This is a genomic window from Motilimonas cestriensis, assembly GCF_021295315.1.
GTDB classification, from domain to species: Bacteria; Pseudomonadota; Gammaproteobacteria; order Enterobacterales; family CBDFNC01; genus Motilimonas; species Motilimonas cestriensis.
In genome coordinates, this window is the sequence record NZ_JAIMJA010000002.1 from 230,685 (window position 1) to 346,027 (window position 115,343).

Annotated in this window: 100 protein-coding genes, 2 tRNA genes, 1 other RNA gene and 2 pseudogenes (2 of these 105 cut by a window edge); 32 read left to right on the forward strand and 73 right to left on the reverse strand. The window is 44.5% G+C overall.

From position 1 onward, the window contains the following. The 9 genes from nusA to rlmE form a co-directional block, all read right to left on the reverse strand. On the reverse strand, window positions 1-180 hold the 5' portion of the coding sequence (gene nusA / locus K6Y31_RS02785; protein WP_233051323.1) for a transcription termination factor NusA. The gene continues 1,317 nt to the left of window position 1, outside the view; 180 of the gene's 1,497 nt are visible here — the first part of the coding sequence; it begins with the start codon at window positions 178-180; the stop codon falls past the left edge of the window. 14 nt (window positions 181-194) lie between these two features. Next, window positions 195-653, reverse strand: coding sequence for a ribosome maturation factor RimP (gene rimP / locus K6Y31_RS02790; protein WP_233051324.1), 459 nt, complete (start codon window positions 651-653; stop codon window positions 195-197). 192 nt (window positions 654-845) lie between these two features. Then, window positions 846-922 (reverse strand) — tRNA-Met (locus K6Y31_RS02795). 76 nt (window positions 923-998) lie between these two features. Further along, window positions 999-1,085: transfer RNA gene (locus tag K6Y31_RS02800), tRNA-Leu, on the reverse strand. Window positions 1,086-1,091: 6 nt separating this feature from the next. Beyond that, window positions 1,092-1,439, reverse strand: coding sequence for a preprotein translocase subunit SecG (secG, locus tag K6Y31_RS02805; RefSeq protein WP_233051325.1), 348 nt, complete (start codon window positions 1,437-1,439; stop codon window positions 1,092-1,094). A gap of 188 nt (window positions 1,440-1,627) precedes the next feature. Continuing rightward, window positions 1,628-2,971 (reverse strand): phosphoglucosamine mutase, encoded by a 1,344-nt coding sequence (glmM, locus tag K6Y31_RS02810; protein ID WP_251080743.1) that lies wholly within the window; start codon window positions 2,969-2,971, stop codon window positions 1,628-1,630. Between the two features lie 41 nt (window positions 2,972-3,012). Further along, window positions 3,013-3,840, reverse strand: coding sequence for a dihydropteroate synthase (folP, locus tag K6Y31_RS02815; RefSeq protein ID WP_233051326.1), 828 nt, complete (start codon window positions 3,838-3,840; stop codon window positions 3,013-3,015). A 95-nt stretch (window positions 3,841-3,935) separates the two neighbouring features. Then, the gene (gene ftsH / locus K6Y31_RS02820) at window positions 3,936-5,930 is read right to left on the reverse strand and encodes an ATP-dependent zinc metalloprotease FtsH (protein WP_282560141.1); all 1,995 of its coding nucleotides are present in this window, start codon (window positions 5,928-5,930) and stop codon (window positions 3,936-3,938) included. Window positions 5,931-5,972: 42 nt separating this feature from the next. Continuing rightward, on the reverse strand, window positions 5,973-6,602 hold the full coding sequence (rlmE, locus tag K6Y31_RS02825) for a 23S rRNA (uridine(2552)-2'-O)-methyltransferase RlmE (protein ID WP_233051328.1): 630 nt from the start codon (window positions 6,600-6,602) through the stop codon (window positions 5,973-5,975). A gap of 89 nt (window positions 6,603-6,691) precedes the next feature. On the opposite strand from rlmE, the gene yhbY reads away from it, so the two are divergent. Then, a complete protein-coding gene (gene yhbY / locus K6Y31_RS02830) occupies window positions 6,692-6,988 on the forward strand; it encodes a ribosome assembly RNA-binding protein YhbY (protein ID WP_233051329.1) in 297 nt (98 codons plus the stop codon). Window positions 6,989-7,045: 57 nt separating this feature from the next. Here yhbY and greA read toward each other — a convergent pair whose 3' ends face one another. From greA to carA, 3 genes are all read right to left on the reverse strand, one after another. Continuing rightward, entirely contained in the window at window positions 7,046-7,522 is a 477-nt protein-coding gene (gene greA, locus K6Y31_RS02835) for a transcription elongation factor GreA (RefSeq protein ID WP_232803531.1), read from the reverse strand. Between the two features lie 159 nt (window positions 7,523-7,681). Then, window positions 7,682-10,906, reverse strand: a complete 3,225-nt coding sequence (carB, locus tag K6Y31_RS02840; RefSeq protein ID WP_233051330.1) for a carbamoyl-phosphate synthase large subunit — start codon at window positions 10,904-10,906, stop codon at window positions 7,682-7,684. A gap of 20 nt (window positions 10,907-10,926) precedes the next feature. Then, a complete protein-coding gene (carA, locus tag K6Y31_RS02845; RefSeq protein WP_233051331.1) occupies window positions 10,927-12,072 on the reverse strand; it encodes a glutamine-hydrolyzing carbamoyl-phosphate synthase small subunit in 1,146 nt (381 codons plus the stop codon). A gap of 912 nt (window positions 12,073-12,984) precedes the next feature. On the opposite strand from carA, the gene K6Y31_RS02850 reads away from it, so the two are divergent. Further along, entirely contained in the window at window positions 12,985-14,451 is a 1,467-nt protein-coding gene (locus K6Y31_RS02850; RefSeq protein WP_282560142.1) for a lytic polysaccharide monooxygenase, read from the forward strand. A 119-nt stretch (window positions 14,452-14,570) separates the two neighbouring features. On the opposite strand, the gene bamJ is transcribed toward K6Y31_RS02850, so the two are convergent. From bamJ to grpE, 6 genes are all read right to left on the reverse strand, one after another. Further along, window positions 14,571-15,194: a BamJ family beta-barrel-assembly machinery protein gene (bamJ, locus tag K6Y31_RS02860; RefSeq protein WP_232803529.1), complete on the reverse strand. Its 624-nt coding sequence runs from the start codon at window positions 15,192-15,194 to the stop codon at window positions 14,571-14,573. A gap of 92 nt (window positions 15,195-15,286) precedes the next feature. Next, window positions 15,287-16,027, reverse strand: a complete 741-nt coding sequence (locus tag K6Y31_RS02865) for a copper homeostasis protein CutC (protein ID WP_233051332.1) — start codon at window positions 16,025-16,027, stop codon at window positions 15,287-15,289. Between the two features lie 161 nt (window positions 16,028-16,188). Then, complete coding sequence (locus K6Y31_RS02870) at window positions 16,189-17,097, reverse strand: ROK family protein (protein WP_233051333.1); 909 nt, start codon at window positions 17,095-17,097, stop codon at window positions 16,189-16,191. Window positions 17,098-17,412: 315 nt separating this feature from the next. Next, complete coding sequence (dnaJ, locus tag K6Y31_RS02875) at window positions 17,413-18,543, reverse strand: molecular chaperone DnaJ (protein ID WP_233051334.1); 1,131 nt, start codon at window positions 18,541-18,543, stop codon at window positions 17,413-17,415. Window positions 18,544-18,634: 91 nt separating this feature from the next. Continuing rightward, window positions 18,635-20,563: a molecular chaperone DnaK gene (gene dnaK, locus K6Y31_RS02880; RefSeq protein ID WP_233051335.1), complete on the reverse strand. Its 1,929-nt coding sequence runs from the start codon at window positions 20,561-20,563 to the stop codon at window positions 18,635-18,637. A gap of 329 nt (window positions 20,564-20,892) precedes the next feature. After that, window positions 20,893-21,531, reverse strand: coding sequence for a nucleotide exchange factor GrpE (gene grpE, locus K6Y31_RS02885; RefSeq protein ID WP_233051336.1), 639 nt, complete (start codon window positions 21,529-21,531; stop codon window positions 20,893-20,895). A 169-nt stretch (window positions 21,532-21,700) separates the two neighbouring features. Between grpE and nadK the strand changes: the two genes are divergently transcribed. The 3 genes from nadK to K6Y31_RS02900 all read left to right on the forward strand — a co-directional run bounded on the left by nadK (window position 21,701) and on the right by K6Y31_RS02900 (window position 24,904). After that, the gene (gene nadK, locus K6Y31_RS02890) at window positions 21,701-22,582 is read left to right on the forward strand and encodes an NAD(+) kinase (RefSeq protein ID WP_233051337.1); all 882 of its coding nucleotides are present in this window, start codon (window positions 21,701-21,703) and stop codon (window positions 22,580-22,582) included. A 151-nt stretch (window positions 22,583-22,733) separates the two neighbouring features. After that, the gene (recN, locus tag K6Y31_RS02895) at window positions 22,734-24,398 is read left to right on the forward strand and encodes a DNA repair protein RecN (protein WP_233051338.1); all 1,665 of its coding nucleotides are present in this window, start codon (window positions 22,734-22,736) and stop codon (window positions 24,396-24,398) included. 146 nt (window positions 24,399-24,544) lie between these two features. After that, window positions 24,545-24,904 carry an outer membrane protein assembly factor BamE gene (locus K6Y31_RS02900; RefSeq protein WP_233051339.1) on the forward strand — a complete coding sequence of 120 codons (360 nt, stop codon included), beginning with the start codon at window positions 24,545-24,547 and terminating at the stop codon, window positions 24,902-24,904. Window positions 24,905-25,014: 110 nt separating this feature from the next. On the opposite strand, the gene K6Y31_RS02905 is transcribed toward K6Y31_RS02900, so the two are convergent. Beyond that, a complete protein-coding gene (locus tag K6Y31_RS02905) occupies window positions 25,015-25,362 on the reverse strand; it encodes an RnfH family protein (RefSeq protein WP_233051340.1) in 348 nt (115 codons plus the stop codon). Beyond that, window positions 25,355-25,789: an SRPBCC family protein gene (locus tag K6Y31_RS02910; protein ID WP_233051341.1), complete on the reverse strand. Its 435-nt coding sequence runs from the start codon at window positions 25,787-25,789 to the stop codon at window positions 25,355-25,357. The genes K6Y31_RS02905 and K6Y31_RS02910 overlap by 8 nt, the downstream gene beginning before the upstream one ends. Before the next feature lie 229 nt (window positions 25,790-26,018). Between K6Y31_RS02910 and smpB the strand changes: the two genes are divergently transcribed. Beyond that, window positions 26,019-26,504 carry an SsrA-binding protein SmpB gene (gene smpB, locus K6Y31_RS02915; RefSeq protein WP_233051342.1) on the forward strand — a complete coding sequence of 162 codons (486 nt, stop codon included), beginning with the start codon at window positions 26,019-26,021 and terminating at the stop codon, window positions 26,502-26,504. A 46-nt stretch (window positions 26,505-26,550) separates the two neighbouring features. Further along, window positions 26,551-26,904, forward strand: a transfer-messenger RNA (tmRNA) gene (gene ssrA / locus K6Y31_RS02920). Window positions 26,905-27,815: 911 nt separating this feature from the next. On the opposite strand, the gene K6Y31_RS02925 is transcribed toward ssrA, so the two are convergent. From K6Y31_RS02925 to K6Y31_RS02965, 9 genes and pseudogenes are all read right to left on the reverse strand, one after another. Then, the gene (locus K6Y31_RS02925; protein ID WP_233051343.1) at window positions 27,816-28,664 is read right to left on the reverse strand and encodes a DUF1444 family protein; all 849 of its coding nucleotides are present in this window, start codon (window positions 28,662-28,664) and stop codon (window positions 27,816-27,818) included. Window positions 28,665-28,771: 107 nt separating this feature from the next. Further along, window positions 28,772-29,278 (reverse strand): hypothetical protein, encoded by a 507-nt coding sequence (locus K6Y31_RS02930; RefSeq protein ID WP_233051344.1) that lies wholly within the window; start codon window positions 29,276-29,278, stop codon window positions 28,772-28,774. A gap of 423 nt (window positions 29,279-29,701) precedes the next feature. Beyond that, complete coding sequence (locus tag K6Y31_RS02935) at window positions 29,702-30,046, reverse strand: hypothetical protein (protein ID WP_233051345.1); 345 nt, start codon at window positions 30,044-30,046, stop codon at window positions 29,702-29,704. Window positions 30,047-30,265: 219 nt separating this feature from the next. Further along, window positions 30,266-30,823, reverse strand: a complete 558-nt coding sequence (locus tag K6Y31_RS02940; RefSeq protein WP_233051346.1) for a hypothetical protein — start codon at window positions 30,821-30,823, stop codon at window positions 30,266-30,268. Between the two features lie 187 nt (window positions 30,824-31,010). Continuing rightward, window positions 31,011-31,484, reverse strand: a complete 474-nt coding sequence (locus K6Y31_RS02945) for a hypothetical protein (RefSeq protein ID WP_233051347.1) — start codon at window positions 31,482-31,484, stop codon at window positions 31,011-31,013. After that, window positions 31,438-31,839: a hypothetical protein gene (locus K6Y31_RS02950; protein WP_233051348.1), complete on the reverse strand. Its 402-nt coding sequence runs from the start codon at window positions 31,837-31,839 to the stop codon at window positions 31,438-31,440. Before K6Y31_RS02950 ends, K6Y31_RS02945 begins: the two co-directional genes overlap by 47 nt. A 43-nt stretch (window positions 31,840-31,882) precedes the next feature. Further along, window positions 31,883-32,446, reverse strand: coding sequence for a dihydrofolate reductase family protein (locus tag K6Y31_RS02955; protein WP_233051349.1), 564 nt, complete (start codon window positions 32,444-32,446; stop codon window positions 31,883-31,885). A 133-nt stretch (window positions 32,447-32,579) separates the two neighbouring features. Beyond that, window positions 32,580-32,717: pseudogene (locus tag K6Y31_RS02960) on the reverse strand (excalibur calcium-binding domain-containing protein); the annotation flags it as partial. 1,139 nt (window positions 32,718-33,856) lie between these two features. Next, entirely contained in the window at window positions 33,857-34,816 is a 960-nt protein-coding gene (locus tag K6Y31_RS02965; RefSeq protein ID WP_233051350.1) for a nitrilase family protein, read from the reverse strand. Between the two features lie 95 nt (window positions 34,817-34,911). Here K6Y31_RS02965 and K6Y31_RS02970 point away from each other — a divergent pair, with 95 nt between their 5' ends. Then, entirely contained in the window at window positions 34,912-35,790 is an 879-nt protein-coding gene (locus K6Y31_RS02970) for a LysR family transcriptional regulator (RefSeq protein ID WP_233051351.1), read from the forward strand. 216 nt (window positions 35,791-36,006) lie between these two features. Here the strand turns inward: K6Y31_RS02970 and K6Y31_RS02975 are convergent, their stop codons facing one another. Together K6Y31_RS02975 and K6Y31_RS02980 are read right to left on the reverse strand one after the other, a co-directional pair. Continuing rightward, window positions 36,007-36,315 (reverse strand): Fic/DOC family protein, encoded by a 309-nt coding sequence (locus K6Y31_RS02975; RefSeq protein ID WP_233051352.1) that lies wholly within the window; start codon window positions 36,313-36,315, stop codon window positions 36,007-36,009. After that, complete coding sequence (locus K6Y31_RS02980; RefSeq protein ID WP_233051353.1) at window positions 36,305-36,763, reverse strand: YhfG family protein; 459 nt, start codon at window positions 36,761-36,763, stop codon at window positions 36,305-36,307. Before K6Y31_RS02980 ends, K6Y31_RS02975 begins: the two co-directional genes overlap by 11 nt. Window positions 36,764-36,818: 55 nt before the next feature. On the opposite strand from K6Y31_RS02980, the gene K6Y31_RS22140 reads away from it, so the two are divergent. Then, window positions 36,819-37,085 (forward strand): tyrosine-type recombinase/integrase, encoded by a 267-nt coding sequence (locus K6Y31_RS22140; protein WP_251080744.1) that lies wholly within the window; start codon window positions 36,819-36,821, stop codon window positions 37,083-37,085. 91 nt (window positions 37,086-37,176) lie between these two features. Further along, entirely contained in the window at window positions 37,177-37,512 is a 336-nt protein-coding gene (locus K6Y31_RS22145; RefSeq protein WP_251080745.1) for a tyrosine-type recombinase/integrase, read from the forward strand. A 145-nt stretch (window positions 37,513-37,657) separates the two neighbouring features. Here the strand turns inward: K6Y31_RS22145 and K6Y31_RS02990 are convergent. The 4 genes and pseudogenes from K6Y31_RS02990 to K6Y31_RS03005 all read right to left on the reverse strand — a co-directional run. Then, a pseudogene (locus K6Y31_RS02990) lies at window positions 37,658-37,807 on the reverse strand (IS481 family transposase); the annotation flags it as partial. 56 nt (window positions 37,808-37,863) lie between these two features. Beyond that, the gene (locus tag K6Y31_RS02995) at window positions 37,864-38,364 is read right to left on the reverse strand and encodes a hypothetical protein (protein WP_233051354.1); all 501 of its coding nucleotides are present in this window, start codon (window positions 38,362-38,364) and stop codon (window positions 37,864-37,866) included. Window positions 38,365-38,480: 116 nt separating this feature from the next. Continuing rightward, window positions 38,481-39,188 (reverse strand): hypothetical protein, encoded by a 708-nt coding sequence (locus tag K6Y31_RS03000; protein WP_233051355.1) that lies wholly within the window; start codon window positions 39,186-39,188, stop codon window positions 38,481-38,483. A 136-nt stretch (window positions 39,189-39,324) separates the two neighbouring features. Then, on the reverse strand, window positions 39,325-39,657 hold the full coding sequence (locus tag K6Y31_RS03005; RefSeq protein WP_233051356.1) for a hypothetical protein: 333 nt from the start codon (window positions 39,655-39,657) through the stop codon (window positions 39,325-39,327). 667 nt (window positions 39,658-40,324) lie between these two features. On the opposite strand from K6Y31_RS03005, the gene K6Y31_RS03010 reads away from it, so the two are divergent. Continuing rightward, window positions 40,325-41,005: a DUF2057 family protein gene (locus tag K6Y31_RS03010; RefSeq protein ID WP_233051357.1), complete on the forward strand. Its 681-nt coding sequence runs from the start codon at window positions 40,325-40,327 to the stop codon at window positions 41,003-41,005. Between the two features lie 104 nt (window positions 41,006-41,109). On the opposite strand, the gene K6Y31_RS03015 is transcribed toward K6Y31_RS03010, so the two are convergent. Further along, entirely contained in the window at window positions 41,110-41,997 is an 888-nt protein-coding gene (locus K6Y31_RS03015) for a LysR family transcriptional regulator (protein ID WP_233051358.1), read from the reverse strand. 118 nt (window positions 41,998-42,115) lie between these two features. On the opposite strand from K6Y31_RS03015, the gene K6Y31_RS03020 reads away from it, so the two are divergent. After that, complete coding sequence (locus K6Y31_RS03020) at window positions 42,116-42,982, forward strand: MBL fold metallo-hydrolase (protein WP_233051359.1); 867 nt, start codon at window positions 42,116-42,118, stop codon at window positions 42,980-42,982. A gap of 118 nt (window positions 42,983-43,100) precedes the next feature. Here the strand turns inward: K6Y31_RS03020 and proX are convergent, their stop codons facing one another. The 8 genes from proX to ectB all read right to left on the reverse strand — a co-directional run bounded on the left by proX (window position 43,101) and on the right by ectB (window position 51,613). Then, window positions 43,101-44,108 (reverse strand): glycine betaine/L-proline ABC transporter substrate-binding protein ProX, encoded by a 1,008-nt coding sequence (proX, locus tag K6Y31_RS03025; protein ID WP_251080746.1) that lies wholly within the window; start codon window positions 44,106-44,108, stop codon window positions 43,101-43,103. Next, entirely contained in the window at window positions 44,105-45,226 is a 1,122-nt protein-coding gene (gene proW / locus K6Y31_RS03030) for a glycine betaine/L-proline ABC transporter permease ProW (protein ID WP_233051360.1), read from the reverse strand. Before proW ends, proX begins: the two co-directional genes overlap by 4 nt. 2 nt (window positions 45,227-45,228) lie before the next feature. Continuing rightward, on the reverse strand, window positions 45,229-46,416 hold the full coding sequence (gene proV, locus K6Y31_RS03035; protein ID WP_233051361.1) for a glycine betaine/L-proline ABC transporter ATP-binding protein ProV: 1,188 nt from the start codon (window positions 46,414-46,416) through the stop codon (window positions 45,229-45,231). Between the two features lie 271 nt (window positions 46,417-46,687). Beyond that, window positions 46,688-47,575 carry a tetratricopeptide repeat protein gene (locus tag K6Y31_RS03040; RefSeq protein WP_233051362.1) on the reverse strand — a complete coding sequence of 296 codons (888 nt, stop codon included), beginning with the start codon at window positions 47,573-47,575 and terminating at the stop codon, window positions 46,688-46,690. Continuing rightward, window positions 47,560-48,993, reverse strand: a complete 1,434-nt coding sequence (locus tag K6Y31_RS03045) for an aspartate kinase (protein WP_233051363.1) — start codon at window positions 48,991-48,993, stop codon at window positions 47,560-47,562. Before K6Y31_RS03045 ends, K6Y31_RS03040 begins: the two co-directional genes overlap by 16 nt. A 151-nt stretch (window positions 48,994-49,144) precedes the next feature. Then, window positions 49,145-49,543, reverse strand: coding sequence for an ectoine synthase (locus K6Y31_RS03050; protein ID WP_233051364.1), 399 nt, complete (start codon window positions 49,541-49,543; stop codon window positions 49,145-49,147). Window positions 49,544-49,555: 12 nt separating this feature from the next. After that, window positions 49,556-49,792 carry a hypothetical protein gene (locus tag K6Y31_RS03055; protein ID WP_233051365.1) on the reverse strand — a complete coding sequence of 79 codons (237 nt, stop codon included), beginning with the start codon at window positions 49,790-49,792 and terminating at the stop codon, window positions 49,556-49,558. Between the two features lie 12 nt (window positions 49,793-49,804). Continuing rightward, the gene (ectB, locus tag K6Y31_RS03060; RefSeq protein ID WP_233051446.1) at window positions 49,805-51,613 is read right to left on the reverse strand and encodes a diaminobutyrate--2-oxoglutarate transaminase; all 1,809 of its coding nucleotides are present in this window, start codon (window positions 51,611-51,613) and stop codon (window positions 49,805-49,807) included. A gap of 454 nt (window positions 51,614-52,067) precedes the next feature. On the opposite strand from ectB, the gene K6Y31_RS03065 reads away from it, so the two are divergent. Then, window positions 52,068-52,610 (forward strand): MarR family winged helix-turn-helix transcriptional regulator, encoded by a 543-nt coding sequence (locus K6Y31_RS03065; protein WP_233051366.1) that lies wholly within the window; start codon window positions 52,068-52,070, stop codon window positions 52,608-52,610. A 57-nt stretch (window positions 52,611-52,667) separates the two neighbouring features. Here the strand turns inward: K6Y31_RS03065 and K6Y31_RS03070 are convergent, their stop codons facing one another. From K6Y31_RS03070 to K6Y31_RS03135, 13 genes are all read right to left on the reverse strand, one after another. Beyond that, window positions 52,668-54,251, reverse strand: a complete 1,584-nt coding sequence (locus K6Y31_RS03070; protein WP_233051367.1) for a trypsin-like serine protease — start codon at window positions 54,249-54,251, stop codon at window positions 52,668-52,670. A gap of 248 nt (window positions 54,252-54,499) precedes the next feature. Further along, window positions 54,500-55,516, reverse strand: a complete 1,017-nt coding sequence (locus tag K6Y31_RS03075) for a CobW family GTP-binding protein (protein WP_233051368.1) — start codon at window positions 55,514-55,516, stop codon at window positions 54,500-54,502. Window positions 55,517-55,657: 141 nt separating this feature from the next. Further along, window positions 55,658-56,362: a purine-nucleoside phosphorylase gene (gene deoD, locus K6Y31_RS03080; protein WP_233051369.1), complete on the reverse strand. Its 705-nt coding sequence runs from the start codon at window positions 56,360-56,362 to the stop codon at window positions 55,658-55,660. Window positions 56,363-56,422: 60 nt separating this feature from the next. After that, complete coding sequence (deoC, locus tag K6Y31_RS03085) at window positions 56,423-57,193, reverse strand: deoxyribose-phosphate aldolase (RefSeq protein WP_233051370.1); 771 nt, start codon at window positions 57,191-57,193, stop codon at window positions 56,423-56,425. 367 nt (window positions 57,194-57,560) lie between these two features. Then, window positions 57,561-58,361: a TatD family hydrolase gene (locus K6Y31_RS03090; protein WP_233051371.1), complete on the reverse strand. Its 801-nt coding sequence runs from the start codon at window positions 58,359-58,361 to the stop codon at window positions 57,561-57,563. 105 nt (window positions 58,362-58,466) lie between these two features. Beyond that, window positions 58,467-60,056, reverse strand: a complete 1,590-nt coding sequence (gene prfC / locus K6Y31_RS03095; RefSeq protein ID WP_233051372.1) for a peptide chain release factor 3 — start codon at window positions 60,054-60,056, stop codon at window positions 58,467-58,469. Window positions 60,057-60,312: 256 nt separating this feature from the next. Continuing rightward, on the reverse strand, window positions 60,313-60,960 hold the full coding sequence (locus K6Y31_RS03100) for a LexA family protein (RefSeq protein WP_015066602.1): 648 nt from the start codon (window positions 60,958-60,960) through the stop codon (window positions 60,313-60,315). Window positions 60,961-61,385: 425 nt separating this feature from the next. Continuing rightward, window positions 61,386-62,870: a TrkH family potassium uptake protein gene (locus K6Y31_RS03105; protein ID WP_233051373.1), complete on the reverse strand. Its 1,485-nt coding sequence runs from the start codon at window positions 62,868-62,870 to the stop codon at window positions 61,386-61,388. A gap of 323 nt (window positions 62,871-63,193) precedes the next feature. Further along, the gene (locus tag K6Y31_RS03115) at window positions 63,194-64,558 is read right to left on the reverse strand and encodes a TrkH family potassium uptake protein (protein ID WP_233051374.1); all 1,365 of its coding nucleotides are present in this window, start codon (window positions 64,556-64,558) and stop codon (window positions 63,194-63,196) included. Between the two features lies 1 nt (window position 64,559). After that, on the reverse strand, window positions 64,560-65,213 hold the full coding sequence (locus tag K6Y31_RS03120) for a potassium channel family protein (protein ID WP_233051375.1): 654 nt from the start codon (window positions 65,211-65,213) through the stop codon (window positions 64,560-64,562). Window positions 65,214-65,226: 13 nt separating this feature from the next. Beyond that, window positions 65,227-66,687 carry a TrkH family potassium uptake protein gene (locus K6Y31_RS03125; protein WP_233051376.1) on the reverse strand — a complete coding sequence of 487 codons (1,461 nt, stop codon included), beginning with the start codon at window positions 66,685-66,687 and terminating at the stop codon, window positions 65,227-65,229. After that, entirely contained in the window at window positions 66,680-67,378 is a 699-nt protein-coding gene (locus tag K6Y31_RS03130; protein ID WP_233051377.1) for a response regulator transcription factor, read from the reverse strand. The genes K6Y31_RS03125 and K6Y31_RS03130 overlap by 8 nt, the downstream gene beginning before the upstream one ends. Then, window positions 67,379-68,410, reverse strand: a complete 1,032-nt coding sequence (locus tag K6Y31_RS03135) for a sensor histidine kinase (protein ID WP_427901889.1) — start codon at window positions 68,408-68,410, stop codon at window positions 67,379-67,381. A 383-nt stretch (window positions 68,411-68,793) separates the two neighbouring features. Between K6Y31_RS03135 and K6Y31_RS03145 the strand changes: the two genes are divergently transcribed. After that, a complete protein-coding gene (locus tag K6Y31_RS03145) occupies window positions 68,794-69,078 on the forward strand; it encodes a hypothetical protein (protein WP_233051379.1) in 285 nt (94 codons plus the stop codon). Window positions 69,079-69,201: 123 nt separating this feature from the next. On the opposite strand, the gene K6Y31_RS03150 is transcribed toward K6Y31_RS03145, so the two are convergent. The 8 genes from K6Y31_RS03150 to K6Y31_RS03185 all read right to left on the reverse strand — a co-directional run bounded on the left by K6Y31_RS03150 (window position 69,202) and on the right by K6Y31_RS03185 (window position 78,912). After that, window positions 69,202-69,396 (reverse strand): helix-turn-helix transcriptional regulator, encoded by a 195-nt coding sequence (locus K6Y31_RS03150; protein WP_233051380.1) that lies wholly within the window; start codon window positions 69,394-69,396, stop codon window positions 69,202-69,204. 213 nt (window positions 69,397-69,609) lie between these two features. After that, window positions 69,610-70,824: a type II toxin-antitoxin system HipA family toxin gene (locus K6Y31_RS03155; protein WP_233051381.1), complete on the reverse strand. Its 1,215-nt coding sequence runs from the start codon at window positions 70,822-70,824 to the stop codon at window positions 69,610-69,612. After that, window positions 70,817-71,137 (reverse strand): helix-turn-helix domain-containing protein, encoded by a 321-nt coding sequence (locus tag K6Y31_RS03160; RefSeq protein ID WP_233051382.1) that lies wholly within the window; start codon window positions 71,135-71,137, stop codon window positions 70,817-70,819. The genes K6Y31_RS03155 and K6Y31_RS03160 overlap by 8 nt, the downstream gene beginning before the upstream one ends. A 1,025-nt stretch (window positions 71,138-72,162) precedes the next feature. Further along, window positions 72,163-73,161, reverse strand: coding sequence for an L-threonylcarbamoyladenylate synthase (locus tag K6Y31_RS03165; protein WP_233051383.1), 999 nt, complete (start codon window positions 73,159-73,161; stop codon window positions 72,163-72,165). A gap of 12 nt (window positions 73,162-73,173) precedes the next feature. Further along, window positions 73,174-73,962, reverse strand: coding sequence for a DUF6671 family protein (locus K6Y31_RS03170; RefSeq protein WP_233051384.1), 789 nt, complete (start codon window positions 73,960-73,962; stop codon window positions 73,174-73,176). Beyond that, window positions 73,963-74,883 (reverse strand): sulfate adenylyltransferase subunit CysD, encoded by a 921-nt coding sequence (gene cysD / locus K6Y31_RS03175; RefSeq protein ID WP_233051385.1) that lies wholly within the window; start codon window positions 74,881-74,883, stop codon window positions 73,963-73,965. It abuts the gene before it with no gap. A 10-nt stretch (window positions 74,884-74,893) separates the two neighbouring features. Further along, window positions 74,894-77,323: a YbcC family protein gene (locus K6Y31_RS03180; protein WP_233051386.1), complete on the reverse strand. Its 2,430-nt coding sequence runs from the start codon at window positions 77,321-77,323 to the stop codon at window positions 74,894-74,896. Further along, window positions 77,320-78,912, reverse strand: coding sequence for an NADH-quinone oxidoreductase subunit L (locus K6Y31_RS03185; RefSeq protein ID WP_233051387.1), 1,593 nt, complete (start codon window positions 78,910-78,912; stop codon window positions 77,320-77,322). The genes K6Y31_RS03180 and K6Y31_RS03185 overlap by 4 nt, the downstream gene beginning before the upstream one ends. A 98-nt stretch (window positions 78,913-79,010) precedes the next feature. Between K6Y31_RS03185 and K6Y31_RS03190 the strand changes: the two genes are divergently transcribed. After that, the gene (locus K6Y31_RS03190) at window positions 79,011-79,898 is read left to right on the forward strand and encodes a LysR family transcriptional regulator (protein WP_233051388.1); all 888 of its coding nucleotides are present in this window, start codon (window positions 79,011-79,013) and stop codon (window positions 79,896-79,898) included. 81 nt (window positions 79,899-79,979) lie between these two features. Here K6Y31_RS03190 and K6Y31_RS03195 read toward each other — a convergent pair whose 3' ends face one another. After that, complete coding sequence (locus K6Y31_RS03195; protein WP_233051389.1) at window positions 79,980-80,645, reverse strand: coiled-coil domain-containing protein; 666 nt, start codon at window positions 80,643-80,645, stop codon at window positions 79,980-79,982. Window positions 80,646-81,057: 412 nt separating this feature from the next. Here K6Y31_RS03195 and K6Y31_RS03200 point away from each other — a divergent pair, with 412 nt between their 5' ends. From K6Y31_RS03200 to K6Y31_RS03210, 3 genes are read left to right on the forward strand one after another with little or no spacing between them, the layout of a single operon-like run. Further along, on the forward strand, window positions 81,058-81,732 hold the full coding sequence (locus K6Y31_RS03200) for a response regulator (RefSeq protein ID WP_233051390.1): 675 nt from the start codon (window positions 81,058-81,060) through the stop codon (window positions 81,730-81,732). A 47-nt stretch (window positions 81,733-81,779) separates the two neighbouring features. Next, window positions 81,780-83,126 (forward strand): ATP-binding protein, encoded by a 1,347-nt coding sequence (locus K6Y31_RS03205; RefSeq protein ID WP_233051391.1) that lies wholly within the window; start codon window positions 81,780-81,782, stop codon window positions 83,124-83,126. A gap of 18 nt (window positions 83,127-83,144) precedes the next feature. Continuing rightward, window positions 83,145-83,741, forward strand: a complete 597-nt coding sequence (locus K6Y31_RS03210) for a thioredoxin domain-containing protein (protein WP_233051392.1) — start codon at window positions 83,145-83,147, stop codon at window positions 83,739-83,741. A 199-nt stretch (window positions 83,742-83,940) separates the two neighbouring features. Here the strand turns inward: K6Y31_RS03210 and K6Y31_RS03215 are convergent, their stop codons facing one another. The 3 genes from K6Y31_RS03215 to K6Y31_RS03225 form a co-directional block, all read right to left on the reverse strand. Then, window positions 83,941-84,123, reverse strand: a complete 183-nt coding sequence (locus K6Y31_RS03215; protein ID WP_233051393.1) for a hypothetical protein — start codon at window positions 84,121-84,123, stop codon at window positions 83,941-83,943. Window positions 84,124-84,197: 74 nt separating this feature from the next. Further along, window positions 84,198-85,010, reverse strand: a complete 813-nt coding sequence (locus tag K6Y31_RS03220; protein ID WP_233051394.1) for a M90 family metallopeptidase — start codon at window positions 85,008-85,010, stop codon at window positions 84,198-84,200. A gap of 36 nt (window positions 85,011-85,046) precedes the next feature. Next, on the reverse strand, window positions 85,047-86,282 hold the full coding sequence (locus K6Y31_RS03225; protein WP_233051395.1) for a cystathionine gamma-synthase family protein: 1,236 nt from the start codon (window positions 86,280-86,282) through the stop codon (window positions 85,047-85,049). 178 nt (window positions 86,283-86,460) lie between these two features. Here K6Y31_RS03225 and K6Y31_RS03230 point away from each other — a divergent pair, with 178 nt between their 5' ends. Together K6Y31_RS03230 and K6Y31_RS03235 are read left to right on the forward strand one after the other, a co-directional pair. Beyond that, a complete protein-coding gene (locus K6Y31_RS03230) occupies window positions 86,461-88,044 on the forward strand; it encodes an ATP-binding protein (RefSeq protein ID WP_233051396.1) in 1,584 nt (527 codons plus the stop codon). 28 nt (window positions 88,045-88,072) lie between these two features. Further along, window positions 88,073-89,128: a lactonase family protein gene (locus K6Y31_RS03235; RefSeq protein WP_233051397.1), complete on the forward strand. Its 1,056-nt coding sequence runs from the start codon at window positions 88,073-88,075 to the stop codon at window positions 89,126-89,128. A 263-nt stretch (window positions 89,129-89,391) separates the two neighbouring features. On the opposite strand, the gene K6Y31_RS03240 is transcribed toward K6Y31_RS03235, so the two are convergent. Next, window positions 89,392-89,655, reverse strand: a complete 264-nt coding sequence (locus K6Y31_RS03240) for a hypothetical protein (RefSeq protein ID WP_233051398.1) — start codon at window positions 89,653-89,655, stop codon at window positions 89,392-89,394. Between the two features lie 375 nt (window positions 89,656-90,030). Between K6Y31_RS03240 and K6Y31_RS03245 the strand changes: the two genes are divergently transcribed. The 5 genes from K6Y31_RS03245 (at window position 90,031) to K6Y31_RS03265 (ending at window position 101,695) form a co-directional block, all read left to right on the forward strand. Further along, window positions 90,031-90,639, forward strand: a complete 609-nt coding sequence (locus K6Y31_RS03245; protein WP_233051399.1) for an OB-fold-containig protein — start codon at window positions 90,031-90,033, stop codon at window positions 90,637-90,639. 21 nt (window positions 90,640-90,660) lie between these two features. Further along, entirely contained in the window at window positions 90,661-92,889 is a 2,229-nt protein-coding gene (locus K6Y31_RS03250) for a flotillin family protein (RefSeq protein WP_233051400.1), read from the forward strand. A gap of 76 nt (window positions 92,890-92,965) precedes the next feature. After that, window positions 92,966-97,987 carry a DNA repair ATPase gene (locus tag K6Y31_RS03255; RefSeq protein ID WP_233051401.1) on the forward strand — a complete coding sequence of 1,674 codons (5,022 nt, stop codon included), beginning with the start codon at window positions 92,966-92,968 and terminating at the stop codon, window positions 97,985-97,987. 2 nt (window positions 97,988-97,989) lie between these two features. Then, a complete protein-coding gene (locus K6Y31_RS03260; protein ID WP_233051402.1) occupies window positions 97,990-98,676 on the forward strand; it encodes a phospholipase D-like domain-containing protein in 687 nt (228 codons plus the stop codon). A gap of 211 nt (window positions 98,677-98,887) precedes the next feature. After that, complete coding sequence (locus tag K6Y31_RS03265) at window positions 98,888-101,695, forward strand: AAA domain-containing protein (RefSeq protein ID WP_233051403.1); 2,808 nt, start codon at window positions 98,888-98,890, stop codon at window positions 101,693-101,695. A gap of 60 nt (window positions 101,696-101,755) precedes the next feature. Here K6Y31_RS03265 and K6Y31_RS03270 read toward each other — a convergent pair whose 3' ends face one another. The 3 genes from K6Y31_RS03270 to K6Y31_RS03280 all read right to left on the reverse strand — a co-directional run bounded on the left by K6Y31_RS03270 (window position 101,756) and on the right by K6Y31_RS03280 (window position 104,491). Then, complete coding sequence (locus tag K6Y31_RS03270) at window positions 101,756-102,739, reverse strand: Gfo/Idh/MocA family protein (protein ID WP_233051404.1); 984 nt, start codon at window positions 102,737-102,739, stop codon at window positions 101,756-101,758. Window positions 102,740-102,761: 22 nt separating this feature from the next. Then, window positions 102,762-103,298 (reverse strand): YaeQ family protein, encoded by a 537-nt coding sequence (locus tag K6Y31_RS03275; protein WP_233051405.1) that lies wholly within the window; start codon window positions 103,296-103,298, stop codon window positions 102,762-102,764. An 83-nt stretch (window positions 103,299-103,381) separates the two neighbouring features. Beyond that, window positions 103,382-104,491, reverse strand: a complete 1,110-nt coding sequence (locus K6Y31_RS03280; protein WP_233051406.1) for a site-2 protease family protein — start codon at window positions 104,489-104,491, stop codon at window positions 103,382-103,384. 153 nt (window positions 104,492-104,644) lie between these two features. On the opposite strand from K6Y31_RS03280, the gene K6Y31_RS03285 reads away from it, so the two are divergent. The 7 genes from K6Y31_RS03285 to K6Y31_RS03315 all read left to right on the forward strand — a co-directional run. Continuing rightward, on the forward strand, window positions 104,645-107,578 hold the full coding sequence (locus tag K6Y31_RS03285; protein ID WP_233051407.1) for an EAL domain-containing protein: 2,934 nt from the start codon (window positions 104,645-104,647) through the stop codon (window positions 107,576-107,578). A 126-nt stretch (window positions 107,579-107,704) separates the two neighbouring features. Then, window positions 107,705-108,142, forward strand: coding sequence for a hypothetical protein (locus K6Y31_RS03290; protein ID WP_233051408.1), 438 nt, complete (start codon window positions 107,705-107,707; stop codon window positions 108,140-108,142). Between the two features lie 136 nt (window positions 108,143-108,278). Continuing rightward, window positions 108,279-109,646 (forward strand): TolC family protein, encoded by a 1,368-nt coding sequence (locus tag K6Y31_RS03295; protein WP_233051409.1) that lies wholly within the window; start codon window positions 108,279-108,281, stop codon window positions 109,644-109,646. 15 nt (window positions 109,647-109,661) lie between these two features. Next, window positions 109,662-111,392: an efflux RND transporter periplasmic adaptor subunit gene (locus K6Y31_RS03300; RefSeq protein ID WP_233051410.1), complete on the forward strand. Its 1,731-nt coding sequence runs from the start codon at window positions 109,662-109,664 to the stop codon at window positions 111,390-111,392. After that, window positions 111,389-114,544 carry an efflux RND transporter permease subunit gene (locus K6Y31_RS03305; protein ID WP_233051411.1) on the forward strand — a complete coding sequence of 1,052 codons (3,156 nt, stop codon included), beginning with the start codon at window positions 111,389-111,391 and terminating at the stop codon, window positions 114,542-114,544. The genes K6Y31_RS03300 and K6Y31_RS03305 overlap by 4 nt, the downstream gene beginning before the upstream one ends. A 22-nt stretch (window positions 114,545-114,566) precedes the next feature. Then, on the forward strand, window positions 114,567-115,157 hold the full coding sequence (gene copI / locus K6Y31_RS03310; RefSeq protein WP_233051412.1) for a copper-resistant cuproprotein CopI: 591 nt from the start codon (window positions 114,567-114,569) through the stop codon (window positions 115,155-115,157). A 66-nt stretch (window positions 115,158-115,223) separates the two neighbouring features. Next, a protein-coding gene (locus tag K6Y31_RS03315) for a DUF411 domain-containing protein (protein WP_233051413.1) crosses the window boundary here: on the forward strand, window positions 115,224-115,343 show its start. Its footprint extends 318 nt past the window's final position; 120 of the gene's 438 nt are visible here — the first part of the coding sequence; it begins with the start codon at window positions 115,224-115,226; its stop codon lies beyond the right edge, outside the window.

Here is a 115,343-nt window from a genome sequence, read left to right on the forward strand (position 1 = left end):
ACGGAAAGTTTCAAACTCACCCGTTTTACGGTCAATTTCAACGCGAACTTCAATTTCGCCTTCGTACTTCTTCTTGGTTGCAGTTGCCAGCGCACTTTCTAGCGCCTGAAAAATCTTCTCACGAGGAACAGCTTTTTCATTGGATACGGCATCTACGACTAGTAAGATTTCTTTATTCATTCCTGATCGCCCCGTTAGTCAAATTTAGGAACTATATTAGCTTTTTGAATGTTACTTATCGCAAAGCTCTCTTCACGCCCTTCTACTTCAAGAGTAATCAGGTCATTTTCAGCTGCTTTGATAACACCTTTCCATTTTCTACGATTCGTAATCGGCATGCGCAGTTGCAGTTTTACTTCTTCACCAATAAATTGCTGATAGTGTTCCACTTTAAATAGTGGTCTTTCCATACCAGCAGAGGAAACCTCTAAGGTATATTCAGATGAGATAGGATCTTCCACATCTAAAATCGCACTTACTTGGTGACTCACTTGTGCGCAGTTTTCCACGAAAATGCCATTTTCATGATCAATATAAACTCGCAACACCGAATTTTTACCTGCATTGTGGAACTCAATGCCGAGCAACTCGAAACCTAGGTCAGTCACGCTTGGCTCTAACATTTCAGTCAATTTTTGTTCAAGACCAGCCAATTACGCCTCCTTCAGAAACAAAAAAAGGGCTTTATAGCCCATGTATTTAGTCGTTTTAAACGACCAGATAATAAAAAACCCCGTAAACGGGGCTTTAAAACTTTCCAGTGATTTAAGCTTGGCTTAAAACTATTGCTTTAAGTAAACGAAACGTTTTACTTAAAGCAACCTCTCGAAGAGAGATTTGAAAGTTGGTTGCGGGGGCCGGATTTGAACCGACGACCTTCGGGTTATGAGCCCGACGAGCTACCAGACTGCTCCACCCCGCGCCCGAAAACTGGCGAGATTATAGCGCTGTAAATCGCACTATGCAATCAATTGTCTGAAAATTGATTGTTTAAAACTTGGTGCCGAGGGAGGGACTTGAACCCTCACGTCCTAACGGACACCAGCCCCTCAAGCTGGCGTGTCTACCAATTCCACCACCACGGCATTTTTTTACTGAGGTACGTCGCTGCTAGATTCACTATTGGCAACAGGTACATCTGAAGCAGGGTTAACTACTTCTTCGGCTGCTGGAGCTGATAAATCACTCCACTCATCCGCTTTTTTAGTATGGCTTGTAGACAAGTTGCCTAGAGCAAGACTTAACACAAAAAACACCGTTGCTAAAACGGCAGTAGTACGTGTTAAAAAGTTGCCAGAGCCAGAGGCACCGAAAACCGTTTGAGACGAACCTGAGCCGAAAGACGCGCCCATATCTGCGCCTTTGCCATGCTGAATTAAAACTAATCCAACTAAAGCCAAGGACACTAAAAGATATATAACCAGTAATATCTCAAACATTTTCCATACCTATTAATTTGCTTTGCATATAGTCATGAGGGACAACCCTCATCAGAAGCGGCGCTGATAGTAACTAACCTAGTAAAAAATGACAAGGACTTAATGCGAGATTTCGAGACAAAAATGGCGACCGCTTAAATAAGCAGCGCCATAACAGAATATTTGCACAGTAAAGGTTAAATAATCACCTAAGTGTCTGCACAAGCTAATTTAACTTGCTCTACGATAGACTGCGCATAATCGTTGACCGTTTCAAGATGCTCGCCTTCAACCATTACTCGGATCAAAGGCTCGGTGCCCGACTTGCGCAGTAGCACGCGACCTCGCTCACCTAACTCTGCTTCAATTCGACTGACTTCAGCTTGCACACCTTGTGCTAACAGTGGATTATTTTCACCCGAAAAGCGCACATTCAATAGCACTTGTGGAAACATTTGCAAGCCACGACGCGTATCATGCAAACTTAAATCATGACTGCGCATTGCCGCCAACACTTGCAATGAAGCGACAATGCCATCACCCGTTGACACATGATCGGCAAAAATAATATGCCCTGAATTTTCGCCGCCTAAGTGCCAGCCTTTTTGCTTCATTTTTTCCATCACGTATCGGTCGCCAACATCTGCGCGCACAAATGGAATACCTAAGGTTTGAAAAGCTATCTCAAGGCCGACATTGGACATTTTAGTGCCCACCACACCACCTTTAAGGCGACCACGACGAAGCTCATCGCGGGCAACAATATAAAGGATCTCGTCACCATCAACGACATAGCCGGTGTGGTCAACCATCATCACGCGGTCGCCATCACCATCATATGCAATACCAACATCAGCTGACTCGTCTAATACGCGCTGCGCTAATGCGCGCGTATCAGTCGCCCCCACTTTCTCATTAATGTTGAGACCATCAGGCTGACAGCCCATTTCAATAACCTCAGCTCCCAACTCACGTAATACGTTAGGTGCAATGTGATAAGTGGCACCATGGGCACAGTCCACCACAATTTTTAAGCCACGTAAGTTATATTTAGTTGGGAAGGTGCTTTTACAAAACTCAATGTAGCGCCCTGCGGCGTCAGCAATGCGCTTAGCTTTGCCTAACATAGCTGAGTCAACACAACTGATTGGCTTTTCGAGTTCTTCTTCAATGGCCAATTCAATCTCGTCCGCTAATTTAGTACCATCAGCCGAAAAAAACTTAATACCATTATCATAATAAGGATTGTGAGATGCGCTAATCACTATCCCCGCTTCAGCGCGAAATGTACGCGTTAAATAAGCCACCGCAGGCGTTGGCATCGGGCCTAATAATGAAGCACTTAACCCTGCTGCAGATAGCCCTGCTTCAAGTGCCGATTCCAACATATATCCCGAAATGCGGGTATCTTTGCCAATAAGTACCGTCCTGGTACCTTGTTTAGCCAGCACCTTTCCTGCTGCCCAACCAAGTTTCAATGCAAAGTCAGGTGTTATTGGATACTCACCTACTTTGCCTCGAATTCCGTCAGTGCCAAAATATTTTCTTGTCATTATTGTCTGACCTTAGCTTAGATTTAAACCTGTTAAATAAATTAACTTTCAATGGTTTTTTTTAATACCTTCAGAACATCTGAAGTTTCTTGAACGTCATGCACCCGAACAATATTTGCACCTTGCTGAGCACACAACAACACGCCGGCTAAACTGGCGGCTAAACGTTGTTCAACCGTTCTACCAAGCCAGTCACCAAACATAGATTTACGCGATAAGCCGGTTAGCAGCGGATAACCTAACTCAGAAAACTGCTTTAATCGCTGTAATAATTGATAATTATGGTCCAAAGTTTTACCAAAACCAAAACCTGGATCCAATATAATTTGGGACTTGTCGATCCCCGCTTCACGACAAGCCGAAATGCGCTGCATAAAAAAGCGAGTGATGTCTTTCGCCACATCCTCATAACTTGGTGAAACCTGCATTGAGCGCGGCGCACCTTGCATATGCATTAAGCAAACCGGCACCTTGCACTGCGCCGCTACTTCAAGAGCACCTTCTTCCTGCAACGCACAAACATCATTAATTAAATGGGCGCCAGCTGCAACTGCCTCTTTCATTACCTGAGCTTTGCTGGTGTCGATAGAAATCCACACATCAAGATCGTTGGCAATCTTTTCAATCACTGGGATAGTACGAGACAGCTCTTCATCAAGGGAGACCGGCTCTGCACCAGGACGTGTCGACTCGCCGCCAATATCGATAATGGCCGCGCCCTGCTGTACCATCTGGCTAGCTTGGTTAATAGCATGTTCAAAGAATTGGAATTGTCCACCATCAGAAAAAGAGTCTGGGGTAACATTGAGTATCCCCATAACTTGCGGCGTCGATAAATCTAACGTTCTATTACCACTGATGAGCTGCATGTATATCCTACCTTTTACCTAACATGGCATAGTTAAACGCCAGAAAACAAAAAACCCGAGCTAACTCGGGTTTTTATCTTTAATTAACGAGGCTATTACAACAATGATGATTTATCGTTGTCGTCTTTTTTGCCCAGCTGAACACTGTCAGACTTGGCTGAATCAGAGTCAACCTCTTCTGATTTTACCTCATCAGCACTATCTTTGGACTCAGCCGCTTCGCCTTTCGCACTTGGCTCAGCGGCAGGCTTTGCATGACCTTCCTCGGTCCACTCGGCTGGGGCGCGAACTTCACGACGTTCCATTAAGTCATCAATTTGTTTTGCGTCTATGGTTTCATATTTCATCAGCGCATCTTTCATCGCATGTAATATGTCCATATTATCTTCCAAGATTTGACGAGCGCGATCGTAGTTACGATCAATCAGCATCCGAATTTCTTGGTCAATCAAGCGCGCCGTATCATCAGACATATGCTTCACTTTCGCAGCACTGCGACCTAAAAATACTTCGCCTTCTTCTTCAGCGTATAGCAATGGCCCCATCTTTTCTGACAGACCCCATTGCGTAACCATTTTACGCGCTAAATCAGTGGCACGCTCAATGTCGTTTGACGCACCTGTCGATACCTTATCAACACCATAGATAACCTCTTCCGCTAAGCGGCCGCCGTAAAGACTCGAGATCATACTTTCAAGATGTTGTTTGTTGTAACTCACGCGATCTTGTTCTGGCAAGTACATGGTCACACCTAAGGCACGGCCTCGTGGAATGATACTCACCTTGTAAACAGGATCATGCTCAGGTACCAAGCGACCAACAATAGCATGACCAGCTTCATGGTATGCTGTTGACTCTTTGTCGTGCTCAGTCATTACCATTGATTTGCGCTCTGCGCCCATCATGATTTTGTCTTTGGCTTTTTCAAACTCTTCCATGGTTACCGTACGACGGTTACCGCGAGCAGCAAACAATGCAGCCTCGTTAACTAAGTTAGCCAGATCTGCACCAGAGAAGCCAGGTGTACCACGTGCAATTACCGCGGCATTAACATCCCCTTCAAGCGGCACTTTACGCATGTGCACTTTAAGAATTTGTTCACGGCCACGTACATCCGGTAAACCAACGACCACTTGGCGGTCAAAACGACCTGGACGCAGCAAGGCTGGGTCTAACACATCTGGACGGTTAGTCGCAGCGATAACAATAATGCCTTCGTTACCTTCAAAACCATCCATCTCAACCAGCATTTGGTTCAAGGTTTGCTCACGCTCGTCGTGACCACCACCTAAACCAGCGCCACGTTGGCGGCCTACTGCATCGATCTCATCGATAAAGATGATACAAGGAGCCGATTTCTTTGCTTGGTCAAACATGTCACGCACACGAGATGCACCGACACCGACAAACATTTCAACAAAGTCAGAGCCCGAGATAGTAAAGAAAGGCACTTTAGCTTCACCAGCAATCGCTTTAGCTAATAGGGTTTTACCCGTACCCGGAGGACCGACCAATAAAATACCCGTTGGAATTTTACCGCCCAGTTTTTGGAAACGACTGGGGTCTTTAAGGTAATCAACTAGCTCTGCAACGTCTTCTTTGGCTTCATCACAACCAGCAACATCAGCAAACGTTGTTTTAATTTGGTCTTCGCCCATTAAGCGCGCTTTGCTCTTACCGAACGACATGGCACCTTTACCGCCGCCGCCTTGCATTTGGCGCATAAAGAACACCCATACGCCAATCAATAGCAGCATAGGGAACCAAGAAATAAAAATAGAGGTTAACAAGCTAGGCTCTTCTGGCGGCTCGCCCAATACTTTTACATTGTTATTAATTAAATCATTGAGTAAATCTGGATCACGCGTCGGCATGTACGTGACAAAACGTTCTCTATTTGACTTTGTACCATTAATTTCTTGACCATTGATCCGGACTTCTTGAATCTGTCCCTGACTCACTTCTTTTACGAAGGTGGTGTAGTCCATTTGTTTACCGCCGGCTTCGCCGGGGCTAAAACTTTGGAACACCGACATCAATACAACGGCGATCACTAACCACAAGATTAGGTTTTTAGCCATATCGCTCAAGGTGCTACCTCTTCTTTAACAATTAAATACATACCAAGATTACTACAGTTTGAAACCAGTAGCCACAATATAGACTTCTCTTGAGCGCGCTCGCGAAGAGTCTGGTTTTCTCGTTTTAACAACATTAAATGCTGTGCGGACAGATTTGATAAAGTCATCATATCCTTCGCCCATAAATACCTTTACGACGAAACTGCCATTTTTGGCCAAAACTTGATGACACATATCCAGTGCTAGCTCGACCAAGTACATGGCTCGGGGCTGATCAACTTGGCTGGTGCCACTCATGTTGGGCGCCATATCTGACAACACAACATTTACTTTTTTATCTCCGATCCGCTCAAGCAGGGCATTAAGCACCACTTCTTCGCGAAAGTCACCTTGTAAAAAGTCGACCCCCGCAATGGCATCCATCGGTAAAATGTCACAAGCAATCACTTGTCCTGTATCACCGACTATTTCAGCACAACGGTGGGACCAGCTACCGGGAGCGGCCCCTAAGTCGACCACACTCATGCCAGCTTTAATAATTTTATCTTTATTGTTTATTTCATCTAGCTTGAATACCGCTCGAGAGCGTAAGCCTAAGCGATTCGCTTCTTGCACATAATGATCGTTAACGTGCTCATCTAACCACCTTTTTGAACTGGCAGACTTAGTACTTTTTGCCATTGTTCATTCCTCATTGAGCAGTTATTAGTATTAGCACAAAGATGGAGGTACAATAAGCGCAATTCAACCCTTATTTAAAAGAAATCTCCATGAATTTAACAAAAAAGCAAAAACAATACTTAAAAGGCTTAGCCCATTCGTTAAAACCTGTTGTATTACTCGGCCAAAACGGTTTGACTGAGGGTGTGATTGCTGAAATTGACAACAGCCTTAATATTCATGAACTAATCAAGGTTAAAGTGGCCACCGATGACCGCGATACAAAACGCCTAATCATTGATGCTATCGTCAGAGAAACAAACGCGGCAGAAGTGACAACTATCGGCCATACATTAGTTCTTTATCGTCCGACCGAAGACAAAAAAATCGTCTTACCAAAGAAATAAACCAGCTATAAAAAAAGGAGCACTCGCTCCTTTTTACTTTTTTACAACCCGGCTTTTTTATACGTATTGCACTTCAAGTATTTCAAATTCAACTTCACCGCCAGGTGTTTTAATTACGGCAACATCATCGACAGACTTAGCAATTAGGCCGCGCGCGATCGGTGAGTTAACAGAAATCTGGTTTTTCTTAATATCAGCTTCATCATCCCCCACAATGCGATACGTCACTTCAGCATCGGTTTCAGTATTAAGGATGGTCACCGTTGAGCCAAAAATCACTTTGCCATGGTTTGGGATTTTAGTCACATCGATGATCTGAGCATTAGACAACTTGCCTTCAATTTCTTGAATTCGACCTTCACAAAAACCTTGCTCTTCACGAGCAGCATGATATTCGGCATTTTCTTTTAAATCACCATGTTCACGCGCTTCAGCAATCGCCTCAATAATAGCAGGGCGTTTTACTGTTTTTAACTGCTCCAATTCTTCACGAAGTAGTGCTGCACCGTGAGCAGTCATAGGGAATTGGTTCATACTTAACAACCTATTTAGTAATTAGAAATGGAACTGCAAGCCCAACAAGTCAAGCTGAGTAATAATCGGCGCATTGTAATATGAAATTAACAAACTTGCACCTGCGGCCAATAAAAAAGGCCGCCTAAGCGACCTTTTCAACAATAAGTTTCAGTTAACTTATCGCGTTAGTACACGCTGGTGTAGCTCTTGCAGCGATGTCACTTTCTCACGGTTATCAGCCGAGTGACCATGACAAGTAGCAAACGCGCCATTAATTGTCGTGGTGTAGTTCACTTTTTCGCGCAGTGCCGCGCGACGTAACTGCTTAGAGTCTTCAATTGCTTGACGACCTTCAGTGGTGTTTACAATATAAGTGTACTCACCATTTTTGATGCGGTCCAAAATATGCGGACGGCCTTCTGACACCTTGTTAACTAAACGAGGGTTAATACCCGCTTCGCCTAATACTACAGCAGTGCCATGAGTCGCATCAATTTCATAACCCAGTTCAATCAGCTCAGCCGCTAGTTTAGCAACCTTCTTCTTGTCCGAGTCACGAACCGACAATAATGCGCGGCCAGACTTAGGCACGTCTTTAATTGCACCTAGTTCCGCTTTAGCATAGGCTTCGGCAAACGTATCACCCACACCCATTACTTCACCTGTTGAGCGCATTTCTGGGCCTAAGATAGGATCCACACCTGGGAACTTGTTGAACGGCAATACCACTTCTTTAACCGAGAAGTAAGGTGGAATCACTTCTTCAGTGAAACCTTGCTCGACCAAGCTTTGACCCGCCATTACGCGTGCCGCCACTTTAGCCAATGGCACGCCTGTGGCTTTAGACACAAACGGCACCGTACGAGCTGCACGTGGGTTGACCTCGATTAAGTAAACTTCGTTATCTTTCACCGCGAACTGAATATTCATTAAGCCAACTACGCCTAATTCAAATGCTAGCTTGCGCGCTTGTTCGCGCATCACATCTTGAATTTCAGCACTTAACGAGTAAGGCGGTAATGAACACGCAGAATCACCTGAGTGAACGCCTGCTTGCTCGATGTGCTCCATGATGCCGCCGATAACAAAGTTTTCGCCGTCACAAATCGCATCCACATCCACTTCAATCGCATCGTCTAAGAAACGGTCTAGTAGTACTGGAGATTCGTTGGAAACAGACACCGCTTCATTAAAGTAACGACGTAAGTCTTGCTCATCGTATACGATTTCCATCGCACGACCGCCAAGCACATAAGAAGGACGCACCACTAATGGGTAAGTGATTTTCTCAGCGCAAGCCACTGCCGATTCAACCGTGGTTACTGTCGCATTTTCTGGCTGTTTCAGACCTAAACGCTCAACGGCTTGCTGGAAACGCTCACGATCTTCTGCGCGGTCAATCGCGTCAGGAGAAGTACCAATAATAGGTACGCCAGCCGCTTCAAGGGCTCGTGCTAATTTAAGTGGCGTTTGACCACCGTATTGCACGATAACGCCTTTTGGCTTCTCTAAACGGACAATTTCTAATACGTCTTCAAGGGTAATAGATTCAAAGTATAAGCGATCTGATGTGTCATAATCCGTTGAAACTGTCTCAGGGTTACAGTTAACCATAATGGTTTCATAACCATCTTCACGAGCGGCAAGCGCGGCGTGAACACAACAGTAATCAAATTCAATACCTTGGCCAATACGGTTAGGACCGCCGCCAATCACCATGATCTTGTCATTGTCTGTTGGCTGGGCTTCACACTCTTCATCATAAGTAGAGTACATGTAAGCCGTGCTAGTTGAGAACTCAGCAGCACAAGTATCAACACGCTTATAAACCGGATGAATGTCAAACTTATCACGCAGCTTACGCACTTCGGCTTCAGACACGCCTAAAATTGTCGCTAAACGCGCATCCGCAAAACCTTTACGCTTAAGGGCATATAAACGCTCTGCATCAAGCGCCGCAAAGCCATCTTCAGCTAAACGTTGCTCCTCTTTAACCAAGTCTTCAATTTGCACTAAGAACCAAAGATCAATCTTAGTTAAATCGAATACATCTTGAGAGGTTAAACCTAAACGGAAAGCATCACCGATGTACCAAATACGCTCAGCACCAGCGTCTTGCAGCTCATGCTTCACTTTAGCCAACGCGTTAGGGTCTTGCAGGTCAACCACAGAATCAAAGCCGGTTGCGCCTACTTCAAGGCCGCGGAGTGCTTTTTGCATTGACTCTTGTTGGTTGCGGCCAATAGCCATTACTTCACCAACCGACTTCATTTGCGTTGTTAGACGATCGTTTGAGCCCGCAAACTTTTCAAAGTTAAAGCGAGGGATCTTAGTCACAACATAATCGATAGCTGGCTCAAATGATGCTGGCGTTGCGCCACCTGTAATATCATTTTGTAGTTCATCAAGGGTAAAGCCAACCGCTAGCTTAGCCGCGATCTTCGCAATCGGGAAACCCGTAGCTTTCGATGCTAATGCTGAAGAACGTGATACCCGTGGGTTCATCTCGATGATAACCATACGGCCATCTTCAGGATTAATACCAAACTGTACGTTTGAACCACCTGTTTCAACACCAATTTCTCGTAATACCGCCACTGACGCATTACGCATCAATTGGTATTCTTTATCGGTTAGGGTTTGCGCAGGAGCAACGGTGATCGAGTCACCGGTGTGGATCCCCATTGGATCGAAGTTTTCGATAGAACAAACGATGATACAGTTGTCGTTCTTGTCGCGAACCACTTCCATTTCATATTCTTTCCAACCAATCAAAGATTCGTCGATAAGCAGTTCGTTAGTTGGTGATAAATCTAAGCCGCCGCTACAGATATCATCAAATTCTTCTTTGTTGTAAGCAATACCGCCACCTGAGCCACCCATGGTGAAAGATGGACGAATAATACAAGGAAAGCCAACCTCAGCCAGTACGCCGTAAGCTTCTTCCATTGAGTGAGCAATACCGGCACGTGGACATTCTAGGCCAATGCTTTTCATTGCTTTGTCGAAACGACTACGGTCTTCTGCTTTATCAATCGCGTCAGCTGTTGCGCCAATCATCTCAACATTGAATTTTTTAAGTACGCCTTTACTTTCAAGCTCAAGGGCACAGTTCAATGCCGTTTGACCGCCCATGGTCGGCAGGATGGCATCAGGGCGTTCTTTTTCAATAATTTTAGCAACCACTTCCCAGTGAATTGGCTCGATATAAGTAGCATCAGCCATTTCAGGATCGGTCATGATAGTAGCAGGGTTAGAGTTAACTAAGATTACACGGTAACCTTCTTCTCTTAACGCCTTACACGCTTGCGCACCTGAATAGTCGAATTCACAAGCCTGGCCGATCACGATTGGACCAGCACCTATTATAAGTATACTTTTTATATCAGTACGTTTTGGCATCTGACTCTTTACCCTTTCAGTTACGCTTTATATTTTTCGATAAGTTCAATGAAATGATCAAACAATGGTGCCGCATCATGTGGGCCTGGGCTTGCTTCAGGGTGACCTTGGAAGCTAAACGCTGGCTTATCGGTGCGGTGAATACCTTGTAAAGAACCATCAAACAATGAGTTGTGAGTTGCACGCAAGTTATTTGGTAATGCGGCTTCTTCCACAGCAAAACCGTGGTTTTGACTGGTGATCATCACAACATTACGATCTTGGTCTTTTACTGGGTGGTTAGCACCGTGATGGCCAAATTTCATTTTTATTGTTTTTGCGCCACTGGCTAGAGCCAATAATTGGTGACCTAAACAGATACCAAATACCGGAATCTCAGTGGTTAAAATTTCTTTAATTGCTTCAATGGCGTAAGTACATGGCTCAGGGTCACCAGGGCCATTTGATAAGAACACGCCATCAGGGTTCATTGCTAATACATCTTTGGCTGGCGTTTGCGCAGGCACAACAGTAAGACGACAACCGCGGTCAACAAGCATACGCAAAATGTTGCGTTTGGCGCCAAAGTCATATGCAACCACATGGAAACGGCTATCAGTCGCATCAGCTGGTAAACCAGCGGTTAGCGTCCAGCTACCTTGTTTCCACTCATGCACCGAGTCGCAAGTCACTTCTTTTGCTAAATCCATGCCTTTTAGGCCAGGAAACGCTTTCGCTTCAGCCAGAGCTTTCGCCTCGTCAAGACTTTCGCCCGCCATGATACAGCCCGCTTGCGCGCCTTTTTCACGTAAAATACGGGTTAGTTTACGCGTATCAATATCAGCAATACCAACGACACCACGCTTGCTTAAGTATTCACTTAAAGAAGCTTGGTTACGGAAGTTACTTGCTAATAAAGGTAAGTCGCGGATGACTAGGCCACATGCGTGTATTTGTGAGGATTCTTCATCTTCATCATTAGTACCAGTGTTACCAATGTGAGGGTAAGTCAAAGTGACGATTTGACGGGCATAAGAAGGATCGGTAAGGATCTCTTGATAACCTGTCATCGAAGTATTAAAAACAACTTCACCCACTGAGCTACCTGCGGCGCCGATAGACACGCCCTTAAATACTGTCCCATCTTCTAGGACCAGTATGGCGGAATTACTCAAGATGACCTCCATAAAAAGCAATAATAACAATAAAAAACAAAAACTTACTCAAAGACAGCAATGCAAAAACCCACATTTGCGTGTCAGTGATAAAATTTGGCAAATTGCGCGCATTTTACAGATTAATGGCCTTCATGGCTAATGAAATTTAAGCTTATTTATAGAAATTCAATTCGTCATCAAAGAATAGATTATTACTCTAAAAAACTAGCATATATCAACACAATAATAGGAACAAAACCCTTTGCCTACCTGCAACAACTGCCGTAGGCATAAATAAAACTTCTTTAGGTGTGCATTTTTATGCAAAAACTAACCACTGAAAAAACAGTAAAAGTTTAAATTATTACGCTTAGGGGCAAATTTTCATGCAAAACCGTTATTTTCAGCAATAAAATCACATCAATTCAGCCCTTTTATCACCACTTAATATAATTAGCAGGCACAAAAAAAGGCGCCTAAGCACCTTTCTATTTGATCGCCGCTAACGTAAACAACGGGATATTAAGAAAACATATTTATCAGGGTTAACGACAACGGGAGAGTTGGAATACCCAGTGCCAAGATAAAACCTAAAAAATGCTTAATATTGTAGACTTCTTTAAAATTGCCGTTGCTCACTGCGCGCTCTCCGTGTTTTTTTGATCTAAATCAATTTTCACGCAGTTTACCTAAAAATTACGCCAAGCAAAATAGTTGAATCATAAAAAATAACGGCCATTTTTCTCTGGTATTACGATAGATGTCGACCTATCGCGCAAAAAACACACATAATTGAAACAAACTGTTTACAGGTAAGCCATAAATATCGAAAATATCCTTTCGGTTTATTTAGCCAATAAGCCGAGGCTAAGGTTAGCCACCCTAGCCTGATGGTATTTATAAATAACCTTTCTCAATTTACCGTAACTAAAGGATATAGTTATGAAATTTAACAAAGGGATGCTAAGTGCATCTATTATTGCTGCCCTTGGCGCAATACTAACCCCTTCAACTGTACTTGCTCACGGCAGTATGGAAAAGCCTTTAAGCCGCGTTTATAACTGTGCTCAAGGCGATATCGAAAATCTACAAGACGAAGCCTGTTTAGCCGCATCTAAAGTAAGTGGCAAGTCTACTTTTTATGATTGGAGCGGCATCGCTCAAGGCGGCGCTAACAGCGATCATTTAGCGGTAGTGCCTGATGGCAAGCTGTGTAGTGGCGGTAACAGCTACTATGACGGTCTTGATCTGGTCCGTAATGATTGGTCTGCAACGCCAATCCATGCCGACGAAAATGGCAATTACGAATTTATCTTTAACGCAGAACCAGCCCCACACCGTACCAAAGATTGGATCTTCTACGTCACCAAGCCAGGTTACAATCCATTGGAGCCTTTAAAATGGACTGATCTTGAAGAGTTTTGTCGTTTAGGCGGAGAAGTTCCATTAGAAGCTGACAAACGCTACAAGATGACCTGTCCTCTACCAGATCGCGATGGTAAGCACGTTATTTATAATGTTTGGCAACGTGCTGATAGTCCTGAAGCTTTCTATACTTGTGTCGACGTAGACTTTGTTCAACCTATTTTAGGTTGGGAAAATGCAGGCCATCTGATTGCGAATACCGAACTTGTTGCTGGCGACTATGTTGTTTTCCGTCTATTTGATGAAAACTTTAGTGATGCGGAAACGATTCGTCTCGACATTACTGCAGCCAATACAGCGCCAGAGCAATGGGCTTATGATTTAGCTCTTGCGATTAATGCCCAATCTCAGCTCGCTAAAGTTGGGGTAGCAGACGCTAACGGTAATATCGCGCCAGTAAAAGACGCAACAACTAATAGCGTTTACACCACTGAAGGTCGCAGCCTTACTTTCAAAATTGATAAGAAAAAAGGTGGCGAGCCAACTGCAAAAGCATGGGAATCAGCTCTCAGCTATGAAAAAGGCGCACTGGTTGGCCATAATGGCAAAAACTGGCGAGCTAAGTGGTGGAACCAAGGCCAAGAGCCTGGCACCGCACAATGGGGTCCTTGGGAAGAAGTGGTAACGACCACACCAACGCCAGTACCAACGGCTGAGCCAACGCCAGTACCGACTGCCGAGCCAACGCCAGTACCGACTGCCGAGCCAACGCCAGTACCGACTGCTGAGCCAACGCCAGTACCAACTGCTGAGCCAACGCCAGTACCAACTGCTGAGCCAACGCCAGTACCGACTGCTGAGCCAACACCAGTACCGACTGCTGAGCCAACGCCAGTACCGGGTATTCCAGCTTGGGATGCAGATAAAGTTTACACCGGCAAAATGCAAGTAAGCCATAAAGGCGCAACGTATGAAGCTAAGTGGTGGACCCGAGGTGATGAGCCTGGCACAGGCGGCCAATGGGGCGTTTGGAAAAAGCTATAATTAGCCCAAACTAAACCAATACCATAAGCCCTGCAATGCAGGGCTTTTTTATAGATACAAAATACAGGCATAAAAAAACCTAGCCGAAGCTAGGTTTTTTAACTATTTATCGCCTCTAATTAAGCAACGATTTCTAGTAGCTCTACTTCAAACACAAGTGCCGAGAAAGGTGCAATGGCATTACCTGCACCGCGCTCGCCGTAAGCTAAACCGTGTGGGATGTATAGCTTGTATTTTGCGCCAACAGGCATAAGTTGTAGTGCTTCAGTCCAACCAGCGATAACACCGCCTACTGGGAACTCAGCTGGTTCGCCGCGCTGCACTGAGCTGTCGAATACAGTACCATCTACCAACTGACCGTGGTAATGAGTACGAACAGTAGAATCAGCCGTTGGTTTTTCACCTTCGCCAGCATTGATGATTTCATACTGTAAACCAGATGCTGTTACCACTACGCCTTCGCGCTTAGCATTTTCAGCTAGAAACGCTTCACCCGCTGCAGCTAACTCTTTACCTTGCTCTGCTTGCTTAGCTTGAATTTCAGCAGCAATGATCTGGAATGCTTCATGCAGTGCAGACTCTTCAACTTGGCTCTCAAGACCAGAAAATGCATCTGCTAAGCCTTCTTGTACTGCTGTCACAACTAAACCATCGAATGGGTTTGCAGCAAGTTGCTCACCAAGTTGACGACCAATACCGTAGCTTACTTTTGCTTCTGTTGAAGCGAATTTGTTTTCAGACATTATCTATTCCAGATTGTTTAAAAAAAGCAGTCTAACAAATCCCATCTTACTTTTCGACCTTAGCTCGCCTATCTTAAGGCTGCATTGGTGTTTTATTGCGGCGCGGGCAAATTCAACGCTTGGCAGACAGATTTAATATTCTCTTCGCCAGTAATCCCTAGGTTAAAGTCATCCATGGAGCCCATTTTGGCCGCCGAAGCTGGAAAGTGCATATAACTAGGGCGAGTCGTTTTACCCGAAAGATGTACTTCATTAACCCCTGTTAATGACACAATTTCAGCTACGTTGTTGGCAGTGATACCAGCGCCTGGCATCACAGATAGACGCGTTCCAGCTTGCTGTACCATCTTTTTAATCACACTCACGCCATTAAGTGCATTCTCAGCTTGGCCCGAGGTAAGAATACGCTCACATCCGGCCTCAATAATGGTGTCTAAAGCGGCTGCATAATTGCCCGCTAAGTCTATGGCACGGTGAAAGGTAACCCCCATTTGCCCCGCCTGCTCCATGAGTGCTTTTAGTACTTGGCGATCAACATTAGCTTGTTTATCCAACACGCCAAACACTACACCTTGAGCCCCGGCAACTCTCGCGTTGTAAATATCTTTGAGCATGATTTCTAACTCATCCTCACTGTAATAAAAATCGCCTGCACGCGGGCGGATCATCACATAAATGGGGATCTGTGCAAACTTTACCGCTTGCTGAATAAAGCCCATATTCGGCGTGATCCCACCCAAAGCCAACGCACTACACAATTCAATTCGACTAGCACCCGCTCGCTGCGCTATTTGCAACGACTCAAAATTATCAATACAGACTTCTACCTTCATTATTCAACCTTAACACTTCAAAATTAAGTTTAAAAAAAAGGGCCACAACGGCCCTTTGTTTGATTTCGACTATCCATATCGCCGTTCATAGCATACTAAAGTTATGCCTAGAAACGTGTGCGCAACGCCATAAAATGTCAATTATGAAAGATGTTTAACCTTTATTTACGATAATTTAGCAACGCTGCACCGCGTACGCCACCGGCACCGCCAAATTTAGCTTGGCAAAGCTTTGGCAGGCGTACATTTGGGATAAGCTTAGCGGGTAAACGCTTTTCTAATTCGGGGTATATTTCTTCAAAAGCGGCTAAACCACCGCCAAATACGATGGCTTCAGGGTCAAGCACCATGATCGATGTCGATAAACCAGCGGTTAATATCTCCAAGTAAATATCCACCGCTTTCACCGCAACCGCATCACCGCTGCGGTAAAGCTCCAGAATTTCAGGGCCCTTAGCAGGATGGTCTGCAAAATGGTTATAAATATTACCTAAGCCAGTACCTGATGCATAAGTTTCAAACGAACCAGCATGACCTAACCCACTGATAAATAGCGGTAGATCGGGGTACTTTTCCTTCATGGTTGCAGGAATGCAGTAATGACCAATTTCACCAGCAAAGAAGTTCAAACCATTCACCACATCACCGTTTACAAACAGTGCGCCGCCAACGCCAGTGCCCAGAGTGACACCTAATACATTCTTACAACCATCAGCCGAACCACCGTAACACTCTGAAATTAAGAAGCAATTAGCATCGTTTTGCAGTGCAACGCGGCGATCTATCAATTTTTCTAAGTCATGACGCAGCGGCTTACCATTCATGCCTGGTAAGTTGGCACAGATAAGCGTGTCATTAGCAGTATTAATGGCACCTGGGAAGCCAATCCCGACCATGCCACGACAACCAAATTCCTTGTCTGCTTGCTTCACCATATCAGCAAAAATGTTCAAGAAAGCATCATAATCATCTGCAGGCGTGGCCACTCGTTGATTTGAAACTAAATTTAATTGCTGATCATAGACCGAAAACTCTATCTTAGTTCCACCTAGGTCAAATCCATATAACATATATAACTCCTGATTCAATTCGATCGTCTTGTGGCCATCGGGAAAAAATAACGATGCGATGCTACTGCAATATTGCCCAGACTAAAATATTGCCATTGTATTAATCTGTAAAAAAAAAAAAGTGACTTGCGCCAATATAAAGGCCAAAAAGTCATATTTGTTGTCTTATTACATAAATAAACAACCGAAAAAGCCCGTTTTTGGTTTTTTATGTAAATAATTAACAACTTCTATCTGCCTGACCTCATAGCTAAAGTAAAATTCAGACAAAAAAAATGCCACTGCTAAGTGGCATTTTCTAAATCAAATGAAAGACTACTTGGTCAAATCATCAAAAAACTTTTTCACACCCGCAAAAAAGCCTTCTTCTTTCGGCTTGTGTTTGTTGCCCTTTGAACCTTTCAGTGTCTCGTTAAACTGCATTAACAAATCTTTTTGCTCGTCAGATAGTTTGATTGGTGTTTCGACATAAGCCTTACACAATAAATCACCCACTACGCCACCGCGTACCGATTTAACCCCTTTACCACGCATACGGAACATTTTGCCCGTTTGCGTTTCAGCTGGGATTTTCAACTTCACACGGCCATCTAAGGTAGGTACTTCAATTTCACCACCTAATGCGGCTTCAACAAAGCCAATCGGCACTTCACAGTATAAATTGCTGCCATCACGGACAAATATCTCATGCTCTTTAACATGTACTTGCACATACAAATCACCGGCTGGTGCGCCACTTTCACCCGCTTCACCTTCGCCAGATAGGCGAATACGATCGCCAGTATCAACACCCGCTGGAATTTTAACGGATAAGGTTTTAGTGCGCTCATAACGGCCTTCACCATGACACTTGCTACACGGATCTTTAATAATTTTGCCTTTGCCGCGACAAGTAGGACAAGCCTGTTGCACTGCAAAAAAGCCTTGGCGCATTTGCACTTGGCCTTGGCCATGACAGGTACCACAAGTGCTTGCTTGAGTGCCCGCTTTCGCGCCTGAGCCATTACATTGCTCACAATGCACTAAACTTGGAATTTTGATTTCTTTGGAAATACCTCTTACCGCTTCTTCTAGGGTAAGTTCCATATTGTAGCGCAAGTCTGAGCCACGCTGTGGACGTTGCTGACCACGACGGCCGCCACCACCACCGAAGATATCACCAAAAACATCACCGAAAATATCGCCGAAATCTTGATGACCACCGCCACCACCGCGATTTGGATCCACGCCTGCGTGGCCAAATTGGTCGTAGGCCGCTTTTTTCTGAGGATCGCTTAGCACTTCGTAGGCTTCTTTAACCTCTTTAAACTTATCTTCCGAATCTTTGTCACCCTTAGTTCTATCAGGGTGAAACTTCATCGCCAGACGTTTGTAGGCTTTTTTTACGTCCTTCTCGTTGGCATCTCTGCCAAGGCCGAGTACTTCATAATAATCGCGTTTAGACATGATTCACTATTACTTCTTTGATACGTCGCTGGAAACACACACGGGTGTTGGTTACCCAACACCCGCAATAACTAACTCATTATAAAGTTAATTACTTCTTGTCGTCTTTTACTTCTTCAAATTCAGCATCAACAACATCGTCATCTTGCTTAGCCTGACCACCTTGTTCAGCTTGCTCACCACCTTGGCCTTGCTCTGCTTGCGCTTTTTGCTGAGCAATTTCCATTAGCTTTTGTGAAGCTTCCATTAACGCTTGAGTTTTTGCTTCAATGGCTTCTTTGTCTTCACCACGTGCGGCTTCTTCAAGTTCAGTCACAGCGGCTTCGATTTTCTCTTTATCTTCCGCACCGAGTGCATCGCCCGCTTCTTCAACTTGCTTGCGTGTTGCGTGAACCATGCCATCAGCTTGGTTACGCGTTTGTACTAACTCTTCAAATTTCTTATCAGATTCTGCGTTCGCTTCTGCTTCAGCAACCATCTTGTTGATTTCATCATCAGACAAACCTGAGCTTGCTTGGATAGTAATCTTCTGCTCTTTACCTGTATCTTTGTCTTTCGCCGATACGTGTAAGATACCATCAGCATCTAGGTCGAAGGTTACTTCGATTTGTGGCACACCACGTTGCGCAGGACGAATACCTTCTAGATTAAATTGACCTAGAGATTTGTTGTCACCGGCACGCTTACGCTCACCTTGAAGTACGTGAACGGTTACCGCACTTTGGTTGTCATCAGCGGTTGAGAACACTTGTGAACCCTTAGTTGGGATCGTGGTGTTTTTATCAACAACCTTAGTCATTACGCCGCCCATAGTCTCAATACCTAGAGAAAGAGGTGTAACGTCTAGTAGTAATACGTCAGTTTTGTCACCTGATAGTACGCCGCCTTGGATCGCTGCGCCCATCGCTACTGCTTCATCAGGGTTAACGTCTTTACGCGCTTCTTTACCGAAGAACTCAGACACTTTCTTCTGTACCAGTGGCATACGTGTTTGACCACCCACTAGAATCACGTCGTTGATGTCGCTTACTGATAGGTCAGCATCTTGTAGCGCAATGCGAAGTGGCTCAAGAGTTGCTTCAACCATGTCTTCAACTAGCGACTCTAATTTAGAGCGTGTTAGCTTGATGTTAAGGTGTTTAGGACCTGATGCATCAGCTGTAATGTATGGCAAGTTAACATCTGTTTGTTGCGCAGAAGAAAGCTCGATTTTTGCTTTTTCAGCACCCTCTTTTAGACGTTGCATTGCAAGTGGATCTGTTGTTAAGTCAAAGCCTTGATCTTTCTTAAACTCAGATACTAAGTAGTTAATTACGCGGTTATCGAAATCTTCACCACCTAAGTGCGTGTCACCGTTAGTTGCAAGTACTTCGAATGTTTTTTCGCCGTCAACTTCATCGATTTCGATGATAGAGATATCGAATGTACCACCACCTAAGTCGTAAACTGCAACAACGCTGTCGCCTTTCGCTGTGTTAACACCGTATGCAAACGCTGCCGCTGTTGGCTCGTTGATAATACGTTTAACGTCTAGGCCAGCGATACGGCCTGCATCTTTTGTTGCTTGACGTTGTGAATCGTTAAAGTAAGCAGGTACGGTAATTACCGCTTCAGTTACCTTCTCACCTAAGTAGTCTTCCGCCGTTTTCTTCATCTTTTTCAAGATTTCAGCAGACACTTGTGGTGGCGCCATGTTTTTACCACGAGCTGATACCCAAGCATCACCGTTGTCAGCTTTGATGATTTTGTAAGGCATGATTTTAATGTCACGCTGAACTTCTTCATCTTCGAAACGACGACCAATTAAACGTTTGATAGCGAACAACGTATTCTCTGGGTTGGTTACAGATTGACGTTTTGCAGGCTGGCCTACTAATGTTTCGCCGTCTTCTGCGTAAGCAATAATTGACGGAGTAGTACGATGACCTTCAGCGTTCTCAATAATTTTAGCCGTGTTACCGTCTAGGATCGCAACACAAGAGTTCGTTGTACCTAAGTCAATACCAATAATTTTACCCATTAGGCAATCTCCAATAATAATTTATGTTCACTGTGGAAGGTAGCAAGAGCAATTTTGCTTCGTGCTGTTCCGTCTATGCACTCTATATGGGGTTGTGAAAAGACGCTTCAAGGGGAAAAAGAAAAAAAATTGAAAATATTTCCGATATAGAGCAAGAAAAAACCGTTTTGACATCTTTTTTTAGCTAACTTGCCAGCAAAGTAGTCGTAATAAACTTGCAAATGATAACTGCTTGCATTAGGGAGGTATTAAACAAAAAAAATGCCAGTAACCTAATGACGTTACTGGCATCTAGTGTTAATTGGACAGTATTAGCTGACTCTTACCTATTACGCTTGAGTATCAACCGAGCTTGGCGCGGCACTGGCTTTTGAAACCATAACCATTGCCGGACGAATCACACGACCGTTTAACTCATATCCTTTTTGCATGACTGCAATCACAGTATTAGCAGGCACGCCCGGGATTTCTTGCATACTCATGGCTTGATGCTTTTCTGGGTCAAATGGTGCGTCTTTAGGATCAATCGCCACCACACCGAATTTCTCAACAGAACTCAGCATCGCCTTAAGGGTTAATTCAACCCCTTCAATCATTGGCTTAAGATCGTCGTTTTCATGGTCAGCATGGCTCAGTGCCAGCTCCATGTTATCAATCACAGGTAATAGTTCAGCAGCAAATTTATCCAACGCAAATTTATGTGCCTTTTCTACATCTTTAGCGGTGCGGCTACGGATGTTTTGCACTTCTGCGGCAGCGCGAACCACCGAATCTTTTTGCTCGGCAATTTTTTCTTCCGCTGCGGCTAGCTTTTTCTCTAACTCAGCGATACGCGCATCTTCACCTGCTTCAAACTCACCTTCCACAGCGTCTGCAGCATCGGCTGCGAGAACTTCACCTTCTTGAGCGACTTGCTCAACGTCTACTGCTTGCTCTTCTGGCGATAGGCTTTTATCTTCGCTGCTCATGTTTACTCCATTGAGATATTAACTAAAACACATTGCCCCTTATTATGGGGATCACTCTAGCAGTTTCAACCTTGCTGAAAAGAAAACCCTTGCTAGATTTAACAAGCCCTTTCATTATTGCTTTAATTAGCACCATTTAACGTGCTCAACCCAATAGAAAGTTGACTAGATGACGGTAAAATTTAACTCCATCGGCTTAATTGGTAAACCTAATCATTTAGGTGCAAATCAAACCTTAAAAGCCCTGCACCATTATTTAAAGCAAAGAGGCTATCGGGTCATCATTGAAACCTTGGTAGCGGCTGAGCTTGATATCGTCGATAGCGAAGCAATGGACGTTGAAACCTTAGGCCTTCATGTTGATTTAGCAATCGTGGTTGGCGGCGACGGTAACATGCTCGGCGCTGCGCGAATTTTATCGCAATACGACGTGGCCGTGATTGGCGTTAACCGTGGCAACTTAGGTTTCTTAACGGATTTAGACCCTGATGAATTCGAAGAGCCGCTCAATCAGGTGCTGCAAGGCAACTACCAAACTGAGTATCGCTTTTTATTAGAAGCCGAAGTATTTCGCAAAGGGGTACGACAAAGCAGGCAAACGGCGGTAAACGAAGCCGTACTGCACCCAGACAAAATCGCCCACATGATTGAATTTGAAGTGTACGTGAACGGCAGTTTTATGCTGCACCAACGCGCCGATGGCATGATAGTGTCAACGCCCACAGGCTCAACGGCCTACTCGCTCTCTGGTGGCGGCCCTATTTTAACGCCAAACCTTGACGCCATCACCCTCGTGCCGATGTTTCCACACACCTTAAGCAGCCGCCCTATTGTGCTTGATGCAAATTCCCACGTACGCTTAGTTGTCTCCCCTCATAACCAAGCTGCCATGCAAGTTAGTTGCGATGGCCATGTTACGCTGCCCGTCGAGCCGGGTGACGAAGTGGTCATCAAAAAACATACCCACAAATTAAAACTGGTTCATCCCAGTAACTACAGTTATTTCAGTGTATTGCAGCAAAAGCTCGGCTGGGAAAAGAAACCTTTTTAAGCGCCTAACACAATGAGGCATGTGACCAATATTATAAATATCGTCACCCGGTTTATTTTTAGAGAATAAAATTCACTCAGACACTTTACTGTATAAAAAAACAGTCTATACTGCTTTTTTATACAGTGTTTGTATTGAATGGATTTTGTATATGTTAACTCAGCTAACCGTAACCAACTTTGCGATTGTAAAGTTTTTAGAATTAGAGCTTTCTGGTGGCATGACCAGCATTACTGGCGAAACAGGGGCTGGTAAGTCCATCGCTATTGATGCCTTAGGCCTTTGCTTAGGCGATCGCGCCGATGCCCACATGGTGCGCCCCGGCGCCAAAAAAGCTGAGATCATTGCACGATTTTCCTTACAGCACATTCCTGCTGCGCGGCGTTGGCTGCAAGACAACGAACTGGAAAACGAAAACGACTGTATTTTACGCCGCACGGTTACCCATGAGGGACGCTCGCGTGGCTATATCAATGGTATTCCTGTTCCGCTTTCTCAACTTAAAAACCTAGGCCAACTGTTAGTACACATTCACGGCCAACATGCGCATCAAACCTTGCTTCGCCCCGATGTGCAAATGCAACTACTGGATGGTTATGCTGGCCACAAAGCACTGTTACGCAAAGTAAAAGATAATTACCAAGGCTGGCAGTTCCTTAACAAAGAACTGCGCCACCTACAGCAACAGCAAGCCGAAAACGATGCTCGTAAACAACTACTGGAATACCAAGTGCAAGAGCTAGATGAGTTTGCGCTGCAACCTAATGAATTTTCAGAAATTGAACAAGAGCATAAAAAGCTAGCAAACAGCGGAACCCTAATGGAACAATGCCAAGCTGGGCTCGACATACTTTATGAAAACGATGAAGTGAACGCACTCAGCTTACTGCAAATGTCAGCAAACCGCGTAGAAAGTCAAGCGGATAACGATCCTGCATTGTCTGAAATTACCAGCATACTGCAAGAAGCCATTATTCAAGTTGAAGAGGCCAGTTCGCAACTAAGAAACTATTGTGAAAGCTTAGAAATGGATCCGGAACAATTTAACTACCTAGACAACCGCTTAAGCCAGGCCATGCAACTTGCCCGTAAGCATCAAGTATCACCCGAAGAGTTATGTAAAAAGCACCAAGAATTAGCGAAAGAACTCGATGGCATCTCAAACTCAGAAGAGCGCGCCGCCCAGCTGGAAAGAGAACTAGCGAATGTACGCGCTAACTATTTAGAAGAAGCCAAAAAACTTAGCCAAAGCCGCCAGCGTTACGCCGAAGAGCTAAGTCAAAAAATCAGCGAAAGCATGCACCAACTTAGTATGCCGGCTGGGCAATTTTTAATTGATGTACTCGCCGATGAAAACGCAGAAATAACCTCAATGGGTATAGATACCGTTAACTACAGTGTCACCACCAACCCCGGGCAACCTCTGCAAAGCATCGGGAAAGTCGCCTCAGGAGGTGAATTGTCGCGCATCAGCTTAGCACTACAAGTGATAACCTCACAGAAAGCATCAACCCCTACCATGATTTTTGATGAAGTTGACGTTGGTATTAGTGGCGCCACTGCATCAGTGGTAGGCAAATTACTACGTAAACTAGGTGAAACCACCCAAGTATTTTGTGTCACTCACCTACCGCAAGTGGCTGGCCACGGCCATCAGCAAATGTTCGTCAGCAAAGAAACCGACGGCACCAGCACGCAAACTTCAATGCACGCACTCAAACCTGAACAGAGACTAGAAGAGCTAGCGAGACTACTAGGCGGCGACGCCATTACCGAAAAAACCCTCGCCAATGCACAAGAATTACTGATCCAATAGCCAACACATAGTGGTAAATAAGGAAACAAGCGAGATAATTTCAATAAATTTGCGCTAGATAATGAAAATAATCACGGCAAGTTTTTACTTCCAGCACCAGACTGGGTATGATTTGCCGCTGATATTCACCTTAATGAAACGGATTTATGCGACTAAAAAGCCTTATCGCTGCTGCAGCATTCTCACTTTCTCTTAGCGGCTGCTCTGCTATCTATGACAAGATCGTATTCCAAATTGACGTTGCTCAAGGCAATTTCGTTGAGGCGGAACAAATCGATAAACTCAGCTTAGGCATGACTAAAGAGCAAGTTAGCTATGTTATGGGCTCACCGATGCTTATCGACACATTTGATAGCAATAAATGGTACTACTTATATTACTTTAAGCCCGGTGGTGAAAAATCAGAACAATCACAAATGGAACTGGTCTTTGGTAACGATAAACTTATCCGTGTTTCTGGCGACCCGGCACTGACTGATAAATTCAGCGACCAACAACTTAACTAGTTGAAGCATTGCTAAAGTGCGACGCTAAATACGCAGCTGAGTAAAAGTCCAGCATCAAAAAAAGCGAGCCAAGCTCGCTTTTTTAATATTCAGTATTTAACCTATCTGAACTATTCTGTATTACCGCGCTGAGCCACGCGCCCACCTGTCGTTTTATCAGCCCGTCCCTCTTCTTTAGCTCGCTGCGCGCGTAACTTACGCATTTCTTTAGGATCAGCAATCAATGGGCGATATATCTCAATTCTATCAAGATCATGAACTTCATCCGTTAGCTTAGCTGGGCGACTGAAAATCCCCACCTTCGCCTTATCAACATCTATCTCAGGGAAGACATGGTGGATGTGAGAGCGCAAAATACACTCTTTAATAGTTAGCCCTTTCTCAACATTCAAGGCTATAATTTTTTGTTTGTCTGGCGTGGCATAGGCCACTTCAACCTTAATCGTCAACTCAGACACGATACACCTCTTTGGCTCGCTCGGTGAAGGCTTTAATCATCGCATGACATAAATCGTGGAATACTCGGCCAAATGCCATTTCAACCAACTTACTACTGAATTCAAATTCTAAATCCAATGCCACTTTACAAGCCTTGTCATCAAGGGGAGTAAAGGTCCAGCCACCGCGCAAATGCTTAAACGGACCATCAATCAATTGCATAATAATGCGCTCGCTGGGCACCAAGGTATTTTCAGTAGTGAATGTTTTTTTAATGCCGGCCTTAGCAACATTAACCGATGCGCGCATCAAATTATCGGAGTGCGCCAACACAGCACTGCCAGAACAGCCCGGAAGAAACTCGGGGTACGCATTAACATCATTAACTAAATCAAACATTTCAGTGGCACTAAACATCACCAGTGCCGATTTTGAAATCTGTGCCATTACCACTACTCTCAACACAAAAAAACCATTTTACCCGACAATAAAACAAAATCGGCGATTTTTTCAATCAAATACCTACTAACATCTACCAAAACGTTATAAATAGGCCCTTTCGCAGCTTAACATCAAATAAATACCTCAATATGACACCTTAACACTCCTTTATTTGGCTTTTTTCATTTATGCTATTCCTTTCTCATACCAGCCGAATAGAATATAATACGCAGCTATGGCTAAAAAGAACTCAAAAACAAAATCCGGCTCAAGTACCATCGCCCTGAACAAAAAGGCGCGTCATGAATTTCATTTAGAAGGTAAAATGGAAGCCGGTCTTGAACTGCAAGGTTGGGAAGTAAAATCTCTGCGCGCAGGTAAAGCAAACATCGCCGACAGCTACGTCTTCTTAAAAAATGGCGAAGCTTTTTTATTAGCAGCGACCATCGTTCCCCTTGATAAAGCTTCTACACATGTGGTGTGTGAACCCATGCGCAGCCGTCGCTTATTACTTAAGCGCAAAGAGCTAGAGACCCTCATCGGAAAAGTTGAAAGGCAAGGTTACACCCTTGTTGCAACTGCGATGTACTGGAAGCAAAACTGGGTCAAGCTAGAAATAGCCTTGGCAAAAGGTAAAAAAGACCACGACAAGCGTGCCGACATTAAAGATCGCGAGTGGCAAGTACAAAAAGAACGCACTATGAAACATAAAGTAAGATAGTGCTTTCTAGATGTGACAGTTTCTTGTAAACTGCCTGTAACAACTTGGGGCTGATTTAGGATTCGACGAGATTCACGAAACCCAAGGTGCATGCCGAGGTGCGGCTGGCCTCGTAAAAAAGCCGCAAAAGTTATAGTTGCAAACGACGATAACTACGCTCTAGCAGCTTAGGCTAGCTAGCCTTCCTCCCAGGTCTCTTCTATGGGCAGGGTTCAGGAAGGTCATCTACATAGAATAGCGAGGGAAGCTTGTCTGAGGCTGAACCGCGAAATAGTATCAGGCTCGCCATTTCAAATCCTGTTAGTCGGAGTTGCGGTGGTTAACTAAAAGACTAACTAAGCATGTAGTACCGAGGATGTAGGTTTTTCGGACGCGGGTTCAACTCCCGCCAGCTCCACCAATCTATAGAAAAAGGCGATAACTCATTGAGTTAACGCCTTTTTTTTATCTGTAATTTTGTGTGTAGGCTGTTGGTACTAAAAGTAGGTACTAAACATTCGTCACTTAACCCTCGAAAAATCAGGTATTTGGCAGTTCAGATATCAAGTGCCTACAGGCCGATCTCTTTGAATATCTCACCCAAATTTTTTACTAATGCATTAGCGGCTGATTGCACTTTTCGCTCAGAGATACCCGTGGCAGCGACAATGGCTTGAGTGTTTGGAGATTCTAATCGCGTCATTGCGGCTAGAACTAATAATTCATATTTCTTGGTTTCCTCGCACATTTATGCGGATTTAGGTTTGTTTTACTACTCGAGGGGAAATATGACCACCTTGCAAGACAGGAAACATGAAGACTATTAACACCGCGCCCTTTACATAGACTGCTTATTCGGTCAGCCTGAGAGATCAAAAGCTCTGTAATATATTGAGTAGGCGATTTTCCTTGGCGCAACAAAGACTACTCGTATGAGGCTAGGTACCAGAGCCACAATTACTGCAAGTCGATTTGGGAAGCCGCCATTGTGCAGGGTTTATAGCTTTGTAGATTATGGGCGAATGACAGGCCTTGCACCTTAAAGTCACAACATACAGGCCAAGATAAGCTCCATATACGATGGCTATCCAATAGCTTGGAGAGATTTCTTGAAGCCCATCACTAAAGCTTGCGCCACTATCGGCAGCAATATGAACTATCACTACTGCAAGCAATATTGCTAATCGAGCATAAAACCCTAGCTCTGTTTTAGTCATCATTTCCCCCTGAAGCTAATAAAGTAAAAAGCCGCTGACGAGCACGGCAATAGGAACAATCCATTACGGCAAGGCTAACGAACCGAAACGTTCACAAATTAGAATTTGGTGCTCATTACTGCACAACTTCTATCGCACTTCGAGTCACTTTAAAAATGTTTGGCGTGAGTGAATATGGCTGCTCACTGAAGCTTTGTTGTGCTTTATCGGAAGCAAACGCTTTAAACCCAGCAGAATTGTCACCTGACCACATAATAAGAAAGTCTCGGTTTGGAAATGCAGCAAAGAATGGTTCTCCCAACTTTTCGATAACAAACGCTCTAAACTCAGGAATAAGAATGCGGGCCGCATCATAGCCATCCATAGCTTGAATGGCGATAAACTTTTCCTGTTCGAGAAACATCTGCATTGGTATTTTGTGGCTTGATTCATCAAGGTTAGATAAGGCGATGTCAGATAGCTCTGCCAGTGTGACATTCCATAATTTCAGATCTTCAGTTGTGATATACCGGTAAGTGTTTTCCTGATCTAAAACAAAGGCGATGATCACGTACTCGTCTAATTTACGATGCGCAAGTTCAACTCGGTCCAAATACTCAACAGGCGAAAACTGGGGCCTAACCTGTGACTTAGCCTCACGCCAACTGAGCAATTCTGACTTATCTGAGAGTGTTAGTTCAGGTAACAGCTGATCGAAGTGCTCACCTAACATCCCGTCAAGCTCAGTGGTCGTGGTCTTACTTTGCAAATAAAGGTTGTATAAATTCTGCAGTCCCAGTTCAATTTTACCTAACTTGATAATTTCAACTTCATCTGGCTTTTCGAAATCATATTGATCGTATTTATGCTGCACATACTCAAAAACGTATCGTTGAAATGAAGCCTTATCCATTTGCTCAGCAAATACCACATGACTAAGTAAAAGAGCCGATAAACCAATAACCTGTAAAATATTTTTAATCATCCATGAACCTTAGATAGGGAGTCCGTCCAACATTAAAATTGATGACGCCAGCACTGCCTCGACATTAATAAAATAACTTTCAGCATCTAGATTCATCATGGGCCTTTTTATACGCCATCAACACGACAAAGAATGTTTAACCTTTTAGCCAAGCTAACTACCTTTTTCACTTCACGCTCTTTATTGTCAAAGTGCCCCGCTTTAGACAGCCACTCTAATTTATGCCCATTGTTTAACATAAATGTTAAGCGGTGCCTTTTCGCGCCAAATAATTTTCGGATGCCATAAAGAGACGCTAACACGATGGCACCAAGAGGAGCTGTTTGCCCCGCAGCCAAGCTATCGCCATACAAATACAGCATCAAAAAGAGCAATAAAAGGATGCATACCACCACAACTCCAGTGACGACCGTGAGTAACGAATACTCTGCTTTGTATTTTATGGTGCTGCAATCTGCTATAGGAAAGCTCTCAAACTCAAATCCTGATTTTGATGCAAACTTCTTCTTTAAGTAAATAATGCGTTTAGTCGTTACGCCAGCAACCCGGTTAAAGTGATATCGATACTCGTCCGGTGAAACAAGCTCACTTACCGCCACCTCATTTTCAACCATCGCTTTTACATTCCTTGTATTTAGAGGGGCCAAGTTGCTAAGCTGCAGCTTACTTAGCGTCCCTAATGATCTCAAACTAACTGGCGACCCTTACTACCTTTGTACCCGCGATATAGTCATGCAAACAGCGTGAAGGCTTGCCGAATATCCAGCACAAATTAATAAGATTAAGCAGCCCCCAACCTAGAGAGCCTTGAGGCTTGCTCTGCCATAGCGACTTCCATTACCTCTTCCATGCTTTCTCCTAGTTCGGGCTAGGCCCGTTGAATACGGATGCACTTAATATTAATGATGCTCGCTGATTTAAGGCCAAATTTCATTTTCTTCTTTCAGTTAACGCCTTTAACAACAATCGTTTAATAACGCAGCTGATAAAGGCGAACTTGAATCAGCCAGCACACTCAATGACGTGCGCAAGTACGGCTAATACTTCCAGTCGTTTGCATTGGTCTCGGGAGCCCGGCACATGGAAGCCCCCATTTCAGATCTCACACCCGAGAAACACTCAAAAATATCCTGATTCATCGCCCACTTCTCTTTGCATTGCGCGACAAAATTATCTTCTAGGGTGCCGTCCTTGTAATCCTTATACATGGCAATAACCGAAGGATTCTTTTCAGGGGTTGAATAGTCCAATACCGAAGTATTCCAATCATCAATCACCTTATTCAATCGAACGCCAGCTTCCGCACATGTTTCATCAACATTGGCATTCGCTAGGCTTGAAACCAACAGCCCCAAAGATAAAACTAACGTTTTTTTAACCATTTTATTTCCTATTTTGAATGTTACATTGGGTTATGACGCATACGCGCCTTACTAACGAGTGACTAAAAGCAACTCAAAAACATTGCTAGTGTTGCTACTTGGCCCATCACACTCGGATAGACTATTTAGCCCCGCAAACAAAGCCATAATCGCGTTTATATTACGCAACCACCGCAGTAACCATGGTTTTAGACGGTGTAGCTGCCAATTTTCTTACCATTATTGATTTGCTTTTGCATGACGATATAGACGAATAATTACAGGGTCTTGTGCATCCATAAACATCAAAGCTCTGCCGTATAAAGCTTGCATGCCAAAGTCATCGAAAATGTTATTCCCCAATGGCGTGATTAAAACCTCATCCGTCACGAGCCCATCTAGGTGTAACTGTCGAATTTCATCCATGTGCTTTGCTGTGAAACCTGTCATCACAACATTAACCGCGGGATGGTTATATTGCAGCACAATATTCCCATCTTTCATCGCAATCGGCTTCATATCAGGGTGATAATTGTAAATATCCGACAGCACCTTTAATGCATAGTCGTAAGCAGCTGTATCAGATAACCTATCGGGCAACAGCACCAGCGTACCATTGCTAAACTGCACCACATCCTTTTGATCATTGGTATAAAACACCAGTTGCTTTAATATCACTGCGGCCTCAGCAGTAAAGTTTGGTCTCCAGTCTGGTACAGGCGGGAAAACTTTATTTGAAGCATGCAATGGAAAAACTCCTATAAAAAGGGCAAAAAATATAATGAAGCGATCAAACATATATTCGTAACCTTGTATTCACGTCGCCGAAGCAACTTACGAAGTGCGATACTCAATCCAGCCACAAGCCAGAGCCAATTCCAACCTCATAACAAAAGAGTTGATTTTTTAATGGATAAATAGCAATTGGCCCCTACTACAATGACAAAAGCGACAAAGGCAAAGTTAAGCGAGCTAGCCTAACCCTTTAGACAACGGCGCTTTCCTCTGATGAACTGACTTTGTTAGCTTTTCTGCCCAGAAAATAGAAAATCAAACCTAACCCGAAAGAAACAGCCATCACCATAAAGCCAGTGGTATAGTCACTAAAAATATCAAGACCACTGGTATCAACCACAGCTGCTAATTCATCGGAGTGGCTAAAAGAAAACATACTAATAGCAACCATCGCATTCAGCGCCACGGCAACTAAAAATGTTATTCCTGTTGCCTTCTTCAAACTCCCACCTCGGTAAAGAGCCAAGCCAATCCCATGAAAGATAAGTAGCGGAATGCAAATTACTCCGATTAATAAAAATTTATTAACGCCATCACCTGGAAATTTAAAAAAGGATAGAAACCCTAACATGTAAACAAAAAAACCCGATACGATGAAAAATAGAATACCTAGAACATTACGCATTGCTTGATAAATCCTCTTTTGCGCCAGAAAAGTACTCATTTGCCTTCGGCCTAAAAAGGAAAAAAGCAACAATGACAAATATAATGATACTTGGGACCAACATCGTTTTTGCTGGTGAGGTTATTAACCCTGTCAACAGAGATATCACACTCCAGCCAACATACGCCGTGCGGCCAATCCGTTTAGCCTTTAGCATTAACACGCCAGCTGCAATGGTTATGATCAAACCGATAACCATCATGGCATATTGTACTGCGAGGGGAAGTACGCTTAATTCCATCAGCTTAACTGATTCTGGATTATCGTAGAGCAGTGAACCTGAAACTACCGATATCAGGCCAGTAATAATAAAAAACCAACTAATAATAGTGATAGACAGAGGGCGAATTTTCATTTTTACTCCTTATAACTTGCGTGATGAACAGTCACTGCTGTTATCACAAGTAATTTACTTTGTAATTAATTTGAATAAAGTCGTTTGGGAAAGCTGTTGCTCTGGCGTCCACCAGCGTTAATGGTTGGGTAATTTTGCCAAAAAGTGGCACCCCATCCCCCAATAAAATTGGCGCTTTAGTGATTGTTATTTCATCGATAAGCTTAAGATTAAGAAATGATGTGATGGTAGCGCCGCCATCAATATAAGCGTGCTTGAATCCTTTACATTCTAACCTCTTGATCAGCTCAGTTACTTCGCCAGAAAACATCTCCACCCTGCCCTTTAAATTCTCCGGGACCACGTTTATCGTATTACTCAAAACAACAACATGGGTATCACTATAAGGCCATTGCTCAGCAGACAAATTCATACTAGAAATTGTCTCCATGCACTTACGTCCCATGATCATGCAATCAACAGAGGCCATAAAAACGGCAAAACCCATATCGGGATTTTTTTCCATATTCGCAGCTGGGTTGCCAGCAGTATGAAGCCAATCAACTGCGCCTTCGGTAGTAGCAATGTAGCCATCGACGCTAGTGGCAATAAAAACAGAACATTTCATTTTTAGTTCCTAAATATACTATTTATGCGCTCTCCCCTCACTTACACATAAACATACGACATACCATGGTATTGGCTGCTAGGCCGAACCGTTAGCCCTTTATTAATCAAAGGCAACTTCCCCTGCATATAACTTAAAACCGAGAGTCGTTCTCACAAGGAATACCATCATGGTCACCATCCATTTTCGTATTCGGACAGTGTTTAGTAAAAAATACAGCCTCTGCCCGAGAAGTCATTTGGCTACAGTGTTGGCGACCGTCGCACTCAAACTCTTCGTCATTCAAGATGTAGGTACCTGCAACCACCTCCTCCTTAATATTTAACATGTCGATATCAGCACTTGTTAACGTCTGTGCGTTCTGATCAGCGTATATTTGCCAACCAGCTAGCCCTACCAACGCCAAAATAAGAATTTTTTTCATTTACATTTCTCTACAAGATAATTCATCGTGGGAGCGGGCCCTTGTCGGGTCACTCCAACGCAAATCCGGACGCTCAGAACAACCGCCCCGGCTTCTCTGTTACATATTGACTCGTGCAGACTTGAACGTGACCGATAGTAAAGCAGGCTACCTTCACTTGACTCACTAACGCCTTGCTCACTGCAAAATTTAGCGTGCAGCGAGTAGTTCTTCTCGCGCAAAGTTATTGGTTAACTACTTGCACTTGAATTCTGGAATAACCCCCGTACGCCACCGTAAGAACGTGCATTTAACTACTATTTTTTCAGCTACTTAAAAACCAGCGATAACAATCAAACGATAGAAAGCACAAAGCGAGCGTTTATTTACTGCGAAAAGTATCGCAAGTTAAATGAAATAGACAGATTTCCCGCATTGTATATCAAATTAATATAAAACCAAGGCAACCTCGATTAGGGTTTGTGAACAACATCGCGCACTATTAAGCAAAACGTTAGGCACATCACTCACTGTCGCAACAACCACTATATCGGCTAACGGTCAGTTACAAAAAGGGTCGGTGTTACGTTCTGTGATTGAGGAAGAGCATTTAGGCGCCTATGGTGGGTAGCAGACCAAATGGGTCACAACGGACCGGAGATACCGTTTCGTCATGATGGCAACGACATTAAAGAGCATGACAAAAAGAGCGGGCGCGGGTTTAGTTATCAAATAGATCTCAAGACTTAAACTAATTCCACAAGACATTAATTTAAGTGTACTAGCTCAGACTTGATCTGACAGTTACCCATTTTTAATGGTGCCGTTGTCAGCTTAGATTTGAGCTAAATTCTTTTCTGCCCAAATCTTTTTACCATCAAGTAATGTTTCTAGTGGCGTTCTGCCACAGCATACTTTGCCCCAAAGTTTGTTAGGGGCTCTTTATGAAACAATATAGTCGCCAACGTATTATGCGTTGGCGACTGTTCAATAAGATGTTACGCCATCTATTTTTGCGTCGAGAATCTTGCTTGATAAGGGGTTAATTCATTCCCTTCCATTGTTAAGGAAGCATAGAGATTAGGTCTACGACCTCTGATCCAGCGCCTGCCTGTACACATATTTAGATCATTCGCATTGAGATCGGCAATAACCATATCATTATCGACGCAGTCAGTTTCAGCGATAATTTCGCCATAGGGATTGAGCACCATCGCATTCCCCGTTCTAACTTCATCCATATCAACACCAACACCGTTACTAAAGATCAGGAACATGCCATTGTCATGGGCACGCGCGGGTAGCCAACGCATTAACCACTTTCTTCCTTTAGAACCTTGCATTTCAGAACGAATCGACTCTGGATCTTGTTTACGATTATGCCAAAGCTTGGGATCAATCAACCCCATCGCATTAGGGCTGCGAGAATTCGTGCCACCTGTTTGATGAGGCGCAACTAGGATATCAGCGCCTTTTAACGCTGTTATTCGAACATTCTCGACCAAATTATTATCCCAACAAATCAGGATTCCTACACGGCATCCATGTGGCGTATCAAATACAGTGTATTCATTGCCACTTCTCATGTGTTCGCTGACAAACGTATGGAGCTTTCTGTGTTTGGCTATCTGACCATCAGGCATTGCCATTACATAAGAATTGTAAAGATCTCCGTTCTTGTCCTTTTCAATTAATCCTGCGCCGATGCTGAGTTGATATTTTTCAGACATTTCTAGCAAGCGTTGAGAAGTTTCTCCTTGCGGGATGAACTCTGACAAATCATCGACCTCTGACTTTTGCAGTGTTGAAACATGCCAGTAGCCAGTAACACACATTTCCGGGAAGACAATGATTTTTACTCCTTCTTTAGCAGCCTTTTCTGCATAACTTTGAATGATCGATAAGTTGTAATTTTTATCGTTCGCATGGTGGTTAAATTGAACAGTGGCAACACGGATATCTTTCATTATCGTTCCTCTTTTTCAGTGAATATCTGTCATTTTAAAAAACTGATTCGATTCCGTATAATGAATAAACTTCCAATTAACAATGAGCGCATGGAATGGATTTAGGTGATTTACGCACATTCTGTCAATTAGCGGAAGATGGTAATTATCGAGTAGCGTCAGAGCACTTACACATTACTCAGTCAGCTTTAACCAAGAAAATTCAACGCTTTGAGGCTTATTGTGGCGTAGTTTTATTTGAGAGAGGAAGACAAGGGGCCAGTTTGACGGCGGCAGGAATTGCTCTTTTACCTGAAGCGCAGCGAATAGTTTCAAGTTTTGAATCTTATAAATGTCTAACCCAACGAGTTGCCAAGGGCATTGCAGGAAACCTCAATATAGGTTTTGGTATATCTTCCTACCACCTTGCACCAGATTACATAGCTAAATTTAAAAAACACTACCCAGAAATCCACATTACGCTCAACGATATACCATCTCAAAAGCAGTCAGAATCCTTACTTCTAGGGGAGCTTCACCTCAGTTTTAGTCGACTACCAGCTGTAGCTCCACTGAAGGGCGTGAAACTCAGTACAGATCACCTAGTGCTTGCGACGCATAGAAGCCAAATCATAGACAAAAAAAAATTGTGGTTTTCGTTAGATTCAATCGATTATTTAAAGCTTAATCCTGAACGAGGCATGGGCCTAAGCCAACAAATAAACATGCTATTAGAAGAGCATGGAAAAAAACTGAATGTAGTTCAAGAGGCTGATGATATTCAAACATTGTTGGCACTAGTCTCTGCAAATTTGGGATTCACTATTGTTCCTGCAAGTGTAAAGCATATTGCAAATGAGCATGTCGCTTTTTGGGAACTTTCAGGGGAAAGCAGCTCATGGGATGTAGGCCTAATTTGGAATGACCAGTTAGAGAGCTTTGCAAAAGATAATTTCATTCAATTTGTGGAGAAGATGCAAATTGAACGTCGTTGATTCTATGGGTGTGCTGTAACTCATTTTGGGTCCAAAAGTGAGTTGTATTGAGAGTAAATTGTAAGAGCGAATCCTACTAGATAAACTGAATCATCGGAACGCTTGTAAATTGGTACACCTGTACTGGACAGCACAATAGGACCAAGCTCCCCTCAAATAGCACGTTAGTAGCACGAGCTTTTATAGAATGGTAAAAAACACATTTAAAATAACAACTTAAGATTTCATGGGCGCGGGTTCAATTCTGCTGATGTTACAAAAACGTGTATTCCCTTTTGATATATCGATGGTTCTCAGCTCACCGGCCCAAGTGAATAAATCAACAGAAAGCAGACGATGAATTGAACATAGGTACGCGAAATCGTAAGGGGGTAATTGAAACTCAATATACATCGCAGCGAGTGTCGTTAAGTCACGCTCCGCTGCTTCTAACACCACTTCATCGGTAATATTGAGCTTATTAACCAACACGTTACTGTTGTCATAAGTATAAGGTTCTTGCGTTGTGCCATATTTATCTATCATTGAGAGCGGCCAACGAACTGACATTCGAGTATTTTTCAATCAGCATTTGCCGCTGCTGCTCCCTATTAAGTGACGGGTCTAAATCACTGGCCACGTCATGTCCCTCTAAGCGCGTACTTTCTCTGAAGTTATTCATTTTAACTTTCTCAAAATACGCATGCTTCTCTTCGTAAGTCGAAATCAAAGAGCGATGAGGCATGACGAGATCGATAGCATTTAGCTGGGATTGAATGGCTTGGCCAGATTCAAACACACCCCAACTATTGATAGTAAAACGAAACGTTCGCCCTTGGCGCTCTCTTTGGATATCCAACCCTAAATTTTCTACTAATGAATGAACAACAGATTGTACTTTTCGCTCAGAGATGCCCGTAGCCGCAACAATGGCTTGAGTGTTGGGTGATTCTAATCGCGTCATTGCAGCTAGCACTAATAATTCGTATTTCATGGTTTCCTCGCACATTTATGCGGATGTAGCACCAGTTTACTACTCGAAGGGGGGGATGGCCAACCCATGCACCGCTGTTAAGCCGCATCAATACATGAAAAAGCAAGACAAGGTATCAACCACCGGCGAACACCGCGATGTTGACCCGTTCAAACCTGCAGGGATTGATGCCATCCTATCGGCATGTCGTAACCAAGCCGAGCGTAACCTGATTCAATTTGCCTTCTTCAGTGGCTTAAGGTCATCAGAGCTGGCCGGATTAAAATGGCGAGACATAAACCTGTTAAGCAGAGAAGTCAGAATTAAAGAAGCCCAAATGTAATAAATCGTATTCCGAGCCCCAGCGAATAAAGAGTCCATCACCAAAGGGGGAAGGCCCCAAAACATCATCTGGAATTCGTAACATTGAGTTATTGCCAGAGGCCATTGAAGCACTAACAAGCCAACAGGCCATCACCGAAGCCAAAAGCGAGTTTGTGTTTGAACAGCCCAAGCAAGGCAAACCACTGACCGGTGCGGATCAAATAAGAAAGAACATTTGGGTGCAGGTGCTCGAGCGTTCAAACGTGCGCTATCGTCACCCTTACCAAACAAGGCACACCTTCGCCACCATGCTGATCAGCCGCGGCGCGAACCTATGGTGGGTTGCTGACCAAATGGGCCACAACGGACCTGAAATGCTGTTCCGGCATTATGGTAATTACATCAAAGAGCACGATAAAAAGAGCGGGCGCGGGTTCAGCTCTTAAATAGACATCTAGGCTTAAACTAAATCACTCCACTAAATTCTTAACATATAGCATTGATGAATAATCAGAAAAAACGTCATCAATTAATTGTACTAGCTCAGACTTGATCTGACAGTTACCCATTTTTAATGGTGCCGTTGTCAGCTTAGATTTGAGCTAAATTCTTTTCTGCACAAATCTTTTTACCATCAAGTAATGTTTCTAGTGGCGTTCTGCCACAACATACTTTGCCCTGATGTGTGCGTTCATTATTGTAATAATTCATCCACTCGTCCAGATCCTTTTGCAGCTCTTTGAATACAACGCATAGTAAAAATGCCACGCGTTGCAAATCACTCTTAAACAGTTTGCCTAAGAAAACTGAAATTCCCCACCATGCTCTTCCATTATAAATGAAAGGTCTTGTGCAGCATTTTGGAATATTTCTTGGATGATTCCTTGGATCCCATACCACTGCTGAGACAACTGATAATCAGAATATATTGTGTCATCAGAAAAATCGACGCCAGCTAAGTGAGCAACTTTGGCTAAACCAAAGACTAAATCAAAAGTAATCGGCTCACCTAAACGATGTGCTAACCTGTTTCTAATACGATTCATTTCGATCAAAAAATCAGCCATTGATTGCCAAATTAAACCGCGATTTAGCGCTAAATTAACCTTATTAGGAAAACTAATGTTAAATGGGTTTATCTTCTCACTATCGTCAAGCTTCAACTCTATTAATTGAACTAATACTGACTCAAGCAATAAATGACCTGCTAGATATGCACCCAACTCAGCGTTGTTGAATAATTCGAGAATGTGCTCAAGATCTGGTGTTTCTCTATCTTCCCAAATGTTATCTATCATATAAGCCCACTTACTATTGGATTAGGCTAGCGCCGCATAAAGCGGACTAAAACAGTGGGTTAAAATGTGTAGCGAAGCGAAACGTAACCAACTGTTTTTTAATATTAAATACCTTTTTAGCTGTCATTTTTTAATTTATGTTGTTTGATAACTTCCACTACCGAATCTGATAATTCACTGGTAACTAGTGATATTAATTCAGATACATTCTCAATATAACTAGCGGATAGATTAACTTGCCCCGTAGAAATTGTTATGCCTTCTACACCTTCTATCACGTCATTACTCTGTAGCTTCCCACCGTTATGCGCCCAAGCATTTCTGATATGTCTAACTTCACCATTTAGTCGTTCAACAGCAGGAGCAAAGCTTTCAGACTCTGACTCTAAACACCCCAGACGTTTAAAGCTATTTAGAATATGTATAAACTGACTAACACATTCCCCTTTTTTCTTCTTAGGTAACTCTGGTTTTCGACCTAGCATAGAAGCAACATGTGAATAATAATTTGTAAATTCACATTCATATAAGGCCCACATACTTATCAGCATTGATTGTCTTTGATACATAGGCATGACATCTGTGAAGATTTCCCTAATGTTATAACCATGCTCTGTAACAGCACCAATTCTTTCAACTGGGTACTCAATTAGTTCTCCAGGGTCATCAGCATAAGATTGGTGCCACCCTTCATGCCAATCTGTTTCAATATGGTCGTCTATGTTGAATATAAAATCCGATATTTGCTTTTCCTGCTGCTCATGAAAAGCTTGTAACAATTCTAATTCTTCTGATACAAACCTTGTTGGTATTTGGAAAAACACTTATTACTCCTAATAAACGAGGATACCACTGACAGCTAACGTTTATCTTCACCGGCGAAAAAACGCGCAGCGGTTTTGAGTCCTTGCCCGGCTGGGCGTAGCCCAGGACTTATAGGGCACATGGTGCAAGAATTTGTTATGAGCCTTCATATGCTTCTTTGTAGCTATACCCCAGACTTACTAAAAGATCTTCAAAGAACCCCATATCCTGAACTTCATGTACACTCTCAGTTGCGATACATAGGATCATTCTGACTTTTGTCATATCAGAATTATCAGTAAGCCTCGGACCTCCATTAAGATCAACCCATGACCATAGCTCTTGCTTAATCACATCAAACTTCTGAGGCACGCCGTCATTCCAATATGTCTTCGACAATGAAAAGGCTTTTTGTGCAACTTCGATATCAGGTATACCAAGCTTTTCGATCCAAGAAATCATATGCTTCGCGTATTCATTTTCATTCATATGCCTGAACCTTTCCTAGCTCATAACAGCTTATTAGATCCCAAAGTGGGGTGATAAAATACCCCAAAACGGCGTCTAAAACATACCCTCAATATTTACACTATTTTTATCCAAGGTAAACAGTAACTTATCGGTTTATCTCAGCATCCCGGTTGTATTCAGACAAAACTGTGACTAAGAATATATGCGGTTGGGGCAAGTGCTAACTCATTCTGTTCAAGGTGAGTAGTGTCGAGGGTAAATTGTAAGATTGGAGCACACTCGATACACTGAACTTCAGATCGCTTATGAATTGGTACATCTGTACTTAGCCACACAATAGAGCCAAGCTCCCCCAAATAGCACGTTAGTAGCACGAACTTTCAGATGATTGCAAAAACCAATTTAAAAACAAACAGTTAAAATTTTATCGATGCGGGTTCAACTCCCGCGTCGCAACACCCCAACCACCGCGTTTTTACTCGCTTTGCAAACGTCGCGATGCCAACAAACCAACACCTTCATAAAAATGTCAAATTTAGCACTTATTCTGTCTTGTAATTCGCCAGTTAAAACGGCAACCTCAATATCACATTTACAATCTCACTTTATAGCGCGTTGCCACGGTGTGCTCACTAACTGCCCGCGTTATAACTAGCAAGCTTACTACCATAAAAGGTTTTAAATAATGCGTATTATCAAACCATTAGCTTTAGCTATGGCTCTGTCAATGAGTGCGGCGGCGCAGGCTGATGTTACTTTAACCGTACCTGAAAATGTTAACTTATTAGTGGCTAATGGCGAAAAGGTGGAGCTGTCGAGCGGCCTATTTTCAAGTAACAACACGCTGGTGTTGCCTAATGGCGAAAACCAAATTGTGTTTCGCTATGAGGCCGCTTTCAATAAAGCAGGGGAAGAAATCAGCGCGGTAAGTGACACCATTATTGCTAAGTTCACAGCCAGTGATAGCCAGGCGTCATTTGTACTGCCTGATTATAAAAGCTATCGCAGCGCCGAGAAGAACATCAGCAACCTTAAGTGGCAGCTAGTTGACCAGTCAGGTAACACTATTGCCAAGGTTGAAGATAAGCTGACCAAAGAAGGCATGCAACTGGGTCGCGACTATGTTGATGAGGCCAAAGACTACAACCAAGCAGGCGGTAAAGCAGCTATCGTTCTCGCGGGTGGCGCAGGTGCCAGCACGGCTATCGCGCTACAGAAGACCGCAACAACAAACGCTCAGTCAAGTGCTGGCGCTAATACAGCCAAGCAAGTTGATAGCGGAACAGCTGAAGAGATGCTGCATTTTTGGTACAACCGCGCAGACAAAGCAACGCAACAACGCTTTAAAGACTTTATAAACCAGTAAGTCCCCAACCCTAAAACCGGTTAGCAAGCGCTGCGCTTTGCTAACCGACTACCTGCCCTTGTCCTTAAACTGTTAACACACTCTTGATTACTCCTTAAATAATCCTACCAAGGATGATCAGCAAAGTATTGTTCAAGGTGATCAATCAAGGCGCGCACTGCGGGCGACAGATGTTTACGTGACGAGTACAGGGCGTAAATCTTCATTTCATTGGGTTGCCATTGCGGCAGTACGTGGCAAAGTTCGCCAGATTTAATGTACTTATTGGCTAAATAAGTGGGCTGCAACGACACCCCCGCCCCGCTAATGCTGGCATAGAGTAAGGTTGTGGCTTCATTCGCGGTTAAGTGACAAGACACTTCAACGGCCTCAAACTGGTCGTCTTTGGCTAAATGCCACACGCTCCAAGCAAAGTTTTTATAGCCTAAGCAGCGGTGCGCGGTTAGATCTTGCGGCTGCATGATTGGCGCGGCTTGCGCTAAGTAATCAGGGGCGGCAACCAATACCGATTCACACACGCCAATGGGTTTGCCGATAAGTGCATCTGACGGTGAGGCGGTAACACGAATGGCAAGATCAATTTGTTGCTCGGTCATGTCTTTTACCGTGTCTTGCACATCCAGGTCGATAAATATTTGCGGGTGTTGGTCTTGAAATGCTTTTATTGCTGGCGCCAGTAAAGACAAGCCTAACGACACACTGGTGGCTATTTTTACTCGTCCGGTTAAGGCAAGCGGATCGGCGCCATATAACGCGAGTTTTTCCCCTTGCTCTAACCAGGTTTCTATCTCTTTTAAGCAGGTTTCACCGGCGCTGGTTAAGGTCACTTTGCGGGTGGTGCGGTGCAATAAGCGCGTTTGCAACCAAGCTTCCATGCCGTCTACATAGCGGGTAACCATGCTTCGTGACATATCCAGCCGGTCGGCTGCGGCGGTAAAACTGCCGCAATGCACTACATCAATAAACACTTTTGCTGCCGTTAATCTGTCCATCACTTGCTCACAATATGAAACAATGATGTTCAGTATTGTCTATTTTTCTGAGCGGATCAAATCTCTACTATACATCTCGAAGACAACAAACGCTCAATAAGACATTTTGGAGATAGATATGAAAAAGTTAGCCCTATTAACAGCAGCCACTCTACTTAGCCACTCAGCATTCGCAGAAGTTGCTAAACCACTTACCCTAAAAGTTTACAACGCAGATGAAAGTAGCTTTCATGTTAACTCAACGCTGGTTTACGGCGAAAACGAAGCCTTAGTGGTTGATACGGGTTTTTCTAAAGCCGACGCGCTGCGCATTGCGGCCAATGTTCTAGACTCAGGCAAAACCTTAAAAACTATTTTTATTAGCCAAGCGGATCCAGATTATTACTTTGGCGCAGAAGTACTGCATAAGATGTTTCCTGATGCAGCCATCATCACCACGCCAGCGGTACGCGCGGTAATAGAACAAAAGATGAAGGGTAAGCTTGCGTTTTGGGCACCCAAAATGGGCGCTAATGCGCCGGTTAATCCGATCATTCCAACCGCTTACACTGCTAGCACGATTACCATTGATGGGGTTGAAATTGATATTAAAGGTGCACAAGGCAAGTTAGCTCACCGCCCTTACTTATGGATCCCTGCGAATAAGGCTATTTTGGGTAATGTGGCTGTTTATGGCAACTTACACCTGTGGATGGCGGATGCACAATCAGATGAAGAGCAACAGGCATGGTCAAAGCAGTTAAAAGAAATGCAGTCACTTAAGCCTGAAGTAGTGATCCCCGGCCATATGAAAAAAGGCACGGCGCTGGATCTATCAAATGTACAGTATTCTTTGTCTTACTTAGCAACGTTTGCCAGCGAAAAAAACCAAGCTAAAAACAGTGCTGAGCTAATTAACGCCATGAGCCAAGCTTACCCACAAGCAGCAATGCCGTTAGCTCTTGAGATTGGTGCAAAAGTGCATACCGGTGAAATGGCTTGGTAATACTGGGGGTTGGCCTAACAAAGTTGATTTCTCAGCCTTACTAAGTTTTAGCCACTGAAAATAAAACAGGCCGCTGAGCGGCCTGTTGAAAACAATTTACTATTTAGTAGCAGCGCTATTACATGGCTGCTTTTTTCGCTTCTGCAATCCAGCCATCAAAGGTGGCTTTGTTTGCTGCAATCCAGCCATTAGCGTGTGCTTCAATGTCTGCTGAGCTATTTTTACCTTGGCTCATCATCATGTTTTGCGCACTGACCGCGTTAATGTCCAACTTCATAATTTCAAATAATTTAGCCGCGGCTGGGTTTTTCTCAGTAAACTCTTTATTAGCAACAATGCGCATTGAGTTCATTTCAAAGCCGTAGTTTTTACCATTTGGCAGCGTGGTATCAATGTCTTTACGCTCACCCGGCAATGCTGAGAATGGCACTTCTAACCAAACAACATCTTTACCCGGTACTAATACACCACTTACCCAGTAAGGTGTCCACGTGTAATACAAAATTGGGTCACCTTTTTTGTAACGTGAAATGGTGTCGGCAATAATAGCGGCATAGTTACCTTGGTTATGGGTCACCGTGTCACGTAATTTGTAAGCGGTTAAATGCTCTTCAACCACTAACTCACAACCCCAGCCTGGGTTACAGCCGGTTAGATCGGCCTTGCCGTCACCGTTGGCATCAAATAGTTTGGCAATTTTCGGGTCGGTTAATTGGCTAACATTGGTAATGCCATATTTTTCAGCGGTTTTTTTATCGATTAAGTAACCTTGTGCAGCACCACTGATGTATTCGCCAGTGCGAGAGAAGCTTTCATCGCCGCCCGACATGGTGTATTTATCTGCGTGCAGTGGAAACCAACCTACCGCAAGGAAAGTTGCGTCACCTTTGGCTATTGAGGTGTAGCCAACGTTGTAGTCCACTTCTTTTGTTTCTTTAACGTCATAACCCAGTGCTTCTAACGCTTTGTTAACGATCAAAGTTTGGAAGGTTTCTTCGGCCACGGTTGATTGCACGGGTTGCACTGTCACCCCTTCACCAGGTAAAGATTCAGCCAATGCTGCACCACTTAATGTGGCACTGGTTAGTAGGCTTACAGCCATGGTTTTAGCCCATGAATAACTCATTTTGACTCTCCTGTTTGATTAACTGATTTTTTCGGTTTAGAAACAACATTTAACACTAGTGCTACAGGTCCACTGTGAAACCAACGCGCTTTGTTATCGCGCGATTTAGCACCAATCGATTGGGTGATCCGGTCAAGTAGAATAGCTAAGATAACAATACCTAGCCCACCTACAGCCGCTAAGCCCATATCAAGACGACCAATACCACGTAGTACCATTTGACCAAGGCCACCTACCGCGATCATCGAGGCAATCACTACCATAGACAAAGACAGCATTAAGGTTTGGTTAACGCCCGCCATAATGGTTGGCATCGCCAGTGGTAATTGAATACGATAGAGCATTTGTTTTGAGTTTGCGCCAAATGAATGGCCTGCTTCTATTAGCTCTTCTGGCACTTGATGTATGCCGAGAATGGTTAAGCGCACTACCGGCGGCAGGGCAAAGATGATGGTGACCACTACGCCGGGCACATTACCAATACCAAATAGCATGACAATGGGCACCAAGTAGACGAAGGCCGGTGTGGTTTGCATGGCATCTAACACTGGCCGGACAAATTGGGCGGCGGTTTTACTGCGTGCCAGCCAAATGCCAAGGGGCAAGCCGATCACTAAACAAAAGAACACCGATGTCATGACCAACGATAAGGTGGTCATGGCCTCAGGCCAAGCGCCAATCAAGCCAATAATAAGCAATGAAAACAGTGCTGCTACGCCTAATCGAATGCCAGCGAACTGCCATGCAAATAGAAACAAGATCAGCAACATGAAGGGTGCGGGAGTAGAAACCAAGGTGGTTTCAAAGGTACTTAGAATAAAATCAATCGGTATCCGAATAGCTTGAAATAACGGTCGGCCATGTTCAACTAGCCAGTTAAGCCCGGTTTCAACCCAATTATCAAAAGGAATAATTGCATCTTGAAACGGGTGCAGCCAATCAAATTGGACTGATTCTGTCGGCGCACTGTTTAGCCAATCATTGGCCCCTGATGCGGTGTCAGTGGCCCAAGGGTTAGTGCTCGTCGCATCCGATGCACTACCACCCCAAGGATCAGCACTCGGTACCTCTGTTGGGCTACTGGCCCATGGGTCATTACTCTTCTCTGCTTCAGCCATGACTATTCCCTATCCAAAGTTTGTAATAAACGGGACTTGGTGATGACCCCTAAGTAATTTTTATTTTCGTCAACCACAGGCACCGCGTAAGCAACACTGGCGACAGGGCCAATCAGTTCACCCACGGGTACTTCTGGGTCGAGACATAAGGTATCTTCTAAGATCGCACTCACCAGCGAGCGATGCTCTTTATAAGCCTGCTTCAGAGAATCAAGTGACACTATACCTAGATATTTATTGCTTTTATCAACCACCACACCGTAATCACGATCATGGTCAACCAAATGCTGAATGGCCGATGCTGGGCCGTCATATTCTGATTTGTTAAACACCGCTGCAGGTTTTTTACGCACAATGTCTTTTGCGGAAAATACCGTGGCGACATTCACGCCTCTAAAGAAGGAGCTAACATAGTCATTGGCGGGGTTATGTAATATGTCATCGGGGGTGCCTACTTGCACCACCTCGCCATTTTGCATAATGGCGATGCGATCACCAATGCGCATGGCTTCATCCAGATCGTGCGAGATAAATACTATGGTGCGTCTATCGTCATTTTGCAGGCGGATAAGTTCATCTTGCATTTCGGTGCGGATCAGCGGGTCTAACGCCGAGAAAGCTTCGTCCATTAGCAAAATGTCAGGGTCACAAGCCAATGCACGTGCAAGGCCGACTCGCTGCTTCATCCCGCCGGATAATTCATCTGGAAACGAGTCACAGTAGCTGTCTAGCCCTACTCGCTCTAACGCCGACATGGCTTGCTGATGTCGGGTTGGCAGATCAATCCCGGCTAGCTCTAAACCAAATGCGGTGTTTTCAATCACTGTCATGTGTGGCATTAGTGCAAAACTTTGAAACACCATAGAAATGTTATTTCGACGCACTTCTATAAGCTCTTCGGTCGAGATATGCGCGATATCTTTACCATTGAGCAATACACTGCCACGAGTTGGTTCGATGAGACGATTAAGTAAGCGCACTAAGGTGGACTTACCGGAGCCTGAAAGCCCCATAATGACAAAAATTTCGCCTTGGTTAATCGATAAAGATACGTCATGTACCCCTACCGTTAACCCTGTTTGTGCAAATATTTGGTCTTTATCTAAACCTTTATCGATCAGCGGAAACGCTTGATCGGGTTTATCGCCAAATACCTTGTACAGATTTTGCACTTCCAATATGGTCGACATTCATTATTCCTTGAACCATTTATTTAGGCAACTAAACAAATTACCACTAAGATCATTTCGTTTTCTAACTATTTATCAGTTTCGTTTTATCTGATGATATTTAGACTAACGGCAGCTAATACGCCACTTTTAGCCCTTTTAATCATCATAAAGCGGCTTTATTGATTAAACCGCTCTGTCACGGCTATCTTAGCAATTTTATTTTTATTCCCATAAAGCATAGTTAACAAAACAGAAAAATAGAATTATTAGTTAGCTCTCTATTGATACCTTATAGTCCATTGATGATTTCTTGTATGTCCTGCTTTTCCAATAAAGGCGTGAGGGCTGGGTCGTCATTTAGCCCTTCTCGGTAACTTTCTTGGCGACTAATTGCCTGAGACAAGTACTTGATCGCCTCATCAAATTGCTGCATTGCGGTATAAGCACAGGCCAATTGATAAAAGGCATGGCTATTTTCTTTGTCAATGATCAACGCTTGATGACATAAATTGGCGGCCCATTGCGGCTCATCAAGTTCTAGCACCGCATCCGCTTTGTAAGTAAGCGCTTCACAGTCGTTGGGGCGCAGTTTTAGCAGCTCGTCATATATGCGAATTTTGTTCGCCGAAGAAGACTCTTGCTGTGCCCGTAACCAGAGTGATTGGCTTTCTTGGGTTAGCTCTATCTCTTCTCGGTTTTCTTCAATGTGCAGGGTTTTTTGTTGTAGTTGCGCTTCTATGGTTTCAAGGCGTTTTTCATACTCATGGATCAGTTTAGTAATTTCCTCATCTGCCAAGGTATGCACGCGCTCTTTAATTTCACGAATTGACGACCAACCAACAATCACTAATACCGAGGTAGCTGCCGCGATCAAATAGAAAAAATAGGTGACAGTGTCGGTGGCATAAGCCACCGCGCGGTCAACGGACTTATGTTCACGATCCACAATTTGTTGGATCAGCTCATGTTTCGTTGCCGCTTGTTCAACCCTAAGCTGTTTGAGTTCATCAAGCACATAACGTTCAACAAAAGGGTTATAGAGAGGCGCATCAAGCGCCTCGACTACTTGCTGTGCCTGCGCTTCTTTTTCTTTGAGCGCTTGCTGCTCTGCTGGCGTGGCAGCAAACATCGGCCACGCGACAACTAACAGTAAACAGGCAATTAGGATGCGAGGCATATAGCTTGTCCGTGATTATGTACTTCAACCAAGGCCGCATGTAAGCTTTTCACCGCCTCATCATAGTCAGCTTCATTCACCACAAACTTCATGTCTACTTCGCGCTTAGACTGATGCATCGCTAATACACTGATATTACTGTTAGCAATCGCTTGTACTGTTTTAGCTAAGATGCCTGGAATTTGTAAATCACTACCAATCGCCGACACGATGGCAACACGTTGTTGATTCACATCTGCTTCTGGGAACAGCTTCTCAATCGCAGCGCGGATCCGCTTAACGGTTTTCAAGTTAGCTGAAAGATAGTGCGTGATAGTGTTAGCGTTCATATCTTTAGACACTACATGGCCTTTAAAGCGTTTGATGATTTCCATCACATCACGCTCATACTCAAATAGGTTGCCTGCCATGTCTTGATCAAATAGCTCAAGGGCATAAATACTTTTACAGCCTGCAATAATTTCAACGCAAGGTGATTCACTGATGTAGTCACCGGTGATCAAGGTACCAGCATGCTCTGGCTCAAAGGTATTTTTAACGCGCAGTGGAATATCGTTTTGGCGCAACCCTTTGGCGGCTTTAGGGTGAATCGCTTCCATCCCTAAGTTGGCTAGTTGGTCTGCTACGTCGTAATTAGTGCGCCCAATTGGCACGGCGTTTTCTTCACCAACCAATCGCGGATCAGCGCTGCTTAAGTGGAACTCTTTATGAATAACAGCTTCTTTTGCCTGCGTTAGCACAGCAATACGACTAAAGGTCATTTCGCTGTAACCACGATCAAAGGTCGACATTAAACCGGTTTCGCTGTGCGCATAACCCGTTACAATTGGCAGCTCGTTAGTTAAATCAATTTTGCTAAACGCTTGTTGAATGCGCATGTCCAGTGATACGTGCTCTTTCGCGCGCCAGCCGGTTAAATCAACAAAACGAGCATTAACACCATCGCGTTGTAGTAAGGTTGCCATGTTCCAAGCGCTGTGCGCTTCACCAATACTGGCAAGCATTTCGCGTACGGTGGTGAGGTGTGAGTCAAGTTCAAAATGACCATGGGTACAAAGGCTTTGTAAATCAAGCAAGCATTGCTTAGCATCGGTGAGCTTTTCAATAATAAAGCTATTGGCTTTTTCGAGTAACTCGCCTTCACCGAATAATTGTTGATTAATGCTAAGTAATTCTTGCTCTAAAAGCCCAAGTTTTTCACGCCAGCTTAGGTCTTCCATGCTGTTAGCAAACAGCGCAAACACGCCCGGTTGTCCGGTTTTTTTATATTCCAATAACTGGTCAGTAATGCCGCCATAAGCAGATACCACAAAAACACGTTTATATAAGCTGGGTTTACCCGGTTTTAAAATAATATTATTACGCACCGACTCGTAGTCGCTCATCGATGTGCCACCAATTTTTTCTACGGTATGCATCTTCTTTCCTATTTTTTTATGGATAAAGCTTCCATCACAATGGCGAAGGTGAATGGCTCACCTCACTAAGCTTTACAACAAACTAAGGTTGCTACCTTAGTTTGTTGTTTATGATGGAACGGAAGGGGTGCTAGAGGGGCTGATTGGGGAATTAAATTACTTCAGCCTCTAATTCATACGCACCCTCTGCGTTATGCACTTCTTTACCATTAAGAGGTGGATTAAACACACAAGCTAAGTGCATTTCTTCGCTGCAACGTAAAATATGCTTGTCGTGTTTATCTAGGATGTACAGTGTGCCTGGCCCGATGGCATGTTTTTGACCGTCTTCCAAGCTTTCAATTTCACCTGCACCTGAAATACAGTAAACCGATTCAAGATGATTTTGATAATGCATCTGGAAGTCAGCACCTTTATAAATAGTGGTGATATGGAAAGAAAAGCCCATGTTGTCTTGCTTAAGCAACATGCGCGTGCTTTCCCAATTACCATCAGGTGACACGATACGGCGGTTAGATTGATTAGCTTCTGTTAGATTACGAAGGATCATTATTAGTACTCTTTAATTTTCTGTTAGCATCACGGCCATTGGGTCGCTCGCGGTTAAAGTGGCAATATCGCGGGCTGATATTGCAATGCTATCGCCCGCTCTCACTTTCAGTCGTGTCGAACACGACATGACGCGAAGAAACCCTTGGCCACGAATACAAGTTAATTGGTATGAGCCCGGCTGACGGTGGTCAATGGGTAATAACTTCCTTTCACCAGGCTCAACTTGTATCGAATAGGGTTGTGTCATATTCAATCGGCCTTAAGAGGCTTCAAAATAAACCACAGATTCCGGAATATCGTCGGTCTTAGCGCATACTTCTTTGATCGCTGACTCAACAATATCTATCCCTTTCTTCAGGTTGTCATCACTGATAGTCAGTGGGCAGAAGAACTTAACAATGTGGTCGTCTGCACCACTGGTTTCAATAATTACACCTTTGGCAAAGGCAGCCTTGGTGATCTTGCCGGCAATCTCACCGTTTACACAGTTGATGCCTTGGAATAAACCGCGACCTTTAATATTGAAGTTACCGGTGCCGTATTTCTCAACAATGTCAGTTAATCGCTCTGTGATATAACGACCTTTACGCTTAACGTCGTTTGAGAACTTATTGTCAGACCAGTAGTGATCAATGGCTGATTTAGCAGCAACAAAGGCAAGGTTATTACCACGGAAGGTACCGTTGTGTTCACCCGGCTTCCATTGGTCAAGCTCTGGCTTCATTAACACCACAGCCAGTGGTAAACCGTAACCACCTAATGATTTAGACAAGGTAATAATATCTGGTTCAATACCCGCTTCTTCAAAGCTGAAGAAATCACCAGTACGACCACAACCCGCTTGAATATCATCAACGATTAACAAGATGCCATGTTTACGACACACAGTTTGCAGATTACGTAACCATTCAAGACTGGCGGTGTTAATCCCACCCTCACCTTGTACGGTTTCAACAATCACAGCCGCTGGCGAGTTAATACCACTACTTGAATCACTTAGCACTTTGTCTAGGTACTCAGTAGTGTCGATGTTGTCACCTAAGTAACCATCAAATGGCATTCTGTGTATACCACTTAGGCTCACACCCGCTGCGTTACGGTGATGAGAGTTACCTGTTGCAGCCAATGCACCAAGGCTCACGCCATGGAAACCATTGGTAAAGGTAACAATGTTTTGTTGGCCTGTTACATTACGTGCAATTTTCATTGCTGCTTCAACTGCGTTAGTACCAGTAGGGCCAGTAAACTGCATCACATATTCCATGCCACGCGGTTTTAAAATTTTATCGTTGAAGGTATGTAAGAATTCACCTTTCGCCTTCGTGTGCATATCTAGGCCGTGAGTAATACCATCATCTTTAATGTAGTCGAGTAAGGTTTGCTTAAACAGATCATTGTTATGACCGTAGTTTAGCGTGCCAGCACCGGCAAGAAAGTCTAAGTAACGGTTACCAAACTCATCCCACATAAACTCGCCTTTGGCGCGGTTAAAAATGCGTGGGAATGAACGCGCATAACTTTGCACTTCTGATTCCATATCAGCGAAAATTTGCATTGCTTCGCCGTTATGATTCACCGGCTGGTTATTAAATGGACCAATGCGAACCAACGATTCGGAAGGGTGCTCACCTTCAAAATGCTGCTCTTTTTTCAGCCATACTGAAGAGGTCATTTCAGCTGACAATTTGGTAGAAAACGCTTCAAACAATGCCCAAGACGCAAGATTGTCTTGAGTGATTGTGGTTTCAATGTAGTGCACACCTTTACAGTCGGTACGATCAAGAATGTGCTGTAGCATGTCTGATGCTAAGCCTTGACCTCTAACTGAAGTAGATACAGCAACTTGCCATATGAACAAGGTGTCAGGACGCTCTGGTACTAGATAACCAGAGATGAAGCCGACCAACTCATCATCAAGTTTTGCGGCTACTGAGGTACTTAAAAAGTGACCACATTGAAGAAAATTACAGTATCCAGAGTTTGTATCTAAAGGCGGACATGATGCAACTAGTCGAGAAACGGCCATGCCATCTTCTAAATCTGGCTGGGTTAACACTATATTTTGCATAGTAGACAAAACAACTCCTTATTAAGTATTTCAATCAAGTGAAGTTAAATAATCTTTATAGAAGTAAATAAATTTAGGCTTGTAAGCCTAGGAATAAATCCAAAAATTCAACTTAAATCTATAAAAATAACTTAGAACACGAAATATAGTACACTATACATTTATTTTTCTCTAGCCCCCCAACCGCCTCCAGCTCGACCATCCAGCATTGATTCCCCCCTCAAACAGGCCTTATTTTTCACCATCTTGGTGCAAGCCAAGCCAAGCGTGACTTGAGATAAAGGCGAATTTGCCAAAAGTGTAGAGAAGCTCAGAAATATTGCTAAAAAAATTTGTATTAATTTTTTAATTTCTGGTTTTTCACTTCAGCACCGCTAATTGCTGACAATTAATTTATTTAGACATATAAACAATTGGCGATATAATCGGGAAAATTTTTTGTTGAGAACGTATTTTGAATAGTATTGATGAAGTGTTGGTCGCATTGCGCCGTGTAATACGCGCTACAGATCTCCATTCTAAGCACCTAGCAAAAACCACCGGGCTAACAGCGCCGCAAATATTATTGCTGCAAACTATCCGCGATAAAGGCCAAGTCACGATTGGTGAAATCGCCAATGAGATGAGCCTAAGTCAAGCGACCGTGACCACGATCATAGACCGGCTAGAGAAGCGGAACTTGGTGTATCGCCAGCGATCACAAACCGATAAGCGTAAGGTTCATGCGCTGTTGACTGATGAAGCTGTGGAGGTGCTTAAAGGTGCACCAATCGCATTGCAAGATCATTTCGCACGCCAATTTAATGGCTTGGAGGAATGGGAGCAAACCATGATTATTTCATCACTGCAGCGCGTGGCACGCATGATGAATGCGCAAAACATTGATGCATCACCAGTGTTAGACTTGGGCATGCTCGATCGCAGCAGCACACCTTTTGAAAAGTTAGATACCGTTTACCCAGTGCAAAAGAGCAATACTGATAGCACTAACAAATAGCAACAAGCCGAGACAGGACCATCTCGGCTCAGAATTAAATAAAGCTATTTCAAACGATTACAGCTTAACCCACGCATTTTGCCATGCACTCCCCTTACCTGGCTCATAAGCTGAGCCACTGCACCATAAACCAAATGGCCAACCTTTACATTGGTAAGCAACACCATGGTTTAGCACTTTATCACCAGGACCGTATGAACTGCCCGCAACATATTTAGGCAAGTCAGATGGTGGTTGCGTTGGCGCGATGGTAGGTGTGACGGTCGGTAGTGGCGTTGGCTCTAAAGTAGGTGCAACGGTTGGCGCGGGTGTCGGCTCTGGCGTTGGCGAGGTGTCACAATTTGCCGTACCGATTTCTTGCCAGACACCCCAAGGACCAGCCTCAGATGGGTTATCACCTTGGGTCCACCACTTAGCTTGCCATTGTTTACCCGCCCAAATAACGGTTTCTTTTGCTTGATAAACACTGCCAGGTTTCCACTGCTCACTGCAGTTATCGGTTGGCGGTGGTGTTGGCGTAGTGGCATCTTTAACAACCGCCGTTACATTAGCTTGGTAAGCGGTGCTGTTTTTATCAATACCAAAGTTAAGGCTAACCTCTGCGCTACCTAGCGTTTGACCACCAAACTCCACCGCAACGGTACAATTCGCGTTAGGTTGCAATGTGTTGGCACTACAATTATCTCGTGTAATAACTGGTGTAGTGGCTACGCCCGATTTGGATACGTTTAAGCTATCAATGGTAAACTCTACATTGCCTGTGTTACTTAACTTAAAGCTATGGCTCTTGGTTTCGCCTAGATTAAAGGCTGTTAACGACTGATTCGCGATATAGCCCACAGCAACAAGATCGGCCTGGCCATTGCCAATAATGCCATCGACCCAAGGGCGTAATGCCGCGATGTCACTATAAACGCCGTATTTACCCGGGCGCGCACACCCAATACCCCAACTCACAATACCAAGCTGGGTTACTACACCGCCTTGGTTAACGACTATTGGACCACCGCTATCACCTTGGCAAGAATCTTTACCGCCTTGCGAATACCCCGCACAAAAAGCAACACTACCTACGTTTTGATAACTGCCACCCGCTTGTCGACATACGGCATCAGACACCAAAGGCACATCAACTTCTTGTAATACTGAGGGTGATAACCCACCTTCTTGAGTTCGACCCAAGCCCGCCACCGTTAGCAAATCACCTTCACGCACATATTGGCTTAATGTGCCTTGGGCAATCTGCACGGTTTGTGCGCTCGGCAGTTGGCGATCGAGTTTCAAAATAGCAATGTCGTTGGCCAAGGTAGCGCTATTGTATTGCGGGTGAATAAAAATTTGGCTGACATTAGCGCGCTGCCCATCAGCTGCGCCATAATGGTAACCGCCTACCTTAACGGCTACTTGGCTCGGAGAATCGCCAACGACACAGTGCGCCGCTGTTAAAACATAAGCATTACCTAGGTAACTTGCACCGCAGTAGGAACGATTGCCTTGGCTACTCACCAACTGCGTGTAAAATCCCCACTCGCCTTGATTAGCATTACCACCACCGACAATATTGGGTGTCACTACCTGATCAACAGCTTCAGCAGCCATCACTTGAATTGGCGCGAACAAAGCGGTAACCAACGTTGCCAATGCGGCTCTTTTAAACATCCGTGTGTTATTCAATTTATATCCCTCGCAAATAATTAATCACCTAAAAATCAAACTGAATAATAGTTAGCTAACACGGAGACAACAAGCAGGAAAAGTATGAGTTTTAACTATTAAACGCCCAGCCCGTTACAAAAACGTAAAAAATAATGCAACAATTACAAGGCTCTCGTTAATAAAGCAACGTTCTCAGTGACTACGTAATCCGAGAAAGAGAAGCAAACTGCGATTTACTTTGATGGCGACACAAGCAAGCACTGTTTAAGTTGGGTTAGCAATTCGAGCTCCTTTATCGGGGTATCAGAAATCAATTCTATGCGGCTATCATTGGCATGTTCAGCCTTAGACACAGTTATCTCCTGATTAACTTGATTGATAATCATAATACCTTGATTGGTTTGCATGACGCCTTTCAGTCTTATTACATTAAGCGAGGCTAATAGGGTTAACAGTTTTTCTTTATCAAAGCACTGTTGCTTGGCAAATACCCAGCCGCAACTGAAATATTCACTTTGCTGCGCGGTAAAATGGCTAACGCTCTCAGCCAATACTAAAGAAATGGCTGGGTTGATATTGGGTTCATTCGTCTGCGCTTTAAACAACTGAAAAATGGGGGCTTTAGGCGGCAAGTTTGCAAATTCCGTGAGCCATGCAAAGGGCAATTGGGCTTGACTTAACACGCGGATAGATCGCGGCTTTTTCGTTAGCTGTTCAGCAACATAAGTCTCCAAGGCGGCCAGCTCTTCACCTCGGTATAAATCAGCTTTATTCGCAATAATTAAATCCGCCACTGCCAATTGCTGCTTGAAAATATCGTGTTCACGATAGCGCGCTTGCTGTATTTGCCTTGCATCAACCAAAGTGATCACACCCTGCATGTTTAGCACGCCATTATATTGTGGCCCCGTTAAGGCTTTGAGCACTTGCTGCGGATGGCCTAAGCCTGTGGGCTCGATCAGTAATCGGTCTGGTTGTGCAGCTTTCAACAGTTTATTTAGCGCAACGCCCATCGGCACGCCAGCCGCGCAACACATGCAACCGCCGGGAACCTCTTGGATAACCACGCGTTTATCTGGCTCAGGCCCAACACTGAGCAGCGCCTGATCAATGCCAACCTCTCCGAATTCATTGACTAAAATAGCCCAAACTTCATGCGCTGGTTTTTGCGTCATTAAAAATTGAATGGCACTGCTTTTTCCGGCCCCCAAAAAGCCACTGATAATATGGGTTTTAACTTCTTTAATCATAAGGATTACGGCGCTGAAATTTTTCCTACACTAACAACTAAGTCATCGAAATAACAGATTCTTGCTATATGCTGGGGCGTTTAAAAAGATTAGAGCTAAAAAAAGCGCCTCTCGGCGCTTTTCTTAATAACAAGCACGAGATTAGAGAAGTGAATCCAACGTCATAATAATCATGTCGTTAAACGTAGTTTGACGTTCATCTGAAGTGGTTTGTTCGCCAGTGCGAATATGATCAGATACGGTCACCACGCATAAAGCATTAGCGCCATATTCTGCCGCAACGCCGTACAAGCCCGCCGCTTCCATTTCTACGCCAAGGATGCCCATTTTTTCCATGTAGTCGAACATCTCTGGATCAGGGGTGTAGAACAAATCGGCCGAGAACACATTACCTACTTGTACCGGGATCTCAGCTTGCTCAGCTGCCGTGACAACCTTGCGCAACAAATCGAAACTCGCAATTGCGGCAAAGTCATGATCTTTAAAGCGCATACGATTCACTTTCGAGTCGGTGCATGCGCCCATCGCGACAATCACATCGCGTACCTTTACTTTCTCGCTCACCGCGCCGCAGCTGCCAACACGGATCAGGTTTTTCACGCCGTATTCAGTGATTAATTCTTTGGCATAAATAGAACACGAAGGAATGCCCATGCCTGAGCCCATTACTGAAACTCGCTTACCTTTATACGTACCGGTAAAGCCGAGCATGTTACGCACATCGGTCACTTGCACTGGGTTGTCTAAAAATGTTTCTGCTATGTATTTAGCGCGCAGTGGATCGCCTGGAAATAATACGGTTTCTGCAAAGTCGCCCGCTTGCGCATTAATATGTGGAGTTGCCATCTTGTGTACCTTAAATAAGTGATGTCATGCAGGCTCAACGCCTGCCAGATAAAATTAAGCCTAGTAACCTGCGCCGCTTACATCGTGCTTCACGTCGAGCGTGGTTAATAGGTCAGCGAGTAAGCTCGATGCGCCAAAACGAAAATGCGCCGCACTGATCCAATCTTCACCTAAGATATCGCTGACTAGTTGTAAATATTGCGCCGCTTGCGCCGCGGTTTTTACGCCGCCCGCAGGTTTAAAACCAATATGAGTATTGGTATCGCGAATCACTTCTAGCATGATTTTGGCTGATTCTAAGGTGGCATTTTCGGCCACTTTACCGGTGCTGGTCTTGATAAAGTCAGCCCCTGCAGCAATGGCTATTTCACTGGCTTGTTTAATGAGCGCGGCGTCTTTAATTTCGCCTGTTTCTAAAATCACTTTTAGTAGCACCGAGTCGCCACAGGCTTGCTTACAAGCTTTAACTAACTCAAAGCCAATCTCTGTATCGCCAGCAATAAAAGCGCGATAAGGAAACACCACATCCACTTCATCGGCACCATAGGCCACTGCCGCTTTGGTTTCTGCCAAGGCAATGTCAATGTCGTTGTTGCCATGAGGGAAGTTAGTCACGGTGGCGATTTTTACTTGGCCAGCGCCAAGTTCATTTAAGGTTTTACGCGCGATAGGAATGAACCTTGGGTAGATACAAATAGCCGCCGTGGTGCCCACCGGGCTGTTGGCTTGATGGCAAAGTTTGATCACATCCGCGTCGGTATCATTATCGTTAAGGGTGGTAAGATCCATTAGTCCGAGCGCGGTGCGCGCGACTGCTTTAAGATCTGTCATGTCTCTTCTCCATTCATAAAATTTGCATATCGTATGCAGAAACTGACGGACTTGGTTCCTTGAAGACAGTTATCATCATCAAACTGTAAACGTAGCGATGCTGGTATAAAGCATGTTGTTGAATACGTTGTTAAATCCATTTAACCGATCATGATGCTTTAAATTATTTTGCGGCCATCTTGGCCTGCTAATTTAAACTCGTGTCAAAAGTATCAACTTAGTAATGATTATTTCAAAGTATAAATAACTCATCACTTGGCAATATTAAACACAAGATGCTTACAATAGCGCCAGTGGTGCAAGGGTACAAGCCCCTTATTAAGGCGATAATATAAGTTTTTTATAAAGGGTGCGCTTGGTCAAAGAGCTAGATTTTTCCCCTGCCAAACACGGCTTGGCTGTTTTGCCACAAGCCCTTTGCCAACTGCGCTGGTGGCTCATCTCGTAACTCGGCTAAGGCATTAAAAATGAAAGGTAAATTAAGCGGAGAATTGACATTGGTAGTTTGATTGGCGATAGGCATATCTGGGCCATCGGTTTCGAGCATCAAAGCTTCAAGGGGAAAACGTGCGACACTGGCGCGAGTTTTGGCCGCTCTTGGATAGGTGATAACGCCGCCGATCCCCAACTTAAAGCCTTTATCAATAAATGCCATGCCTTGCTCATAGCTGCCCGAAAAAGCATGTAGCACGCCGCCATAAGGAAAATGCTTAAGCTCAGCTAATAATGACGAAGCTGTTTTACGTTGGTGCAAAATTAGCGGCAATTTAGCCGTTTTTGCTATTTCAATTTGTTGGCGCAATACGTTTAATTGCAGCGCCATCGGCACATCCACCATGGCATCCAACCCCACCTCGCCAATCGCCAGTGGTTGATATTGTTCAGCTAACTGCTGTAACAATGCCATGTGCTCAGCTTGGTAATCGGCGAGAAAATACGGGTGTAAGCCTAAGGCAAAATCAAGCGCGGGATGAGACTGACACAAGGCAATTAAATCTTGCCAAGTGGCCGCTTTAACACCGGGTACTAAGATGCGCTTAACGGTTAATTGAGCGGCATCCATTAACAGTTGCTCGCGCACGCCATCAAACTCGGCAAAATCAAGGTGGCAGTGAGTGTCCATCATCGGGCTATTGAGGCTCACTATTTTTCCATACTCCAATGACACACCCCCTCCATTTCAGTCTCGTTTACCGATACAAAAACAGCGCCAATCGGCGCTGTTTTTAATGAATTAAGTCAGCGCAGCTAAATCACTGCGACTGGGCGACGATTAATGCTCGCGGGTCTTTCTAAAGTTCACATCAGGGTAGCGCTCAATCGCCAAGTTTAAGTTAACCATGGTCGGCGCAATATAAGTCAGATTATCACCACCATCTAGGGCTAAGTTATCGTAGGCTTTTTTCTCAAACTCAATCATCTTGCTGGTGTTATCACTTTCTACCCAGCGCGCCGTGGCAACGCTAATGCTTTCGTAGATGGCTTCCACCTTGTATTCCGATTTTAAGCGCGCCGTCACTACCTCAAACTGTAGTACACCGACCGCGCCTACGATCAAGTCGTTGTTGCGCAGTGGTCGAAATACTTGTACCGCGCCTTCTTCAGAAAGCTGTACTAGGCCTTTTAACAGTTGTTTTTGTTTCAGCGGATCTTTTAAACGAATGCGGCGGAACATTTCTGGCGCAAAGTTTGGAATACCGCTGAACTTCATGTCTTCACCTTGGGTAAAGGTGTCACCAATTTGGATAGTGCCGTGGTTGTGTAAACCAATGATGTCACCGGCATAGGCTTCTTCTGCAGCGCTGCGATCGCCCGCCATAAAGGTAACCGCATCAGAAATGGTGACATCTTTACCTAAACGCACATGGCGCATCTTCATGCTCTTTTCGTATTTGCCTGACACCACACGCATGAAAGCAATACGGTCACGGTGTTTAGGATCCATGTTGGCTTGAATTTTAAACACAAAACCAGAGAATTTCTCTTCCGTAGCGATCACATCACGGTCTTGCGTGGCACGCGGCATTGGCGCTGGCGCCCATTCCGTTAAGCCTTCAAGAATATGGTCAACACCAAAGTTACCTAGCGCGGTACCAAAATAAACCGGCGTTAATTCACCGGCTAAGAATAGCTCTTTATCAAATTCATGGGCCGCGCCCAATACCAATTCAATTTCTTCACGTACGCTTTCAGCTAATACGCTGCCAATCGCTTGCGTAACAGCATCGTTATCAATGCCTTTAATAATGCGCACTTCTTGGATGGTATGGCCTTGACCTGATTGGTATAAAATCACTTCATCGCGATGAATGTGGTACACACCTTTAAACTCTTTACCACAGCCAATCGGCCAAGTGACAGGTGCACACGCCATTTTGAGTTCTTCTTCAACTTCGTCAAGTAGCTCCATGGGATCGCGCGTATCACGGTCCATTTTGTTCATAAAGGTAACGATAGGCGTATCACGCAAACGCGTGACTTCCATTAATTTGCGGGTTCGGTCTTCGACACCTTTCGCCGCATCAATCACCATTAAACATGAATCCACCGCCGTTAACGTACGGTAAGTATCTTCCGAGAAGTCTTCGTGTCCTGGGGTGTCTAACAGATTAACCAAACAGTTATTAAACGGAAATTGCATCACCGAGGTCGTGACGGAGATACCACGCTCTTTTTCCATTTCCATCCAGTCAGACTTAGCATGTTGCGAGCTGCCCTTGCCTTTTACGCTACCGGCGGTTTGAATAGCACGCCCGTGTAATAATACCTTCTCAGTGATTGTTGTTTTACCCGCATCTGGGTGGGAGATGATAGCAAAGGTCCTTCGCTTATTGATTTCATTAAGAAAATCTTGGTTTGCCATGTATAAATTCTTTTAGTTTGTACACGGATTTGTACACACTTTTGGAAGTACTCTCTTTTCAGTTCTTCGCTAGTCAAATCCGTCGTGTTAATCGTAATTGGCCGCTATTTTCGCTGATCTTGACTTTATAAACAATCAATGGTTATCTAATCGGTTACCATTTACTCTCAGCGTGCGCCAATGCTCAGTTGTAGCTGTTTGCAATCGTTGCTTCTTCAGCTCATGAACAACTGTGGCTAAACCACAAATTCCTTCGCTACCAAAAATCGATGATAGCTTGTTTAACAACGCCTATAATTGAGCAGTTGCCGTTGATCGGTATTGCTGGATACTGTGGATTAAGAGGCTTCAAATATTTTTGCTCACCATCCAAGACTAATTGTTTAAAGGTTGCTTCTCTTGAATCGTCAAGCCGCGCTACAACCAATGAACCCGATGAGTAAGGAGCATCAGGATCTACAACTATAACAGCACCTTCTGGTATTGATTTTTTGCCGCTTGGATTTTCCATACTGTCGCCTTTCACGCGCAGTGCGAAACAACCTTCATGTGCTTTCCCAGTGACTTCACGCCACTCCTCTGCATCTTCAAAGGCAAATCCCTCCGCTATTTCAGTCCAATCCCCAGCCTGAACCCAATTAATAAGAGGAATACTCCCTTTAATGTCAGGCCCTACTTCTACATTACCGACCCCCAAGCCAATCTCGCCATCACCTGTGGCGAGCCAATGAGCATTCACGCGAAGCGCCTCCGCGATCTGCATGGTGTAACGAGACCTAGCCGATTTACCAGAGCAAATCTGGCTGATCGACTGCTGTTTGATACCAATGCGACGAGCCAACTCCGACTGAGTCACCCCAGTAAGCTGCAAGGCATGGTTTAGTCGTTCGGATAAAGTTTTCATAAGCCCGTACTCTACAAATAAAACTGTAGACTTTCAACAATTTTAACTGTTGATCTAACTAAAGCTTTACCCAAGATATCTCAAGATGCAGGATTCAGATCCCGGTCGTGTTTTCAACACTAGGCACGCTAATACAGGAATGTAGGCACCTTTTTAATAAGCGTAACAACGTAGTGGAAAGATGGCTGCGCTCCCATAGGGCAAGCTTTACAAGCGTTTATGTTGCGTGATTGATTTTGATAAGGGAAAAGCCATTACCTAAAATTAATGCCTTGCCTAAACGTGCGTAAAATTTTTCTGAAATCAATCCACTCCAGGTTGATTGGGTATAATGCAGCCCTCTTGAGCATTTGAACTTGGTTTAGCATGTCCTTCTGATAACTAGCCAGCATTGATACATGCAAATTCCGTCAGTGGAGCGTTTTCTAATATCGCCAAAAGGCACGTGAAAATATAATCAGTATCGGGAAAATTTCTAAACGGCCAAACAACATGGCAACACACATTAACCACTTTCCTTCCGGTTTTAGTGTGCCAAACCCTGAAGCTGTGTCACCGTATCCAATCCCCATATTGTTAATGCATGCCGCCACAGTACCAAACGCCGTGATAATATCATGCCCTATTGCCACCAATCCCCAGATGAAGACACAGGTGAAAAAGATATAAAGAAAAAACAACCCCCATACAGAGCTAATCACACGATCGGATACGCTCTGTCCGTTTACTTTCGTGGTTAATATGGCCTTCGGATGGATGAGATTGTTGATCTCTCGGCTGCTTTGTTTATAGAGCAAGAGAAAACGAACGGCTTTGATACCGCCACAGGTGGAGCCAAAACATCCACCAAAAAAACTCGCACCTAAAAGCAGCAATACAACATGATTCGGCCAACTTGGATAACCTCCTGCGCCCAACCCATTGTCTGTCATCACTGATACCGTTTGAAAAAAACCGTGAACCAGCGAGTCCTGTAAGCCAAAAGTCTGCGTTCGATACAATTCAAGACATGCAACCCCAACGATGCAAGAGAGGATAAAGATGAAAAAGCGAAATTCCGCATTCTTAAGAATGGGGCGCACACTCCTTCTTACCAACGCAACGTAATATAGGGCAAAGTTAATAGCCGCGAGAATAGAAAATACACCAGCAACCAGCTCAACCGACGCACTATTGTAGAAACCTAAGCTATCACCGTGAGTAGAAAAGCCGCCCAATGAGACGGTTGATAAGCTATGACAGATGGCATCAAACCAATTCATCCCCGCGGCTTTAAACGATAGCGCGCAAGCAAACGCAAGTGCGGAATACAAGCCCCATAGGTTTCGTGCTGTATCAGCAAGTCGAGGCGTCATTTTCTCCTCTTTCATCGGTCCAGGCATTTCAGATTGATAGAGCTTAGCACCACCAATGCCCAAAAATGGCAGAATCGCCACCGCTAATACAATGATTCCCAACCCGCCTAAAAAATTCAGCTGGGCTCGGTAAAACAAAATCGATTTAGGTAGTGTATCAATATTAGAAAAAACCGAAGCTCCGGTTGTAGTAATACCGGAGACGCCTTCAAACACCGCATCCGTCAATGTCATGTTCAAGCGGCTATCTAAGATGAAAGGCAGTGCGCTCATCGCCGAAAAGATTAACCAAAATAAACACGCCACCATAAAGCCGTCGCGCTTTTGTAGATATTTGTCTTCGCCCTTGGTTGATTTCCAGCCAACGATTCCAATGGAAAGTGAGAGTAAAAAAGTAAGAAGGAATGCCGTAATGTAACCATCGCGATTAAACAGCCCGACCATGATTGGAACCAGCATGGTAAAGCTGTAAATGATAATTAAGAAGCTACAAAGGTGAATAATCGTGGTGAAGCGAGAGCTTACTTTCACGCTATCTTTAATCTTAAACATCATTTATTAATTACTCCCTGCACTAGGGTCTGTTGATCTTTCGTGATTATTTTTGCAGCGAATTGTTGGGTATTTATGCAAGACGTTGTCGTAAGCAGCGCTTTTGTGGTGTAGCTGGCTACACGAAAAGGCGATAACGCAGTAGAAATACCCAACAAACGCTGCCCAAAGGGTTCGGCTAAAAGCGTTTTTCTCTTTGTTAAGCAGTATTTGCTTAGAATGCTAAGCGATACACTGCTCGCCGCGATAAAAACCTTAAAATTCAATAACAAAAATGCAACTGTAACGGCATAGAGTCTTATTGCCTGCTTAAGCGGGTAAAGCTCTTACCCTATCGACAGCTTCGTCTCAGCAAATCGCAATTTTCTCTGTCTTGGACTGGCTAAAAAATACACCACAGTCAGTGGGCCTAATCTCCCCATATACATCATAAAGATGATAATCAGTTCACCCGATGTGGAGAGTTGCCCTGTTAAGCCGCGAGACAACCCCACAGTACCTAATGCAGAAACCGCTTCAAACATAACGTCTATCATCGGGGCATTTTCCGTCAAGAGTAATGCAAAGATGGCTAGCCACGTCACCACAACCGAAATCATCGTCAGTGCAAGGGCTTTACTGATCGTGTCTTTTGCAATTTCACGCTTAAAAACATGAATTTGCTCATCACGACGTAAGTAAGCGTAAGTCGATAAAATCAACACCATAAAGGTCACGACTTTGATACCGCTTGCGGTACTTAACGAGCCACCACCAATGAACATCAGCACCAGAATAATCGCGGAGGTGGCATCTTCAAGTTGGTCAATAGCGAGCGTATTAAAGCCAGCGGTTCTTGGGGTCACCGCTTGAAACCACGAGGCCAGCCACTTACCCAGTTCGCTGAGTGGCGCTAATGTGTTGGGGTTTTCACGCTCTATTAGATAGATTGCTACCACAGCAACGGCATTGATAAGCACGGTTCCCGTTATCATCATGCGGCTATAAACTGTCAGCTTTGACCACCGACGGTTTCGCTTTAAATCCATCCAAACCGAAAAGCCTAACCCGCCAATGATAAATAGTCCTGTAATCGTCAGGTTGACGACGGGGTCATCCACATAAGGCATTAAGCTATCAGCACTTAAGGCAAACCCTGCATTATTAAACGCACTGATGGTATAGAAGAAACCGTGAAACAAGCTAGTTGCCCAGCCAAGTTCATCACTCCAATACCAAGCCAGTATGGTCATTCCAACCAATTCGACGGTCAGAGCAAACATCAGCACCGATTTAGCGGTCGCAACAAGCGTCGAGGAGTCGGTTTGATTAAATGCTTCTCTTGCTACGGTACGCTCTAAAAAGCCGATTTTCCCTCCCAAAGCAATCAAGGTCACAATGGCAAAGGTCATGAGGCCGAGGCCACCACACTGGATAAGTAAAGCGATGACAATTTGCCCAAATAAGGTGAACTGAGTGCCTGTATCAACCACCACTAGCCCTGTTACCGTTACGGCTGAGGTAGCCGTGAACAAACTCTGTATCCAAGTAATAGGCTCATGAACAGCAATAGGCAGTTTGAGTAATGCCGTACCCAGCAGGATGAGCAGTAAAAAGCTGCCACTTAAAATCAGCGGTGGCGCACCAACTATTTTTTTTCCTGACTTGGGTTTACGTTCTATCGGCGTGATAGAGGGATGCCACTGAACCATGTCACACCAACCTTGGGGCAAGGTACTTTAGCTCAGCGCGAGTGCCGCACAACAGAATGATATCATTTGCTTTCAAGACAAAATCATGGCCAATCTGATTAAGCACGTCTTGTTCACGTTTGATGAGGACAGTTTGCACACTGCCTTTGGCATCACCAAGAACTTGTCCCATCGGAGTGTCGTGTAACGATGCTCTAATATGAATTTCAACCACATATAAGCCATGACCTAAAGACAAGTAATTATTCACCATTGGATAGTTTAATGCTTGGGCGACACGCACGCCCATCTCCTCTTCAGGATGGATAATGCGCTGAACACCAAGTTTCGATACGATGGTATGGTGTGCTTTAGTACTGGCCTTAACCCAAATCTCTTTAACACCGAGGTTTTTCAACGCCAAGGTACAAAGCAAACTCGACTGCATGTCTTCACCGATAGCTATCAATACCGCTTCACTATTGCCAAGATCTAACTCACGCAGCGCACTTTCATCCGCGGAGTCACAAATAATCGCTTGCGTTAACTCCTCGACATATTTCTCAACAATTTTGGGGTCACGATCAACCCCCGTCACTGTGTGCCCAAGGTGGATCAATTCCAGACTGGCTGCGATGCCAAATCGCCCAAGTCCAATAACAGTAAAATGTGCCATAACAATACCTTAATTATTTTTTCCAAAAGTGTGGCAATAACATGGCTAATACTGTGAAGTACTCCAACCGACCAAGAATCATTGCCAAATTTAATATCCAGATGCCAGTATCAGAGACAGGTTGGAAATTGCTTGCCACTACGCCAAAACCAGGGCCAAGTACATTGATACACGCAACCACCGCCGTGAAGGACGACCAAAAATCAAGCCCTGTTACCATCATCAGTAAGGTGAACACTACCGTGCTCAGCGCAGCAAGAGACATAAAAGCCATCACAGCATTAGTCACGTCGGAGGGCACCACACGCCCTTGATAGCGAATAGGTAAAATGGCTCTAGGATGAATAAGCTGGCGAATTTCTCGTCGAATGACTTTGAAAGTGATGATGTCACGCACGAATTTGTTGCCCCCTGCGGTTGAGCCTGAGCAACCACCAAGATAGGCACAAAAAACCAAAAAAAATGCGCTTGCCGCAGGCCAACTGCCCAAGTCCGCCGCCCCAAATCCAGTACTGGTCATAAATGAGATAACACTGAAAATGGCAAAACTGAGTGAGGTAAAAAAATCATCGTAAGCAGAATGGTTAAAGAGGTACCCGCCTAAAACAAAAGAGAGCGCAATCGCGGTCAGTATGAAGACTCTCGACTCCTCATCGGAAGCATACAGACGTAACCCTTTAAAGCCATTTCGAAACACACGGAAATGAAGGCCGAAACTTATCGCCCCCAACATCATAAAAATGTTGGACAACATAAGGATGAGGTGGCTTTCAAAATGCCACATACTGGCGTCATGTGTCGAGAATCCCCCTGTTGAAACGGTGGTAAAACTGTGTGCGATGGCATCGTAACCCGACATTCCTGCTAAATAGTAAGCCAACGCACACGCAACGGTAATCGCAAGATACACGCCCCAAAGGTAGTGCGCAGTCTTATTGATACGTGGCGAAAGTTTATCATCCTTAATCGGACCTGGCGTTTCTGCTTTAAGCAGCCGCATTCCACCGACATTGAGCATGGGCAGTACCGCGACGACAAAAATCACCACACCCAGCCCGCCCATCCACTGAAGAAATTGACGATACAGCAGAAAAGACTTCGGCATCTCATCTAATCCCGTCAAAACTGTTGCTCCCGTCGTCGTTAAGGCGCTGATGGACTCAAATACCGCATCTGTCATGCTCACCTGAGTAACGAAATGAATCGGTAATGCACCTAAAAAACCAGTTAAAACCCAAGTTAAACTGGCAAAAATCAACGCATCTCGAAAAGTGACTTTATGCAGTTCACTTTTTCTCAACATTACGGACAATAAAAAGGCGCTGACTATCATCACGACCGAAGGGGATAAAAAGTCACTGGATATACGATCTTGAAATACAAACAGCGATAACAGGCCAAACGTGCCTTGTACAATCCCCATCCAAAGCATAGGCATGACCAATAATCGAAGTGTATTCTTGATATTAATCACAGGGAGGCTCCATCGAAACTAAACGGTAGCCAATCCCTGATTCGGTTTTAATGAGTTGTTGTTCGTCTGCACTGTCGTTGAGTTTTTTACGCAACTGGCTAACCAGTACGCGCAGGTAATGGGTATCGTCGGTATGACTTTCGCCCCACACTTCTCTCAACAAGTCTGTTTGCTTCACAAGTTGCCCAGGTGCAATCATGAGCATTTCAAGAAACGCAAACTCCTTTTTGGTCAGAATCACTTCGGTATCGTACAGCCAACATTGATGGGTACTTTTTTGTAGCTTGACCCCACTAAAAGTAACGATATCGTCGCTAAAATGGTTACTGACCAAGTCTCGCAGCAGTACCTTGATCCGTACAATAAGTTCTTTAATGCCAAACGGCTTACTGAGGTAGTCGTTAGCTCCTGCTTCAAGCAAGCGGATCTTCTCTTCTTCTTGATCGCGTGCCGTTAGGATGAGCACAGGTGTTTTACTTGACTGACGGATCATCGATAGAAACTCGATACCATCGCCATCAGGCAATCCTAAGTCGAGCACCACTACATGCGGCTGAACACGATCAAATTGCACTTCTGCCGTCGCTAACGAGTCTGCCCCCACGTAATCAAAGCCTTCAGCCGCCAAAGAAATGCGCATAAAGGTTTGGATTTGAGGCTCATCATCCACCACCAGTATTTTGTAGTTCAATTACTGCTCTCCCTGTTGACTGCTTGGCAGCGAAATCCGAATTAAACAACCTTGTTGTACTTCTACACATTCGATATGGCCTTGATGGGCTGAGACCACGCCTTTTGCCACACTCAATCCAATGCCTGAGCCAGAATCGTCACTTCTTTTTTCCTTGCCTGAATAAAACAGCTCGAACATTCGTTCTGCTTCATCGGGTTGCAGTGATTGCCCTTGGTTGTAAACCTCAATCACCACATTCTGCTGACTCTGATAAATCGTCACACTAACCTGTTTATCTTTGGGGGAATAGCGCAACGCATTGTCCAACACATTGAATAACGCCTGCTCTAGCAAAGCCCGACTAACCTCAACCAATGAAACCGCCCCATTGACGACCACCTCAATACTTGTGGCGGATGAAGAGAAACGGCCAATGACGCTTTTTACAATGTGCACAATGGATTCTTGTTGCTTCTGGATACGAACCACGCCGTGCTGCAATTTCGTCGCTTGCAAAAGGTTCTCTATGTATTGGTGTAAACGATGGCTTTCTTTGATTGCACTGTCGAGCAGTTCATCCTTTTCTTTGGCTTGCAGTTGCATCTGGTATTCTTTGAAGGTAGTAAGATTACCAATAATCCCCGCGAGCGGCGTTCTCAAATCATGGGATACAGAGAGCAAAATTTGGTGGCGCAATTGAACTTGTTCTAGCGCATTTTGTTGGCGTCGATATCGCTCAGCGAGCTGACTGGTAGTAAAGGCAACCACAATAAAAACAAGTAAGTTGATGATGTCATCCAAGTGGAACATCTGAAGCGAATACCGAGGCGTGGTAAAGAGAAAGTTGAAACTGACGGCTTCGGCAATCGCAGCCACATAAGCTATCCGCGAGTCACATTGGAGCGCAATCACAACGATAGAAAGTTGTAGTATCAGTAACACCGCGATGGTTGAGCCTGACCAGTGATCAAGCCCTAAAGATACGACAAGAGCGAGAATAAGCACCGATGCTGATAAGAAATAACGCTTCTGTAGCCAACTCATTGTCATATAAATCATTTGAAAGAGAATCTTATCGGCGACTCTATCAGATACGGAACAAGGGTTCGCGTAAAAAAAGCGTAAAAAAAGGCGCAGCACAATGGTTCGAGTTGAATTCGGCGAGAGCTCATGAAACTGAAATCACCGGCTACGCAAAGTCCCAGATTGGTTACCTTAGCGCGGAAAAAGCTTCTTAAAGTAACACGAGAACATGCCGCTACCGCAAGCAACAAGTTAGATAGCACCAGCAAAGCAATTAGGAACCGTTGCCATCGATTCTCTAATCTAATTGCTGTGCCTTGCCATTTTCCAGAGGTTTTCAAATATGCAAGCAAAAAAAATGTGTAAGAAATATGCTGCTCCATCCGTCTATTTAGATACAAGGTTAAGTTATGAGGATCATCACTATGTGTTCATCACCAAAATCAAGCGGTCACGTCCATATTAATCGAGCACCTATAAAAGCGTTTGGCGAAGGCCTTACAAAAGAACAGCGCTTACATTTTGTAGAAGTGGCCAATCGTGCCGATGAGCGTCGCCAACAAAGACTTGAAGCCAAGCGTCGCTGGGAGCAAAAACATAATACTGGCAGAAGCAAACAGCAACATATATCCAAGTTACCTCAAGATGCTTATTCAGCGAGAATTTGTAGGCTGTTAGGCGTGACGCTGATTTGAGACATAGTTATTCTACGTTGAAAATCAGCAACAAAGCATAACAGCCTACAAAACTCGCCCTTTGGGAGCCGACAGGCTTACCATTCAACTGGCGTTTTGGACAATAAAAGAAAGAGGCTCAGCTCAGTCCTCTTTCTTCTCATACTCTTCCAAGTCTTCAATGTGCCACAGCTTGTTTCGTGTATTTCGGTTGATACGAGGTTGTGGCAAGCTGCTATCTTTAATTCTTCGCCAGAGCGTCGTATAGCTAATGTGGTAACGAGCCATCACTTCGTAAAACGTTAGAAAAGGGGTTACTTGGTAAGCTACTGCTGTCATCTGCATTCTCCTGAAAATCAATGTAAAGCTATCATCGCCTGATTCATCACCGGTTGATGGTCAGAAAGATGCATGATTTGTTCAGAAGATCTGCCTTATGAAAACACTGGTATCATTATTCAGTTTACCAAACGTCCAATTTGCGGCGCAAAGCGCCGTAAAATAGCGTGAAGTTAAACCATCTCGATATGTACCGTTCTACCTACTAGGAATTCAGCGTAGCGGTATGCTTCGTAAGTGCGTTTCGATGGCTTCAATCACTGACTTAGTAAGGGGTAAATGCGCTTTTTCTTTCGCCCATACCTCATGGAAGCCTGCTACAGTTTGCTTTGCGGTATCTAACACCAATTTTTCTGGCAACATGGCTTTAGCCACTAAGTGTGATAGCTCATCCAGCGTGAAATCGCTGAATTTCTTGCTACGGCTAACCTTAAGCGACGCACTATCATCTGGGATATAAGGAATGGTTGAAACAAAGTCATAAGCAGGTGCAATAGACGCTGTGCGCTTATCTTTGTAGATCACAGACCAATTCTTCAAATGCATATCAGCATTTCCAATTAGAGTGTTGAACACCAATCGGCGAGTAAATTCTGCAATATCATCGTCTTGCCCTTCAATACCGATAACCTGAGCAATATTGCGCATACTGGCTTTTTTGTATTTATCTTGAGGATAAACGCCAAACACTTGCGCAAAGTCCTCAATGTGCACAGCTTGACCATCTGCACGGTCAAAACGTTTGATCACAAACGCACTGTCACCAAATTTGCCAATGCCATTTGGGATATTAGCAATCTGATCAATGGAAAGTAACTGAGTCTCGGGCACATCCATTCCCAACATGCGAGCCAATTCCATCATCGAATATTCATTTTCTGGCACCGCGTCAAATCGAGATGACGGCAACTTCACAATCCAAGAGCCACCTTGACCGGTTGCAGGAATAGTCAAACCACCGTTTGCCTCTTGTACGGCTGAAAACTTCAACTGTACACCCGCTAATGAAAAACGCATTGGAACATCTATTTTCGTTTCATCGTCAATGTCTTGATGCACATTAGGCGGCAGCGCTTCACCATCCGCCGGTTCAACCGTGATCGCGCCTGCTAAATCTTGCCCTAGCACCCACAATAGAAAAAATTCCCGTGCTGGGTTCACACCGGCACGCTCAGCCAGGTAATTACGCATGGTTTCTTCTGGTAAAAGGTTGGAAAAAAACGGGGTTAACTTGGTCTGAGTAGGTTTGAAATCAGTCAGCAAGCCACCTAGCGAATCTTTAAAGCCAAGTCCTAATACGGGCCGTGATTCGTCATTAATGTACGAATCCATAAAGGCAAAAAGTGTTCTGTCATTGCCCACGTTGGTGATCGTTGCGATGGGCTCACCGTACAGCAAAACGTTGAGCGTAGAGACATTGTTAGTCATCGTCGTCTTCCTCTAAATGATATGCGGGCGACATTGACTCACGCTCATCGCTGATGCCGTTAATACCTTGGCCACTTCGAATGATCGACTTGATGGCAGGTACAGATTTTTTAGGCGCAACCAATAGCTCTAGGTCGAGTACACGGGCAAGTGCAATCAAACTGGATATTCTTAAATCAACACCGCCAGACTCGATTTTAGAAATATGGCTTTGAGGCACACCCGAACGAGCACTTAACTCTCTCTGGCTAAACCCCTTTCGTACCCGAGCTTCTCGAAGACTTTCTAGTATCTGCTCTGTTACATAGCTCATTTCGATACGCCTTAATGCATCAATTAAGAATAAATATATACAAAAACATATCACCCAAATCTCGCAAACACAAGAATGATTAGCTATTATGTATCAAAAACCAAAAATTGATATATCATTACACATAGACAGGTGCAGATATTTGTAATTGACAAAAGAGAGATGCCCTAGCTGATAATCGCGAACTGACGCATCAAATCCCCGAAGTACTTTTGCCGCTCAGCCCATATACAGCAAGGGCTACAGAAGAACTCGTGTCAAATAGCCGAAGGATAAGTGTAACAAAAAAGGAAGTTTGTACACAGTCGCAGGAAATTTTGTACACACAGGCCGAAAAAATGAGTACAAAATGATGGTGTAAACAGCAATTAAATTTGAAGGTAAGTCCGATATCTCAATTAGCAATAATCGTATTGTTTCGCTTCAATAATCTTCCAAAATAGACACTAAACCAAAAATCACACCAAGAATACATCCCTTCATTGAGTTTTGTAATTTGGTACAGAAGAAAATATTTACCAAAAAAGAAACCCTTTTTAACGGCAGTACTTTTCACGCCAAACCCAGTAAACAAAAGCCCTACAGCCAGATTTGTATCATGGGATTTTCGCCAAAGGCCTCTAAAACGGAATTTGTACTCAAGTTTGTACACACTTTCCGAGGTTACGCTTGAACATCATTGAAAAGAATAGAAACGAGAAAAAGACAAAAAGTCTTTAAACTCAGTACGTAGAGATGTGATTGTGGTGTGCAATGAAAGGTGATTTTAAGCGTTGAAAGGCTGGGCGGCATCGGGGTGAGAGATGATAGCGAAAGTTCTTCGATTTTTGATTTCATTGAGAAAATCTTGGTTTGCCATGTATAAATTCTTTTAGTTTGTACACGGATTTGTACACACTTTTGGAAGTACTCTTTTCAGTTCTTCGCTTGTCAAATCCGTCGTGTTAACCGTAATTGGCCGCTATTTTCGCTGATCTGGGCGTTAAACAACCAATGGTTCTTAATCGCTCGCCAATCATTTGGCACTAGTAAGAAGCCGCGCGCGATAACCTATCGTTAATCGCACGCCAATCATCACTTTGTGGTGGTAGCTCAACCAAAATGTTCGCAACTCCCAGTTGGTCAACTTGGTATAAGGTGACATATAACTGCTGGCCATATAAAGCGGCATCGGTTGGCATTTCGCGCCATTGCGAGGCAGTTAACCCAGCGGCTTTCGCCTGCACAATGGCTTGTTCTGACCATAATAGCAGGTAATTAGCTTGCCCTTGCAACTCAGCCATATCAGCCACCAGCAGCTCAGTGGTCACTAATCGAGCCGGGGTAATAGGCTGATAATGAGCCTTAACATTACCCGGTACCACTTCAACATGCTGCTTTGGCATCTCAACATCACAGCCTAGGGCAACATCCAGCTGCTGTTTCGTGATGGGGCCGGCGCGTAAAATACGCGGTTGCTCACTAACTAAATCTAAAATAGTAGATTCTAATCCGTGCGCACAAGGCCCGCCATCAAGTACCGCGGCAATACGCCCATGTAAGCCTTTACTGACTTGCTCTGCAATAGTTGGGCTAAGTTGTTTATAACGATTAGCTGACGGCGCCGCCAGTCCGCTATCTAGCTGCGCTAATACCGACAAAAACAACGGGTGAGCTGGCACTCTTAAGGCAATGGTATCAAGGCCGCCGGTCACCACGTCATCAACATGAGGCGCTTTTTTCAGTAATAAAGTTAACGGCCCCGGCCAAAATTGCTCGGCCAATGCATAAGCTGTTGCAGGAATATCTGCGGCCCACTTTTCAAGGTGTGATACATCAGGAATATGGACGATTAAAGGGTGATTTTTAGGCCGACCTTTGGCGGCGAAAATTTTGTCTACCGCTTGTGCATTGGCGGCATCTGCCGCTAGGCCGTAAACGGTTTCCGTGGGCAAGGCCACACACTCACCTTGTTGTAATAGCTGCACAGCTTGGCTCACTGCTTCATCACCATTTAGCAATAAGGTTTCATAGTTTTGGCTCATGCTTTTTTATTCTCACGGATTACAAAATTGACAATACTTAGGGTCGGCTCTGGACACGGGCTGCGGCTCTGGCGAGCGGTAAGCACATCCATCACAAATACGAACCGACAATTTTACCTGATGTGTCGGTAAACTGCACATAGCACAAGGCAGTCCCGGCTGTTTTTCTTTGATCACAAAATTAACTTGTTGGCATTGTGGACATTTTTCACTAAGTCGGCGCGCTAAATCTTGCCCCGCCTTGGCGATCATCAACTGACGCTCGGGGCAGTGCATGGCGCGCAAGTCTGGCTCTATCTGTATGTTATCGACATTTGCCTCATGTGATTGCCATAACTCAAATATTTCATCAGCCGACAATCCTTTATCGATTTGCTCGAAACGGCGCATGATCCAACGCTGTTTGGGGTATTGATTTAAATGTTCCAGTAGTCCATCTTGGCCATGGAAACCTTGCAATGAAGTGGGACCGCTCGCTTTAGCATAAACCGAGAGTCCCGTTGAATGTTGATATAGACACAGCACCTCTTGGTTCCAGTTGATTAAACCGGGAGCGGGTCCCCCGCCAAAGCTGCCTTCGCTACCTAAGCCCCAATCTGAACCGGTTAGTTCACAGGCTTTTCTTGCTTTGGTTAACGCCGCCTGTGGCGGCGTTAAGGTGCGTTTAATATCGCCAGCAAAGGTGCCTAAGCTGTCGGTATCAAAGCTTGAAGATTCTTCAATAAAATACCCTAAAGGCGCAAGACACGGAGCGATCAAACGCGCTTTTTCATGCTTAGTTGCCAGTACCACTCTTGGCATTTAAAAGTACCCTTCTTTTTTCTTCTTCTCCATCGAGCCGACTTGGTCTTTGTCGAGCAGGCGCCCTTGGCGCTCACTGGTATTGCTAATTAACATCTCCGAGATAATATCCAATACCGTGGTGGCTCGACTCTCTACCGCCCCCGTTTGCGGGTAACAGCCTAAGGTGCGAAAGCGGATCCAGCGCTCTTTTAAACTACTTTTCTCTGTCGGCGTTAAAAACGGCAACATTCGCTCATCATCAAGGGCTAATATTTGGCCACTGCTGTCATCAATCCAACTTAGGCGCGGCGCGGCATAATACAAGGGCACAATGTCAATTCGCTCTTGATGGATGTATTGCCAAATATCTAGTTCGGTCCAGTTAGAAAGTGGGAACACGCGCACCGATTCGCCGGGATTGACCTTAGCGTTGTACACATTCCACAGCTCTGGTCGCTGTGATTTGGGCTCCCAGCGGTGATTAGCCGTTCTAATGGAAAACACCCGCTCTTTGGCGCGCGACTTTTCTTCATCACGGCGCGCGCCGCCTAATGCCGCATCAAACTTAAACTGGTCTAGCACTTGTTTTAACGCGATCGTTTTCATCTGATCGTTATAGATAACGGAGCCGGAGCGAATAGGATGAACCCCCATCGCCAATGCTTCTTCATTGGTATGGACATGCAGCTTCAGTTGATGTTTTTCGACCAAGGCATCCCTAAACTCAGCCATTTGCTGGAATTCCCAAGTGGTATCGACATGCAACAAGGTAAAGGGCACTGGCGCTGGCGCGAACGCTTTGCGCGCTAAATGCAACATCACCGTTGAGTCTTTACCGATTGAGTAAAACATACAAGGTCGCTCAGCACTGGCAGCCACTTCACGAATGATATGAATGCTTTCTGCTTCTAACTGTTGTAAATGTGAAAAATGCGTCATCCTAAATCCCTTATTGTGGTAACCATTGCCCCTGATAAAACCGCTCAATCACGCCACTTTCATCCCAACGCAGCAGATATAGCCATTCGTTATTAATGAGGTGGCGCACGTTGTCGTGCTTGGCACTGATTTGCTCAATCGGCTCACGAGGCGCAGCAACATACACGGCTAGGCGTTGTGGTTGGTGCATCCATTTTTCACCGTTGTGCACTGATTGCATGGACAGACCAATGCGTAAGTCGCCGCCATTACCTTCAAATACGCCAATATGCCCGCCTACCGCGTTATGTAACACCTTGTTGCCACTGCCGTATTTACTGTTGTCTGTCACAGAAGCGTTGTACTGGGTGTTGATCCAGTTAGTGACCACCATCGGCGCGGTTAAAATCAACTCAAGCACCGCAAAACCGGGGTCTTGCTGGTATTGGTAATCATGTAAAAATGCCCGGCCATGTAAGTTTACTTGGCGAGTCCAACTGCGCGGCGCAACAATAAAGGCGGCATTGTTGGCTAGCCCCCACTCAGGGCGAACCTGCGACCAGTCTTGACTGCGCTTAATCAAGGCTTTATCAAGTTGCTCATCGGTTGCATTTTCCAAGCTGGTATCCAATAACGGCGCACGCTCTCTTTGTGCCGCTGTTGTCGCCTCTTTTAACCAATTGCTAACCGCGTCACTTAGCGATGGCGTAAAGCAATCAATATGATCGGTGGTGGTGTTATGTAGCGCCGCGACAAAGCGTGTGCCCTCTGGGATCACCACCCCTTGGCTAACCAGATTTTGGCGCACCTCTTGATCATTTAATAACTGCGCCAATACGCGCACGTTCACTTCACCGGTTTGGCCACCGCAAGCGCCGCAATCAAGGCCTGCGGCGTGCAGGTTATTAGCGCTGTGGCTACCGTGGCCGACTAACAGTACCTTTGGCGCAAAACTTGTCAGTCCAATGCCATGCAGCACACCTTTTGCCAAGCTCGTTTTATCTGCGATGGACAACGCCTCACCTTGCGCGCTCATCTCCCAATCCCCTTGGTGTGAAAGACGATTGACTGGGTTAGCTTCGCCTTTGGCAAAAAATGATTGCTTAAGCATTTTTAAGCTATAGAGCCAGCCGGTGGACTCAACCATAGAAAAAGCAGAGGGGGCCCCTTGTGACCAACTTTGCCAACGTGCCCGTAAATTTAATTTTGCTTTCTCGCCTTTATTATCACTTCGCTCAGTGACGCGAATAACAGGCTTTAATAAGCCGGGCAGTTGCGGTCGCGTCAGCTCACTTGGACTAGGTTGATACTCCAGTGGCAAGCCAAAGAAACCGGCAAAGCCAAAGGTTTGAATATTTTCATGTTGTGACTCTAATGCTCTGCGCATCACTTCTGAGCGCACATCAATACAAAACACCGCTTGCAACTCAGGCGCTACAACTGGCTGAGGGATGGCATTTTGCAGCTGTTGGTTAAGCTGATGTTGATAGCTCAACTCTGCGGCTTTAACCCATACCCAAATGGGCCGTTGCATCTGCTGATACGCTTGTACCATTGACGACAGCTGCGCCTTCTCGCGCTGCCATGACACATTCAGTTGCGCAAAATGGATTGGTAATTGCGCCTTGAGGTAGCGCCATATCACTAGGTCCCACGCCATGCGAATAGCGAGAAGCTGGTGCATTTCATCGTTAGGCTGCTGATTGAGATCGCCCTGCCAACGTAAGTAAGCGACCCAAGACGCCCAACCGTTTACATCTAATAATAATGCATGGCTATAGGCGGCTAAGGTGTCATTATCTAGCGAAAATGCCTCGATGGCCTCTGCTAATAAGGCCTCATGCGTATCAGGCAATTGTGCAAAAAACTGATGCAAGCCGGGCTCATCCATGACAATGCTCAGCCCTTTATTACAACGCGTTACATCAAGCCAGTGGCGATATAAATCGAGCTGCTTACTGGTATCGCCGCGGCGTAATAATGGCTCTAACTCTTGATAATGCGCGGCGCAAAATTGACTGATTTGATGAATAATTTCGTCGCGCCACGCCATTTTGTGTGGGTCACGCTGACTGTCTAACAAATCGGCAATATTATGCCAGTGCACACTTTCATCTTGCTGGGTTAAAAACGCTGTTAACTGTTGCGCGGATAAATCACTCGCTAACTCAACTGATGCTTGCTGCAATGCCGCTTGGCTTATTGCACCTGATTGATATAAGTTGAGGTAATATTGCTTAGGCATTTGTAAATGAACACTGCCTAATACCCCTAAATTCGCGGCAACTTGCTCGATGCGTTGCTCACGCATTTGCCAAAATGGATTTACCGCGATCATTTGATCTAAAGGCCAACTTGGCGCAATTTTTTGCGTTGCGGCAAGTAATATCGATTTTTGCTGCTCCGATAATGGCTGCTTCGACAATGGCTGGTTGATAATTGATGCGCTTGCATTACTCATTGATAAAGCTCCTTTAGGTTATTCTCTTGCTCGGCTTCTAACACTTTGATGTTCGCTCTTTGTGGTAACCGCACGGGCCAGAGCTTAAGGGTAAGGCGAGTCAGCCATTCATCAAGATACAGCCCCGCATACAAGGCGATGGAAATGCGTTGCATGGCGGCTTTATGCCCTTGATAGCGCAGCAAACTGCTCATCACAAACAAGCTAATAAACAAGGCTGCCACCCAAATATCCGCCGCACTCAGCGCTGCAACACTCAGCCCAGATGAAAGTAGGATAAGTTGTGCTATCAGCGTTTTCATTAAGCTGTAGCTGATAACAACCAGTGCAGCTAAACCTAAAATGGTTAATAAATTGGTTTTATTGCTAATGCCGCTGCGCTGAGCAATGAGTAAGGTTAATGCTGCTATCAAGAGTACCCAGATACTCCAAACACCTTGATATCCAAGTGCCGTGATAGCGATTAATACGAAAGCCGTGGCAAACGACCCCGCCAGTAACCAATCTAGACGCGATGGATTTTTTGAGGGCGCTAGGCGACGCTGCATATCTTCATTCACCGCATTACCTGCATTTAAAAAGGCATAAGCTTTGTAGGCTGAATGGGCTACCAAATGCAGTAATGCCAGCTCGAACAAGCCAAGGGCACATTGCAGCAGCATGAGTCCCATTTGCGCACTAGTTGACCACGCCAACCGCACCTTAACGCTGATCCGCGTTGCCATAATGAGTGCGCATATCACGGTAGTTAAACCCGCGACCACCAGCACTAGCCATTGCGCCAGCGGTACTTGCACAAACAATGGGGCAAATAAGATAAGTAACACACCACCAAGGTTTATCACGCCGGCATGTAACAAGGCGCTGATTGGCGTTGGTGCTTCGACAACCTGCATTAACCAACCATGTACCGGTAACTGTGCACATTTGATCAGTGCTGCAAGGGCAATCAGCACACCAGCAATATGGTCAAAGGCAGTTAACGACAGCGCACTATCGGACTTAACTTGAACAAAATGCGCCAGTAAGCCATCAATAAATAAGGTGCCATGTTGTAAATAAAGTAAGGTAAAGGCGCCTAACAGCAGCAATTCTGCTAACCGCGCTAATAAGAACTTTTTATGGGCAGCCAACACCGCGCGAGGTCTATCAGGGTAAAAAGTAAGCAGTTTATGTAAGGACAAGCTAATACCGACCCAACCCAGCCAAAACAAAACCAGATGATTACTGATCAACACCAAGGTGACTGCCGCCAGCGTATTGAGGAGCCAGCGCCAATAAAAGCCAACGCGCGCCTCCCCCGCCATATAGTTATTAGAAAATTTAATTAGAATTAATGTCATGAATAACACCAGCCCTAACATCACCGCACTGAGGTTAGAAAAGCTAATGAAGTGCGCGACTGGCATGTCAGTTGATAGCGTTGGTCGAAGGGCTACCGCTGCAATATATACCGCGATCAAGATGACACTTAATCGAAGTAATGTAGGCCCTGTCTTTTCCCTTGGTGCTTGTTGAGACCACCATCCCGCGAGTGCAAGACTCAGTGGAATACTGATAAATAAAAGTGAAGATGCCAACATAATCATTTTTGCTCCCTGTTTTAGACGAAGCAAGTATGTCAGAGCTGTAAACATTAAAAAAATAGATATAATGCTACAAACCGTTCTATATAAGTTAACTAAAAATGAGCCGTCTAAACTATCATCACTTATTTTATTTTTGGCGCGTTGCTGTCGTTGGCAACTTAACCCAAGTGGCGCGCGAGCTACATATCTCGCAATCTGCATTATCAGTACAAATTAAACAACTTGAACACAATATGGATGTCGCCTTGTTTGAGCGCAGTGGCCGTAGCCTAAAGCTGACCGATATGGGCACGCGGGTGTTGGCTTATGCCAATGATATTTTCAGCAAAGGTGAAGAGTTAGAGTCGTTTCTGATTAAAGGTGTGGAAGCTGAGATACAGCATATTTCGATTGGCGTACTCACCACCTTATCAAGAAACTTTGTTGAGAGTTTTATTACCCCACTATTAGCCGACCCCAAGGTAAGCTTTTCACTGACCGCTAGACGAATGAATAACTTATTGGTTGGGCTGGCCAATCACGAGCTAGATCTAGTGCTCACCAACCGGCCCGTTGCGCTAGATAACCATGATGCCTTATGGCAAACCCAGTTGGTTTCTCGTCAACCATTGTCAATAGTAGGACCTAAAGCCAACAAAATTCACACCACTTTCCCTCAAGGTTATGATGATGTGCGCTGGGTTTTGCCTGGTAAAGCAACCGAAATTCGCAGTGCGTTCAACTCTCTCTGCGCCAGTTGGCAATACCAACCCGATGTAAAAGCAGAAGCTGATGATATGGCAATGCTGCGCCTACTCGCCCGTGACAGTGGCGCACTCGCTGTATTACCAACGGTAGTAGTAAAAGATGAGATAGCGCAAGGAATATTAGAAGAGTACCAACGCCTGCCAAACGCTTTCGAACATTTTTACGCCATTACAGCGCAACGTAAATTTGTACCAGAAGTGCTACTAGCATTACTGCAGCAGCATCAAAAGAAAAAATGATGGGCGGTCGCAGTAGCAATAAACTTGTTGCTGACATCCCTTATGTTTATGGTCATGTCAGCAACAAGTGATGATAGCGACTTACTCCACTAAATAGTCTTCAATATCAAAAGCATGGGTGAGCAATACATTGAGCTCTTTATTATCTGCGCTAAATTGCGGATGGCGCATGAGGGTGATATACGCAGGTAGTGAGTCTGGCGCAGGAACGGTATCTTCTTCATCGTCATAGAAGCTATCGGCTTTTAGGGTATCAATGCGATCAGGCACCCAATAGTAGGCAGTCTCAATGGTTTCATTAAAACCATCGGCTAATGTGCGCAGCCCTTCGGAAAGATCAATGATCAATTCGCCTTCAACGTCTTTTTTTTCAGCGCAGTCATCTAGAAAATCAGCGGCTAAGCAAGCCATTCGCGTCGCACCAAATTCGAGCATTTTGATGAACTCAGTAGCCGCAATAACGAGTAAGTTATACTCTCGCTTGGCCGCTAAACTGTCAGGCATGCCGATATTGCGTGTCACATCGTTTAGCACCCGCGTTCGAATTTGCAATAACAGCGTATTTAAAGGCGATACTTGGGCATTATTGCCTCGTAAACTGGCTAAGTGTTGCGATAACGTGAGCGTTCGCTCATCAATTCGCTTATTTAAGTTTGCCACTTTAGCTTCTAAAACCTTGATTTGCTCGTCTTTAGCCTGTAATTGTGCCTGCAAAGCTTGTTCTTCCGGCAAAGATGCATGTTCCATGTTTATCACTACCTTTATCGCAACCTAGAGTTAATGTTCATCATACTGTTAATCATACAAACGCTTCATTCTAAAAGCTCACTGCGCTAGCTACCAGAAATATAAGTCATCTCCGCTCGATTTAAGCCAGAATATGCGCTATTTAAACTGTTTTTATCGCCAAATTTCGCTTTCAAAGATGAAAACGCAGAGCCATGAGGGGCAGACCGACAGTACCCGCCACATAACTATCAACTTTGGCAAAGATTCTGCCTTTTGGGTAGACTTAACTTTATGTTTTTATGACCTCGTCATAACAAATAGCCGTCAACGGTGGGACCTGCGCTAGCTAAACTATATTTACTGCTGTTTATTAAGTTTAGATTTAGCCTTTACAAGGTAAACTACCCTGGCAAACAAAAATGAGGTTTGAATGAAAATTCTGTTAGTTGAAGATGCTGCCATTTTACGTCACCACCTAAAAACTCAACTTGAAGCCATAGGTAATCATGTTTACGACGCAGAAAATGCAAAAATGGGTGACTACTATGCCAACCAATATCCAATTGATGTGGCTATTGTTGATTTAGGTTTACCTGATATGGACGGTCTTGAATTGGTGAAGACGTTTCGCCAGCAAGGGCTAAGTTTTCCTATTTTAATTTTAACCGCGCGTGGCAATTGGCAAGAAAAAGTCATTGGACTGGAATCGGGCGCCGATGATTATGTAGTTAAACCCTTTCAGCAAGATGAATTGTGGGCGCGCTTAAATGCACTGGTTCGTCGCAGCGCCGGTTTTATCAAGCCGCAAATTGAAGCCGGCCCTTACCGGTTAGATCTCGCAAAAAAAATCTTAGCAATTAACAACCTAGAAGTAGAGCTTACCGCATTTGAATACCAGATTATCGAATATTTAATGCGCAACCATGGCCAAGTGGTGTCCAAGCAACAACTGCTGGATCAACTTTACAGCGATAACGAAGGTGACCCAAACGTGGTCGAGGTGATGGTGAGTCGATTGCGCAAAAAAATGGACAAAAGTAATACCTTAAAGCCGATAAACACCATTCGCGGCCAAGGCTACATGTTTACCATATCATGCAAATAATTCGCTCATTAAAGTTTAAGTTACTGTCCACCAGCCTCTGCGTTTTAATGCTGGGGTTGTACACTTTCAGCCACTATCAAATCAGTAACCACAGAGAACAATTACTACAACAACAGCAAAATTTACTCCAAAACATTGTGACCGGATTGTTTTCTGAAGGGCAAATGCTTAAAGACACCATCTCCATGCCTGAAGAAGTCTCTTATGGCGAGCTCAATAACCCCAATGCCAACTTAGTTGGGATTGTTTGTAATCAAGACACCAAAGCCATGCTATGGCGATCGCGCTCCGCCTCACATGTTGATATCAATGGCACAGCCTGTACCCGCTTAGTGAATGTGATGGGCGAAAAAGTTTCGCAACTAGTGACGCTCAATATTGATGGCATAGAAAGCCGCTATGGCGAATTAAAAATTAACAAAGAGCCGGTCATTATTCAGTTAGTTCAACTGCAGCGTAGCCGCAATAACTACACCACACGCTATGTGATAGCGGTCGCCAAAGACGCACAAGATTTAGAGCAAGCAATGATGCAGTTTAAGCAAAAAGTGTTGCGCCGCAGTGTAATGATGTTTTGCTTTTTTACCGCTTTATTTTATCTCACCATACATTGGAGTTTATCGAGTTTAACGCGCTTAACGAGAGAGTTAAAAAGCATTAAGGAAGGAAAGCGGGATGCGTTATCAAAGCAATACGAGCCCGAACTGCAAGGGTTAACATCCGCACTCAATCAGCTGTTACACAGTGAAAGAGAACAAAAAATGCGCTATCAACATTCAATGAACGATCTTGCTCATAGCTTGAAAACTCGCTTAGCCTTACTAAAAGCGGTCAGCGATGAGACAAATTCAAGTAATGAAGCGATCAATTTTGCTCTTAATGAGCAAATCAGCCAGATGGATCAAATTGTGCACTATCAATTGCGTCGAGCAGTATCTGGCAGGCAGAATATAACGGGAAAACCCATTGCCATCGCACCGGAAATTACTAAACTGATTAATACCTTAGATAAGGTTTATCGACATAAAAAAATTCGTTTTGTATTTAATGACCCTAATAACGCTATTTTTTTTGGTCAGCAAGATGACTTGTTGGAGCTAATGGGTAACTTACTCGATAACGCTTGTAAATTTACATTAAGCTTGGTATCCATCACGGCTAGCTTTAATAAAGTACAAGGTTTGACCATTATTGTTGAGGATGATGGACTCGGTATTGATACCGCTATCCGAGATAAAATTTTGCAACGAGGTGTTAGAGCAGATAGCTCTGGGGGACAAGGAATTGGCTTGGCTGTTAGCAATGAAATTATCCACTCATATGCAGGAAAAATAGAGATATTTGACAGCGAACTAGGCGGCGCAGGATTCTTGCTTCATTTTCCGAACGACTAAGTGATACAAAAGGGTACTATGAATAAAACCTTACTCACCAGACTTGCTGTAGTCGCTGCCTTTAGTTTGGCGGCGTTGGCTTATTTGTTGTTTTTCCACGTTAAGACACAGCACCATGTATCAAGCAAAGATGGCTGGCTATTTGGTATTGAGCAACTCCCCTTAGCAAAAAAACTCGCCATTCAGCAACAGCGCCCTTTATTCATTTATCTAAAACGTTCTCCCTGTAAAGATTGTGACGACTTTGAAACCGATTACCTAACCCTACCGAGCATCAGCGAACAAATCCGACCTATGGTTAAAATCAGTATTACGGTCAAGTCTGACGACGCCCAGGCCCAAGGGTTACTTAAACGTTACCAAGTGCTTCGTTTTCCAGCGGTGGTGATCAAGCACAACCCTCACAGCGAAGCGATTCGCTTACATGTGCTGATGGACTTACAACAAGTTTGGCTACCCATTCCAGATTATAAACGGGGTAACTACACGCCACTATCAGAAACCACCCTTAATTTAGCCCTTAGTGAGACGTTAAAGGTAGCGCAAAATTTAGCTGAGCAGCAAACGACAACGCCAAGTCAAAAACCCCCTGAGACCATAAAGCGCATTCAATAACACTTGAGCAGATAGACAACGCGTTTCGCTTTCAAGTGATAAATAAAGGAGCAAATAGAACTAAGGGAATAAGGAATGAGAGAGAAAATAGCGCAGCAAAAATTTAAAAAACAGATTAACTAACAGCGGACAATTGGCAATCCTTGCCGTGATCAATAAGCGTATCCATAGCGTTAACACCAATTAATCAATGATATTATTACTCTTTAACTGTTGATGTAGAAGCAGAATGTAAAGCTACCTCATTAACATGTACCACTGTATTATCAGCAACATTCATATCTGGCGTTGGCTGCGCCTGAGTCATAAAGGTATAAAGTAAAAACAGGCTGACAAAAATTAGCCCACCGACGTTTTTTAGAAAATGCAGTAACGAAATCATGTAAACCCCCTTGATGTTTTTTGCTATAAATTCAGTTTAAACAAAAAAACATCAAGCGAGGTTTCGTTGGTCGCTTAATGCTGCCATTCGTCGGGTTTTACATGATAGTACTGCGCCAACACTTGATATAACTCAGGATGACGCTGTTTCAGCAGCGTTGGTTTCTCAAAAAAAGTTTCCGTCACAACGGCAAAAAACTCAGCGGGATTGGTCGCGCCATAATCATCCATTACACTGCGAACATGGTGCAGTTGATTCTGTTGCAAAGCAGCAAACTCCTTACTCATTACTTTTGCCCAGCTTTTATAAGCATTCGCAGAGCTCAAAATGGGTGCGCCATTAGCTGAACCATCGGCAGAATCTAATTGATGTGCAAATTCATGTAACACTACATTATGGCCATCAGCTACATCCATCGCCCCTTTTTTCACATCATCCCAAGAAAGCACTATTTTACCCATGCCCCATGATTCACCCGCTAAGCCCTTTTGGTCAACACTCACCAAGCCATTTTCATCAACACTGGTGTGCGCGGCAATAAAGGCAGCGGGATAAACTAAGACTGACTTTAGCTTAGCAAACTCATCGGTTTTTCGGTTGAGCAGCAAGATACAAGCTTGGCCTGCAATGGTGACCCTAATTTCATCGGTCATGACTAAGTCTTGACAGGGGTAGAACGTTTTACGATGCAAAAAGCTATTGATTAACAAATGCAGTTGTAGCTTTAACGGCTCAGGCAACACGTTATACATAGGGACATTTGTACTTAAAATATCCCGCCATTGCTGTGGAAAATCCGCAAACCTTGCTTTTTTGTCTTTATAAACGGGTAGAAATAAAAACAACCCAGTGATTAAAATGGCAAAGGCCAAAAACACGATATTCATTAAATATGCCTTGTTATTTTTTCGGTTAATCTGGTGTTAAAACTTATCTAATGCACCAGTAAAGTCATCAAGTAAATCTTGGGTATCTTCAATGCCAATCGAACAACGGATCATGTTCTCGCTGATCCCCATGGCTTGACGCGCTGCAAGACCCATTTCAAAATAAATTGTCGGCGCAACCGGTAAGGCCAACGTGCGGTTATCACCGAGATGAGTGGCACCAATAACCCATTGCAGTTCATTTAAAAATGCACAACAATCAATGCCATCAACAAGATCAAAACTCAACAACGCGCCAAAATCACGAAATAACTCACTGGCTCTCTGATGTTGAGGATGATCAGCTAGACCTGGATAATATACTTTGGCAACCTTTGGGTGTGCGTCCAATAGCTTGGCTAAACTCATGGCGTTGTGACACTGGCGCTGCATTCTTAAGGCTAAGGTGTCTGAGCCCACCGAAAGCAAATGCGCCGCTTCCGAACTTAAACTTCCGCCCATGTCACGTAAGCCTTTTTTCTTTATTTGGCTAATACCCCATAACTTAGGATCACCCTTCTTATAGCCGTCAAAAATATTCTCATATTCAGACCAATCAAATAAACCTGTGTCTGTCACGCTGCCACCTAGGGCGTTACCGTGGCCGCCGAAATACTTAGATAAAGAGCTAATAATCAAGCTTGCTTGCACCGTCTTAGGTTGAAATAAATAAGCCGATGTCATGGTGTTATCGACCGCATACAGTAGTTTTTCTTGGCGACAAAACGCGCCGATTTCAGCCAATGCCGCAATTTGTGTTACGGGGTTAGCGATAGTTTCAACAAACACCATTTTCGTATTGGCTTGCTTGGCGCTTTTTACTTGCTCGATAGAAGTAGCGTCCACTAAGGTGACTTCAATGCCATAGCCACGCAACGTGCCCATGACACTTGAAGTATTACCAAACACAAAGCGACTACAAATAAGGTGATCGCCCTGCTTTAACAAGGTGAGAAAAGTCGCACAAATAGCCGCCATACCGGTACCAAACACCAAGCTAGCGACACCTTGCTCGAGCTGACAAATTTTATGGCCTAATGCATCCATGGTTGGCGTTGACTGGCGGGCATAGGCATGTCCCGCTTTTTTACCTTGAAACACGTCCACTAAATCATTCACGTCCTGATAGCCATAAGGCACTGAAGGATGAATGGGGGCATGGATAGCACCATGCTCTAAACCGAGAAGACGATCACTGTGAATTAATTGCGTAGTAAATCCGTTACGTGACATATTTTTTACCCTTGGTCGTGAGTTCATGTTGAGAGAATGATAAACTGGCGCCCAGCTTAAAAATTATTATTGAGCGACAATTTACAGCAATCACAGAGCGTTATGAAAAAAAATCAGCAAATATCCAATAAATTATCATGAGCATGGCCGGTCTTGCTCCTAGGCCAAGGAGAGCGTTTTGAAGTACCAGATCATTGCTTGTTTAATCTTGTGTCTCGGCGCAACTCTTTCTATTGGTTCATGGCATCATTTAAAACAGCATGAAACCCTAGTTATTCAAAACGAAGTCGCCAATCAAAGTGCCAATATCGCTAAGGTAATACGAGTTCAGTTAACCGAGCAGGTGCAATCTCTCAAACGCATGGCGAAGCGTTGGGAATATAACAATGGCACCCCTTTTGACCAATGGCACTTTGACGCCCTTAATTTTATGACTTATGAGCAGGCTTACCACAGCCTTGCTTGGGTCGACCGGTATAATACCATCCAGTGGGCTGCTCCGATTAAACAGAAAAGCGAAAGCAAACTTCTGCTCAATGAGATAAATCAATATCATAACAATGCCTTACAACAAGCTCGTACCACACACACAGTGGCGATATCTCAAAGTGTCAAGCTTGCTCATGGCGGCAAAGGTTTCTTGGTTTTCTTACCACTGTATCTTAAAGGTGAATTTGACGGCTATATCGTAGGCGTGTTTAGCTTTAACAAATTGCTGAGTTTAATTCTTGAAAACGGCCACTTTGATACTCCAATTACCATGATGGAAGCCGGACAAATTGTTTATCAACAAGTGCCAGAAAATACCCGCATAGACCAAAATATGTTGCAAACAAAAATCACGGTTTATGGTCGACATTGGGAAATTTACAACTGGCCATCGCAATCACTACTGAATAAAAACACCAGTATGCTACCTAACATGGTGCTGACATTTGGCTTGTGTATCTCTTTACTCTTATCTTTTTCATTTTACTTTGCACGTCAAGTTGAACGTAAAAAGGTGGAATTAGAATCGAAAAATGATGAGCTAAGGCAAAAGAATAAAGAGATAGCAAACACCCAATCCCAGTTAGTTCACTCCACTAAACTCGCGTCCTTAGGTGAAATGGCCACTGGGATAGCCCATGAACTTAATCAGCCACTGCAAGTCATTAGTATGAATGCCGAAATGGGGCCGGAATACTTAGCACAAAATAAACATAACCGCGTGGTCAAAGCTTTTACTGACATAATGCAACAAGTCGATCGCGCACAAAGTATCATAAAACAGCTGCGTTGTTTCGGCCGTGATTCGGCTCATGATGAGCACCAAACCATTAGCTCAAATGAACTGGTCAATAGCAGCCTAATGTTCTTAAAGCGCCAATTTTTTAGTAAAAACATAGAAGTACGAGAAAACATAGCGCCTGCTTTACCACAAATAAAATGCAACAAAGTACAAATTGAGCAAGTACTGCTTAATTTACTGGTCAATGCCCGTGATGCGGTCGAAGATTGCGATGAAAAAGTGGTCGGCATCAAAGCGTTTCAAAAAGATCGCCGCTTGTATATTGAGGTTTATGACTCAGGCGTCGGTATCGCGCCCGAAGCCATGGATAAAATTTTTGATCCCTTTTTTACGACTAAAGAAGTGGGCAAAGGGACGGGTCTAGGACTATCCATTAGCCATGCCATCATTGAACAACATGGTGGCGAAATAAAAGTAGAAAGCGAACTCGGGAAGGGAACGCAATTTATGTTGCAGCTGCCTTTACCCTAAATTATCTTCTGACTGAATCGAGGAAACTATGTTGTTATACGTCGGCGGTTACAATCCAACAGGCACCCCCAGCATTCAAGGGCTAACGTTAATTCAATCAGCGGGAAACATTGAATTTAACCCCATCGTCACTGACAATCAGCTCGACAATGCCAGCTATTTACTTTACGTGGCGAGCATCAAGCAATTGTTTGCCGTCAGTGAGATAAATAACGCCAACGAAGAAAGCAGTGGTTGGGTCGCGCAATACGATTTAACTCAACCACAACAACCAAAACTGGTTACGCAACAATTAAGTCAAGGCGGCGATCCCTGCCATCTAACGTGGGTAAACCAACACTTAATTTGTTCGAATTACAGCGGCGGTAACTTTACCGATTTTCATGTCACGCAACCAGCCCTATTAACCACCGCACAAGCCTGCATTCAACATTCAGGCTCTAGTGTTATAAGCGATCGTCAAAGCCAAGCCCACGTGCACAGTGCTACCACTTCACCCGATAATGCCTTTTTTGTTGTCGCCGATTTAGGCGCAGACAAGCTCGTAAGCTATGGTTTTAATCCAGCGGGTGCGGTTGAGCAAGTATTTAGCTTAAACATGCCCGCAGGCAGCGGCCCTCGCCACTGCGCATTTCACCCTAATGGTCGAAGCCTATATGTCGCCAATGAATTAAACAACACCATTACTCAAGTGCAATTTAATCCAGCCACAGGCGAGCTAGCCTTACTCGACACCCTGCCCGCCTTGGCAGCTAATAATACCAACCACAGCTATCCTGGCGAAGTCGTGGTGGACCAACAAGGTAAGTTTGTTTACTTAAGTAATCGCGGTGATGACAGTATTAGCTGCTTTGCCATAGCCCCCGACAACCAAACCTTAAGCTTTAGCTCAAGTTGCCCAACGGGTGGGAAATTCCCACGTCATTTTGCGCTGTCGCCAAACCAAGACGTGCTCGTGGTAGCGAATCAGCAGAGTGACAACATTCGCCTATTAACCCGCGATCCCCACAACGGCACCCTAACCTTAACTGAGGCGCAGTTTGCCGTTAATGCCCCTTCCTGTGTTTGTTTTATCCCTAACTAGTCCGGCTATCCTAGAGATGCTTGATTTCAGGTAATCTCATTTTGTACTGGCAATAAAAAAGCCCAACACAAGGTTGGGCAAAAGACATTGCTTAGACAAAAGCGCGGATAAGCACACACATTTTATACTGGCAAAAAAAAGCCCAACTCAAGGTTGGGCAAAAGGGATGGTGACAAGCACAATAGAAACACAATTTACGGATGGAGCTGGTGGAACATGGAACACATTTAAACTAAAACACTCAAAACACGACACAAATTAAACTAAAGAGGATTAATGACCTTTTCTCCATTACTCCATTTAGCTTTGACATGCTGGGGTTGACGCTTTTTCATCACCATCGCGGTAATAAGTAAACCGACGCCCATCGCTAACTGCAGTGCCAGCAATACGAAAAGAAGTGGCAGTGCTAACAGAAATAATGACACGAGAATAAATGCTCGTAGCACTGCCGGAAAACCATTAGCAGACGCATTAGCCCCCGCTTGTGAACGAATAGCCTGTACGTAAGACGAATAAGACTTCATATTGCTCCTTTTTACCTTTACTAAGCTAACGTCTATCTATGACGGGTAAAAACATCACGGATCAACAAATCGCTATTTAGTGGAAAACAAGGTAACTGTCTAAAACTTGTCGCTATCTTATAACCCCATTGGTAAATATCCGGTGTTTAGAACATTAACTTTCGTTAATTAGAGTTTATTGACTGTTTTTTCAGCATGGATTTAGGGCTCAGCTTGGCATAAGTACAGCTGAAACCAATGTCAGCCTCAAATAGCAAAAAATAGTCAAACTCATAATTGCGCTGGCTTTTTAATACTGATATAAACAAGCATTTAATATTGCCTTGATCATCAAATAACAATAAAAATGCTAATCATCAGGTAGGAATAGACACAATGAGCATGTTTTTCAGTCTTGCATTTAGTTTGCCAACTGCCATTTATACCGGCTTTGTTATTTTGTTTACCTTATATTGGTTAACGACCATGATTGGCATGACCGAAATTGAAATGCTTGATATTGATGTCGACGACTCATTTTTAGACATGACAGGCATACTGACCAAACTTAAACTCGATGGCGTACCTGCCACCATTGCGCTGTCACTGCTATTCTACTTTTCATGGATAGTCAGCATGATGATGCAAAATCAAATCAATCAATGGGACCTTCCTTTGCTAATGCAAATAGGAGTTGGCTTGGTAGCAATGCTCATCAGCCTTTTCGTCGGCGACCTAATTGCTAGCCAATGTGTTAAACCCCTACGTAAAGTTTTTCGCGACCAAGAAGTCTTAAGTAAAAAAGATCTTGTTGGTCAAACCGCGGTGATCCGCAGCAACACAGTGACCGATACCTTTGGTGAAGCTAATTTTAACAATGGCGCAGCCGGTATCATTATAAAAATAAGAGCACAACAACCTAACCAACTTAATCGTGGCGATACTGTTTTGTTGGTGGAATACCAAGCAGAGCAAGACATTTACCACGTAACCCCTCATTCGTAATTATTTCTTTAGGGACAAAATATGTTAGATATCACTACCATTCTCATCATTGTTGGCATTGCATTTGTCGGCCTACTGGCCATGGCAATGCTCGTTAAAGCCTTCTACATTAAGGTTCCGCAAGGCACTGCGTTGATTGTTAACACCACTCAAGCCGTGCCAAAGGTTCGCTTTACCGGTGCCCTTGTTGTGCCAGTGATCCATAAAATGGAAAAAATGCGCATTTCTTTAATCACCTTAGAAATTGACCGTCGTGGTAAAGACGGCCTAATTTGTTTGGATAACATGCGTGCCGACATCACCGTAGCGTTCTACCTGCGTGTAAACGAAACCGCTGAAGACGTATTAAAAGTAGCTAAATCGATTGGCGCCGATCGCGCGTCAGATAAAGATGCTGTTAACGAGCTCTTCAACGCTAAGTTCTCTGAAGCGCTAAAAAGCGTGGGTAAAAAAATGGAGTTCTTACAGTTATTCGAAGAGCGTGCATTTTTCCGCGATGAAATTGTTAAAACCATCGGTAATGACTTAAATGGTTACGCCCTCGAAGACGTGGCAATCGATTACCTAGAGCAAACACCAAAATCGGCTCTGGATCCAAATAACATTATGGATTCTGAAGGTATTCGTAAAATAACCGAAGTGACTTCAAGAGAAAATGTAAAAACCAACGAATTTATTCGCGATGAAGAGCGCGCAATTAAAAAGAAAAACGTTGAAACCATCGAACACTTGTTATCACTGGATCGCCAAGAAAAAGAAGCCCGCGCGAAACAAGAGCGTGAAGTAGCTAACATTCAAGCGCGTGAGCAATCAGAACAAATGCGTGTTAGCGAGGAAGAGCGCTTAAAAGCGGAATCAGCCCGCATTACAACGGAACAAGAAATTTCTATTCAAGAAGAAAACAAGCTACGTGAAATTGAAGTGGCACAACAAAACCGCGAACGCGCCATTGGCGTAGAGCAAGAGCGGGTACAACGCGCGAAAGACCTAGAAGTGGTTTCTCGTGAACGAGAAGTGGCGCTGCAAACCATTGAGAAAGAACGCGCTCTAGAAGTAGAGAAAAAAGAAATCGCTAACGTGGTTCGTGAGCGTATTGCGGTTGAGAAAACCGTGGCGGAAGAAGAAGAGCGAATTAAAGAAGTTCGTGAAGTGTCAGCAGCTGATCGTAATCGCCAAGTGGTGATCTTAAATGCTGAGGCAGAAGCGCAAGAAGAGCTTGTTAAGCAAGTGAAACAAGCTGAAGCAGATGAAATCAAAGCGAAACACGAAGCACAAAAAATCATCACCATGGCCCAAGCGGATCTGGAAGCATCAGCGAAAAATGCTGATGCAATGAAGAAACTTGCAGAAGGCATTGAGGCTGAGCAATCAGCACCAGGCCTAGCAGAAGCACGGGTCAAAGAAGCCCTTGCCGATGCCTTAGAAAAAGAAGGCTTAGCGAAAGCGAGAGTTGAACAAGAAACCTTAATTGCTAAAGCACAAGGTGATGAGCAAATTGGCCTATCTAAAGCCCGCGTACTAGAAGCGAACGCCAGCGCGAAAGAAAAAGATGGTCTAGCAGAAGCGAAGGTTCTGGCAGAAAAACTCACCGCTCAAGCCCAAGGTGATAAAGATATCGGCCTTTCACAAGCGGCGGTACTGGCAGAGAAACTGTCTGCTCAAGCTAAAGGTGATAAAGACATTGGCTTGGCTAAAGCCCTTGCTTCTCGCGAAGTGGGAACCGCTGAAGCGGATGTATTAGCAATGAAACTGTCTGCTCAAGCCAAAGGTGATAAAGAGCAAGGCATGGCCGAAGCAGACGTATTGAGCGCGAAATTCCACGCGGAAGCGCAAGGTCTAGTAGAGAAATTCAGCGCCATGGCTACGATGTCGCAAGATGCGCGTGAACATGAAGAGTTCCGTATGCAGCTAGAGAAAGACTTCGAGCAAGCGATGGAAGCCATCTCGGTGAACAAAGACATTGCCGTGCAACAAGCGAATGTACTTTCTTCTGCCCTTGAAAAAGCCAACATTGATATTGTTGGTGGCCAAGGCGACTACTTTAACTCACTCAGTAAAGCGCTTACGGTTGGTAAATCGATCAACGGCTTAGTGGGTAAAAGCCCGTCGGTAGCGGCGCTACTGAACAAGTTTATAGGCAGTGAAGAGGCCACTCAAGAGCCAACTAAAGACTCATCTGATGTATTAGGTGGCCTGTTGAACGAAAAAACCAAAGCGAAAAAACCGACAACAGAGTCCACTGAAGCATAACGTTTAACCACGTCATTGTTTACAAACCGGCTCGATTGAGCCGGTTTTTACACCTAGTATTTGAAAAGGATGCATGATGTCGGATCAAACTGTTGCAGAAAATGAACAAGATTTAGCCGCCGTCGCCCAAGGCGGAGCTTACCAAGTTATTCGAGCACGCCTTAATCAGCAAGGCGCAGAGCTTGAACAAAAAACCCAGCAACTCAACCAAGCACGCCTAGAAGAATTTGGCCGTGAAGACATGCATGTGCTGGGGCGAGTCAGAGTCAGAACTGAAAATAACTGCCAAGCACGTGATATTGTTTGTGCGGGCGATTACCTGTTATTTGGCTACAACGTTTTTATCGGCCTGAAACAAGAAATTAAAATTTCTGATGTATTCGGCCTGTATAAGTTAAATCAAACCGAAGCCGGTTATGAGATGCATGCCGAGCCCATGGCTGGCAGCTTCTTAGATAACGGACGCTTTGAGCAAGATTTCACCGAGCTTTACACCTATTACAAAGAAGCCCGCCTACTGCGCCTGGCGGTACGTGATGGCAAGTTACTGGCCAGTTTTCAAATTGGTTTAAAGCTGTCTGACGTACGAGTATTCCGTTGGAGTATTAGCAGCGATGGCCAAACCATCGAGTATATTGATAATCGCGGCGATCGGGATCTTCAGCCTCCTAATCAATATGATTTTGAATGGCGTGAATGTACGCGAGAAAATGAAGTGGCGGGACGCTTCCCGCACATGAATATTTTAGACACCTTGTTTGTGGAAACCACCCAAGGTGACTTAACCATCAAGATCGAAAACAACACTAACTCAGGCCTTGGTATTTACGCCGAAGATGTGGTTGATGATAACCAATCACTGGATGATGCGCGCTTTTGCTATGCCGAAGTTGGTTCGTTGATCTTATTGAAAATATTGCCCTATCGCGAAGAAACTTGGCGTTATTTAGTTTATAACCGCAATACCGAAACCGTGGTGCGCATTGATAATATTGGCCACGCCTGCATTCAGCTACCTGAAAACCACGGCATTATTTTCCCCGGTGGTTATTATTTACAAAATGGTGAATACAAAACCTTTGATGACGACATCACAGGCCTTGAATATAAGCGAACCATCAAAAGCCCCAATGGCGAAGATGTGCTGTATGTATTTTATGAACCCGTTGAAGGTAAAGTCGGCTTATATTCTTACAATCTGATCAATAAATCACTGGAAAACCCACTGTTTGGCCATGGCTACGCCGCCCTCGCCGATGGTCGTGTGGTACTGTTTTATGCTGAAGACGAGCCAACACGCGTGCACCCAATGCAAATTTGGCAAACGCCTTATTGCAGTGATTTTTACGCCAGCACTCAACCCAGTAAGCAAAGCTTTTTTGGCAAAATAGGTAATGCTGAATTAGTCCGCGGTATTTCTGAGCTATTTAGTACAGTGAAAGCCATTAATAACCAAGCGGTGTCTATTAAGCTTTATGGCGAATTAATCAAAAATGTTAACCGCATGTTTGATAGCTATCACTGGATGAACGCCCCCCAAGTAAACGGAATTGATCCGTTACTACGACAAATATCAGAAACGTCCGAGCTGGTTTTGGATGAGTTTGAAAAAGTTGAAACCATCCGTCAGCAAGCGCAACAAGCGCTACAACAAGCCCAGCAAAAGCAAGCCAGCATTATTAGCGCGTTAACACCTGACTCTTGGCAAACTCCCGAGCTGTTTGTTGGCGGATTAGATTCACTGCGCAAACAAAAAGGGCATTTACTAACCATTAAATCCATGCGCTACATGGATGAGCAAAAAATTGCCGAGATGAGCAAAAAGCTCGAGCAAGAAGAAGCGCAACTAAGCCAAAAGACCGTTGATTTCTTGGCGAAAGACGCCTCATTAGCGCCTTATAACGACAAATTAGATCAACTTAATCAAGAGTTAGAGAGTGTCGTTTCCGTCGCCGAGCTTGAGCCAGTTGCCGAAAAACTGGAGTTAATGGCTTCAGGGCTCGATTTACTGTCCGAGTTAATGGCAACCTTAAAAGTTAACGATGCCACGGTGCGCACCCGCATCATCGACACCATTTCAGAAATTTATGGCCGTTTAAATCAAACTAAAGCCAGCGCTAAGCATAAAAAAAGCAGCTTAGGCAGTGCCGAATCCTTAGCGCAATTTTCAGCGCAATTTAAGCTATTTAGCCAAAGTATTACCAACGCTTTAGGCTTAGCTAATACCCCAGAAAAAGCCGATGAACAATTGTCTCGTTTGCTGGTACAGCTAGAAGAGCTGGAGAGCCAGTTTAGTGAGCAAGAAGAGTTTCTCACCGATATTCTGACCAAACGTGAAGAGGTTATCGAAAGCTTTGAAGCGCACCGCCAGCGCATGGTGGAAACGCGGCAACGCAAAGCCAGCACCCTAAAAGATGCTGCCGAGCGAATTCTGGCCAGTATTACCCGCCGAGTACAAAAATTCACCGAGCTTGACGAGCTTAATACTTTTTTTGCTTCCGATGCCTTAGCGCTTAAAATTTATGATTTGGTATCGCAGTTAAGAGCGCTCGATGATTCGGTCAAAGCCGATGACATTGAAGCCAAATTTAAAAATAGCAAAGATCAAGCCGTACGCTCATTGCGCGATAAGTCGGAAATATTTGAAGACGGTGGTAACGTCATCAAATTGGGGCCGCGTCATAAGTTTACCGTAAACACTCAAGAGTTAGACCTCACCTTATTACCAAAAGACGACAAACTGGTGTTTCACTTAACCGGCACCGACTACTTTGACGTTGCTGATGATGAAGCACTAAACCGCCTTAAACCCTTTTGGCCACAAGAAATTGAATCAGAAACCGCCGATGTTTATCGCGCCGAATACCTTGTTAAGCAAATTTTAGATGCTGCTGAGCGCAACGAAAATGGGCTAACGTTAGAAGCCCTAAGATTAGCACAAACCGATGAGCAACAGCTTAACCAGCTGGTTAAAGACTTTGCCGCACCGCGCTATAAAGAGGGTTACGAGCGGGGTATTCATGATCATGATGCGAGTTTGATCTTGGCGCAATTATTACCGGCTCTAACCGGTGCAGATGTGCTCAAGTATCCACCACTCAGCCGTGGTTTTGCCGCGATTTATTGGGCCAACAACCAACAAGAGCCGCAGCAACAAACCTGGGTTGAGCGCGCCAAATCGGCGCTGCGCATGGAAGCCTTGTTTAGCTCAAGTGATGCCAAGCAACTGCTTGAGCGCGAAATAAAACAAGCGCAGCAAGCATTTGCTCAGCAGTTTGAATTACCGGTTGATGACACTGCGATTGACTTAGCTTCGCGCTATTTAGTGCAAGAGCTCGCTAAAGAGCCCGTGGTATTTTCCAGTAGTAAATACGCCACCCATCTAGCAGATGAGCTAAAACGCGCCATGGACACGGCGTCGTGGAACTCTTATCAGCACACCTTAGAGAAACTTAAAGGACAAATAGGACAACGCTGGGCACTCACCCAAGCTTGGTTACAAGCCTTAGTCAGCAACAAGAAAATGCAGCCATACCAAGGCTACATTCCGGAAGCAATTGCCCTCATCAATAGTGAAGGTAGAGTTAGCCGTCGCGTATTAGATATCAATCTTGATTTCACCGTCAACGGCTTAATGGGGCAACATGCACGGATCAAAGATCGCAGCTTAACCTTATCACTTGATAACTTTTTGCAGCGCCTTGAGCACCATCAGCAAGTTGTCTTGCCCGGTTATAATGAATTTTTACAAGTTCGTAGCCAAGTGGCGCAACACCAAAAAGCGCAACTACGCCTATCTGAATTTAAAGCGCGTCCGTTGTCTTCTTTTGTTCGTAACAAACTGATCAACGACGCTTACCTGCCTATTATTGGTGATAACCTCGCCAAACAAATGGGCACAGTGGGCGACACCAAGCGTACAGACTTAATGGGCTTATTAATGCTCATTTCACCACCGGGTTACGGTAAAACCACCTTGATGGAGTACATTGCCAGTCGCTTAGGTTTAATCTTTATGAAGATCAACTGTCCATCAATTGGTCATGAAGTTGACTCGCTCGACCCAGCACAAGCACCGAACGCGACGGCAAAAGCAGAGCTAATTAAGCTTAACTTAGGTCTAGAAATGGGTAACAACGTGATGCTGTATCTTGATGATATTCAGCACACCAATCCAGAGTTCCTACAAAAATTCATTTCGCTGTGTGATGGTACTCGCCGCATTGAAGGTATCTGGCAAGGGCAACCGAAAACCTATGATTTACGTGGTAAAAAATTCTGCGTCATTATGGCAGGTAACCCTTACACCGAATCAGGTGAAGCATTCCAAATTCCAGACATGCTGGCTAACCGCGCCGATATTTATAACTTAGGCGATATTTTAGGTGGCATGGACGAAGCATTTGCCTTGAGTTACTTGGAAAATGCCATGACCTCAAATCCAGTATTGGCACCGCTTGCAACACGCTCACAGCAAGATATTTATAAACTGGTGAATATGGCTAAAGGCAACCAAGTAGATAGCAGTGAACTAGAGCACGGTTATAGCGGCGCTGAGCTCAATGAACTTACCGGTGTATTGACCAAGTTACTGCGTATTCAAGAAGTTGTGTTGTCGGTAAACCAAAGTTATATCGCCTCTGCTGCGCAAGCCGATAAATACCGCCAAGAGCCACCGTTCAAGTTACAAGGCAGTTACCGTAACATGAATAAAATGGCAGAAAAGGTCTCTTCGGTCATGAACGAGGATGAGCTGATGCAACTAATTGAAGATCACTATTTAGGCGAAGCGCAAATGTTAGCTGCGGGAGCCGAAGAGAACTTACTTAAATTAGCCGAGTTACGCGGCAACATGACCGCCGAACAAGCTCAGCGCTGGCAGCAGATTAAAGCCGACTTTATTAAGCATAAAACCTTAGGCGGCGATGGCGACATGACCCTCAAAGCGGTATCGCAACTACTCGACATTAATGCCAATTTAACCGGCATCAACGATACCTTGAGTCAAACTCGCTATCGCTTTAAGCGTACCACCACAGAGACAGGTAAAACTCAGGTGAGTATTAGCAAAAAGCCCAAACACGAACAGAGTAAATAAATATGAATCAACAAGAAATAGAACAAGCTTTAGTGGAGAGCTTAGCCGACAACAAACTCGATCAAAGCGAGAAAAACCAGCTGGCTGAATTGACTCAAGAGTTACAAAATCAACCCGACAAAATTAGCTTTATTCGCAATAAAGCGTTTGCGGTGCTATTAGAGCAAGGTGATTTTAACGAAGCGCAATTTCGCGCCATCAAATGGCTAGAAAATGTGGTCAAAACCTTAGACAAAAATAGCCAGCAGCCCAGTATTGTCGCTGACGCTTGTTTTAGCCCAGGTAACGATTGCTTAAACCGCATTGTTAGCTTGTGTAACCAAGCACGCCATAGCATTGATGTGTGTGTCTTTACCATTTCATGTAATGAAATCTCTGCCGCCTTACTCAAGGCCCACCAGCGCGGGATCAATGTACGCATCATCTCTGATAATGATAAGCGCAATGACAAAGGCTCAGATGTTTACCAACTCGATGAAGCAGGTATTCCGGTGGTAGTTGACCGCACAGAGCACCACATGCACAACAAATTTGCCTTGTTTGATAGAAAAGTACTGTTAAACGGCAGCTTTAACTGGACCCGCAGCGCTTCTAAATTTAATCAAGAAAACATCGCAACCACCGATAATCCTAAGTTGGTGCAAGCATTTAGCTATGAGTTTGAGCGGCTATGGACCAAATTAGGCTAATGGCCTGCAATCGTTAGCTCGATTGATTTCTTAACAATAATTAATAGAAATATCGGTTTTCCCCCCTGAGTTAACTTGATATGTTACACGGCGAAGAACTTCTCTCTTCGCCGAGTTCAAATTTTACTATTTAGCAGCTTTAATTTTTTTGCCTAGCATTGCAGAATGTCATGCTAATGCATTAGCATGATTTATTATCTCAGGGAATATTATGTTAGACCGGAGTTGTCGCAATCTCATTCGATATTATCGCGCTTGTTATCAAGCAGATAACCGAGATTTAACTCTGTTTAACGTATTTCATCGTAATTGCGAATTTACCCGGTTTATTCAAGGTAGAGAAGCGTTAGTTACTGGTGAATTGCCACGCTACCCGCTACCGCGCAGTTATGGTGAGCGCTTATATCAATCGCAAGCACTGTACAAACGCGAAAAGACCTTACTCTACGGCAGCTTTTTTCTGCTCGGAAAGTTACCACCAAGTTACCCGGGTAAACGGACGGTTTGCGCTCCCCTACTGTATTATCAGGCGCAGGTTAGCTTAGAAAACAACGAATATTATCTCACCATTGAAAAAAGCAAGCCTATTGTTAACTGGCCCTTGTTACGCTGGATCTTAGCGGAATCAAGTCAAACCTCTGAGCCCGACTTTATCAATAAAGATATTACCGAACGCGATGTTGCAAAACTGAGCCACTGGATCAGTTCATTAAGTAATAATATTAACTGTTTAGAGCTGTATCATTACCCAAAGTTGGCCACGGCGGAACAAATAGACGCCAAACAGACACAAATCAAAACCGACCAGTTTAGTCTAATTGCTGCGTCTGCGGTTACCTTAATTAACTACTCGGTGGCCTCTCGAGGCATTCTTCATGACTTAAAAGCCATGGCAGTGGCCTCTTATATGCCGAGCTCGGTGACACAATTTTTACTCGGTGAGAAAAGTAGCGAAAGTGACCAGTACTTACCTAACACGAAATATGAGCCAAGCCATCCGGATGATCAGCGCCCCGCGCCTAAGCTTGCGCCAGCTATGCCAGATAATATTCCAGCCGTGCTCAGTAAAGCCCAGCGCCAAGCACTACACAACGCTTCACGCCATACTGTTAGTCAAATAGTTGGGCCCCCGGGCACAGGCAAGTCATACACCATTGCTTGCCTCGCGCTAGAGCGTTATTTACAGGGCGAGTCTGTACTTGTCGTTGGTCAAAACAATGAAAGCGTTAACATCGTTGGCGATAAAATTGAATCTATGTTAGGTCAGCAAGACTTTGTAGTGCGCGTCGGTAATGCAAGCTATCACAAAAAGTTAAAGCGCTACTTAAAAGATCTATTGAGTGGTTATCTGACACAACAAAATGAAACCCATACCCCGTTAGATAGCCTGCAAAAACAAAAGCTAAAAATGGATAAGCTAGAGCGACAATTTGCCAAGCGTTGTAAAAAAGCGATTCGCTACGGCATGTCGACTTGGAAAGTGCAGCAAAATGCGAATTTTTTTAACCGCTTTAATGCTTGGTGGGCGAAACGTTTCACCTTGAATCAAGATATTTTATTCGATGTATTCTCGCAGATCACCCAGCAACAACGCATTCGCCATGTGGCTTTAAGCCACTACATTAGTGAAAGCCGACGTAAGCGCTTACACACCGTGCTCACTCATCACCGTCGCCAGCTTAATAGCTTTCGCGAGGCAATTAATGCCAATAATTCGGCGCAACAAGAAGCCAGCTTTGACAAGATTGATTACAGCGTGCTACTGCAAGCCATGCCGGTGTGGCTTGGTACCTTGGGCGATTTACACCGCAGCTTACCCCTTAAAGCAGAGCTGTTTGACTTAGTGATCATTGATGAAGCAAGCCAATGTGACATAGCCAGTGTATTACCCGCGATCTATCGGGCTAAGCATTTAGTGATTGTTGGTGATGATAAACAACTCAGATTTATCTCTTTTTTATCCAGCAAAAAACAAAGTAAGTTACAGGATAGATATGATTTAGCCAGTCAAGGGGACGAGTTTAATTATCGTAACGTCAGTGCGTTAGATCTGGCTAATCGCCGCATCCAAAACCAATACGCTATTGTGGTGTTAGATGAGCACTTTCGTAGTAAAAATGCGTTAATTGATTTCAGTAACCGCAAGTTTTACCATCGCCAACTTAAAATAATGCGTCATAAGCCCGGTAATCAAGGCGATTATCCAATCAGTATCATTAAATGTCAGGGCGAATATAACAGCGGTAAAAACAACCAAGAAGCCCTGACATTATTAGCGTTTTTACGCAACAAGATCCACAATCTCACGGAAATGGGCCTGACCTCGAGTATTGGCATTTTATCGCCATTTCGTGAACAAACTATCTTACTGACTAAGCTACTTGGCAAATACTTGTCTCACGACCAAATAGAGCGCCATAAAGTTAAAATAGAAACGCCTTATGGCTTTCAAGGAGAAGAGCGCGACATTATGCTGATCAGCATGTGTGTTGATGAAAACAGCTCAGGCCAGCAATATCGCTATATGAATCGTGAAGACGTGTTTAACGTGGCGATCACGCGGGCGCGAGATGAACAGTATATATTCCTCTCTACTCGTCCACACAAGCTGCCATCCCAGTCGCTATTATTTGAATATGTTCATAGCATAGAGCGCAACCAAAGTTACTCATTAGATGATGTCAGTGACTTTGATGCGTTTCAGGCAGAGGTCTCGCGTTTATTAACCTTGAACGGTATCAATACTTGGAAAAACTACCCGATTGCGGGCGCTGAGTTAGATTTGGTCTGTCAATATGGCGAAAATACCGTTGCCCTTGATTTAATTGGCTATCCGGGTGAATCACAAGATTACTATCATTTAAGCCGCTACAAAATATTTCAACGCGCAGGGCTGACTTTGTACCCTTTAACCTACACTCGCTGGGTCTATCAGAAACACCAAGTATTAAAGCAGTTGATGTCGTTGCTGGGAGCCAGTGATGATGCCTTAACCAGCAAAGAAAATACTATTTTTTAAACAGGTACAGCCATATCACCGAGTGCCAATATAGCTGATACCTTAACGGGGGCTAATGGTTTAACCTTCATCCGTTGGAAACACCACCCCGGTCTGGCGCCTTACTTGATATAAAATATCTGCAACCTGCTGCGAGCGCTCACACATATCAGCATCCATGGCGCCCGAGTGAATTTGTTTAGCAAAGGCAAATGCTTCTTCTAGCATCGGGTTATCTGCCTGCGCTAAAGAAATATCAGTCACGACGCCGCCTTGGTCTATCCATTGCACCTGTTGACACAGTGACACTGGATGGCTGACTAATAATCTGCCGCCCTCTCCCTGAAGCTCACTTTCCAATTTAGAATCGCTGATCTTCGAATGGCGCAGTATCACTTCAAACTCAGGATATTGCAAAATGACACAGCCTTGGCCATCCACCCCAGAGGGAAGCAAGTAAGCACTTGCCAACACCTGACGCGGCGCACCAAATAGCGCAACAGCAGTGGCAACACAGTAATAGCCAATGTCCACAATAGAGCCATTGGCAAAATTGGGGTTAAATGTATTGGGATTATCCCCCGCTAAGTAAGCAGGATAACGCGACGAAAACTGACAATAGCTGAGTAGCACTTGACGCAAGGGGGCAATTTTCTCAATGTGCTGCTTTAGTTGAAAAAAGTTTGGCCTATGCTGGGTCATAAAGGCTTCAAACAGCACCACGTTATGCTCTTTTGCTGCAGCCAATAGCGTCGCTACTTGCATCGGATTAGCCGCCAGCGGCTTTTCACAAATAACATGCTTGCCCTGCTTGAGCAGCTGCAACGCTTGCTCGTAATGCAACGAATTAGGGCTAGCAATATAAACAGCCTCCACTTCATCACTGCTACCAAGATCATTTAAGTCATCAAAATAGTGGGCACATGGCAAACCTTGGGCGAAATCTTGAGCCCGGGTAATATCGCGCGAGTACACAGCAGCAATAACAAATTGCTGACTTTGCAGCGCGGCCTCAGCAAACTGACGCGAGATCCAGTTTGTACCTATAATTGCTAGTTTAATCATGACTTAGTTTCCTTTGCTGTGGTTATTGCAAGATCATCGGCGTCACCGCAACACTGCCTTGCTCAGAGCTGACTAATACTTCGCCGTCTTGAATCGAAACTTGAATGTCCATACTTTTTTGGCACATAGCAGCCAACTCTTGAGTTTGGTCAAATGGTAAATTAACCACTGTTAGCTTACTCAACTTACCGGCTTGCTTTTGGTTTTGCTTCCACCAAACATCTGCGGTACCACCACCATAAGTATATAACACGACTTTTTTAGCCCGAGAGCAGGCTTTTTTCAAACGTTTCTCTTCCGGTGTGCCCAGCTCAATCCAAAGATCAATTTCATCGGTCATGGATTTAGCCCACAGCTCAGGCTCATCGTCAGATGAAAGGCCTTTAGTAAACATCAGTTCATCACTGGCGTTTAACGCAAATGCCAATAAACGCACCATCAATCGTTGTTCGTTTTCTGAAGGGTGCTGCGCCAAGGTTAGATTAAAGTCTTGGTAAAGGTGAGTATCCATATTAGCAAGTTGCAACCTTGCTTTAATTATTGTAGCGCCAATGGCCATGGTAGTTTCCAATTGTAAAAGTAATGGGGCCACCAGCAACAGCGACCTTAGTATTGAAATAAGTAGATTAAAAGCTGCTTAGTTTAACTACTTAATATTTGTAATGGTAAACCCAACATTGCATCACCTGTACCCGCTAGGTGCCAAATAATGCTAACAAAGGCGGCAACCGTTGCCACATACCAAACCAGCGACACGGTTTGAGCATAGCGATTCAGGGGCAATAAATGACTTTGATGACGCATGCGCCATTCGAGCAAAATCTCTATTGAGCCAATCAGCAACAAAAAGCCGAGTAACGCGAGACCAAAAGAGTAACTTACCCAAACGCCTAACCCCGCCCCCGCTAAACAAGCAATCAGGCCAACTTTAGTGTTCATCGAAAAGCTAATACTTTTCAATATATGGCCACCATCAAGGGGTAAAACGGGTAACAAATTAAATAAATTCAATAAGGAATTAAACGCCGCTAAACCAGCAAAAAAGATATTTCCCGTTACCCAATACACAACTAAGCAGGCGATCGACATGATCAAGCCAAAAAATGGTCCCATAATAGAGATCACCACATCTTGCCAGCGGGTATTTATTTTTTCATCACTGAGCGCTAAGCCGCCTAAAAATGGAATCAGGTAGATGCCTTTGGTTTTCATTCCAAAGTATTTCATGGCCCGAATATGGCCGTACTCATGGAACACCAAACAAGCCAACAGCGCGAGCGCAAACTGCAGCGAAAACAGCCAAGAGTAAGCCGCCAAACTGGCTCCAGCGAAAGCCACCTTAATCAGCTTGGCACTTTTGAACAGCTTAAAGCCCAGTGACATTAGACCCAGCGTACTCCACTTTCTTTCTGCCACTATGGGTTGGCTTACTTGCTGACGCTCGATATCGCGCTCAGTGCGCTCGCCTTGGGCTTCAATCACATCATCACGGGTTAAACAATATATCAACCTAAAGGGCTGCCACGTTAAATCAATTTCTAGTGTTACGCTAATGGCCCCTACAGCACTCAGCACTGAGTCAGTCGTAACGTCTGGTTGCAACTGAAAAGTATGAGAGAATTGACGTTGAGAGCCGTCAGACGCTTGTTGCTGCGATACGAGCTGCTCATTCCAAAATAGTTTCTGCTCACCCGAGGTTGAGCCTTCAAGGCGTAATGGTTTATCGAAAAATTGCAGGTGTAAAAGTTCCAACGTTATACTTCCTTAAACTCACTCGACAGCATTATGCCTAGAGTCCTCCTATTTGCAAAATTAACCTCGCAATAAACATTTAACTCAATATGATTTTCTTTTGACTAAACTTACCAGTGAAAAGTATGCTGATTTAGAATTTAGGAGTGGCGCTTGTTAGAAGCTCTGTATTATGTTTCCGCTGGAATTTGTATTTTTGCCGCTAGTTATAGTGGTTTCGTTGCCTTGCTAACACAAAAGTCGAAACTGTTTCTTCACTTTGCTTGGGTCTGTCTATGCGTAGCCGGTTATCAAGTCTTTTCGGTTCAATACCTGATTGCCGCTGATACCCATACCGCTATTGAGCAGTTACGCTGGCAAGTTTTTTCTATACTCGCCCTAACACCTTCATTTTTTATCTTTATTGCAATCTATACCCAACAGAAGCATTACTCATTTGCCTTCAAAGTGATTACGTTATTTTGCCTATTAATGATGCTTATTAACTATGAACAGCCACTCACGATAAGATTTGAACAGGTAATTGAGCGCGTAAACATAGGGCTACCATGGCAACAAAGCATTAGTTTAATAGAAGGCGACCTTTCGCCTTGGGGGAAATTAATGCATACCTTCTATCAGGTTTTACTTTTCTGGGTGGCCTATCGCAGTTGGGTACTGTTTAAAAAAAATGAACCAAGAATAGCTATTTTTTTTAGCCTTTATATTTTGGCTCAGCTGAGCTCTGCCATCCTAGGTATCATGATAGATGCAGGCTTAGTTAAGATGTTCTACACCGTTGGCTTTGCCTTTGTTATTTTAGTCATGTTGATGAGCTTTAGTCTGGCCCTTGACTTTAAAACAACTAGCCGACGCATTGTCGCGCAAACCGTCAAGCTCACAGCAGAACGCCGTCAGCGGTTAATCGCGCAGAAAAGCCTCAATATGATGGCTCAAGTCGTCGACCAATCTCCTTCTGCTTTATTGATTTTAGATTTAAACGGTTTTGTCGTTGAATGTAACCAAGCTTGTGATATTTTTTGGCACCGCCAGTTGGCTGTTGAACGGGTCAATTTTTTAGATTTCTTATCCCAACTCTACCCCAAAAAACGTCGAGAAATCACCGACATTAGCCACAAAGAAAACATTCAGCTGCCCCCTGTCAACCTCAGTGAATGCAGCACCCCTTATTTTGCTAATCATCGTAAACAGTCTATTTTAACATTCAAAATTTTTATCACCCGTGAGTACAATCAGGCAAAACAAATTATTGTGTCCTGCTCCGATGTCACCGCGCAAGAGCAACAGCAAAAAGCGATTCGCCACATTGCTCGAGGAGTCGCCTCAGCACAAGGTGACGATTTTTATCATGATCTTATCGCCAACTTAGCCAAGCTATTTAATGCCAAGTACGGATTTATTGGCTTTATCTCAGAGCAAAACAAAAACATAATTAGAACCTGCTCTGTGGTAGAAGATGACAAAATAGTCAGTAATTTCAATTATGAGCTAGCCGAGTCTCCTTGTACCCATTTATCTCAATGTGATGTGTGTAATTTTCCAGCTCATGCCCAAACGCTGTTTCCCAATGACATCTTAATTAAAGAAAAGGGCATAGAAAGCTATATTTGTACCAAGATAAAAGATGAAAACGGCAAAGCAAAAGGGCTGATAGTTTTAATGCATAACGAAAAAATGCCTGATGATGTACAGCTTAGAGATATTTTGGACATTTTTTCGTCTCGTGCAGGAGCCGAGATGCAGCGAAGCCAAGCGCAAGCAGACATTAGAAAAATGGCATTTGAGGATTATCTCACTCACTTGCCTAACCGCGCTTTGCTACTTGAGCATTTAAATGGACAAATATCCAAACTAAGATTGAACCAAGAACAAGCCATGCTGATCGTGATGGATCTCGACCACTTTAAAACCATTAACGATGTATTGGGCCATGATGTGGGTGATGATATTTTACGGCATATCGGAAAACGCTTAAGCGAGCATTGTTCTGATGGTTTTTTCATTGCCCGTCAAGGCGGTGATGAATTTGCCTTAATCAGCCGTCATTCTTGCTTGTATGACAGTCAAATCAAAGTCGCGCTCGATAAACTGCAAAAAATAATCAATCAACCACTACAAATAGGTGAGCATAAAATAGATATAGGTGCGAGCTTTGGTATTTGTCAATTTCCCAAAACCGATGAGAGCGCACTTGATGTCATACGTCACGCTGAACTGGCTTTGTATAAAGCGAAAAGCAATGGTCGAGGGCGCTATACGGTATATGAGCATAGCTTAGAGAAAGTGGCCCAAGAGCGCATGAAAATGCAGCAAGCATTGAAAAATGCCATCGCCAACGAAGAACTGTTGTTATTTTTTCAACCTCAAGTTAGGCAAGATGGCTCGCAATTTGGCGCCGAGGTGCTATTACGCTGGTTTTCGCCCATTTTTGGTTTCGTCTCCCCCACTAAATTTATACCATTAGCGGAAGAAACCGGACTGATCCACAGCATTGGCGAGTGGGTATTTAATCAATCACTGCACTGTATAGAACAATGGCAGAAAAACTCTATTCCCTTTAAAGGACACCTTTCCGTTAACGTATCGGCTTGGCAATTTGCACTACCCGCATTTGCCGACGACATTATCAGAGCAGTAAATAATAAAGGCATAAAACCAAGCTCAGTGATGCTTGAGGTGACAGAAACAGGCTTGCTTATTGATATACCCGACACGATCCAAAAGCTTTCGCAAATTCGTAAATTTGGTATTGAAATAGCGCTGGATGACTTTGGCACTGGTTACTCATCAATGGCTTACCTGCGAGATCTCCCGCTCGATTTACTCAAAATAGATAAAACCTTTATCGACGAGCTCGGCAAAAGTGATCATTCACCGATTACTGAATCAATCATTTCGATCGGCAGGAGTATGCATCTCAGTGTGATCGCCGAAGGTGTGGAAACCCTAGAGCAATCAAATCGGTTAGCCGCGCTGGGTTGTCATATTTATCAAGGTTACTACTATGCTAAACCCATGTCTGAAGACGACTTTGTGGCTTGGTTATTCACACATAATCATTCCCCAAACATCGCCTTATTAAGTTAAAAACCGTAAAACCTATGCCGTATCAATAATTAACTAAATTTAACCATATATTAAGTCGCCATGTAATTGACTCTTACTTATAAAAAGTGGTTATAATCAAAACGTATAATTATTGGGGATATTGTGATGCAGCTAAGTAGCATTCACAAAATTTGGATTTGCCTACTCACCCTCACCGCCTTGGTGATGTCGAGCAGTGCCTCCAGTTCCGCGATGATGAATATGCAAATGGCTAGCTTGACCAGCAACGCAACCATACTCCGCACGTCTGCAACCGACATGGATATGGCCAGTGAGCAAAAACACCAAGCACAAATGCCACACTGCAATGAACAGCAAATGCCGAGTCATCAGACCTTACCAACTGAAGCTAATGGCTCCGACCATTGTAACAAAATGGCCGCAAATGATTGTTGTCCCGCAGTATGTATTAGCCTCGCAGTGCCCCTAACCCCAAGCGAGCAAATCATTGTTCGTCAACCTCATCGTACCCTGGTTGCCCTTGAGAGCGCAGGCCAAGTTATCGCCCGTGCATCCTCTTTATATCGCCCCCCTATAAGTTAATTCCAACACATATTGAATACCGCCCGAGCTTAGCTTACGGCGCTCACTATATGTCGAAGTAAAAAAAACCTGTTTCTGTTAAGGCTTAGGCTTTGCCGCGCCTTACCCTGTTTTTTACTCAAGATTGGAATGTATCGTGAAAATTAAACTTACGATGTTAGTGTTGGCACTCGGTGCTAGCCCTATATTTTTCACCCCGGTGTGGGCGAACGAAATACAAGTTAACCAGCCTGCTGAGGCAAACCTTAGCCTTAAGCAACTGATTGAATACGCACTTAATCGCGATGCTAATCGTGAACAGTTAATGGCCCAGTCTTTCGCCATGCGTGAAACTGGCGTGGCCAGTGCCACCTTGATGGATCCCAAAATCAAGGTGGGTGTGGGTGGTTTACCCATTGATACCTTGGGTTTCGACGACGACCCCATGACCAATATTTCCATTGGTTTTATGCAGCAATTTAGCCGTGGCGACACCCTTGCACTGCAACAGCAAAAAATGAATCAACAAGCAGAGGGACTTGAACGACAGCTTGGCTTGCGTGAATTAGAAGTGGCTAATGCCATGACCAAGCTTTGGTTAGAGCTGGGGTTCCAACAGCAAGCGGCCAAAATATTGCAACAAAACCGCAGCTTAATGAAAGAGATGGTGCGCTTTATTGATACCAACTACGCCATTGGTAAAGGTGAGACGCAAGACCTACTGCAAGCGCAACTGCAAGTCAGCCAACTTGATGAAAAGCTGCAAGCTAACCAACAAATGCAGCGCCGTATTATGTCACAGCTCTCCGAATGGTTAGGTGCAGATTGGCTTAAAGACGGCCGCCCACTGCCCACTTCAAACCAGCTCGAATGGCCTAGACTTGACGAGTTATTGTCAAGTAATCAGCACAATAACGAACATTACCCGCTGCTAGAAAAACACCCTATGATTGCCATGACCAAAGCCAGTATTGCAGGAAATCAAACCCAAGTGGCTATCGCCAACGAGGCTTACAAGCCTGAATTTGGTATTGAAGTGATGTATGCCAATCGCCAAGCAAACGGCATGGGCGGTAAACCGGCCTCCGATTTAATCAGCGCTTACTTAACGGTCGATGTGCCTTTATTTACTGGCAACCGGCAAGACCGCAATCACGCTGCGGCGCAATATCAATTGGGCGCGGCAAAGGCGCAGCGCGATCAACTGCTGCGGCAAATGAATGCCCAAGTGAATGCTTTGTTGGTAGACAAACATAATCTCAATGAGCGCATTGCTCTCTATCAAAACACCTTGCTCAAACAAGCCAAGGCCACCACTAAGGCGGTTGAGCGCGGTTATGAAAATAACACCGCGCAATTTAATGACGTCATCGGCGCGGTCAGAGCTGAGCTCGCTTTATCTCTCGAACAATCGCGATTAGTCACCGACTTGAATATCACCCAAAGCAATCTTGCCGCCCTGTTAGGTGGCTTTGATTATCAAGTTGAACAGCCTCAGGTTGCGCGCCCAAGTGCAAGAAAATAATAGAGAATAATAACAATGAAAACATTTAGTATTGCCACCATCACCTTATTAGTGGGCGTTGCACTAGGTTATGTCGCCAGTGATGCAGGTCAGCCTTATCTTGTTGCACTGACTGGCGCAGCAGCAAACCAAGAAAACCCAGCCGCCAGTGATAAGCCCCTTTATTGGGTCGCGCCAATGGATCCCAACTATCAGCGCGACAAGCCGGGTAAATCCCCTATGGGCATGGACTTAGTGCCTGTTTATGCTGAAGATTTAGCGGGTAATAATGACATTGCGGGCACCGTTAAAATTAATCCTGCAGTGGAGAATAACCTCGGTGTTAAAACCCAAGGCGTCACCATTGCGCCCTTAACCCCGCAAATTGAAACCGTCGGTTACATCGCCTTTGATGAAAGTCGTCTTTGGCAAACCAACGTGCGCGTCAGTGGCTGGGTAGAAAAACTCAACATTAACGCCGTCGGTGAGCGAGTCAATAAAGGCGATGTCCTATTTACCTTGTATTCACCTGAACTAGTCAAAGCCCAAGAAGAATTACTCAACGCCTATCGCACCGAGCGCTCAGGACTGATTAAGGGCGCAACCGAGCGTTTAGTCACCTTAGGGGTGGATCGCGCGCAAATAAAACAAATCGTGCGCCAAGGCAAAGCGCAACAAAACATCCAAGTAAAAGCTTTAGACAGCGGCATCATCGCTAGCTTAAACATTCGTGAAGGCGGCTATCTTTCACCGGCGCAAGCGGTGATCAGTGGCGGCCCGATTGATGAAGTGTGGGTTGATGCCGAAGTGTTTGAGCGCCAAGCCCATTGGATCAAAGCAGGCTCAAAAGCCAGCATGAGCTTAGACGCACTGCCAGGGCAAAATTGGCAAGGAGAAGTGGATTACGTCTATCCGATCCTCGACCCTAAAACGCGCACCTTGAGAATGCGTTTAAAATTCAGCAACGCAGACTACGCCCTAAAGCCAAACATGTTTGCCAACATCACCTTACAACCACAAACTCAGCAAGCCGTGATGACCATTCCGAGATCTTCAGTGATCCGCTCTGGTGGTATGACCCGAGTCGTATTATCTGAAGGTAATGGCAAATACCGCTCGGCGCGCATTGAAGTGGGCCGAGAAGCGGGCGAGCAAATTGAAGTTTTAGCGGGCTTAACCGAGCAAGATTTAGTGGTTACTTCGGCGCATTTTTTATTGGATTCAGAATCCAGTCAAACCGCCGATTTATCGCGTATCAATAGTATTGAGCCGGCGCTAAACAGCGTATGGGCCAAAGGCGAAATCACCCAAGTGATGGCGGGGCATAACATGCTCACTATCAACCACCAGCCGGTAAAGGAATGGGATTGGCCGGGGATGGTGATGGATTTTACCTTGGCGGATGGTTTGCAGTTAAAAGATGAAAAAGTAGGTCAAAATATTGATTTTGAAATGCAAAAAACTGCTGCCGGTGGCTATGAAATCATTAATTACCAAGTGAGCGAAAGCACAGCCCCGACTGAAGTTTGGGCAAGTGGCACTATTTCGATGCTGATGGCAGACTTTGGCATGATCACTATCGCGCATCAAGCCGTGAACGAACTCAATTGGCAAGCGGGCGAAATGAACTTTAGTGTTAACGACAGCGCAGCAAACAAGATTGATCTCAGCCAGTTTGCCGAAGGGCAAGAGGTGACATTTTTACTGCAAAAACAGGGGCAAGCATTTCAGTTAATCCAAGTGGTTAATAAAGGGGATAAATTATGATCCCACTGATTATTCGCTGGTCCATTAACAACCGCTTCTTGGTGTTAGTTGCCACAGTATTTCTGGTCTTAGGCGGCTTATACAGCGTAAAAAACACGCCAGTTGATGCCTTGCCGGATCTATCCGATGTACAAGTGATCATCAAAACCAGCTATCCCGGCCAAGCGCCGCAGGTGGTAGAAGATCAAGTGACCTATCCACTTACCACCGCGATGCTAGCGGTACCCGGCGCAGTCACGGTGCGTGGTTACTCATTTTTTGGCGACTCTTACGTTTACATCATTTTTAATGATCAAACCGATATGTACTGGGCGCGCTCACGGGTACTGGAATACTTAAGCCAAGTAGCCCCGAAATTACCGGAGAGCGCTAAGCCAACCTTAGGCCCTGATGCCACTGGGGTTGGCTGGATCTTCAATTATGTATTGCAAGATAAAACCGGCCAGCACGATTTAGCAGAGCTGCGCAGTTTGCAAGATTGGTTTTTAAAATACGAGCTACAAACCGTTGATGGCGTGTCGGAAATAGCCACCGTCGGCGGCATGGTTAAGCAATACCAGGTGCAAATCGATCCGGCCAAGTTGCGCGCGTATAACCTAACCTTGCAGCAAGTGAACATGGCGATCAAAAACGGCAACCAAGAGTCCGGCGCCTCGGTGATTGAAGTGGCCGAAGCTGAGCACATGGTGCGCACAACTGGCTACCTGTCCAATATCGAAGACATTAAAGCGCTGCCGTTAAAGGTCACCGATAAAGGCACGCCATTATTGTTAGGCGACATTGCCGATATTAGCTTAGGGCCACAAATGCGCCGCGGTATTTCGGAGCTCAATGGTGAAGGTGAAGCAGTAGGCGGCGTAGTGGTGATGCGCTTTGGCGAAAATGCCAGTGAAGTGATCGACAATGTCAAAATCAAACTTACCGAGCTGCAAAAAGGCCTGCCCGATGGCGTCGAAATTGTCACTACCTATGATAGATCGACTTTGATCAATGCCGCGGTCGATAACCTTTGGACCAAGCTGGCCGAAGAATTCATTGTGGTGGCGGTGGTTTGTGCCTTGTTTTTATTCCATATTCGCTCATCACTGGTCATAGCACTGAGTTTACCTGTCGGTATACTGTCGGCTTTTATTATCATGCATTGGCAAGGGATTAACTCCAACATTATGTCATTGGGCGGTATTGCCATTGCGATTGGTGCCATGGTTGATGGCGCGATAGTGATGATAGAAAACGTGCACAAACACATTGAGCGCACGCCGTTGACCGACAAAAACCGCTGGCAGGTGATCGGCAAAGCCGCTGAAGAAGTAGGCGCGCCGCTGTTCTTCTCATTGCTAATCATTACCTTAAGCTTTGTGCCGGTGTTTGCCTTAGAGGGTCAAGAAGGCAAAATGTTCTCGCCATTGGCATTTACTAAAACCTATGCTATGGCCGCCGCGGCGGGCCTCGCCATTACCTTAGTGCCGGTATTAATGGGCTATTTTATTCGCGGTAAAATTTTACCTGAGCATAAAAACCCAGTGAACCGCAGCTTAGTGGCGCTGTATCGCCCATTGTTAAAGCTCAGCTTGGCCTTCCCTAAAACCATGATAGTGGTGGCTTTAACGTTAATGGCCTCGGCTTATTACCCCATCACTAAGCTTGGCGGTGAATTTATTCCGCCCCTCGATGAAGGCGATCTCATGTACATGCCGACCACTTTCCCCGGCATATCCATTGGTAAAGCGCGTGAGATCTTGCAACAAACCAATAAGCTGATTAAAACCGTGCCAGAAGTGAAAACAGCTTGGGGTAAAGTCGGCCGCGCCGAATCTGCGACCGATCCAGCGCCATTAACCATGATTGAAACGGTGATCCAATTTAAGCCGCGCGCTCAATGGCGTGAAGGCATGACACCGGAAAAACTGCGCAAAGAACTCGATCAGCTAATTCAATTTCCCGGTATCACCAATGCTTGGGTCATGCCAATTAAAACCCGCATTGACATGCTCGCCACGGGGATTAAAACGCCGATTGGGATCAAAGTGGCAGGGCCAGATCTAAAGCAAATAGAAACCATTGGCGCCGCCCTTGAACCAATTTTAAATCAAGTGGCAGGCACGGCATCGGTTTACGCCGAGCGCGTAGCAGGCGGTCGCTATGTCACCATTGATATTAAGCGTCATCACGCCGCGCGTTATGGCCTTAACATTAATGAGGTGCAACAAGTGATCTCAACTGCTGTGGGCGGCATGAATGTCGGTGAAACCATTGAAGGACTACAGCGCTATCCCATCAATGTACGCTACCCGCAGGATTACCGTGATTCGGTAGTGAAGCTGCAAAACTTGCCTTTGGTTACGCCTAATGGTGCCCGCATTGCATTAGCCGATGTCGCTGATATTCGCTATGAAGACGGTCCGCCGATGATCAAAACCGAAAATGCCCGCCCCAATGGCTGGGTATTTGTCGATATTGAAGGGCGCGATCTTAGCTCCTATGTCGCAGAAGCTAAGCAAGCGGTGGCCGAGCAACTGGACTTACCCGCAGGTTATTCCCTCGCGTGGTCTGGACAATATGAGTATATGGAGCGCGCCAAGGCACGCTTGAGCATAGTGACGCCGATCACGCTGGCCATCATTATGTTGCTGCTTTATTTAAGTTTTCGCCGTGTTGGTGAGGTGCTGATCATCATGGCAACCTTGCCGTTAGCCATGGTCGGCGGCTTATGGCTAATGCATGTGCTTGGCTATAACTTCTCTATTGCCGTGGGTGTGGGCTTTATTGCACTGGCAGGCGTCGCGGTAGAAATTGGCGTGATCATGTTGGTGTATTTAAACCAAGCGTGGCATTACAAAAAATTGCATGCCGAAGAAAATCAGCAAGCCATCTCGGCGCAAGATTTAAGCCAAGCCATCGAAGAAGGCGCAGGTCTGCGCGTGCGCCCGGTGATGATGACGGTACTGACGGTGATCATAGGTTTAATCCCGATCATGTACGGTTCAGGTACCGGCTCAGAAGTGATGCAACGCATTGCCGCGCCCATGATCGGCGGCATGGCCTCAGCGCTAATGCTGACCTTACTGGTACTGCCCGCCATTTTCAAACTATGGAAAAGCCAAGAAATTAAGCGCAGCGCGCTTATGAATCAAACAACAACATCAAACTAAATTAATTGAAAGGATAACGACCATGAAAAAATCATTATTGGCATTAGCCATCACACTTACAGCCACCGGCAGTTGGGCGGAGACAGACAAAATTGATCACTCAACAATGGATCACTCGAATATGAATCATTCACAAATGGAGGATCACAGCCAGATGGAAATGCCCGCTGAAGCTGTTGATCACTCAAGCATGGATCACTCACAAATGGATGCCACCAGCATGGCCGGTATGCCGGGCATGACCGCGGTGGGTATGCCCGCTCCCGGCGCTAAGCCAGACAAAGTGGTGCATGTAATATTAAGTGATGATATGAAAATCACCTTTAAGCAAGAAGGCACTATCAAGCCCAATGATGTGGTGCAATTTGTGGTGATGAACACGGGTAAAATTGATCACGAATTTGCAATTGGCTCAATAGAGGAAATGCTAGAGCACCGTGAAATGATGAAAACCATGGCAGATCACAATCATGAAATGTCCAATGCCGTTACCGTTAAAGCCGGTAAAGCCCAGCAACTGCTTTGGCATTTCCATGGTGCAACTCAAGTTCAGTTTGCTTGTAATATTCCCGGCCATACTGAAGCGGGAATGGTGAAAAACATTCAACTTTAATCTCAACGAATAATAAGCGCCAATTAACCTTGGAGCTTCATTACCAACTAATCAAGAGAATTAACAATGAAAAAAAGCGCTTATGTATCAAGCTTTGTATTACTCATGTGGAGCAACTGGCTTTACGCCAATCCGACCATAGAACTTTATAAATCGCCGACTTGTGGCTGTTGCACCGAGTGGGCC

Bases quoted from the DNA above. Each gene is read 5' to 3' on its own strand.
- cysD (WP_233051385.1), bottom strand. From the start codon at position 74,883: ATGACGCATTTTTCACATTTACAACAGTTAGAAGCAGAAAGCATTCAT.
- K6Y31_RS02980 (WP_233051353.1), bottom strand. From the start codon at position 36,763: ATGAAATACGAATTATTAGTGCTAGCTGCAATGACGCGATTAGAATCA.
- K6Y31_RS03250 (WP_233051400.1), top strand. From the start codon at position 90,661: ATGTTAGATATCACTACCATTCTCATCATTGTTGGCATTGCATTTGTC.
- K6Y31_RS03100 (WP_015066602.1), bottom strand. From the start codon at position 60,960: ATGAAAACTTTATCCGAACGACTAAACCATGCCTTGCAGCTTACTGGG.
- K6Y31_RS03200 (WP_233051390.1), top strand. From the start codon at position 81,058: ATGAAAATTCTGTTAGTTGAAGATGCTGCCATTTTACGTCACCACCTA.
- K6Y31_RS03150 (WP_233051380.1), bottom strand. From the start codon at position 69,396: ATGACAGCAGTAGCTTACCAAGTAACCCCTTTTCTAACGTTTTACGAA.
- K6Y31_RS03210 (WP_233051392.1), top strand. From the start codon at position 83,145: ATGAATAAAACCTTACTCACCAGACTTGCTGTAGTCGCTGCCTTTAGT.
- nadK (WP_233051337.1), top strand. From the start codon at position 21,701: ATGACGGTAAAATTTAACTCCATCGGCTTAATTGGTAAACCTAATCAT.
- K6Y31_RS02900 (WP_233051339.1), top strand. From the start codon at position 24,545: ATGCGACTAAAAAGCCTTATCGCTGCTGCAGCATTCTCACTTTCTCTT.
- K6Y31_RS02995 (WP_233051354.1), bottom strand. From the start codon at position 38,364: ATGATAGATAACATTTGGGAAGATAGAGAAACACCAGATCTTGAGCAC.
- K6Y31_RS03155 (WP_233051381.1), bottom strand. From the start codon at position 70,824: ATGACTAACAATGTCTCTACGCTCAACGTTTTGCTGTACGGTGAGCCC.
- K6Y31_RS02850 (WP_282560142.1), top strand. From the start codon at position 12,985: ATGAAATTTAACAAAGGGATGCTAAGTGCATCTATTATTGCTGCCCTT.
- K6Y31_RS03275 (WP_233051405.1), bottom strand. From the start codon at position 103,298: ATGGCCATTGGCGCTACAATAATTAAAGCAAGGTTGCAACTTGCTAAT.
- K6Y31_RS03015 (WP_233051358.1), bottom strand. From the start codon at position 41,997: ATGGACAGATTAACGGCAGCAAAAGTGTTTATTGATGTAGTGCATTGC.
- K6Y31_RS02955 (WP_233051349.1), bottom strand. From the start codon at position 32,446: ATGAAATGTTCTGTTTTTATTGCCACTAGCGTCGATGGCTACATTGCT.
- deoC (WP_233051370.1), bottom strand. From the start codon at position 57,193: ATGACAGATCTTAAAGCAGTCGCGCGCACCGCGCTCGGACTAATGGAT.
- K6Y31_RS03105 (WP_233051373.1), bottom strand. From the start codon at position 62,870: ATGATGTTTAAGATTAAAGATAGCGTGAAAGTAAGCTCTCGCTTCACC.
- ectB (WP_233051446.1), bottom strand. From the start codon at position 51,613: ATGCAAAATATAGTGTTAACCCAGCCAGATTTAGAAGATGGCATGGCC.
- K6Y31_RS03255 (WP_233051401.1), top strand. From the start codon at position 92,966: ATGTCGGATCAAACTGTTGCAGAAAATGAACAAGATTTAGCCGCCGTC.
- K6Y31_RS02910 (WP_233051341.1), bottom strand. From the start codon at position 25,789: ATGGCACAGATTTCAAAATCGGCACTGGTGATGTTTAGTGCCACTGAA.
- K6Y31_RS03235 (WP_233051397.1), top strand. From the start codon at position 88,073: ATGTTGTTATACGTCGGCGGTTACAATCCAACAGGCACCCCCAGCATT.
- K6Y31_RS03145 (WP_233051379.1), top strand. From the start codon at position 68,794: ATGAGGATCATCACTATGTGTTCATCACCAAAATCAAGCGGTCACGTC.
- K6Y31_RS02865 (WP_233051332.1), bottom strand. From the start codon at position 16,027: ATGAAGGTAGAAGTCTGTATTGATAATTTTGAGTCGTTGCAAATAGCG.
- grpE (WP_233051336.1), bottom strand. From the start codon at position 21,531: ATGAGCAGCGAAGATAAAAGCCTATCGCCAGAAGAGCAAGCAGTAGAC.
- K6Y31_RS03115 (WP_233051374.1), bottom strand. From the start codon at position 64,558: ATGGTTCAGTGGCATCCCTCTATCACGCCGATAGAACGTAAACCCAAG.
- K6Y31_RS02950 (WP_233051348.1), bottom strand. From the start codon at position 31,839: ATGAAAATTCGCCCTCTGTCTATCACTATTATTAGTTGGTTTTTTATT.
- K6Y31_RS03240 (WP_233051398.1), bottom strand. From the start codon at position 89,655: ATGAAGTCTTATTCGTCTTACGTACAGGCTATTCGTTCACAAGCGGGG.
- secG (WP_233051325.1), bottom strand. From the start codon at position 1,439: ATGTTTGAGATATTACTGGTTATATATCTTTTAGTGTCCTTGGCTTTA.
- K6Y31_RS03170 (WP_233051384.1), bottom strand. From the start codon at position 73,962: ATGCCAAGAGTGGTACTGGCAACTAAGCATGAAAAAGCGCGTTTGATC.
- K6Y31_RS03290 (WP_233051408.1), top strand. From the start codon at position 107,705: ATGCAGCTAAGTAGCATTCACAAAATTTGGATTTGCCTACTCACCCTC.
- folP (WP_233051326.1), bottom strand. From the start codon at position 3,840: ATGCAGCTCATCAGTGGTAATAGAACGTTAGATTTATCGACGCCGCAA.
- K6Y31_RS03135 (WP_427901889.1), bottom strand. From the start codon at position 68,410: ATGACAATGAGTTGGCTACAGAAGCGTTATTTCTTATCAGCATCGGTG.
- copI (WP_233051412.1), top strand. From the start codon at position 114,567: ATGAAAAAATCATTATTGGCATTAGCCATCACACTTACAGCCACCGGC.
- K6Y31_RS03005 (WP_233051356.1), bottom strand. From the start codon at position 39,657: ATGAATGAAAATGAATACGCGAAGCATATGATTTCTTGGATCGAAAAG.
- yhbY (WP_233051329.1), top strand. From the start codon at position 6,692: ATGAATTTAACAAAAAAGCAAAAACAATACTTAAAAGGCTTAGCCCAT.
- K6Y31_RS03020 (WP_233051359.1), top strand. From the start codon at position 42,116: ATGAAAAAGTTAGCCCTATTAACAGCAGCCACTCTACTTAGCCACTCA.
- K6Y31_RS02870 (WP_233051333.1), bottom strand. From the start codon at position 17,097: ATGTTATATGGATTTGACCTAGGTGGAACTAAGATAGAGTTTTCGGTC.
- K6Y31_RS02975 (WP_233051352.1), bottom strand. From the start codon at position 36,315: ATGATAGATAAATATGGCACAACGCAAGAACCTTATACTTATGACAAC.
- K6Y31_RS03185 (WP_233051387.1), bottom strand. From the start codon at position 78,912: ATGATTATGTTGGCATCTTCACTTTTATTTATCAGTATTCCACTGAGT.
- K6Y31_RS03245 (WP_233051399.1), top strand. From the start codon at position 90,031: ATGAGCATGTTTTTCAGTCTTGCATTTAGTTTGCCAACTGCCATTTAT.
- K6Y31_RS03265 (WP_233051403.1), top strand. From the start codon at position 98,888: ATGTTAGACCGGAGTTGTCGCAATCTCATTCGATATTATCGCGCTTGT.
- prfC (WP_233051372.1), bottom strand. From the start codon at position 60,056: ATGGCAAACCAAGATTTTCTTAATGAAATCAATAAGCGAAGGACCTTT.
- dnaJ (WP_233051334.1), bottom strand. From the start codon at position 18,543: ATGTCTAAACGCGATTATTATGAAGTACTCGGCCTTGGCAGAGATGCC.
- K6Y31_RS03160 (WP_233051382.1), bottom strand. From the start codon at position 71,137: ATGAGCTATGTAACAGAGCAGATACTAGAAAGTCTTCGAGAAGCTCGG.
- K6Y31_RS02925 (WP_233051343.1), bottom strand. From the start codon at position 28,664: ATGATTAAAAATATTTTACAGGTTATTGGTTTATCGGCTCTTTTACTT.
- K6Y31_RS02945 (WP_233051347.1), bottom strand. From the start codon at position 31,484: ATGAGTACTTTTCTGGCGCAAAAGAGGATTTATCAAGCAATGCGTAAT.
- K6Y31_RS02935 (WP_233051345.1), bottom strand. From the start codon at position 30,046: ATGGTTAAAAAAACGTTAGTTTTATCTTTGGGGCTGTTGGTTTCAAGC.
- recN (WP_233051338.1), top strand. From the start codon at position 22,734: ATGTTAACTCAGCTAACCGTAACCAACTTTGCGATTGTAAAGTTTTTA.
- K6Y31_RS03120 (WP_233051375.1), bottom strand. From the start codon at position 65,213: ATGGCACATTTTACTGTTATTGGACTTGGGCGATTTGGCATCGCAGCC.
- greA (WP_232803531.1), bottom strand. From the start codon at position 7,522: ATGAACCAATTCCCTATGACTGCTCACGGTGCAGCACTACTTCGTGAA.
- K6Y31_RS02940 (WP_233051346.1), bottom strand. From the start codon at position 30,823: ATGTTTGATCGCTTCATTATATTTTTTGCCCTTTTTATAGGAGTTTTT.
- bamJ (WP_232803529.1), bottom strand. From the start codon at position 15,194: ATGTCTGAAAACAAATTCGCTTCAACAGAAGCAAAAGTAAGCTACGGT.
- K6Y31_RS02965 (WP_233051350.1), bottom strand. From the start codon at position 34,816: ATGAAAGATATCCGTGTTGCCACTGTTCAATTTAACCACCATGCGAAC.
- K6Y31_RS03260 (WP_233051402.1), top strand. From the start codon at position 97,990: ATGAATCAACAAGAAATAGAACAAGCTTTAGTGGAGAGCTTAGCCGAC.
- K6Y31_RS03215 (WP_233051393.1), bottom strand. From the start codon at position 84,123: ATGATTTCGTTACTGCATTTTCTAAAAAACGTCGGTGGGCTAATTTTT.
- proV (WP_233051361.1), bottom strand. From the start codon at position 46,416: ATGTCGACCATATTGGAAGTGCAAAATCTGTACAAGGTATTTGGCGAT.
- K6Y31_RS03010 (WP_233051357.1), top strand. From the start codon at position 40,325: ATGCGTATTATCAAACCATTAGCTTTAGCTATGGCTCTGTCAATGAGT.
- K6Y31_RS03075 (WP_233051368.1), bottom strand. From the start codon at position 55,516: ATGATTAAAGAAGTTAAAACCCATATTATCAGTGGCTTTTTGGGGGCC.
- K6Y31_RS03180 (WP_233051386.1), bottom strand. From the start codon at position 77,323: ATGAGTAATGCAAGCGCATCAATTATCAACCAGCCATTGTCGAAGCAG.
- K6Y31_RS03190 (WP_233051388.1), top strand. From the start codon at position 79,011: ATGAGCCGTCTAAACTATCATCACTTATTTTATTTTTGGCGCGTTGCT.
- K6Y31_RS03050 (WP_233051364.1), bottom strand. From the start codon at position 49,543: ATGATCCTTCGTAATCTAACAGAAGCTAATCAATCTAACCGCCGTATC.
- proW (WP_233051360.1), bottom strand. From the start codon at position 45,226: ATGGCTGAAGCAGAGAAGAGTAATGACCCATGGGCCAGTAGCCCAACA.
- glmM (WP_251080743.1), bottom strand. From the start codon at position 2,971: ATGACAAGAAAATATTTTGGCACTGACGGAATTCGAGGCAAAGTAGGT.
- deoD (WP_233051369.1), bottom strand. From the start codon at position 56,362: ATGGCAACTCCACATATTAATGCGCAAGCGGGCGACTTTGCAGAAACC.
- K6Y31_RS03305 (WP_233051411.1), top strand. From the start codon at position 111,389: ATGATCCCACTGATTATTCGCTGGTCCATTAACAACCGCTTCTTGGTG.
- K6Y31_RS03220 (WP_233051394.1), bottom strand. From the start codon at position 85,010: ATGAATATCGTGTTTTTGGCCTTTGCCATTTTAATCACTGGGTTGTTT.
- K6Y31_RS03270 (WP_233051404.1), bottom strand. From the start codon at position 102,739: ATGATTAAACTAGCAATTATAGGTACAAACTGGATCTCGCGTCAGTTT.
- K6Y31_RS03165 (WP_233051383.1), bottom strand. From the start codon at position 73,161: ATGAGCCAAAACTATGAAACCTTATTGCTAAATGGTGATGAAGCAGTG.
- K6Y31_RS03300 (WP_233051410.1), top strand. From the start codon at position 109,662: ATGAAAACATTTAGTATTGCCACCATCACCTTATTAGTGGGCGTTGCA.
- K6Y31_RS03055 (WP_233051365.1), bottom strand. From the start codon at position 49,792: ATGACACAACCCTATTCGATACAAGTTGAGCCTGGTGAAAGGAAGTTA.
- carB (WP_233051330.1), bottom strand. From the start codon at position 10,906: ATGCCAAAACGTACTGATATAAAAAGTATACTTATAATAGGTGCTGGT.
- K6Y31_RS02930 (WP_233051344.1), bottom strand. From the start codon at position 29,278: ATGGTTGAAAATGAGGTGGCGGTAAGTGAGCTTGTTTCACCGGACGAG.
- proX (WP_251080746.1), bottom strand. From the start codon at position 44,108: ATGAGTTATTCATGGGCTAAAACCATGGCTGTAAGCCTACTAACCAGT.
- rlmE (WP_233051328.1), bottom strand. From the start codon at position 6,602: ATGGCAAAAAGTACTAAGTCTGCCAGTTCAAAAAGGTGGTTAGATGAG.
- K6Y31_RS02970 (WP_233051351.1), top strand. From the start codon at position 34,912: ATGGATTTAGGTGATTTACGCACATTCTGTCAATTAGCGGAAGATGGT.
- dnaK (WP_233051335.1), bottom strand. From the start codon at position 20,563: ATGGGTAAAATTATTGGTATTGACTTAGGTACAACGAACTCTTGTGTT.
- carA (WP_233051331.1), bottom strand. From the start codon at position 12,072: ATGGAGGTCATCTTGAGTAATTCCGCCATACTGGTCCTAGAAGATGGG.
- K6Y31_RS03195 (WP_233051389.1), bottom strand. From the start codon at position 80,645: ATGGAACATGCATCTTTGCCGGAAGAACAAGCTTTGCAGGCACAATTA.
- K6Y31_RS03225 (WP_233051395.1), bottom strand. From the start codon at position 86,282: ATGTCACGTAACGGATTTACTACGCAATTAATTCACAGTGATCGTCTT.
- K6Y31_RS03205 (WP_233051391.1), top strand. From the start codon at position 81,780: ATGCTGGGGTTGTACACTTTCAGCCACTATCAAATCAGTAACCACAGA.
- smpB (WP_233051342.1), top strand. From the start codon at position 26,019: ATGGCTAAAAAGAACTCAAAAACAAAATCCGGCTCAAGTACCATCGCC.
- K6Y31_RS03045 (WP_233051363.1), bottom strand. From the start codon at position 48,993: ATGCATACCGTAGAAAAAATTGGTGGCACATCGATGAGCGACTACGAG.
- K6Y31_RS22140 (WP_251080744.1), top strand. From the start codon at position 36,819: ATGGCCAACCCATGCACCGCTGTTAAGCCGCATCAATACATGAAAAAG.
- K6Y31_RS03040 (WP_233051362.1), bottom strand. From the start codon at position 47,575: ATGCCTCGCATCCTAATTGCCTGTTTACTGTTAGTTGTCGCGTGGCCG.